The sequence below is a fragment of the Prevotella sp. oral taxon 313 genome (assembly GCF_003043935.1).
In the GTDB taxonomy this organism is placed as follows: domain Bacteria; phylum Bacteroidota; class Bacteroidia; order Bacteroidales; family Bacteroidaceae; genus Prevotella; species Prevotella jejuni.
Window position 1 is genome coordinate 1,557,131 of sequence record NZ_PYXE01000001.1, and the last position, 115,343, is coordinate 1,672,473.

Annotated in this window: 92 protein-coding genes and 9 pseudogenes (1 of these 101 cut by a window edge); 57 read left to right on the forward strand and 44 right to left on the reverse strand. The window is 43.3% G+C overall.

From position 1 onward, the window contains the following. The 8 genes and pseudogenes from AXF23_RS06095 to AXF23_RS06130 form a co-directional block, all read right to left on the reverse strand. Positions 1 to 937, reverse strand: the 5' portion of a protein-coding gene (locus AXF23_RS06095; protein ID WP_107624671.1) for an AlwI family type II restriction endonuclease. It extends 740 nt beyond the left edge of the window; only the first 937 of its 1,677 coding nucleotides appear in the window; the start codon lies at positions 935 to 937; its stop codon lies beyond the left edge, outside the window. Beyond that, positions 924 to 1,892: a DNA adenine methylase gene (locus AXF23_RS06100; protein WP_004359306.1), complete on the reverse strand. Its 969-nt coding sequence runs from the start codon at positions 1,890 to 1,892 to the stop codon at positions 924 to 926. The genes AXF23_RS06095 and AXF23_RS06100 overlap by 14 nt, the downstream gene beginning before the upstream one ends. Positions 1,893 to 1,978: 86 nt before the next feature. After that, positions 1,979 to 2,305: pseudogene (locus tag AXF23_RS06105) on the reverse strand (DUF3875 domain-containing protein); the annotation flags it as partial. Beyond that, positions 2,289 to 2,636 (reverse strand): DUF4133 domain-containing protein, encoded by a 348-nt coding sequence (locus AXF23_RS06110; RefSeq protein WP_107623979.1) that lies wholly within the window; start codon positions 2,634 to 2,636, stop codon positions 2,289 to 2,291. The gene AXF23_RS06110 and the pseudogene AXF23_RS06105, both read right to left, overlap by 17 nt. 4 nt (positions 2,637 to 2,640) lie before the next feature. Then, positions 2,641 to 2,940: a DUF4134 domain-containing protein gene (locus AXF23_RS06115; protein WP_009229094.1), complete on the reverse strand. Its 300-nt coding sequence runs from the start codon at positions 2,938 to 2,940 to the stop codon at positions 2,641 to 2,643. A gap of 155 nt (positions 2,941 to 3,095) precedes the next feature. Next, positions 3,096 to 3,878: a hypothetical protein gene (locus AXF23_RS06120; RefSeq protein ID WP_107624672.1), complete on the reverse strand. Its 783-nt coding sequence runs from the start codon at positions 3,876 to 3,878 to the stop codon at positions 3,096 to 3,098. Continuing rightward, positions 3,875 to 4,405 (reverse strand): DUF3408 domain-containing protein, encoded by a 531-nt coding sequence (locus AXF23_RS06125; protein ID WP_107624673.1) that lies wholly within the window; start codon positions 4,403 to 4,405, stop codon positions 3,875 to 3,877. Before AXF23_RS06125 ends, AXF23_RS06120 begins: the two co-directional genes overlap by 4 nt. Continuing rightward, on the reverse strand, positions 4,402 to 5,199 hold the full coding sequence (locus AXF23_RS06130; RefSeq protein WP_107624674.1) for a ParA family protein: 798 nt from the start codon (positions 5,197 to 5,199) through the stop codon (positions 4,402 to 4,404). Before AXF23_RS06130 ends, AXF23_RS06125 begins: the two co-directional genes overlap by 4 nt. A gap of 559 nt (positions 5,200 to 5,758) precedes the next feature. On the opposite strand from AXF23_RS06130, the gene AXF23_RS06140 reads away from it, so the two are divergent. Genes AXF23_RS06140 through mobC form a run of 3 tightly spaced genes read left to right on the forward strand, consistent with a single transcriptional unit; the run spans position 5,759 to position 9,478 of the window. Then, on the forward strand, positions 5,759 to 6,139 hold the full coding sequence (locus AXF23_RS06140; protein WP_107624675.1) for a plasmid mobilization protein: 381 nt from the start codon (positions 5,759 to 5,761) through the stop codon (positions 6,137 to 6,139). A gap of 6 nt (positions 6,140 to 6,145) precedes the next feature. Continuing rightward, positions 6,146 to 7,420 carry a conjugal transfer protein MobB gene (gene mobB / locus AXF23_RS06145; protein ID WP_107624676.1) on the forward strand — a complete coding sequence of 425 codons (1,275 nt, stop codon included), beginning with the start codon at positions 6,146 to 6,148 and terminating at the stop codon, positions 7,418 to 7,420. A 54-nt stretch (positions 7,421 to 7,474) separates the two neighbouring features. Further along, positions 7,475 to 9,478, forward strand: a complete 2,004-nt coding sequence (mobC, locus tag AXF23_RS06150; protein ID WP_107624677.1) for a conjugal transfer protein MobC — start codon at positions 7,475 to 7,477, stop codon at positions 9,476 to 9,478. Between the two features lie 254 nt (positions 9,479 to 9,732). Here mobC and AXF23_RS06155 read toward each other — a convergent pair whose 3' ends face one another. The 4 genes from AXF23_RS06155 to AXF23_RS06170 all read right to left on the reverse strand — a co-directional run bounded on the left by AXF23_RS06155 (position 9,733) and on the right by AXF23_RS06170 (position 14,825). Beyond that, positions 9,733 to 10,059 (reverse strand): RteC domain-containing protein, encoded by a 327-nt coding sequence (locus AXF23_RS06155; RefSeq protein WP_107624678.1) that lies wholly within the window; start codon positions 10,057 to 10,059, stop codon positions 9,733 to 9,735. Positions 10,060 to 10,142: 83 nt separating this feature from the next. Beyond that, positions 10,143 to 11,123: a helix-turn-helix domain-containing protein gene (locus AXF23_RS06160; protein WP_107624679.1), complete on the reverse strand. Its 981-nt coding sequence runs from the start codon at positions 11,121 to 11,123 to the stop codon at positions 10,143 to 10,145. A gap of 125 nt (positions 11,124 to 11,248) precedes the next feature. Beyond that, complete coding sequence (locus AXF23_RS06165) at positions 11,249 to 12,430, reverse strand: hypothetical protein (RefSeq protein WP_107624680.1); 1,182 nt, start codon at positions 12,428 to 12,430, stop codon at positions 11,249 to 11,251. A 19-nt stretch (positions 12,431 to 12,449) separates the two neighbouring features. Next, positions 12,450 to 14,825: a TonB-dependent receptor gene (locus AXF23_RS06170; RefSeq protein ID WP_107624681.1), complete on the reverse strand. Its 2,376-nt coding sequence runs from the start codon at positions 14,823 to 14,825 to the stop codon at positions 12,450 to 12,452. A gap of 199 nt (positions 14,826 to 15,024) precedes the next feature. On the opposite strand from AXF23_RS06170, the gene AXF23_RS06175 reads away from it, so the two are divergent. From AXF23_RS06175 to AXF23_RS06190, 5 genes and pseudogenes are all read left to right on the forward strand, one after another. Next, complete coding sequence (locus AXF23_RS06175) at positions 15,025 to 16,770, forward strand: ABC transporter ATP-binding protein (protein WP_107624682.1); 1,746 nt, start codon at positions 15,025 to 15,027, stop codon at positions 16,768 to 16,770. Between the two features lie 3 nt (positions 16,771 to 16,773). Next, entirely contained in the window at positions 16,774 to 18,471 is a 1,698-nt protein-coding gene (locus tag AXF23_RS06180; protein WP_107624683.1) for an ABC transporter ATP-binding protein, read from the forward strand. 8 nt (positions 18,472 to 18,479) lie between these two features. After that, a complete protein-coding gene (locus AXF23_RS16085; RefSeq protein WP_199222211.1) occupies positions 18,480 to 18,683 on the forward strand; it encodes a hypothetical protein in 204 nt (67 codons plus the stop codon). After that, positions 18,644 to 18,948: pseudogene (locus tag AXF23_RS16560) on the forward strand (hypothetical protein); the annotation flags it as partial. The gene AXF23_RS16085 and the pseudogene AXF23_RS16560, both read left to right, overlap by 40 nt. Positions 18,949 to 19,050: 102 nt before the next feature. After that, a pseudogene (locus AXF23_RS06190) lies at positions 19,051 to 19,969 on the forward strand (IS982 family transposase). Positions 19,970 to 20,012: 43 nt separating this feature from the next. Here AXF23_RS06190 and AXF23_RS16565 read toward each other — a convergent pair. Then, positions 20,013 to 20,135: a DUF4372 domain-containing protein gene (locus AXF23_RS16565; RefSeq protein ID WP_107624684.1), complete on the reverse strand. Its 123-nt coding sequence runs from the start codon at positions 20,133 to 20,135 to the stop codon at positions 20,013 to 20,015. Positions 20,136 to 20,410: 275 nt separating this feature from the next. Here AXF23_RS16565 and AXF23_RS06200 point away from each other — a divergent pair, with 275 nt between their 5' ends. The 6 genes and pseudogenes from AXF23_RS06200 to AXF23_RS16570 all read left to right on the forward strand — a co-directional run bounded on the left by AXF23_RS06200 (position 20,411) and on the right by AXF23_RS16570 (position 37,016). Further along, the gene (locus AXF23_RS06200) at positions 20,411 to 21,820 is read left to right on the forward strand and encodes a DUF3945 domain-containing protein (RefSeq protein ID WP_107624685.1); all 1,410 of its coding nucleotides are present in this window, start codon (positions 20,411 to 20,413) and stop codon (positions 21,818 to 21,820) included. A 20-nt stretch (positions 21,821 to 21,840) separates the two neighbouring features. Continuing rightward, positions 21,841 to 22,788 (forward strand): annotated as a pseudogene (locus AXF23_RS06205) (DNA topoisomerase); the annotation flags it as partial. Between the two features lie 625 nt (positions 22,789 to 23,413). Beyond that, positions 23,414 to 26,386 (forward strand): DUF8202 domain-containing protein, encoded by a 2,973-nt coding sequence (locus AXF23_RS06210; protein WP_107624686.1) that lies wholly within the window; start codon positions 23,414 to 23,416, stop codon positions 26,384 to 26,386. A gap of 12 nt (positions 26,387 to 26,398) precedes the next feature. Beyond that, positions 26,399 to 36,274, forward strand: coding sequence for a toxin TcdB middle/N-terminal domain-containing protein (locus AXF23_RS06215; protein ID WP_233251248.1), 9,876 nt, complete (start codon positions 26,399 to 26,401; stop codon positions 36,272 to 36,274). Continuing rightward, positions 36,271 to 36,705, forward strand: a complete 435-nt coding sequence (locus tag AXF23_RS06220) for a hypothetical protein (RefSeq protein WP_107624687.1) — start codon at positions 36,271 to 36,273, stop codon at positions 36,703 to 36,705. The genes AXF23_RS06215 and AXF23_RS06220 overlap by 4 nt, the downstream gene beginning before the upstream one ends. Positions 36,706 to 36,830: 125 nt before the next feature. Next, entirely contained in the window at positions 36,831 to 37,016 is a 186-nt protein-coding gene (locus tag AXF23_RS16570) for an IS1/IS1595 family N-terminal zinc-binding domain-containing protein (protein WP_107624688.1), read from the forward strand. Positions 37,017 to 37,091: 75 nt separating this feature from the next. Here AXF23_RS16570 and AXF23_RS06230 read toward each other — a convergent pair whose 3' ends face one another. The 3 genes from AXF23_RS06230 to AXF23_RS06240 form a co-directional block, all read right to left on the reverse strand. Beyond that, on the reverse strand, positions 37,092 to 37,511 hold the full coding sequence (locus tag AXF23_RS06230) for a plasmid mobilization protein (protein WP_107624689.1): 420 nt from the start codon (positions 37,509 to 37,511) through the stop codon (positions 37,092 to 37,094). Positions 37,512 to 37,856: 345 nt separating this feature from the next. Then, entirely contained in the window at positions 37,857 to 38,168 is a 312-nt protein-coding gene (locus AXF23_RS06235; protein WP_107624690.1) for a helix-turn-helix domain-containing protein, read from the reverse strand. Positions 38,169 to 38,188: 20 nt separating this feature from the next. Beyond that, positions 38,189 to 38,449: a helix-turn-helix domain-containing protein gene (locus AXF23_RS06240; RefSeq protein ID WP_233251326.1), complete on the reverse strand. Its 261-nt coding sequence runs from the start codon at positions 38,447 to 38,449 to the stop codon at positions 38,189 to 38,191. Between AXF23_RS06240 and AXF23_RS16250 the strand changes: the two genes are divergently transcribed. Further along, complete coding sequence (locus AXF23_RS16250; RefSeq protein ID WP_233251327.1) at positions 38,336 to 38,683, forward strand: hypothetical protein; 348 nt, start codon at positions 38,336 to 38,338, stop codon at positions 38,681 to 38,683. The genes AXF23_RS06240 and AXF23_RS16250 overlap by 114 nt on opposite strands. 307 nt (positions 38,684 to 38,990) lie before the next feature. Here the strand turns inward: AXF23_RS16250 and AXF23_RS15940 are convergent, their stop codons facing one another. From AXF23_RS15940 to AXF23_RS06255, 4 genes are read right to left on the reverse strand one after another with little or no spacing between them, the layout of a single operon-like run. Beyond that, entirely contained in the window at positions 38,991 to 39,281 is a 291-nt protein-coding gene (locus AXF23_RS15940; protein WP_158267684.1) for a hypothetical protein, read from the reverse strand. A 39-nt stretch (positions 39,282 to 39,320) separates the two neighbouring features. Further along, entirely contained in the window at positions 39,321 to 39,809 is a 489-nt protein-coding gene (locus tag AXF23_RS06245; RefSeq protein WP_107624692.1) for a DUF1896 domain-containing protein, read from the reverse strand. A 20-nt stretch (positions 39,810 to 39,829) separates the two neighbouring features. Beyond that, a complete protein-coding gene (locus AXF23_RS06250) occupies positions 39,830 to 41,092 on the reverse strand; it encodes a site-specific integrase (RefSeq protein ID WP_107624693.1) in 1,263 nt (420 codons plus the stop codon). 3 nt (positions 41,093 to 41,095) lie between these two features. Continuing rightward, the gene (locus tag AXF23_RS06255) at positions 41,096 to 42,316 is read right to left on the reverse strand and encodes a site-specific integrase (RefSeq protein ID WP_107625814.1); all 1,221 of its coding nucleotides are present in this window, start codon (positions 42,314 to 42,316) and stop codon (positions 41,096 to 41,098) included. Positions 42,317 to 42,615: 299 nt separating this feature from the next. Between AXF23_RS06255 and AXF23_RS06260 the strand changes: the two are divergent. From AXF23_RS06260 to AXF23_RS06295, 8 genes and pseudogenes are all read left to right on the forward strand, one after another. Next, positions 42,616 to 43,758, forward strand: a pseudogene (locus AXF23_RS06260) (DNA topoisomerase); the annotation flags it as partial. Between the two features lie 92 nt (positions 43,759 to 43,850). Next, positions 43,851 to 48,464 carry a DUF2958 domain-containing protein gene (locus AXF23_RS06265; RefSeq protein WP_107624694.1) on the forward strand — a complete coding sequence of 1,538 codons (4,614 nt, stop codon included), beginning with the start codon at positions 43,851 to 43,853 and terminating at the stop codon, positions 48,462 to 48,464. Positions 48,465 to 48,728: 264 nt separating this feature from the next. Then, positions 48,729 to 49,982, forward strand: a complete 1,254-nt coding sequence (locus tag AXF23_RS06270) for a site-specific integrase (RefSeq protein ID WP_107625815.1) — start codon at positions 48,729 to 48,731, stop codon at positions 49,980 to 49,982. Between the two features lie 40 nt (positions 49,983 to 50,022). Further along, on the forward strand, positions 50,023 to 51,285 hold the full coding sequence (locus tag AXF23_RS06275; protein WP_107624695.1) for a site-specific integrase: 1,263 nt from the start codon (positions 50,023 to 50,025) through the stop codon (positions 51,283 to 51,285). Positions 51,286 to 51,348: 63 nt separating this feature from the next. Then, the gene (locus AXF23_RS06280) at positions 51,349 to 51,810 is read left to right on the forward strand and encodes a DUF1896 domain-containing protein (protein ID WP_107624696.1); all 462 of its coding nucleotides are present in this window, start codon (positions 51,349 to 51,351) and stop codon (positions 51,808 to 51,810) included. 704 nt (positions 51,811 to 52,514) lie between these two features. Next, positions 52,515 to 52,784, forward strand: coding sequence for a helix-turn-helix domain-containing protein (locus AXF23_RS06285; protein WP_107624697.1), 270 nt, complete (start codon positions 52,515 to 52,517; stop codon positions 52,782 to 52,784). 3 nt (positions 52,785 to 52,787) lie between these two features. Then, positions 52,788 to 53,099, forward strand: coding sequence for a helix-turn-helix domain-containing protein (locus AXF23_RS06290; RefSeq protein ID WP_009013256.1), 312 nt, complete (start codon positions 52,788 to 52,790; stop codon positions 53,097 to 53,099). A gap of 346 nt (positions 53,100 to 53,445) precedes the next feature. Continuing rightward, entirely contained in the window at positions 53,446 to 53,865 is a 420-nt protein-coding gene (locus AXF23_RS06295) for a plasmid mobilization protein (RefSeq protein WP_107624698.1), read from the forward strand. Between the two features lie 73 nt (positions 53,866 to 53,938). On the opposite strand, the gene AXF23_RS16575 is transcribed toward AXF23_RS06295, so the two are convergent. From AXF23_RS16575 to AXF23_RS06310, 3 genes are all read right to left on the reverse strand, one after another. Next, positions 53,939 to 54,124: an IS1/IS1595 family N-terminal zinc-binding domain-containing protein gene (locus AXF23_RS16575; RefSeq protein ID WP_107624699.1), complete on the reverse strand. Its 186-nt coding sequence runs from the start codon at positions 54,122 to 54,124 to the stop codon at positions 53,939 to 53,941. Between the two features lie 136 nt (positions 54,125 to 54,260). Continuing rightward, on the reverse strand, positions 54,261 to 55,019 hold the full coding sequence (locus tag AXF23_RS06305) for a hypothetical protein (protein ID WP_107624700.1): 759 nt from the start codon (positions 55,017 to 55,019) through the stop codon (positions 54,261 to 54,263). 3 nt (positions 55,020 to 55,022) lie between these two features. After that, positions 55,023 to 55,496, reverse strand: coding sequence for a hypothetical protein (locus AXF23_RS06310; protein WP_107624701.1), 474 nt, complete (start codon positions 55,494 to 55,496; stop codon positions 55,023 to 55,025). 174 nt (positions 55,497 to 55,670) lie between these two features. Between AXF23_RS06310 and AXF23_RS06315 the strand changes: the two genes are divergently transcribed. Then, on the forward strand, positions 55,671 to 57,551 hold the full coding sequence (locus tag AXF23_RS06315) for an IS1634 family transposase (protein WP_107624702.1): 1,881 nt from the start codon (positions 55,671 to 55,673) through the stop codon (positions 57,549 to 57,551). Between the two features lie 238 nt (positions 57,552 to 57,789). Here the strand turns inward: AXF23_RS06315 and AXF23_RS06320 are convergent, their stop codons facing one another. The 5 genes and pseudogenes from AXF23_RS06320 to AXF23_RS06340 all read right to left on the reverse strand — a co-directional run bounded on the left by AXF23_RS06320 (position 57,790) and on the right by AXF23_RS06340 (position 74,933). Further along, positions 57,790 to 60,849, reverse strand: coding sequence for a metallophosphoesterase (locus tag AXF23_RS06320; protein ID WP_107624703.1), 3,060 nt, complete (start codon positions 60,847 to 60,849; stop codon positions 57,790 to 57,792). Positions 60,850 to 60,903: 54 nt separating this feature from the next. After that, a pseudogene (locus AXF23_RS06325) lies at positions 60,904 to 61,482 on the reverse strand (RHS repeat-associated core domain-containing protein); the annotation flags it as partial. A 99-nt stretch (positions 61,483 to 61,581) separates the two neighbouring features. Further along, positions 61,582 to 62,127, reverse strand: coding sequence for a hypothetical protein (locus tag AXF23_RS06330; protein WP_107624704.1), 546 nt, complete (start codon positions 62,125 to 62,127; stop codon positions 61,582 to 61,584). Continuing rightward, positions 62,127 to 71,948 carry a toxin TcdB middle/N-terminal domain-containing protein gene (locus AXF23_RS06335; RefSeq protein ID WP_233251250.1) on the reverse strand — a complete coding sequence of 3,274 codons (9,822 nt, stop codon included), beginning with the start codon at positions 71,946 to 71,948 and terminating at the stop codon, positions 62,127 to 62,129. The genes AXF23_RS06330 and AXF23_RS06335 overlap by 1 nt, the downstream gene beginning before the upstream one ends. Before the next feature lie 12 nt (positions 71,949 to 71,960). Beyond that, positions 71,961 to 74,933 (reverse strand): DUF8202 domain-containing protein, encoded by a 2,973-nt coding sequence (locus AXF23_RS06340; protein ID WP_107624705.1) that lies wholly within the window; start codon positions 74,931 to 74,933, stop codon positions 71,961 to 71,963. Between the two features lie 621 nt (positions 74,934 to 75,554). Here AXF23_RS06340 and AXF23_RS06350 point away from each other — a divergent pair. Then, a pseudogene (locus AXF23_RS06350) lies at positions 75,555 to 77,270 on the forward strand (helicase-related protein); the annotation flags it as partial. A gap of 63 nt (positions 77,271 to 77,333) precedes the next feature. Here the strand turns inward: AXF23_RS06350 and AXF23_RS06355 are convergent. The 5 genes and pseudogenes from AXF23_RS06355 to AXF23_RS06375 all read right to left on the reverse strand — a co-directional run. Further along, entirely contained in the window at positions 77,334 to 77,960 is a 627-nt protein-coding gene (locus AXF23_RS06355) for a PP2C family protein-serine/threonine phosphatase (protein ID WP_107624707.1), read from the reverse strand. Further along, positions 77,957 to 78,796: a nucleotidyl transferase AbiEii/AbiGii toxin family protein gene (locus tag AXF23_RS06360; RefSeq protein ID WP_107625816.1), complete on the reverse strand. Its 840-nt coding sequence runs from the start codon at positions 78,794 to 78,796 to the stop codon at positions 77,957 to 77,959. The genes AXF23_RS06355 and AXF23_RS06360 overlap by 4 nt, the downstream gene beginning before the upstream one ends. Next, the gene (locus tag AXF23_RS06365) at positions 78,774 to 79,778 is read right to left on the reverse strand and encodes a type IV toxin-antitoxin system AbiEi family antitoxin (RefSeq protein WP_107624708.1); all 1,005 of its coding nucleotides are present in this window, start codon (positions 79,776 to 79,778) and stop codon (positions 78,774 to 78,776) included. Before AXF23_RS06365 ends, AXF23_RS06360 begins: the two co-directional genes overlap by 23 nt. Before the next feature lie 155 nt (positions 79,779 to 79,933). Continuing rightward, the gene (locus AXF23_RS06370; RefSeq protein WP_004342808.1) at positions 79,934 to 80,242 is read right to left on the reverse strand and encodes a helix-turn-helix domain-containing protein; all 309 of its coding nucleotides are present in this window, start codon (positions 80,240 to 80,242) and stop codon (positions 79,934 to 79,936) included. Further along, positions 80,230 to 81,453, reverse strand: a pseudogene (locus AXF23_RS06375) (AAA family ATPase); the annotation flags it as partial. The pseudogene AXF23_RS06375 and the gene AXF23_RS06370, both read right to left, overlap by 13 nt. A 425-nt stretch (positions 81,454 to 81,878) precedes the next feature. Here AXF23_RS06375 and AXF23_RS06380 point away from each other — a divergent pair. Continuing rightward, positions 81,879 to 82,091, forward strand: coding sequence for a hypothetical protein (locus AXF23_RS06380; RefSeq protein ID WP_107624709.1), 213 nt, complete (start codon positions 81,879 to 81,881; stop codon positions 82,089 to 82,091). Between the two features lie 449 nt (positions 82,092 to 82,540). Here AXF23_RS06380 and AXF23_RS06385 read toward each other — a convergent pair whose 3' ends face one another. From AXF23_RS06385 to AXF23_RS06395, 3 genes are read right to left on the reverse strand one after another with little or no spacing between them, the layout of a single operon-like run. Continuing rightward, positions 82,541 to 82,954, reverse strand: coding sequence for a hypothetical protein (locus tag AXF23_RS06385; RefSeq protein ID WP_107624710.1), 414 nt, complete (start codon positions 82,952 to 82,954; stop codon positions 82,541 to 82,543). Between the two features lie 44 nt (positions 82,955 to 82,998). Continuing rightward, positions 82,999 to 83,256 carry a hypothetical protein gene (locus tag AXF23_RS06390; protein ID WP_107624711.1) on the reverse strand — a complete coding sequence of 86 codons (258 nt, stop codon included), beginning with the start codon at positions 83,254 to 83,256 and terminating at the stop codon, positions 82,999 to 83,001. Between the two features lie 14 nt (positions 83,257 to 83,270). After that, complete coding sequence (locus AXF23_RS06395) at positions 83,271 to 83,966, reverse strand: LexA family transcriptional regulator (RefSeq protein ID WP_107624712.1); 696 nt, start codon at positions 83,964 to 83,966, stop codon at positions 83,271 to 83,273. A 142-nt stretch (positions 83,967 to 84,108) separates the two neighbouring features. Between AXF23_RS06395 and AXF23_RS06400 the strand changes: the two genes are divergently transcribed. The 12 genes from AXF23_RS06400 to AXF23_RS15810 all read left to right on the forward strand — a co-directional run bounded on the left by AXF23_RS06400 (position 84,109) and on the right by AXF23_RS15810 (position 91,135). Next, on the forward strand, positions 84,109 to 84,318 hold the full coding sequence (locus AXF23_RS06400; protein WP_107624713.1) for an S-adenosylmethionine synthetase: 210 nt from the start codon (positions 84,109 to 84,111) through the stop codon (positions 84,316 to 84,318). Between the two features lie 113 nt (positions 84,319 to 84,431). After that, on the forward strand, positions 84,432 to 84,809 hold the full coding sequence (locus AXF23_RS06405) for a hypothetical protein (protein ID WP_107624714.1): 378 nt from the start codon (positions 84,432 to 84,434) through the stop codon (positions 84,807 to 84,809). Between the two features lie 11 nt (positions 84,810 to 84,820). Beyond that, positions 84,821 to 86,875, forward strand: coding sequence for a DDE-type integrase/transposase/recombinase (locus AXF23_RS06410; protein WP_107624715.1), 2,055 nt, complete (start codon positions 84,821 to 84,823; stop codon positions 86,873 to 86,875). Positions 86,876 to 87,006: 131 nt separating this feature from the next. Next, complete coding sequence (locus AXF23_RS06415; RefSeq protein ID WP_107624716.1) at positions 87,007 to 87,972, forward strand: AAA family ATPase; 966 nt, start codon at positions 87,007 to 87,009, stop codon at positions 87,970 to 87,972. Beyond that, a complete protein-coding gene (locus AXF23_RS06420; RefSeq protein ID WP_107624717.1) occupies positions 87,965 to 88,585 on the forward strand; it encodes an ATP-binding protein in 621 nt (206 codons plus the stop codon). Before AXF23_RS06415 ends, AXF23_RS06420 begins: the two co-directional genes overlap by 8 nt. A gap of 5 nt (positions 88,586 to 88,590) precedes the next feature. Then, positions 88,591 to 88,761, forward strand: a complete 171-nt coding sequence (locus AXF23_RS16090) for a hypothetical protein (RefSeq protein WP_196491343.1) — start codon at positions 88,591 to 88,593, stop codon at positions 88,759 to 88,761. A 4-nt stretch (positions 88,762 to 88,765) separates the two neighbouring features. After that, positions 88,766 to 88,996, forward strand: coding sequence for a hypothetical protein (locus tag AXF23_RS06425; RefSeq protein WP_107624718.1), 231 nt, complete (start codon positions 88,766 to 88,768; stop codon positions 88,994 to 88,996). A 6-nt stretch (positions 88,997 to 89,002) separates the two neighbouring features. Then, positions 89,003 to 89,296: a hypothetical protein gene (locus AXF23_RS06430; protein ID WP_107624719.1), complete on the forward strand. Its 294-nt coding sequence runs from the start codon at positions 89,003 to 89,005 to the stop codon at positions 89,294 to 89,296. A 5-nt stretch (positions 89,297 to 89,301) separates the two neighbouring features. Next, complete coding sequence (locus tag AXF23_RS06435) at positions 89,302 to 89,601, forward strand: hypothetical protein (protein WP_107624720.1); 300 nt, start codon at positions 89,302 to 89,304, stop codon at positions 89,599 to 89,601. Next, positions 89,559 to 89,963, forward strand: a complete 405-nt coding sequence (locus tag AXF23_RS06440; RefSeq protein WP_107624721.1) for a hypothetical protein — start codon at positions 89,559 to 89,561, stop codon at positions 89,961 to 89,963. The genes AXF23_RS06435 and AXF23_RS06440 overlap by 43 nt, the downstream gene beginning before the upstream one ends. Positions 89,964 to 90,043: 80 nt before the next feature. Continuing rightward, positions 90,044 to 90,685, forward strand: coding sequence for a DUF3164 family protein (locus AXF23_RS06445; RefSeq protein ID WP_107625817.1), 642 nt, complete (start codon positions 90,044 to 90,046; stop codon positions 90,683 to 90,685). Between the two features lie 150 nt (positions 90,686 to 90,835). Next, on the forward strand, positions 90,836 to 91,135 hold the full coding sequence (locus AXF23_RS15810) for a hypothetical protein (protein ID WP_036889196.1): 300 nt from the start codon (positions 90,836 to 90,838) through the stop codon (positions 91,133 to 91,135). Here AXF23_RS15810 and AXF23_RS06450 read toward each other — a convergent pair. The 7 genes from AXF23_RS06450 to AXF23_RS06480 all read right to left on the reverse strand — a co-directional run bounded on the left by AXF23_RS06450 (position 91,074) and on the right by AXF23_RS06480 (position 95,717). Next, the gene (locus AXF23_RS06450; RefSeq protein ID WP_199222168.1) at positions 91,074 to 91,571 is read right to left on the reverse strand and encodes a hypothetical protein; all 498 of its coding nucleotides are present in this window, start codon (positions 91,569 to 91,571) and stop codon (positions 91,074 to 91,076) included. The two genes, AXF23_RS15810 and AXF23_RS06450, sit on opposite strands and share 62 nt — an antisense overlap. Positions 91,572 to 91,573: 2 nt before the next feature. After that, a complete protein-coding gene (locus tag AXF23_RS06455) occupies positions 91,574 to 92,182 on the reverse strand; it encodes a phage virion morphogenesis family protein (protein WP_107624722.1) in 609 nt (202 codons plus the stop codon). A gap of 114 nt (positions 92,183 to 92,296) precedes the next feature. Continuing rightward, positions 92,297 to 93,589: a phage head morphogenesis protein gene (locus AXF23_RS06460; protein WP_107624723.1), complete on the reverse strand. Its 1,293-nt coding sequence runs from the start codon at positions 93,587 to 93,589 to the stop codon at positions 92,297 to 92,299. A gap of 86 nt (positions 93,590 to 93,675) precedes the next feature. Next, the gene (locus AXF23_RS06465) at positions 93,676 to 94,176 is read right to left on the reverse strand and encodes a phage portal protein family protein (RefSeq protein ID WP_107624724.1); all 501 of its coding nucleotides are present in this window, start codon (positions 94,174 to 94,176) and stop codon (positions 93,676 to 93,678) included. Between the two features lie 270 nt (positions 94,177 to 94,446). After that, on the reverse strand, positions 94,447 to 95,031 hold the full coding sequence (locus tag AXF23_RS06470) for a hypothetical protein (RefSeq protein ID WP_107624725.1): 585 nt from the start codon (positions 95,029 to 95,031) through the stop codon (positions 94,447 to 94,449). A gap of 3 nt (positions 95,032 to 95,034) precedes the next feature. Beyond that, entirely contained in the window at positions 95,035 to 95,454 is a 420-nt protein-coding gene (locus tag AXF23_RS06475; protein ID WP_107624726.1) for a protein-export chaperone SecB, read from the reverse strand. A gap of 5 nt (positions 95,455 to 95,459) precedes the next feature. Continuing rightward, the gene (locus tag AXF23_RS06480) at positions 95,460 to 95,717 is read right to left on the reverse strand and encodes a hypothetical protein (RefSeq protein ID WP_107624727.1); all 258 of its coding nucleotides are present in this window, start codon (positions 95,715 to 95,717) and stop codon (positions 95,460 to 95,462) included. Between the two features lie 560 nt (positions 95,718 to 96,277). On the opposite strand from AXF23_RS06480, the gene AXF23_RS06485 reads away from it, so the two are divergent. The 17 genes and pseudogenes from AXF23_RS06485 to AXF23_RS16580 all read left to right on the forward strand — a co-directional run. Then, positions 96,278 to 96,508, forward strand: a complete 231-nt coding sequence (locus tag AXF23_RS06485; RefSeq protein WP_370445512.1) for a DUF4248 domain-containing protein — start codon at positions 96,278 to 96,280, stop codon at positions 96,506 to 96,508. 143 nt (positions 96,509 to 96,651) lie between these two features. Then, entirely contained in the window at positions 96,652 to 97,962 is a 1,311-nt protein-coding gene (locus AXF23_RS06490) for an AAA family ATPase (RefSeq protein ID WP_107624729.1), read from the forward strand. 6 nt (positions 97,963 to 97,968) lie between these two features. Beyond that, the gene (locus AXF23_RS06495) at positions 97,969 to 98,766 is read left to right on the forward strand and encodes an RloB family protein (RefSeq protein ID WP_107624730.1); all 798 of its coding nucleotides are present in this window, start codon (positions 97,969 to 97,971) and stop codon (positions 98,764 to 98,766) included. A gap of 240 nt (positions 98,767 to 99,006) precedes the next feature. Next, positions 99,007 to 99,492: an HU family DNA-binding protein gene (locus AXF23_RS06500; RefSeq protein WP_158267685.1), complete on the forward strand. Its 486-nt coding sequence runs from the start codon at positions 99,007 to 99,009 to the stop codon at positions 99,490 to 99,492. Positions 99,493 to 99,598: 106 nt separating this feature from the next. Further along, on the forward strand, positions 99,599 to 99,955 hold the full coding sequence (locus AXF23_RS06505; RefSeq protein WP_107624731.1) for a hypothetical protein: 357 nt from the start codon (positions 99,599 to 99,601) through the stop codon (positions 99,953 to 99,955). Position 99,956: 1 nt separating this feature from the next. Further along, positions 99,957 to 100,262, forward strand: a complete 306-nt coding sequence (locus AXF23_RS06510; protein WP_025001526.1) for a hypothetical protein — start codon at positions 99,957 to 99,959, stop codon at positions 100,260 to 100,262. An 11-nt stretch (positions 100,263 to 100,273) separates the two neighbouring features. After that, on the forward strand, positions 100,274 to 100,531 hold the full coding sequence (locus AXF23_RS06515; protein WP_025838453.1) for a hypothetical protein: 258 nt from the start codon (positions 100,274 to 100,276) through the stop codon (positions 100,529 to 100,531). After that, positions 100,528 to 100,971, forward strand: coding sequence for an N-acetylmuramoyl-L-alanine amidase (locus AXF23_RS06520; RefSeq protein ID WP_107623863.1), 444 nt, complete (start codon positions 100,528 to 100,530; stop codon positions 100,969 to 100,971). The genes AXF23_RS06515 and AXF23_RS06520 overlap by 4 nt, the downstream gene beginning before the upstream one ends. 10 nt (positions 100,972 to 100,981) lie before the next feature. Then, entirely contained in the window at positions 100,982 to 101,488 is a 507-nt protein-coding gene (locus AXF23_RS06525) for a hypothetical protein (protein WP_107624732.1), read from the forward strand. Then, the gene (locus tag AXF23_RS06530; protein WP_107623865.1) at positions 101,473 to 101,748 is read left to right on the forward strand and encodes a LysM domain-containing protein; all 276 of its coding nucleotides are present in this window, start codon (positions 101,473 to 101,475) and stop codon (positions 101,746 to 101,748) included. The genes AXF23_RS06525 and AXF23_RS06530 overlap by 16 nt, the downstream gene beginning before the upstream one ends. A gap of 11 nt (positions 101,749 to 101,759) precedes the next feature. Next, on the forward strand, positions 101,760 to 102,605 hold the full coding sequence (locus AXF23_RS06535; protein WP_107623866.1) for a hypothetical protein: 846 nt from the start codon (positions 101,760 to 101,762) through the stop codon (positions 102,603 to 102,605). After that, a complete protein-coding gene (locus AXF23_RS06540; RefSeq protein WP_107623867.1) occupies positions 102,595 to 103,110 on the forward strand; it encodes a hypothetical protein in 516 nt (171 codons plus the stop codon). Before AXF23_RS06535 ends, AXF23_RS06540 begins: the two co-directional genes overlap by 11 nt. Continuing rightward, positions 103,103 to 103,915, forward strand: coding sequence for a hypothetical protein (locus AXF23_RS06545; RefSeq protein ID WP_107623868.1), 813 nt, complete (start codon positions 103,103 to 103,105; stop codon positions 103,913 to 103,915). Before AXF23_RS06540 ends, AXF23_RS06545 begins: the two co-directional genes overlap by 8 nt. A gap of 9 nt (positions 103,916 to 103,924) precedes the next feature. Next, positions 103,925 to 106,837: a hypothetical protein gene (locus AXF23_RS06550; protein WP_107623869.1), complete on the forward strand. Its 2,913-nt coding sequence runs from the start codon at positions 103,925 to 103,927 to the stop codon at positions 106,835 to 106,837. Positions 106,838 to 107,143: 306 nt separating this feature from the next. Beyond that, on the forward strand, positions 107,144 to 107,386 hold the full coding sequence (locus AXF23_RS06555) for a hypothetical protein (protein WP_107623870.1): 243 nt from the start codon (positions 107,144 to 107,146) through the stop codon (positions 107,384 to 107,386). A 53-nt stretch (positions 107,387 to 107,439) separates the two neighbouring features. Continuing rightward, positions 107,440 to 108,273 (forward strand): DNA adenine methylase, encoded by an 834-nt coding sequence (locus AXF23_RS06560; RefSeq protein WP_107623871.1) that lies wholly within the window; start codon positions 107,440 to 107,442, stop codon positions 108,271 to 108,273. Positions 108,274 to 108,298: 25 nt separating this feature from the next. Then, positions 108,299 to 108,385, forward strand: a pseudogene (locus AXF23_RS16580) (thymidylate synthase); the annotation flags it as partial. Positions 108,386 to 109,572: 1,187 nt separating this feature from the next. Here the strand turns inward: AXF23_RS16580 and ppdK are convergent. Then, the gene (ppdK, locus tag AXF23_RS06570; protein WP_107624733.1) at positions 109,573 to 112,299 is read right to left on the reverse strand and encodes a pyruvate, phosphate dikinase; all 2,727 of its coding nucleotides are present in this window, start codon (positions 112,297 to 112,299) and stop codon (positions 109,573 to 109,575) included. Between the two features lie 203 nt (positions 112,300 to 112,502). Here ppdK and rlmD point away from each other — a divergent pair, with 203 nt between their 5' ends. Beyond that, positions 112,503 to 113,927 carry a 23S rRNA (uracil(1939)-C(5))-methyltransferase RlmD gene (gene rlmD, locus AXF23_RS06575; RefSeq protein ID WP_107624734.1) on the forward strand — a complete coding sequence of 475 codons (1,425 nt, stop codon included), beginning with the start codon at positions 112,503 to 112,505 and terminating at the stop codon, positions 113,925 to 113,927. Positions 113,928 to 114,177: 250 nt separating this feature from the next. After that, entirely contained in the window at positions 114,178 to 115,308 is a 1,131-nt protein-coding gene (locus tag AXF23_RS06580; RefSeq protein ID WP_107624735.1) for a porin, read from the forward strand. Positions 115,309 to 115,343 lie beyond the last annotated feature (35 nt).

A 115,343-nucleotide genomic window follows, 5' to 3' on the forward strand; every position in this document is an offset into this window, starting at 1 on the left:
TCAGTTTCTTTATCAGATTATCTCTGTTGTCAGTAAGTAAGACGGGAGTACTTGCATTACCAAGATAGCTACAATACTCTGCTTCATTTTCAAATGATAACGGATTACGTTCTATACTTTCCAAAAGGTAATCGACATCATTTGTGCGCTCAGGTATTATAGAAAGAGACTTACCTACTTGTGACACATTGACAAGACCTGTTGCCCTTAAATATCTAAAACATGAGTCGGCATAATCTCTCATATTGCTTGACTGTGTACATAGGAATTTCTCAAGCGAAGTATCTGCACTTTCTCGTGTCTTTATCATTCCTTGCTTGATACGGTCTTTATAGATTTGTTTTAGTTCAGTGTTCAGGTATTCTGCCTTAAACACTCTGTAGCTGCCTTTATGCTTTGCTTTTTTGATGCGAAAGGTCTCAATCTTATGTACGATATTCTCAAAGTCATGCCAGTCAGTAAGCTGCATTCCAAAAATTTGTAGCTCATCGAATTTTAAAGTTCCCATTGTTCTTACTAAACGTAGCATTTCCAAGTATGGCTTTATACAGAACTTCGCTGCTTTATTTGAAGGTTTGTGATAAGGAGAAGGTACTTGAAACTTTAACATTTGGCGTAAGAAAACTTCATCCTTTCGTTTGGAAGTAATGAGTTTCTCACCAGCAGGTGTCAGTTCTATCGTTGGGGAAAGTCTAACGAAGCCTAAAGATTTAGGAGCACGGTTTATTCTATCTCTTGCACTGAAAGAAGGGTCTTTCTCACCTTTGCCATTGAAGAAGTTCTCTTCCCTCAAAACTTCCATAAAAGCACATTGGCTTTCCTTATTCCACTTTTCACCTGTAAAGTGTTCTATCAAAAGGCTGATTTCAGGTATCATCTTGTTAGGTGTTCTTGGCGATGTTGTCAAGAACAGCGTTCTACTATCAATTCTTGCCATGATATTTCTTTTTAGATTCAAACAACATTATTTGCGTAGTTTCAGGAACAGTGTATTCTTTGTTTACGTTGTCCGTAATTATCTGTACATTATCCCAATCTTTTTTATAATTTGCTACTACAATATGTTTGGCTTCCGACTTAAATCTATTCCTTATATTTACTGCATAGGTCTTTTTATACTCATCGATTATAAACTCTTTATACAGTTCTTCTGTTAGGGGAGTCTTTCCAATAACCATTAATGACTTACATGAGAGATTTTTAAAATCTTCTGCTAACTTCCTATGATTGTCTTCATTGAAGCCCTCTTTATATTCTACATTTCCATAATCTGAAAATACACAGTCATACGGAGGATCTAAGAAAATAAAATCATCGACATTACACATATCAAAGATTTTGCTATAATCTACATTGTGTATCTCAGCTCGTTTTAACAGCTGGCTATGAGAAAAAGATACTTGTTGGGTACTTAAATGCTTATAACGACCATAAGGCACATTAAATTCTCCGTCAGAGTTGTATCTTATCATACCCGAGTACGCTGTTTTGTTAATGAAATAATAGAGTAATGCATCACTATACTCTTTACGGATCTTGTTGTTAAACATATCCCGTAGTAAATAATATAAAGCTTCATTATTATCTACCACTCTTTCGTTAGGCGTACTTGCCTTCAATATATCATAATCACGCCTATTAATTTCATATAAAGCCTCTATTTCATCCAATTCTTTTCGAAGTTTTGGGAAATAGTTTCTCACACCTTTATAAAAATTAATTAGTTGCTTATTTATGTCATTGATGATAGCTTCTCTAGGCTCCAAATAAAAAAAGAGAGCACCACCACCAAAGAAAGGCTCGACATATCTACCAGAAAATCTAGGAACATGCCACATTATGTGAGGGATTTCTTTTGTTTTTCCCCCTCTATATTTTATCATTGGTTTCATAAGGAGCTGATTTTATATGCAAAGGTAACCTATTTTTATTAGAATTGAAACTTTATGACTTGATATTTAGCTTAATCTTATGAAATATGGTGGAGATACGGACGTTCATTGAAGTGCCGTTCGGAAGAACGGGCAAGGAAACTCAGTCCGCCATCGGAGAGTTTTCCTTGATAGTCCTCCTTGATGAACCAGTCCTGCTTGTGTATGATGCTGTAATTAGGTAGCACCTTGATTGCCTTATGCCAGGCAGAGTGCATTGCCTCGTATTCTGTAGAGGTGACGGTAAAGAGTTCTGGCTGTTCCACACGGAAAGCAACCGTAATGTCTGCATCCTTGCTCACCATACAGTCCTGCTCTACGGAGAGCAGTGGAAACTTCGACTCCAAAGTTGTTATCTTACTTTTGTTTCTCATTGCTTCGCTTTTTTGATTGAAGGTTACGGATAAGGTGAAAGGCGGTACGGCGGTTTACAAGGTAGCGTGGGTGCATACGCACTGCTCCCTTTTTCATCAGTCCGTATTGCCCGTACTTTCTATTCATGGTGAACGTTTGCCATACCACAAGGCTGGCACCCACTACACCTATGACAAGACAGGTAACTTGGCTGACTCCACAGAGATAGAGAATGACCACAAGAATAAAGACTGCCAGCAAGCCTCCTGCAAAGAGGAAGAGGTACTGCGCCTTCAAGCCCTTGAACTCTACCGTCCGGCCTACACCCTTGTTGATTTCAAATGCTGCCATCGCCTTACAGGAAGAAACTTCTCAAGATAGTGGCAGCCACAATGAGAAAGATACACGCACCGAACCAAGAGGCTGCGGTCTTGCTCGTATCGGGGTCACCACTTGAGAACTTGTTGTACACTTTAATGCCTCCAATCAACCCCACTACCGCCCCTACGGCATAAATGAGTTTCGTGCCGGGATCGAAGTAGGAGGTTACCATTTTTGTAGCTTCATTGATACCGGCAATACCATTGCCTTGTGCGTATGCTCCTATGGTGGTAGCTGTCAGGAGTAGCATTGTGATTTTCTTTTTGTTGTTCATTGTTCTTTTTATTTTAAGTTGTTAAATGAATTGTTTTCTTTTGGATAGAGATGGTAAGGGGTGGCTCGGTTTTATTGTATGATAGATATAGTTTGATTGTTTTACTTTTGAGCCACCCCTCGAACACCGTACAATATGAACAAAAACACTAAGTTTTACAAATAGTATGAAAGTGGACGCTCGTCATCTTCCGATGTATCGCTATTGCTGCTCTCTACGTTTAAGTTCGTTTCAAAGTTTGAAGAAGAGTTTATATTACTTTCCTCTAATTCCGCTTCTTCCGCCTTACGGATGGCAGCAAGGAGTTTTTGATGGCCTTTCTCCTGCTTGAGCGTTGCCTCTTTGATATAGTCCATAAGCTGTGTGCCCTGTATGCTTTGTAGCGTATCCTGCACTTCCGCTTCGTTTTCCTCATCAAGCGTGTCGTCATTCCTGTGCCAGCTGGTAATACGGACTACTTCCCGTGCAAGAATAGCGGACGGCGAAACTTCGGGTATCACTGCATCGGCGATTTGCAGTTCCTCACGGATAATAGCGTCTTCGTCAGATTCGTCCATTGTATAGTCAACTTGCATTTCATTGTCCTCTTCTGTACCTTCCGCTTCTTTTGTATCTTCGGACATAGATGAGTTTTTCTCTGCAAAAGTATCAGGTTTTTCATCAGGATTCTCAGAAGAGGAAGCAGCGGGAACTTCGGAGATAGATGGGGAAACGAAAGGTTTACTCCTGCCCACCAAAACGTGACGTGCATTGTCAATCTGCTCTTGGGAAACGGATGTGTTGAGACTTGTGTTATGCCCGTTTCCTTTCTGTTTTGGTGTATTCTTCCCTGATTGGGCTGCCAAATTTTGAAATAACCTCCAAAAGTATGCGATGCCGAGAGCTATCCACGCTATACCCAGCAAAAGCAATGCGCCTAACAATAAATTAATTATCATAAGTCTATGGTTTTATCGCGCCTGCGTTGTGAGGCGGTATGGTTCAACAAATCCTGATATGTTTTCAAATGATCGAGAAGGATATTCTCAATATACCCCGTGATGGAAGCCTCCGATCTGATGTCGTTCAGTACATCACGCAGTATCTGGAGTATCTCAGTATGGATACTGAAGCCCGACTTATTGCGCCCATTGCGGACACCCGTCAGAAATCGCTGTTCGTATTCAGGAAAGTCCATTGCCGGGGAAGAATCCTTTGTTCTACCATTTCTCTTTCTTTTCGATAGCTGCGCTGTTTTTGCATTGGTGCCATTAAACACAGTTTCTTCCGGTATTTCCTCCTGTTCGTCAATCTTAGAAAGAGAGACACTTGCATCTTCTTCCACAGAGTCTGAATCATCATCCAAATCAATGGGGTCGTCAAAGTCTGGTGTGTTCTCCTCTGTGCGCTTCTTGACACCAATGTCTGCCATCTCCTCCAATTTCGCTTGAAGTAGCTTTTCACGTTGCTCTTTCAGTGATTTCATACGCCGTTCTCAGTTTTCAGGTTGAGTTTCTTCATGACCTCCTTTACCCACTCATCCACTCCAGTCTGAGGACGGAGAGCCGGTGCAGGGGGCAGGTAGGAGCAGCGGAATACACCTTTGACACCCCCTTGTGCCAATTCCCTGCTGAATCGGACGGAGTTGTAGATACGGGTATCGAAAATCGGCAGTCCCTGTTCCTCAGCATTCTGACTGAACAGGTCGATGACCATGGTACTGGCACTGCGGTTGATTTTGTTCCAAAGCAGGAAGAAGTCCTGAATGCGTGAGCCTTCAAACCCGACACCCAAGTCCCTGATTGTCTTGGCGTATGCAAAACACGAAGCCAGCGACTGTGGGTCGGCTTCTATAGGTGAGATGATGTAGTCCATCGTAATGGACAAATCCATCATGGCACTGGTAAGGGCATGACCAGGAAAGTCAAAGATAATCAGTTGCGGTGCCGTCTTCATTTTACGAAAGTATTTCATGACATCGGAAACGGCTCTTTCCGGCTTGCTTCTGATGATATGATACGATTTCTTGCCGTAGCGCGACAGGCGTTCATGAAGTTCCTTGCCCAGTTCGGGTGAGGACTCGATGAGGTCTCTGTCGCGTTCGCGGAGTTTGTAGAAAGATTCCTGCGTACCGTCACAGTCCACGACGGCAAGAGAGATGTTCTTTTCGTAATATAGTATGGAAGCCAGCACTTCGGCAAGGCTGCTTTTGCCAACTCCGCCTTTCTGTGAGGCGAAGCCCAGATAGATGGGATTGTTTTTTTTCTTTTCCATATTCATAGTCGGTTGTTACTTATGTTATAAGTTAATGTATATCTTGACAGACAAGTCATGTCATATTTGTTGTTGAAACCATATTTTTGACTCGACCTAAAAGTCTGGTTTTGACCCAGCTTAATTTTGACTCAGCCCAAAGACATAAAATCATCCGTCGTTCAAACCATTATTGATTGAATCTTTTTGAGATTGAAACCATCTTTTTTGACTCTTCACCCATACGGATTTTAAGCTGTCTTTCAACTGAATTTGCTTGCAAAATAACAAGGTTTTATCCTAAGTTTCAACTACCTGTGAAGTACAGGGAAATGTAAGGAAAAAGAGTGAACATCATTGATAATGAGATATTTGAAAACTCGCCGTAACTTTGCAGGCGAGAATAATACATGGAGGTAACGTCCCGAAGCAGACACCCCAAAAGGGTGGATACTTCACTCGTATCAACTCTTGATATTGGCAAGGTGTGTCTTTGTCCGACAAACTGCGTTTTTGCCGACAAAGAACCTTGCCTCGGTGCGAGGGAATGATTACTCCAAAGTCGTAATAACAAACCAAATTGAAGATGAAAACGAACGTAGAACGATGGGATAGATGGGATACCCGCCTTCCCAAGCCCAAAGACCAGCAAAAAGTCATTGAACTTTTCCATAAATCCGGTGCAAAATCGAAGTCTGATTTTGTGCGTGGCTGTATTCTTGGGGAGAAGTTCAAGGTGATAACAGTAGATAAATCCGCTGTGGATTATTATCGTAAACTCTCGGAATTGATTGCCGAAAATTATCGGATAGGCGTACTCTACAACCAAACAGTACGCGCAATAAACTCTTATCACAGCGTGAAAACTGCACAGATTTTACTTGAAAAATTGGAAAAAATCTCTGGTCAAATCATCACGCTACAACAGAAAGCCATCCAACTGACGGAACAATTTGATAGTCGATAAAGGAATATGATTGCAAAGATTTCTTCTACCGAGAACCTTGGAGGAGCATTGGGGTATAACTTCAAAAAGATGCAGCACAACGAAGCGGTAGTCCTCTGCGTGAACGAATTTCGGAAAGGTTTCGATGGAACTTTTCAAATGGATAAGGTACTTGCCGATATGCAAAGGGCGATACTAGAGCAATGCAGGACAAAGAAAACGGTTTTTCACTGCTCCCTCAATCCGCACCCGGACGAGAAACTAACGGATGAGGAATTCACACAGATTGCGAAGGAGTATATGGAGGCACTTGGCTATGGCAAGCAACCCTATATCGTCTTTAAGCATAATGACATTGCCCGTGAGCATATTCACATCGTTTCGCTTCGAGTGGATAGCAAAGGCAGAAAAATCAATGACAAGTATGAGGGCAGGCGAAGCAAAAAGATTACTGATGCTCTGGAAAAGAAATATAACCTTATCCCAAGTTCAAAGGTCAGTGAGAGAACAACAACAGAAACACCAAAGGTCAATGTTGTGCAAGGGAATATCAAGGAACAGGTGGCAAACACCGTCCGCTCTGCAATGAAGCATTACACATTCTGCTCCTTAGGTGAACTAAATGCCGTTCTGCGTAAATACAACCTTGCTGTAGAGGAGGTAAAGACCGAGTATAGGGGCAAACGATATGACGGGCTGGTCTATGTGCCTACCGATGACAAGGGCAATAAGGTGAGCACGCCCATTCACGCCTCGGACATAGGTAGAGGTGTGGGCTATGCTGCCGTTCAGAACAAGATGCAAAAATCGAAGCAGATGGTTAAGCCATTGATACCAACCGTCAGAAGAAAGGTATTAGAAGTAATGCGTACTTCTCCTGGTACGGAGGGAATACTCCGACAAAGATTGGAGGAGCAAGGCTTGCGTGTAGTTATCCGAAAGAATGAGAACGGACGCATCTATGGTATTACATTCATTGATGATGAAAGGGGCATTACGCTCAATGGCTCCCGATTAGGTAAAGGATATGCTGCCAATAAGTTTAACGAGTACTTCTCTAACCCGGAGAATAATCCATTCTTGGATGAATCGCTTTATGGTAAGATTGATACCGCTTTACAGCAACAGATGCAGACAATACAGTCTGATGAGCAGGAAAGCGACAATCTTGTCGATGAACTTATCGACAATATGGTAGGAGAATCCTTCTCTTCATCGGGCAATGATGATTGGAAAGAAGCGGCATGGCAACGCAAACTTCGTAAGCAAAGTAAGGTAAATCTTAAACGCAGGAAGCGTTAAGTACACCGTTCAAATAACATTCAAACGATTTTCTAACAACAATAAAACAATATTATGGCACAAGAAGATGATTTAAGGGCATTAGGTAAAGTCATGGACTTTATGCGTGGAATTTCGGTGATTTTCCTCCTGATTAACTGTTATTGGTTCTGCTACGAGGCGTTTCAGTCGTGGCACTTCACACTCGGTATCATCAACAAGATACTCATGAATTTTCACCGCACGACGGGATTATTTTCATCTATCCTATGGACGAAACTCTTTTGTGTAGTATTCCTCGCCTTATCCTGCTTGGGAACAAAAGGAGTGAAAGAAGAGAAAATCACATGGCCAAAGATTTGGACGGTGCTTTTCGCAGGTTTCGTCTTTTTCTTTCTCAATTGGTGGCTGCTGATATTACCCATCGGTAAGATCGGTGCAGCTTCGCTCTATATCTTCACGCTGTCCGTAGGCTATATCTGCCTGCTGATGGGTGGCGTATGGATGAGCCGGCTGCTCAAAAATAACTTGATGGACGATGTATTCAACACAGAAAACGAGAGTTTCATGCAGGAAACACGATTGATGGAGAATGAGTATTCCGTCAATCTCCCCACACGTTTTTACTATAAGAAAAAATGGAATAAGGGCTGGATTAATGTAGTCAATCCCTTCCGCGCCTCGATGGTACTCGGCACACCGGGTTCGGGTAAGTCCTACGCCATTGTGAACAACTACATCAAGCAGCAGATAGAGAAGGGTTTTGCGATGTTTATTTACGACTATAAGTTTCCCGACCTTTCGGAAATTGCCTACAACCATTTGCTCAACCACCTTGATGCCTACCAAGTAAAGCCGCAGTTCTTTGTGATTAACTTCGACGACCCACGCAAATCACACCGTTGCAATCCCATTAACCCCGCCTTTATGACAGATATATCCGATGCTTATGAGAGTGCCTACACCATTATGCTCAACCTTAACCGTTCGTGGATACAGAAACAGGGAGATTTCTTTGTCGAGTCTCCGATTATCCTATTGGCAGCTATTATATGGTTTCTGAAAATCTATGAGAACGGAAAGTATTGCACCTTCCCTCATGCCGTCGAATTTCTCAACCGTCCCTACGCACAGATATTCCCGATACTCACTTCCTACGATGAACTTGCCAACTACCTTTCCCCTTTTATGGACGCATGGGAGGGTGGAGCACAGGACCAGTTGCAGGGACAGATAGCCAGTGCCAAAATACCGCTGTCTCGTATGATAAGCCCTGCTCTCTATTGGGTGATGACGGGCGATGATTTCTCACTTGACATCAATAACCCTAATGAGCCAAAAGTCCTTGTCGTTGGTAATAATCCCGACCGCCAGAATATCTATTCGGCTGCACTCGGACTTTACAATAGCCGTATCGTGAAGCTCATCAATAAGAAGAAGCAGCTCAAAAGTTCTGTGATTATCGACGAGTTGCCGACTATCTACTTCCGTGGGCTGGATAATCTCATTGCTACAGCCCGAAGCAATAAGGTGGCGGTATGTTTGGGCTTTCAAGACTTCTCACAACTTACCCGTGATTATGGCGACAAAGAAAGTAAGGTAATACAGAACACTGTAGGTAACGTGTTCTCCGGGCAAGTGGTAGGAGAAACAGCTAAAACACTTTCCGAGCGATTTGGTAAGGTGCTTCAACAACGCCAATCTATGACCATCAACCGCAACGACAAGTCTACGTCTATCTCCACACAGATGGACAGTCTTATCCCTGCATCGAAAATCAGCAACCTTACGCAAGGAATGTTTGTAGGGGCTGTGTCCGATAACTTCGATGAACGCATCGACCAAAAGATTTTCCATGCAGAGATAGTAGTTGATAGTGCAAAGGTTTCTGCGGAGATGAAAGCCTATCAGCCCATACCTGTGATAGTAGACTTTACAAATAAAGATGGCTCCGATAATCTCAAAGAGACCATCGAAGCTAACTATCGCAAAGTCAAGGAAGAAATTCTCTCGTTAGTTGATTTAGAGATTATGCGTATTAAGAATGATTCGAAGCTTGCTCATTTAATCAAAATGTAATCCTTTCATCTATACATCATTAATTATGGATTTGATTATTCCCAATAAGAATCAAAGGTATAATCTCTGCAAATCTCACAACGATTTCGTTCAAAATTGAGTATATTAATATTATAGCCTATTTTCTCATAATGCATTAAATACGGAAACAAGTGCTTCCACCCCCAGAGGATATAGCCAAAAAGTTGGAAGTGCTTATCAAAGAATGAATGAAGGGAGATATTCCAGAGTTGGAATATCTCCCTTTTGATTTACTACTTCTTGAACTTGCCGCCTTTCAGGTCGCTCCCCACCATCCGCTTATTGATTTTTTCACGGAGTTCGTCAAAAAAATAAGTGCGAATGTCATCTTTGCGATGCTTTATATTCATATATACGTTGTAGCAGTTCTTTATCTCCACTCCGAAGATTTCAGAGAGTGTGTGTGCCAATTCCTCCATACCAATTTCTCCATTACTGATACAATTGCAGGTGTCGAGAGCATACAAGAGTTCGACTAAATAATAAACAGAAATACCAGAATACAATGATAAAATTGTTACTCCGGCAAAAAAATGAAACTTAAATGTCGTTATTTTCATTGCCTGATGTTTTTGCAGGCTAAGTTCGAAAGATTGTTTAGGGCAAAATAACCCTCAAAATGCAAGTAATATTTGTGTAAAACTTATAATGAATCAAGATATTGCTTAGGTTTTATCCTGTGATATTTGCAGAAAGCCTCTGTGAAATGACTGAGGTTAGCATATCCAACTTTATAGCCTACTTCTGACACCGAGTAGAGGCGAGTGGAAAGCAGTCGTTTTGCCCATTCCATCTTTTCGGATAGGGCATATTCGGCAATGGCTTTTCCAATAACCTGCTTGAAGCACTTTTGTAATTTGGAACTGCTCATATTGGCTTCGCGCGCCAATTCGGGAATACTCGGTACATTACTGAGACTTTGAAGAATCTGGCGACGAACACGGAATATTGATTCAACATCATTCAAGTTTAGGTTGGCAAGAGATTTTACTTCCGAACGTTTTTCGAGCTTTTCAAGGAACATTGTCAGTAATTCCATAGTTTTTCCATGCAAATGAAGCGTTGAAAAAGGATTGTCGATTTCAGTTATAGACTTAATGTTATCCAAGACCTGTTGCATTGCAGGTGTAATGGTCTCAAACAAATAAAAAGCCTTGTCCGATTGGAGAAGCCGACCGATATAGGTTTCATGTGCTGCATCAATCTTTTCAATCCAATCCTTATTGAAAGTCAGTGTAATATTTTCGTATCGTTTCTTTGGAGGAAAACTCCACTCAGTCGGGATGCTACTTGAAGGCATGAAAATGCCATCGAGCGTGTCCACTCCGACCGTTTTTGTACTTGTTCCAATTATCTGCTCGTGTTTATGCTCATTGATATAGAACATGACAGGAATCCATTTCGAGTTTTCCACCGAGCGACGTATCATAGTTATCGTCTCGTATGCTACGAAACTGATATAAGTTAATGTTAGCCATGGCAGAGGATAATATTGTTTGAAGAATCCACTACCAATAGAAGAAGGAATGGTAAATCCATCGTTTATTACTGATGTGCCAAATTGTTCGGCAACCATCTCCATCCAATCTTCAGGCTTATTGATTGCACAAAATTCTATGGTCATTTTATCATGTCTTTTTGCAAAGTTACAAACAAATACGGATAAAAACTTGAATTATCGCAAGTTTTTATCCGTATTACTCTCAAAAAAGAACCAATAGCTCCATGAGAAATGTTTTTAATGAGAGTTTACTCAAATGCGACTAAACTTGAAGGAACTCCTATGGCAGTAACAATTGGTTTTTGCGAGCATTCGCCTGTCTTGGTATTGTAGGTGTAATACCCCGTACCATTGTTACATATCATTCCAAAGACGATGAAGTCCTTGTAGCGAGTTATAGCAAAAGAGCCATTGCTGTCGGTCATTGGCAAATCAAGTTTTTCGATGGTTTTGTTCCAAATGTCGATTTTCACAGGTTGGAAGTCTTTCTTGAGTATTCCAAATTCTGTATCCGTTACTTTCACGCAACTATACACAATACCATTACCTGCATAGAAAGACTTAATCATATACTGCCCTGTTTTGCCTATTCCTTTTATGGTTGTCTTCGATAGGTTGAACAGATAATCGCTATCCCATTTGTCGCTTCCTTTGCGGATACGCAGGAAACCTTCCTTATCGGCAACATTGAAGTTGTTGCCCGCACTGTAAAAGTAGATGTCACCTCGCTCATCTATGAATGCGTCAGAATGGCGGAACAATCCTACAACACTTGTGCGGTTATCTTTGATAACTTCAGTCTTTTTCGTCTTGAGGTCAATGATAGCTACCTCTGCTCCAGTACCCGGTACGGAGGTATGAGGCGAATTGAGCTGATTGAGGGCAACATACATCTTTCCATCACGGATGACATTACAGCCGGGATCAGGATTGTTGTCTTGGACCGCATAAGATGAGAGGTCAATTTCATCTTCCTTTTGCAATGTTGAAGTATTGATTAACGCAATTTTTCCACGTCCATGCAAAGCAACGTATGCCCGCTGTTCATCAACGAAGTTAATTTCTCCGGGTTGAGCCATCTGTTCAAATGTCATAGTACCTGCTTTTATCAGTTCTCCATGGGCACCTCTTGTAAACTTATGTATCTTATCCCCGAATTTCCCTTCGGGTACAAGCACTGTATTACCCTTAGCAAAGAGGTAGCAACCGAACCCGAATTCAAATGCTTTCTTATTGTCGGTCGCTTGAGGAGTCAAATCACTGAATGTCCCTACATAAGCACTTTTGTCCACATAATGCACAAAGGTGAAATGTTGCTGCACCTCTTGAGGAGTAGGCGTAGGTTCATCATTTTTGTTACAAGATGTCAGCCCTATGATGCCGACCAGCATAGCAGAAAAAGCTATACGATTGAAAATTGTTGTATTCATCTTTTTTATATTTGTTAAATTAGAAAATTCCTTTTGAGAAGACATATCTGAATTTGAGGTGAAGTGTCCGTCCTGCCAATGGTTGGCGGAATTGGTCCCAAACTTCTTTGTTCATTATATTATGGCATTCCAAGGCTACGGAATATTTGCTTTTGTAGGTCAACAATAGCCCTATGTCATTGACGAAACTGCGGGGAATACGTCGTTTCTGTAATTCGGTAAGTTCCCAGAAGTAGAAGAACTCCTCAGTAAATTTGCCGTCCCAGAAAGCCTTGACATACCAATTCTTGAATAATCGGTTGCTGTGATACTCCGCCCCGAAGTTGGCGAACAAATAGGGAATGTTCGGTAGTCGCAATCCTTTTGTCGGATTGGGGGCTTGGGTACCGGGTAAATAGTTTAAGACATCACGCACATCCTGATAAGTTAGATTTCCGTAGGCATAGACCGTTGGCGATATGTCCAATTTTATTTCGGTTTCTATACCTTTAATATGTACCTTTTCTGCGTTTACATATCCGGCTGCCATGTGTTGTTTCATCAGTTTTATCATATCGCTTACCTGCATATAAAAGCTGTTCACTTCAAACTGCAATCGCGATAATCCGAGGACATCATTTTTGTCTATTAAGAACCCCAGATTGAAGTTGTGGCTTTTCTCTGGTCTCAATCCGGCTGCAGGAAAGGTAATGATACCATCACCGAATAGTTCTTGTGAATTGGGAAGGCGTATTGCCCGCTGGTAAGATGCTTTCAAGTGAAAACCTCTGAAGGGCTCGTATTTTATTGCCTCTATCCAGCCTATTTGTGAGGTCGTATTGTTCTTTTTCTTCGGAGCCTCAATCATCTCGTATGAAGTCAAATCTTCTATCTCGGAATGGAGGTGGAAATACTTTGCGGAAAGCATATTCGTCAGTTTCTTATCAAAGAGTTTTGACTCCCAAGTCAACCCCGAAATGAAACTGGTCTTTTTACTGGGAAATCCTCCGATAACAAAACCTGCATGCTGACTTGCAATGTTGTCGCTCGGTTGTCTTCTGGCGTAGTTAATAAGTGTGTTCAGATTCAAACTGTGATTGGCGGACAACTTGTAATCAAAATTGATACGTTCATTGATTTCCAATCCTTTGTCATTCGAGTTGTGAGGAACATCCCCTGTTTCTCCCTGTCCATTCGGACTCGGATATATGTTTCCTTCGAAATCGTGATTAACTCGTGCCGTATCCACAAAATTGTTTGTTGTATGTGAAAGGGAGAAATGGGACTCAAAGTTAAGGCGGTCGTTCAGCATTCCGCTTTTTATCAATTTGTTTTCCAACATAAACATTCCTGATTTGTTTTCGGCATGTTGTATGTTTTTTAAGATACCTTGGATTTCATTGAAACGATTGTAATACCCGAACTCGGTACTAATCTCATCGAGCCAAAGTTTCGTGAAAGCAATTTTTCCCTTCAACATATACGAACGAAAACGGTCGTGGTCACGTCTTACTAACAGATTTTCTCTCTCGGGAACTCTGAAAGAGTAGTCATTCTTTGCAGATGTATAATAACCTCCCGCACCGAGTAGAATACCACTCTTTGGAAAATTCTTGCGAGAGAAGACACTTCCTTTGTGTGTTTGGTAAGATCCGAATTCATACGAGGCATCTAAATAATCCGTACTAAACTCTTTAGTAACGATATTGACGGCTCCCCCCAATCCATCACATCCGAAACGGGCGGGTATGATACTCTTATAGACTTCTATTCTTTCTATAATGTCTATCGGAATTTCATCAAGAGAAAAAGCCCCGTCAGAAGTACTCATTGGTATTCCGTCCCATAAGATTTGAATGCGGTTTCCTTCCAATCCATGAACAATAATTCTCGAACTGCTTCCCAAACCGCCAGTCTGCCCAACTTTCAAACCTATGGTTTTATTCAAAACGGTTTCTAACGAAATAGATCTGCCTTGAAGTTCTTTTGCATTTATTACAGAAACTGCTTCAGGCGACTCTCTGAGTATTTGTGCTCTTGTTTTTCCTACTACGACTACATCTGCCAGCTCTGTTGATTCCGGGAGTAGTCTTATGGTATAACGCATCCCATTTGCAGTAATCGTATCGGTAATGGTCTGATAACCGACATAACTTACCATAAGCATAAGTTTTTGATTACTTGATGCATTTAATTTTGCAATACCTTTCCTGTTTGTAGTCGTACCATTCGTGTACGTTGGAGCATTCAAACCTTTCCATTGTACGGCGGCAAATTCTATACTGTTCCCATTTTCTGAATCAATAACTTTTATTTCTGTTGGTTGCAGTTGTGCAAACATAGGAAAAGACCACAACGAAAGAAAGCCGACAATAAGCATTCTTTTGTATAAATGGACTATTGAGCTGATTGACATATCATATTTGTTTGTGAGATTCTGTGCAAAGGTACTTACCTTCCGAGCAAATAAATAACCCTATTATACACGCTTATACCCCTGTTGTGTTTATATGCGAGCAAATTGTTGTTTTGGGGCAGTGTAATGCTTATCGGGGTTATTTTATCCCTGTTTGTTGCCGTACTTTTGCAACAGAAAAAATCAAAACGACACATATATGGATAAACAAAAAGTCAGACCACTTGATGAGGAACGGGAGAGCCGTAGCCTGCTCTCCAATGTTGTGGTTATATTGCACCTTATTTTAGGCACACTCCCTATACTGCTTGTAGTGTGGGCGGTTGACAAGTTGATGAATAGTACACTCTCTCCCATAATAGTTTGGGGTATTGGAGGAATAATGATACTGTTGGCAATGCTTAGAGGCGTATTCTATGGAACCTCGATTTGGCGTGCACACCAGTCGGCTTACAATGCCCTTACACGATTGAGGTTGCGTATCATAAGTCATCTGCAACGCTTGCCGCTCGGTTTCTTTCAAGAACGGAAAGTTGGCGACTTGGTGAATATTATTAACCACGATGTGGAACAAATTGAAATTTATTTAGCACATGGATTACCCGAAATCCTTTCGGCTACGCTTTTTCCAGCCTTACTCTGGGTAATCATTATGGTGTTAGACTGGCGTTTGGGGCTGTCGCTCATTTCTCTTTTGCCTGTGGCATTTCTTCTGCAAATGGCTGTCAAAACACTTTGGGGAAAGAGCTTTCAACACTTTATGGAAAGTACGCAAAAAATGTCGGAAGACCTTTTGGAATATGTGGCTACCATATCGGTAATCAAAGCCTTCAGTAACGAGGAAAACAGAACGGAACGGGTACTTGGTGGTATGCGCGACTACATCCGTTGGGTAAAGCGGAGCATGTTTAGCGTTACCGTTCCCATGACATTGATAACGATGTTCTTGGAAGGTGGTATCGTGGTAATGACTCTTATTGGACTATGGATGATGAGTTCGGGCGAATTAACTGTAGCTCGTTTTATCCTTGCCTTGATATTGGGCGGTTTATTCTCGTCCTCCTTTGCTAAGTTGGCTACATTCCAACATTTCCGAATCGTCTATGGTCAGTCGTTGGCAAAAGTGCAGTCCATCACAGAGGTACAGACAAAGGACACGGCGGACAAGAAGACGGATACGACACAAACGGATGTTTGTTTCGAGCACGTTACATTTTCCTATCCAAACAAGGAAGACAATGCGCTAAAAGATGTATGTCTTCAATTTCCGAAAGGTAGTCATACAGCTATCGTAGGCGAGTCAGGGTCGGGAAAAACCACGCTGGCAAGTTTGATGATGGGGTTCTGGCACCCCCAAACAGGTACTATCCGATTGGGAGGAGAGAATATTACGGAACTCTCCGAACGTAATATCGCTGATTATTTTTCGATGGTACAGCAGGAGGTTTTTCTCTTTAACACAACCATTCGGGATAATATCCGTATAGGAAGACCTACCGCCACACAAAAGGAAGTGGAAACGGCAGCACAGCGTGCTCATATTCATGATTTTATCATGGGATTGCCGAATGGTTATGATACGCTGGCAGGCGAAGCTGGCGTAAAATTCTCCGGCGGAGAAAAACAGCGTATTTCCATTGCCCGAATGTTGCTTAAAGACTCTCCAATAGTTATTCTCGATGAAGCCACCGCTGCTTTGGACGGAGAGAATGAGAAACTAATCCAAGAAGCTCTTGACGAATTGCAGCGCAACAAGACCGTCATTACCATTGCCCATCGTCTCAATACGATTCAGGATATGGAGCGTATTGTTGTGATGGACAAAGGGCAGCTTGTCTCAAAAGGAACACACCAAGAACTGATGAAAGACTGTTCTCTGTACCGCAATATGACGGAGACGCAAGAACAAGTAAGTAAATGGCAACTGAAAGAAGAGGAGGTATAAACAATGGTACGCAATATATTGAATGAATTGACCGCTCGCGGAGTGCGGCATCTGATTATCTCTGCACTGTTTTTCGTGGTTTATGCTCTTTGTGGCACGGCAATCATGCTAACCGTCTTGTTCCTTATCGACCGTCATATACAAGGAGAAAGCATCTCTTTCATTTCGGCAGCATGGTTACTTGGCGGTCTGCTGGTATTGAAAACCCTATCCAATGCCATTGCCGATATGAGCAAGCATTTTGCCGGATTTGATCTTGTGGAACGTATCCGCGAGAAAATCATATTGAAACTGAAAATGTTCTCACTCGGTTTCTATACCAATGAGCGTCTGGGAGAGATAAGTACAGTCATTCACAAAGACGTGGATAACATGGAAATGGTAGTAGGACATCTATGGACACGGATGTCTGCTGATTTCATTGTAGCTCTGATACTTGGCATCGGACTGTTCTGTGTGGACTGGCGCATGGGATTGACAATGGTAGCCATTCTTCCTATTGCCCTGTTTTCTCTGTATCGGGGCATTCGCTCGGGAATGAAAGCACAGGAAGAGTCTCAGGACAATCTGGCGGATATGGTCAGCCTCTTTGTAGAATACGTCAAGGGTATTCCGGTTTTGAAAGTGTTTGGAGGAAAAGGATTGTTCCGTGACAGACTTGACCACTCTGTCAGTGAATTTGGAGAAAGCAGTAAGAATACTTCTCGTTTGGCAGCTGTGAGTGTGGGCAGATACACTTTCCTGATAGAATTGGCTTTCGCTCTGATGGCTACAATCGGTCTTTGGTGGACACAACAGGGGGAACTTTCTCTTTTCGCTTATTTAATGTTTATCATCGTCTCAAAAGAATTCTACAAACCTTTTGTCAATATGGAGAGTCATTGGCTGAATTACATCAAGGTAAAAGATAGTTACGGACGCATTTCCCATTTATTGAATGCTCCTGTTATCACCAATCCTGAACAGCCGAAAACAGCAACCCATTTCAATCTTTCCTTTGACAAAGTGGCTTTCCATTATGAGAAGGAAGGTTTTGAGATGAAAAATCTCACGTTCCATGTTCCCGAAGGAACGGTAACGGCACTTGTCGGATCGTCAGGTTCTGGTAAAACAACCATTACCAGCCTGTTACTCCGTTTCTGGGACCCGCAGACCGGCAGTATCCGTATCGGTGGTATAGACATTCGAGAAATGGACTATGATTATCTGCTCGGTAAAATCAGTGTAGTGATGCAAAATGTTATTCTCTTTTCAGATACCATTGCCAATAATATCAAAGTGGGCAATCAACATGCTACGCAGGAAGAAATCGAAGAAGCAGCACGTAGGGCGATGATACACGACTTTATCATCAGCCTGCCGGAAGGTTATGAAACAAAAATCGGAGAAAACGGTTTGGGGCTATCCGGAGGTCAGAAACAAAGGCTTTCAATCGCTCGTGCGTTCCTCAAAGATGCTCCCATCATTCTTTTGGACGAGATAACGAGCAATGTTGACCCAGTCAATGAATATAAGATACAACAGGCAACGTCTGCTCTTATTCGAAATCGCACAGTCTTGGTCATTGCCCATCATTTGCAAACCATCCGTAATGCTAATCAGATTATTGTGATGGACAAAGGACGACTTGTAGAGAATGGGACACATGCAGAACTTGCCGCAAAAGACGGAATGTACTGCAAATTGCTGTCTATGCAATAACCTAATCAATGAAAAATATGGAGGTATGGAGTTTGTTCCATACCTCTCTTTTTGCCACTTTCATCCATATCAACGCCACAAGTATGCAGTTATTTCCAACTGCTAACATGCACGGTTTCTTTGATTTACCTTTGCCATACACCGCTATTGGTGTCATTAAATACATTGTAAGATGGACGAAAAAATCAAAGTTCAAGAAGTCCTTTTGGTGAAAGATTCCAAGGACGAGAATCTCAAAGCCGTCTCTGGAACGGACGAAAAAGACGGACTGAAGGTAGTACCGCCCACCGCCGAGTATGAACAGAGTTTCCTGAAGTTCGACAAGCAAAGCAATGCTTTGGAGAACTTTCTCTCCAACTTCATATGACAGTTCAAGCCCCCACACAATTCCACTTCTTCAAAGTCCTCTTCGAGGGTGTTGTTGCTAGTGCACGAGTGCTCACCGAGATGCTCAAAGCACCGGATGCTCCCTCCAATAATGCCAGTTCGGGATAAGAAAATTCCCTAAAAAGTTGGTAATCTCGCCATTATTTTGCAACTTTATGGTTGAAAATCAACAACTTACAAACATATATAGCGATAATTACCACTGACAAAGTTACTGAAATATTCTGTGTGTTGGATGACTTCTGCAAGAATTTAGATACCGAATTAACTAAAAATCTCCATATCGCCCCATGGACTAGGGATATAAGCGAATGCGAAACCGTAAAGGACAGATGTCCAAGAGCGAAATCATGACCATCCTGTTGTGCTATCATTTTGGCTCTTTCCGCAACTTCAAGCACTATTACCTCTTCTTCATCAAGGAGCATCTGGCAAGCTACTTCCCTAAGGCCGTGTCCTACACGCGTTTCGTGGAACTCATGCCTCGCGTGTTCTTCGAGCTGATGGCCTTCATGCGCATCCAAGGTTTTGGAAAGTGCACGGGCATTAGTTTCGTGGACAGCACGATGATTCCCGTATGCCACAACATGAGAAGGAATTTCAACAAGGTGTTTGATGGACTTGCTAAGAACGGAAAGGGAACAATGGGGTGGTGTCATGGTTTCAAGCTTCATCTGCTGTGCAAAGAGATGGGCGATGTACTCACGTTCTGCCTAACTCCCGCAAACGTGGACGACAGGGACCCTAGGGTGTGGCAGGTCTTCACCAAGGTGCTCTACGGCAAAGTATTTGCCGACAAGGGGTACATCAAGCAAGAGTTCTTTGAGAACCTCTTCAACCAAGGCATCCACCTTGTTCATGGGCTCAGTCGAACATGAAAAACAAGCTTATGCCCTTGTGGGACAAGATGATGCTCCGCAAGCTATATATAATAGAATGCATCAACGAACTGCTCAAGAACAAGGCTAACCTTGTCTACTCACGCCATCGTTCCGTACATAACTTCCTCATGAATCTTTGTGCGGCATTGGCAGCATACTGTTTCTTCGAGAATAAGCCCGAAGGACTGCTAGTGCGTATTGAAAAGAGTAGGCAATTGGAACTATTCTAAGCAAACCCTTATCTCGAACTGGCGTAAATATGAGGGTAAGCAACTAATTCCAGCAACTAAAGAACTTCACATACTTATCACCTCCGTATTTACGTACGAAATAATTGATGTGGTTTCTGTCAAGAAATGAGACTAACTGAGCGAAAACGTATTTATCTTTATACATATGCAGAATCTGATGATACCCTGCAAAGGTACATATTCAAATCCGTTGACTCAGAAAAACTTTGCAACTAGCTAAATTTTAACTATTTCAAAGGACAATTACTGAGTTTAAGTGGACAGCAGTGATAATGCGTAAATCCTTATAAAATGACACCTCGTTTTTATATTTTCTGTCTTTATCTTAGTATGTCCTGATTTTTCCTTCATGACTAGTTTGGAAGATTTTTCACTATAATTTTGTTGTTCGAAACTCTATACATATAATAGTAACAAATTATGGAATCAAACAGCAATGACAATTACGTGCTGGTCCTGGAAGACCGCACGGAGGTGAAGAATGAACAGGAAGCGGGAAAACTCTCCGTAATTTCTGGTATTGACGACAAGGGAAACCTTAAAACAACAGAGGCTGTCGCTGCTAACCAAGCGGCATTCTTAAAGTTCAACAACAAGGACGGACTTCTGAAGAACTTCATGACCAACTTCCTCAAACAGTTCAACAATCCGACTCATTTCGGGTTATACAAGGTATTGGCAGACAATGTGGAGCAGGGTGTGGACAACCTGCGTACCATACTGCAAAGCCGTGAAAAGTCCGAAAGCAAACAGCAATTGGCTGAGATGGGCGTTCCCTTTGAGGACTATTTGCCTCGGCAGAAAAATGCCACCGCTATCGACCCTGAAAAGGTAGATTGGAAGATGCTCAACGATCTCGGTCTTTCCCGCGAACGCTTAGAACAGAGTGGAGAATTGGAGAAACTGCTTAACTGGCAGAAGACCAACCTCGTAACGCTTGCCGTACCTATTGGAGACACGACCATCTACACCGAAGCCCGCCTTGCTTTCCGCACGGACGATAGCGGCAATATCGGTTTGGCAATTCATCCTTTGAGAAAAGAACCACAACTTGACTTTCCCTATATGGGTTACAAGTTCTCTCCCGAAGAAAAGGAGCAACTCCTTGCTACGGGTAATCTTGGCAAGACCATTGAGGTAACACCTAAGAACGCTGAGCCTTTTTCTGCTTACGTCTCTATCGATCCGCAGACCAATGAGATTATCGCCCTGCGCGCCGACCGTGTAAACATCCCCAAAGAAATCAAGGGCGTAACGCTCTCTGACACTCAGTATAAAGACCTTGTGGAAGGCAAAGCCGTGAAGGTGGAAGGTATGACTGCCAAGAGTGGTAAGACCTTTGATGCAACTTTGCAAGTCAATGCCGAGCGAAAGGGCATTGAGTTTATCTTTGGCGACAACAAGAGTTTAAGAGAACGACAGGAACACAAACAGACACAGCAGCAAGGCGTCCCACATAAGCTTTGTGGCTTGGAGTTATCAGAAAAACAGCGTGAAGCATTAGATAGTGGTCGCACACTATATCTAAAGAATATGGTGGACAAACAGGGACAACCATTCAATGCATACGTTCGCATGGACAAGGAACAGAACCGCCCACGTTTTTACAAGTGGAATCCTGACAAGAAGCAGGAAACTGGCAAAGAAAAGGTCGTAGCTGTGGCGGAAGAACACAAAACACAGGTAGCGGTTAATAACCACGGCAAGACCAACGAAGCCACGAAGAACGTGAAAGAGCCATTGAAGACCGGACAGACACAGCCCACTGCCGCCCAAAAGCAGAAGCAGGACGAGAACAAACAGAAGAAATCCCGTGGACGTAGAATGTAACCTTAAAACCATTCAGCACTATGTCAACTTGTATTATCGCCGAGAAACCCTCGGTTGCCAGAGATATTGCCCGCATCGTAGGGGCAAAGAGTAAACAAGAAGGATATATGGAAGGCAGCGACTATGTCGTTACATGGGCAATGGGACACCTCATCGCCCTTGCCATGCCCGAAACCTACGGTTTTTCTGCCTACAAAGCTGAAGACCTGCCCATTCGTCCCAATCCTTTTCAGTTAGTGGTACGACAAGTACGTAAGGACAAGGAGTATGTATCAGACCCTGCGGCATTGAAGCAACTCAAAGTGATACGCTCCTGCTTTGACAAGGCAGACCGCATCATCGTTGCCACCGATGCAGGGCGTGAAGGTGAGCTCATCTTCCGCTACATCTATCAATATCTTGATTGCAGAAAACCTTTCGACCGTCTTTGGATAAGTTCACTTACCGATAAGGCTATTCGTGAGGGACTTTCCAATCTCAAACCTGGAAGTTGTTACGACAATCTCTATTACTCTGCCAAGGCAAGAAGCGAAGCTGACTGGCTGGTAGGTATCAATGCCAGCCGTGCCCTGTCCATCGTCCGCAAAGGCGGCTATTCCTTGGGACGGGTACAAACCCCAACTCTTGCTATGGTCTGCCGTCGGTATATAGAGAACCGTGATTTTTCTTCCGTACCTTATTGGAAACTCTCCGCTCTCATGGAGAAAGAGGGCGTGTCGCTGAAAGCCATTGGCATTACAGACTATGAGAGTGAAGCATCGGCACAGACAGCCCTCACTACGCTCTGCAGTCAGAGCCGGCTTACAGTGGAATCGGTCGCAAGAAAGGTAACGCACACATCGCCACCACTCTTGTACGACCTCACTGCCTTGCAGAAGGAAGCCAACAGACGCCAAGGCTTTTCTGCAGACAAAACCCTCTCAATAGCCCAAAGCCTCTATGAGAAGAAAATCACGACCTACCCCCGTAAAAGATTTCAGAATTTTATATCTTTCAGATAATCAATAGAATAACACCGAATAAAGAAGAAAAGGGTTACGATTTGGAAACGAGCGAGTTTCTTTCCCCTTCTTTATTCTGCAATGTCTCAAAGACCACTTACCTAACATTGCAAAGGTAGTCTTTATTTTCGATGAAAACAAGAGAAAGCCATACTTTTTTATCAGTCCGTTTCATTTTTCCGCACTTGAATTGCCGTTTTATGTCCAAAGCCCATCCTCGTCGTGAATTTGCTGTCTAATACTCCCTTTTTATTGTCTTCATCATCCTTTTGCGTGTTAAAAATAAAATTTTTCTGTGCAATTCCTTGCAAATTAAAGAAGAATAACCTATATTTGCGCTTAGGAAAAAACAACTTAAACGTTCATGCTTATGAAGACAACGTTGATTTTACCAATTTCAGCCCCCTTGACATAACGAACGCCACTTTCGGCAGTCAAGGGAGATATGCAGGACTCTACGAAAAGGCTTTGCATTAATCAATTTTCGCACACACGATACAATCCATCTCACTTTTATTTTACGGGTTTTCTCTCTTTACCGTTTTTGCGGGTATCTTATCAGACTGAAAAAGAACATAGACAGTATTAACTTATGGGACGACATTTACACGAAACAGCATTTCTAATAGTTACAGCCTTATTCATTCCCGTGCAGTCCCGCGCGCAGTCACCCGGTCAGGTCAGCGGTGCCGAGGCATGGCTGAAGACCGTCCCCCTGACGACGGACCTGCAGGGGTACTATCATTGGCGAGACTTCTCGGGCGACTCCGTTAGAACCAACCTCTACGATGCCAAGGGCGCAGCCTACGGTGGTGAGTTCACGCAGCGGCACACATGGATACGGACTTTCAACTTCAACCCCGCCCTGAACTTCTCCGAGGGGAATCAGCCGAAGGAGAGTCTACTGAAATACTCCAACCTCGCGCAGATGACCGTCATCGGGGTGTTTGCCCCGACGACTACCGCCTATAACAAGGACGAGGTGCTATATGCCGTCAGCGGACGCAAGGGTGCGGGAAGCCTCGTGAGCAGGGACAAGGCGGTCGGGCAGCAGGGCATAGAACCGCTCGACTACGGAAGCACCGTCGGCGAGGACCTTCTTTATTCGGGCGGCGAGAGGCAGACCGCAGAGGAGTTCAAGTCCACGAGTCCCCGCATCGTCTCATACATCAGGGCATACGCCCCCGTGCATTCCGTGTGGGGAGAAGGCAGACGTGCGACCATCACCACGGGAACATACAGGGACGGAGACGTCAATTTCACGACAGCCTTTGACAAGTCCCTGTTCGGGGGCGGTGCGCTCAATGGCTACACGCCCGAGCTCATCGCATACGGCAGGACGCTCACGCCGCTGGAGCGCAGGCAGGTGGAGACCTATCTCGCCATCAGATACGGCATCACGCTCAACGGCTCATACTATACGGGGACTGGCAACCTTTCATGGGACAGGGACGAAAGTGCTGCCTACCATCACAGGGTGACGGGCATCGGGCGCGACGATGCGGGCGACCTCTTCCAGCCTCTCTCCACGACGAGCTACGAGGAAGCACCAAGATACTCTACTGAAAAGACATACGACAGCTTCAGAGACGCAGACCCATACGGCCTGCCGACGAGCCAACGCCTTCTCGTCATGGGGCGTGAGGACAGCTCGCCCATGCCCGACGGCGGCTTTATGATATGGGGCGACGACAATGCCGCCACGACCACCGTCGAGACGGAAGGAAAAACACCGTGGCACGTCATGAACCGCAGGTGGCTCGTCAGGACGAACATCGACTCCACCGAGTACAGGAAGGACATCTGGACGCAGAACGGCATCACCGTCACCTCCGACGGTTTTATGGATGCAGTGTCGCAGAATGAGCCCAAGGAGGGCGCATACATCGTCAGTTCCCCGCTCGACACGGGAAACGGCACGATGGAATACACCAACCCGAGGCTCCATCCCGCCTACAACGTGGGCTTCACCGAGGCATCGGGCACGAAGTGCGCATACGGCTTCAACGTCAGCGCACGGGGTGAGATCCGAATCGTAGAGGACGGAACAATACGGAATCGTGTCTTAACAGGCAATACGGGCGGAAAGAGTTTCATCGTACGCAGGAAAGGAAACAGCGTAACCTTACTCATCGACGGCAGGGGCAGCAAGGACCTGCAGATAACCATACCCGTTGAAAACACGGCAAAGGCAGCCTGCATGATTTTCGAGACGGCAGGCGGCGAGACAGCATTAAATATCCCCAAGCTGCGCAGGAACGGCTTTGGAGACAGCGGCAACATGGTTGAGCTCGGATACGGAGTCCTCGCCAAAGGCAACAAGTTCGCAGGTGCGGACTACCGCAACGTCTTCATGCTCATAGACAGAGGTGCGGGCGACAAGAGCGACATACGGGAAAACACCATCATCAGATGCTCGCGCAAGGACGCGAGCCGTGAAAAACTCATCTTCGACAACATCTTCATGGACACCGACGGCAGCGGATCCGACACGTTCACCTTCGCCAGCTTCGACGGCATACTGGCACGGCTGACACCGCACGATGCGAGCTGCACGGGCGGAAAGCCGCGAAAGGATGGCAGTCTTGACATCAGCATGGTGGTCGGCCTGCCGAGTTTTTCATACAGCCTGCTGGCGGACTCCGTGGAGAATATGGAGAAAGGTGCCGTAGCTTCACGGGGAATCTTCGCCACAAGCACGCACACGGTGAAGAACCTGCTCCCGGGAAACTACAGTCTGCTCATTAAGCAGAACGCAGGCATCGACATCACGGCGGAGAGCATGGGAGGCGTCGAGTATGCCCATGCGGTCGGTCGCCGAAAGCAGGGAGAGATCACCTGGACTGTTCCCTCGCTCACCTCCGACTACAGGGCGGGACTCTGCACCACGCTCGGACTGGGAAAGAACATCCTCCACGGCTTCGACGTGAAGAATGCCACGGCACAAGTCGTGGTCGAGGGCAAGCCCGTGGGTGAAGCCATCATGCTGAAAAAGGGGGACGCGCTGGGCATTTCCTTCGATGAGAACACGGTCAATTACTCCATAAACGGCAAGGTCGTCCACCGTGCGGCCAAGAAAGCCGGTCTCGGCTGGCTCTTCGGCATGGGCTTCAACAAGGGACTCTCGACCATCGACGGGCTGAGCATCGACGGTGGAGACTTCGCCCTGACGAGCGTGTCGAGGGGCGTGGCCTACGAGACGAAGAAGGCGGTCGAGGACAGCATGGCGGTAATGATCGGCAGCGAGTGCAGCCCGAGCGTGCCCAAGGCACAGGCAAGGTCGGCAGAAAACGCCTCCTCCATCGAGAGGCAAGCCCATTCTGCCCTCACCGTGACAAGGAAGGACGGGACCGGTATGGCGTTCAGTGCCGAGCTGAGACTTGCCAAGGAAACCGATGCCGAACTGCTCGTCTATGATACATCGGGAAGATTGCTGAGCCGGACGGACATGACGGGAGGCACCATAAAGCGTGCCGACTTCACCGTACCGCAGACGGGCGTGTACGTCGTTAAAGCACTCACCTTAGAAGAGGAATTCACAAGGAAGATAATGGCAAACTACTAAACCCCAACGGCTATGAAGACAAAGCATTACCTCATATCGGCGGCATTACTGACAGCCATCACCGCAGCCATCGCTGCGACGCATATATACAAGGGACAGGACAGTGCACGTGAAAACAACGGCACGAGTATATCACAGGAGACAGCACAGACCGAGACGTCCACGAAGAACGTCCATAATGCAGAAAAAGCTACGCAGGGAATATCACGGATGGCAAGGAAGGAGGATAAGTCAAAGACGACAGCAGCAACTTCTTCCGTTATGGAGACCATCTACACGGCAGACCATGCCTCGGGCATCATAGGACAGCCCGACGGACGGGTTTCGGACAACCCCGAGGACAACATCTTCGAGATAACAGTCGAGAAAGTCTCTCCAAATATGCGCGCATGGCTGGTCTATGACCTCAAGGGCGTAAGTTCTGGTCAGGGCATCAGCAGGAGCATCAACGATCGCACGGCTGTCGGCGGCTACCTTACGGTTCTTTCCAAGGACTGGAAGACCGTCAGGGAGGAAATAAGCCCCGAGTGGCTGAAGGACGGCAGGAACACCGTCCTCTTCACCATTCCGACGGATGCTTCCTACGCCTATTCGGTCAGGAACGTACATATCGAGACCGTAGCGGATGCTAAGACAAAGACTAATACCAATAAGCAGGAAGAAATAATCCTTTCCTCCGCCCCCATAGCCTATGACGGTCAGACCTACCTCCACGGCTTCGTGCGAGGGAAGTCAAGCCGTGTCTCAGTGAACGGCACAATCCTCACCGTCCATGACGGAGAATTCGAGGGCATCGTGCCATCGACGGGCAGACACCTCACGCTCACGGCAACCATTGCGGGCAGGAACATCAACAGGACAATAACACCCATACAGGGAGGTAGGGCGGACTACGCCCGTGCCCTCGTGTCCGTCGGTGGAAAGGCGGAGAAGCAGTTCCTCGCACACAGGGCGGACAGCATCGCCATCGGCGGCAACGTCCTTTCCGTGAAGGCTGCGGACATCGCAAGGGATGGCAGATACTCCGTCACGGCACTCCGCGAGACGGACATTCCTGCCCTTGACTACGGCATGACCAACGTCACCGCCAAGGGAGACGGCTACCGCTTTCTGCCCCACGGCAACCACTTCGAGGGCAAGGGTGCGACGGTGAAGATAAAATACGACCGCACGCGAATCCCGAGCGGTTTTACAGAAGACGACATCAATACCTATTACTTCGACAAGAATACCAAGCACTGGGTGGCACTGGAAAGAGTCAGGGTGGATAAGAAGGAGACCTGTGTCGTGTCACGCACCACGCACTTCACCGATATGATCAACGGTGTAATCAAGGCACCCGAATCTCCACAGACCGACGGATTCACACCAACAATGATGAACGACATCAAGGCAGCGGATCCGACATCAAAAATCAATCTCATTACACCTCCTACAGCCAACAACCGAGGTTCTGCTAATCTCCAGTATGGCTTTGAAATGCCTCCCGCACGCAATGGTATGGCTCCTTCTTTGAGCATACAGTACAGTAGTGAGGGTGGTAGTGGATGGCTTGGAGAGGGTTGGAATCTCTCTGTTCCTTCTATTACGTTGGATACTCGCTGGGGTGTTCCAAGATACGATACAAGTAAAGAAACCGAGACCTATTTGATGTCGGGTTCTATGCTTTCCACGATGGGTGACGACGGCAAGATGGGTGTGGCTCACCGTGGTGAGAAGATGAACCGAAAAGCGGACAGACAGTTCTACACTCGGCAGGGAGGAGATTTCAGCCGTATTATCCGAAAGGGTAATTCTCCTGCCGACTATACTTGGGAAGTAACCGACAAACAAGGAATCAAATATATTTATGGTGGAGAAGGTGCCGTTCTCAAAGGTACCATCACCGATGCAAGCGGTCAAAGCCGTGAGGTGATTACCGAATGGAAGCTCAAACGTGTGGAAGAAACACACGGTGATTATATCGAATACGTCTATGAGACTGCCGACGAACCTGTTCGTGGTGGACTTGTAGCAAAAGCCATTTATCTTAAGGAAGTACGTGCTGGTAATAGCGGACAAGCACCCCACACAGTGGTTGTCTTAGAAGGCAGTAAACAGAAACGACTCAAAAACAACAATGCAAGATATGGCTTCCTAACCTCATCGAATCGTTTGTTAGAGAAGCTAACGGTGAATTTCCAAGGAAGTACGCTCCGCCGTTATGCCTTTACTTATAGCGAGGGTGCGTTCAACAAAGATGTGCTTACGGGTGTGAAGCAACTCGACGACAAAGGTGCAGAAGTGTCTTATCAGAATTTTGACTATTACGATGATGTGCAGGCTGCTAAGGGGTATGTGCCTTTTAAGGAAAAACAGGAAACATGGAATACGCACGATGACGGCCTTGACGCAGGATTTATAAGTCCTCTCAAAGAAGTTGGTGGCATATTCAGCGACAAACCTACTGCCTTAGGAGGAACAACAAGCCTTTCTTATGGTGGCTCTTTCTATGCTGGAGCAGGAGTTGATGATCAAAGTTCTTCAACAAGTGGCACTATTGGTGGTTCTTTTAATTACTCTCATGATAATTCTAAGGGATTATTGACTTTTGCAGACCTTAACGGAGATGGATTACCCGACAAGATATATCAGGATGGAGGTTCTGTGTACTATCGTCCGCAAATATGCACAGACGAAAAGAAAATAACCTATGGAGAACCTATCAAAGTTGTTGGTATCTCTAAATTTTCTGCTTCATCCAGTAATACTTTCTCTGGAGGACCTGCCATCAAGGCTGGGTGGCAGTATATCATGGCTACTGTTGCTACAAGTACTTCTCGCACGACTACCAAAACCTCTGTATATTTCAGCGATGTTAATGGTGATGGGCTTGTAGATATAGTTTCCAGTGGTAAGGTTTATTTTAATCATATAGAAATTGACGAACAAGGTCATGCTATTCCTCATTTTACGCTTAGCAGCGCCGATACACCAAGCCCCATCATCTATGATGCCAAGAAAATAGATAAAACTATTGGGGAGGTTGATCCTGCCGAGCAAGCAGAACTGATTAAATCCTCTCCGATGGAAGATATGGTACGTGTATGGCAGGCACCTAAAGATGGAATCATCAGCATCTCGGGTACAGTTAGTTTGATTACTCCAACAGGCGAATACGATACCGATGAGTATGCTCATGCTGATGGTGTGCGCGTAGCCATTCAGAAAGGTCGTACGGAACTCTGGAACAAGAAAATTACCAAAGGAGATGCAACGGCTTATAATGCTACGGCACAGAATATCACTGTCAAGAAAGGCGACCGCATTTATTTCCGTGTCCAGTCTGGTACGGAGGAAACAAGCAACGGTGCCTTTGACAACGTGAAATGGGCGCCTGTCATTACCTATACAGGTGCGGCAGAAACACTCCCCGGCGGATTATCTACCACTGTTTATCAACCACAGGAGGGTGCCGTTTATGATGCCAATACACTGACCAATGTGGCAGAGAGCACTTCTTTGAACCTGTCAGGTAAGTTCACCAAACCCGTCACAACAGATGACGTTACGCTCAGAATTGTCGCATCTAATGAGTTAAAAGACAGCTTGGGTAATAATAATCCGAATTATAAAAAAAGAGAAATCTATACCCGTACCTTAGCATGGAATGAAGCGTTTGACGGAGAAATTAAACAGACGATTCCTAATCCGGATGGCTTGACAAATCTAAACTTTGAAATCTGTTCTTCTTCTAATGTGGACTGGTCGAAAATAAAGTGGACCCCACAAATAGAGACCATAGGCAAGGAAGGTAGCAGGCAGCGTACAGCAGGGGCAACCCATTATGTTCTCTTTGCTGACATGGTTAGTGAAGGTAAACCTGTAGTACTTGCTTCCAATGTTTCAACCCTGACAGTTACTCCGAGTATCACGATGCTACCACCAACGGTAAACGGAATGGTAACGATGACTGTCAAGACTGTAGACAAACTGCTGGGTAAAAAGACTTACACTTTCAGTGGTGGCAGTCTTTCAGGGGATCCTCTGATAATCACCGGTATCAGTGCAGGCAAGATATGGATAGATTACTTCTATTCAGGTAACATCTCAGGTCAGACAGTAACTTCTGCAGCTACTGTCAGTGGCATAGGAACAGCACAGGCAGGCTTCTATGCCCAAACAGAGAACAAAGGCTTCGGCACAATGTATCGTGGTTGGGGTGGTTTTGTTTATAATGCTTCCGAAGGTAGGTATAGCAAACCTATTGATGAATCACTGCTGAAGCTCCCCGATAGCAAGGATGCCAAGATGGATCCTTTGACAATGGCATTTGTACCAATAGGAACAGACCAAAGTTCATTTGATAGATGGATAGGACAACGAGCAGAATTGTACCTTACAGCTAAAGAGGCTGGGGCTTCAAGACTAACTGAACAAAATGTAATATTAACTAACCCATTCGAACATATTGATGATATAGCAGGAGTTTCCGGTACGTGTCTACAAGGAACCGGTGCTGTAGCTATAACACAGGAAATGGTTGCAACAAGTGATGTCAATCAGACAGGCATTGCTTTTACATACAATGATGCAAGTGGTAAGAGTGTAACTCGCTCCACCATGATGGATTTCAATGGGGATGGTTTCCCGGATATTTTTCAAAAGGGAGTCATACAATATACAAATTCGCAAGGAGGTATCAGTGGAGAAAAGTATAGTGGAATTGGAACCATCGGCAGCGAGAACAAGTCTGAAGGATGGGCATTGGGAAGCGACCCTATTATTTCGATAAGTTCTACGATTGCTCATATTGCAAAAGGAAAGGATCATTCCAGCAACCAAGGCTCCAGCAACAAGGCAAAAGCTCGTATGTCTGGATCTGTCAGTATTCCTCCGTCCAACAAGGATTGGAGTACAGAAACATTCATGGATGTGAATGGAGACGGTCTACCTGATAAAATTATTAAGGGAAATAAAGTTCGACTTAATTTAGGGTACAACTTCACAGAACCGATTGATTGGGGAATTGATCGAATACAAGGAGGTAAGGGAATTACTTATAACGCCAATATAGGTGGTAGCTTCAATAAGGGGTCATCAAGCTTCGCCGGGGGATACAATGTTGTAACCTCTAAGAATGGAGAAGAGTATAATCTCTCTGATGTAAATTCTGACGGATTACCAGATAAGGTATGGCGCAATGGCAAGACTATTATGGTGGCACTTAATATCGGTAATGGCTTTATGGATGCCATTCAGTGGAAAGGGCTTTCTTCTCTTAGCGAATCAGCCTCAACCTCAGAGGGAGCTGAAGTTGCATTTACTGTCAATTTTACCCCAAAGTTAATTCCTGTCAAAATTTCCATAAATCCAGTTGTTTCTGTCAGTCATAGTATAAATCGTAACAACTACTCTCTGCAAGACGTGGACGGCGACGGCTACCTTGATATTGTAGAATCCGATAAGGAAAGTGAACTGAAAGTAACCCGCTCTGCCATCGGCAGAACGAACATGCTCAAGAGCGTGACCAACTCCCTTGGCGGAACCTTTACACTGGACTACGAACACAGTACGCCTACCTACGGACTTCCCGGTGGTAAATGGGTAATGTCGTCCGTAACCATTGACGATGGTATCCGTGATGATGGACCGATGATGAAGACGATGTTTGCCTATTCAGATGGACAGAAGGATCGCCACGAGCGTGAGTTCCTCGGCTTTGGAAAGGTCGTAACCAAGAATATCGACACCGAACAGGGTGAATCCGCAGTCTATCGTCAGGCTGTGCAGCTCTACGATGTGTCCACCTACTACGCACAGGGCAATGAGCTTGGAGCGTCTGTAGAGGATGCCAAAGGCAACAAATACACCGAGACACGCAATGAATATGACGGCTATTATATCACAGCCAATGGCGACAGCTATACTTTCAACAAACAGAAGAAACTCTGTAGCGACCGCGCCTCTGCTTTCGTACCGCTACGCTATACCGCCAATAAACAGTATGAGGGACAGGCAACCGGCATCACCACCTCAGAGGCTTGGAATGAGTATTACCTCACGGGACATCATGGTGAACTGAAGTCCTACAAGTTCAGTGACAAGGGCAAGTTAGGTGCTGACGGTTCGGGTAAGTTCGACTACCAAACCGCAATACAATATGCTCACAATGATAACAAACATATCTTCGGGCTACCTACCAACGTAACCGTAACGGGCGGTGATGGTAAGACTTATCATCAAGTCTCTGCGACTTACGATTTGAACTATGCCGACCATATTACGCAGATTAAGCAACAACTCGGAAGCAGCGAAGCTGTCTCTGACTATACTTATGATGCTTACGGCAACATTATCAAGACCACGCTTCCTGCTAACAGCAAAGGACAGCGCATGTGGTACACCTACCGCTATGAGCCGGTGATGAATATGTATGTCGAGCGCATAGACGATGCATTTGGCTACCGTAGCGAGGCAGCCAACTTCGACTACCGCTATGGTATGGCGCTCCGCCGTATGGATCTCAACCACTTCTATTATGAAACGGAAATAGACAACCTCGGACGTGTAAAAGCAGTGCGTGGTCCTAATGAGTTGGCAACAGGTGTGCCTTACATCATTGCCTTTGACTATCAGCCTAAGGCTACTTTCGGCACCAACGGTATTACAGTGCCTGCTTACGCAGTGACCAAGCATTACGACATACAACACCCAAGCGATGATATGGAGACCGTAACCTTCGTGGACGGCTTCGGGCGTCCCGTTCAGGTGAAGAAAGACGGTGTGGTAACGACAGCTGCCAAGGGTAGTGCTCCGAAAGACGAGACCGTGATGATTGTCAGCGGACGCAATGTCTATGACGCTTTCGGTCGTGTGGCAAAGGCTTACTATCCAACAACGGAGGCACTGGGCAGCAAGACAGCTTTCAACAAGGCTTTTGATAACGTGTCGCCAACCGTAACGGTTTATGACGTGCTTGACCGGGCTATGAAAGTAACGCTTCCGGACAATGCTGAGACCAAGACAGAGTACTCTACGGACGCAGGTAGCAATGCACTCGTAACGACTGTAACTGATGCGTTGGGTAATCGTCAAGCAACCTACACCGACGGTAGTGGCAAGACGGTGAAGACCGAGCAACTCAGCGGACCAGATGGTATCATTACCACTTCTTTCGAGTATGATGGTATCGACCGATTGGTCAAGGTAACAGACACGGAGGGCAACGTAACGACATCCGTCTATGATATGGGCGATCGCCGCACAGAGGTAAATCACCCTGCCAGCGGTATCACCACCTTTACCTATGATGCTTTGGGCAATGTGCTCACCAAGCAGACCGCCAACCTTAAGAAGGAGGGTAAGACCATCAATTACGAGTACGATTACGGACGTCTGACGGCAATCAACTACCCTGACCATCCGGAAAACAACGTGAAGTACCATTATGGTGGTATTAACTCTTCTCACAACCGTATCGGCAGATTGATGCTTCGTGAGGACGGCAGTGGTGCTATCGAGTATTACTATGGTAAAATGGGTGAGGTATTGAAGACTGTACGCACGCTGATTGTGCCCAACCAGGCAGTGGCAACCTACGTAACACAGTGGAAGTACGACAGCCACAACCGCCTCTTGGAAATGATTTACCCCGATGAGGAGAAAGTAACCTACGGCTACAACCTCGGTGGGCAAGTAGACCACGTGCGTGGTTACAAGTCCTATGGATATGACTATGTGAACAAGATAGGCTATGATAAGTTTGAGCAACGCACTTATCTGAAGTATTGCAACGGAGCGGAAACGTTCTATAGTTACGACCCTGCACGCAGACGTTTGCAGAACCTCGTGGTCAATGTCAAGGCAGGTACTATTATGGACAATGCCTATAGTTATGACGCAGTGAGCAACGTGCTCGGTATTAAGAACAATGCTCCACTCCCACAGAGTGGCAAGGCAGGCGGGCAGATGAGCCATAGTTATACTTATGACCCATTGTATCGTTTGGCAAGCGCAACAGGTACTTATAAGGGAACGGACAATAAAGCCGCTTCTTATACGTTATCTATGGGCTACGACAACATGCACCGCATCACGAGCAAGAGGCAGCACCTCACGCAGACGGGCGTGCAGTTCGAGGGCACGCTCAACGCAGGCTATGACCTCACCTATACCTATCAGAAGGGAGACGGCAAGAAGTTCCAGCTCGATAATGTTCGTGATATTAACTACCGGACGGAAGAAACTCCTACGGAGAGTATGAATATCAACAACGGACACAAGTACACTTACGATGCCAACGGAAACCTTGTCTACATCAACACCTCACGTGTAAAGCGTGACGGTAAGGAGGATGAAAAGGCAACCGAGCAGAAGTACCGTTGGGACGAGGAAAATCGCTTGTTGGCAGTGGATGAGAACGGATTTGTGAGCAACTATTGGTATGATGCTGATGGCGAGCGCACGGTGAAGACGAGTGGCGAGAACGAAGCCATATACGTAAACTCCGAGTTCTCGGGTGGCAACACCGGTACGGCTCGCTTCTCACTCTATGTCAGTCCATACCTCGTTGCTGGGCAAGGTGGCAAATATACGAAGCACATCTATGTGGGTAGCCAGCGTATCGTATCTAAACTTGGCGACCTTGCAAGTTATGGTGCAGACCCAAGACGAATACCATACGCAGGCAATGAGGCAGATGGCTTGACGGTGGACTACAAGGCCAAGTACAACCGGCAACTGCAATCCATCAAGGACAACTACAAAACGTTTGACCAACCTTATAATGGTAAAGACAATGACGACTACGTGAACGGTCAAGGCTTCTGCTGCAACGACGACACGCCGGAGGCAGCACAGGCAAGGGCCATGAATGCCAGCACACGTTCTGCTGTAGATAATAATTTCCATGACAAGGACAATTACGAGAAGATGCAGTTCTACTACCACCCCGACCACTTGGGAAGCAGTAGTTACATCACCAATCTCGATGGCGAGGTATCGCAGCACATCGAGTATGTACCGTTCGGCGAGGTCTTCATAGAGGAACGTAACAATACATGGAACACACCTTACCTCTTCAATGCCAAGGAGTTTGATGAGGAAACGGGTATGTACTACTATGGTGCGAGGTATTACGAGCCGAGACTGGGCTTGTGGATGAGTTGTGATCCGATGCAGGAAAAGGCTCCAATCTACAGCACGTATTCCTATTGTCATAATAACCCTATTTTACTAGTAGATCCAGATGGAGCTTATCCAATTATAACAATCACAAAACAAAAAACAGGTAGGACGACTTGGCAAAAAATTATAGGTTATACGGGACAAGAAAGAGACGTTATTACAAGGGTAAACCTTTATAAAGTAACAGTCCGTGATACGGAGGATAAGAACTTTCGTATGGAATTCTCTGTCACAAGGGATGCCTTTACTGTGAGGAAAGGTGATAGAAATGGTAATAGATTGGTTTTATCTAATGTTGCTTATGAACCTAAAAATGAAGAAGACAATCGTTATACAGCACAAGTTATAGAGTTTCCTAAAGGAAATGGCACCAAGGCATTGAAGTTAAAACAACATGACTCTGAGGTAATGTATGCAGCCCCTAATAATGTTTCTGTTGAAATGGAGTATAGAAATAAAAGTGATGTTGCTGCTGGGATTATGATGCATGTTGGTGGTATATGTAATCTAAATGGGAAGAATCATTATGCTGCCTCAGAAGGATGTTTCGGAATTGCAAATAGCGACAAGTTTTCTTCTAACGCTTACACAAATAAAATATTAGATAGTATTATAAATCAATCCCAAAAAAGCAAAACAAATAAGGGTAGAATAGAAGTCATAATAGAGAAGAGAGATGTGAATAAAATACCGCAGATTGAAAATGTAGAAATAAAATGAAAAAGATAGATTATTTAATTGCATTTTTCATATTGTTATACTCTTGCTCAACTAAAGAGCAAGAGTATGAATCTTTCAATGTTTTATACTGTAAGGAATCATCCCAAGGATTACATTATAATGTTAGTGATAAGATTATAACATATAAAGAGAAGAAGTATTTCGTAAAAATGATAGGATATTATATAAAGAGGAGATTAAACAATGTAGATATATATAGAAGTGATGGTATTCTATCTTATACAAATAATGAACTAAAGTCCGACAAGCATCTTATAAAATATATAGACATCCCATTAAACAGAAAGATTATAATTCTACAAAAAACACTTTCTGATAATGGTACCGTTTTCACTTATGAACAAAAAGGAGATTCCATGTTTGTTAATCGGGGAAATGGAATTATTATATATGTTAAGGAGATTCGGTAATGCTTCAAATCAGGAGTTATTGTAATAATCATCTGATTATCAATGTGATTTTTAAAAGATAAGGCGTAAAGGCAGGGAAAGATTCTCTGCCTTTTGCTATTTTTGTAATCCAAAACAAAGGAAAAATGAGCTTACGAGAATGCTTCGGAACTTTATGCTCCAGATTGGGAGTTGAGTTTCAATGTCTGCATTGCCACTCAAACAATATTATCAGAAGTGGTAAAAGTAGTACAGGTAAACAACGCTACCGATATAAGAATTGCCAGAACCGTTTTATTACCGTCTACAACATACAAAGCCTATCTTCCTAACATTGATAACTGACCAAAGAGGGATTGGGCAATCACAGCACGATACTAACGTTGGGCATTATGATTTATCAGCATTCATTCTTGTTTACTCTCAAGGGATTTTGTTAGTTGCACTGCTTGCTGTTGCAGTCTGATAAGAAGTTGGGAATAAGTTTCAAGTTTACTGAGCAATCGTTGAGCAGTGGCAACAGAATGATAAGTATTGAGGGCTTTCACGGCTTCGTTGTATAGCACGCCTATCTTATGAGTCATGGCAACGATTTCGGAGAGTTTCTCCAAGTAAGGCTCTTTTGCAGGGTCTTGGGTGATGACCTTAAAGGCTTCACCTAAAAGTCTTGCTCGGACAAAATCACTTTTCGTTTTTGCTCCCGACTTGCGGTAGAGTCTGATAAGCTTCTGCTGGTCTTCAGAATTAGGTATCCTGATGTGCCATCTGTCCCATCTTGGGCAGGTGGCACATCTGCCGTCTGGCTTCTTTTGTTTCTGCTTTTTCATTGCTTTCTAATCACGACTTTGAAGTGATTTAATCCCCTTTCGGGGCAAGGGGCTTTGTGGTACAAATGGCAATTTGTGGTACAAAGACACACCTTGCCAGTATAAAGAAAGAGATAGTTTGTTATGTTCCATAAAGTAACCTTTCTGGGGTGCTTTTGATAGACGAGAGTTCAAAGTTCAAGAATTAAGTCAAGAGATAAGTTTAGACTAATTTCTTGACTTACTGACTTTATGAGCTGACATATTTTTGACTAAAGTTAATTTTGACTTAGGTCGAAACTAATTTCTTGACCAAAGTCATAACTGACCATTTGACTTAAGTCGCGACTGAGTTCTTAACTTAACTCATAACTTACCTGTTTGCGGTATTGGATTATAATGCCTTTCAAGCATAGCTTGTATGTCGCTCTGCCTGTAGAGTATCTTTCCTCCGATTTTGAAATAGGCAATCGTGCCATTGTCCCGATAGTCCTGAAGTGTGCGAGGACTCAACCGTAAAAGTTTGCACACCTCCTCGCCTGTCAGGTAAACCTCTCCGCCCAGCATCGGACGGGCGGTAGCGCAATACCGCTCCAATTTCTTCAATATTCTTTCCATCAGTTGTGAAAACGACTGCATCTGAGGGTCTTGCTGCGTAATGATTTCTTTCTCTTCCATAGTTCATTCTGTGTTTGATTTCATTCATTGTTTGCATTCAGTAACTCTGCGATGTCGCTCTCCTTATAATAGCATTTATGTCCAATGATGGAGAAGGGTATTTTACCCGTGTCGCGATAGGATTGCAGGGTGCGTTTGCTGATGCCGAGCCTGCGGCATACGGCTTCATTGTCGAGCCATTCGTCCGTTTCGGGCGGATTGCCGATAAGCTGTTCAATACTGTGGATAAAGTCTGCAAATTCGGAGCAGAGCCGCTCCCACGCTTTGCGGTCGATAATAATGAGTTTCATTGCATTCTTTTTGTTTTGATTACGTTATTGTTACTCGGCAAACAAACTGTTATGCAGTCCATTGCCGTACTTATCGAGTGCAAAAGTAAACCCTCGGAAGCACCGCTGCAAGAAATGAGGAAAAGCAGGGAAATAGAAGGAAGAGAAAAGAAGTTAGTCTGTCAATTTGAAAAGCTCTTAAGCTTTCACCCAAAAGCTCCTAAGCTTTCATTAAAAAGCTCTTAAGCTTTTTTGTGAATTACTTATAAGCTTTTTGTAGATTGCTTATAAGCTTTTCATAGAAAGCTCATAAGCTTTAAGTCCAAAAGCTGGTAGCTTTCCTTATCAGATTTGGAGCTGTCGCTGAAAAACTCTTATGTTCTGTATAAGAATGGTATGATTGCGGTAATGAGAAGAGGTGCCGGCTCGTTCCTTTTATTATTTTGTTGTTTTATCGATAATTCGATAGTTCGACAAACCGAGATGTCGAAGTGTCGATAGATAGTTTTATCGATAGATTATTTTGACGATATATAGTTTTGACAACAGATAGTCATGACAACAAATTGTACAAACAACAGATTGTCCGTATTATCGTCAGTCCTATCTGTTGTTGGTTGTTACGCCTTGCGTCCAAAGAGCCTGAGTATGCCGTATTCTTGTCGTGCCTATACTCTCTACGGCAGCCCTGCCCTGCAAGGTTGGGAGAGATGAATACGACCGCACGGATATTAAAAATGGCAATACCGCCTTGAAACAGAAAAATCCTGCGGTGGAGATTCTTCTCTCCATCCGCAGGACTCGACCTTGTCAGGGCAGATAGGCTGCCGTTGTACCTTTGCACGATAAGAAACGGCTTCAGGGGCTTTGCGTCTGCTTTTGCCTACAACGCCTTTGGGCTTGCTTCCTCCGCCAGTTTGACCGTTGGCAGGTTGTTGCTCTCGATGAGCAGCACTATCGTGCTTGTCAGTTCGGTGTAAAGACGGTCGTATTGTCCGCTTGCGGCAAATGCGTCCGTCAGTTCGTACCCAGCGAATGTGGCTTGAACAGCCTTGTTCGCCAACAATAAAAGTGAAAGCCTCTCGGGGAGCGGTGCAGGAAGTTCCCTCTCAAACTCGTCCTCCAAGACAGAAACAAGGGTATCGTACTTTGAGAAATGCAGTCCACTGAAAAGCACTTCACTTGCTATTCTTTCTGCTTCTAAATGATTAAAGCCTTGCGCCACGGCATCGCAGTAGGCGGTCAGTGCCATGTCGGCTCTTGCCGTGATAAACTCCATATCACTCATTCTTTCGGGATGATGTTCACTCATATAGCTTTCCAACTTCAATCGAAAATAGGAAAGTTCCTTTTTGCTATTATCTGTTTTCATACATAAATTTTTGCTGATTTCTAGAATATTGTTGCGTTTTGCTTTTCGATAGCTTCCGTATAGTCAGAAAAAGTCTTACTTTTATGTTCCTGCAAACGGTTCATGTCCTCTCTGATTTTCAGGTCGGTAATTTTTCCATAAATCTGTGTCGTTCCAATGTCGCTGTGTCCGAGCATCTTGCAGAGCGTTTCCATTGCTATACCATTGGAAAGGCAGATGGTCGTGGCGAAAGTATGGCGAGCCATGTGAAAGGTCAAGCCTTTCTCAATTTGGCATATCTGACCAATGTTTATACAGGCGAAAGATGCCTTGCTGACGTTCAATATTGGAAATATCAAATCATCGTGTTGTTTCCCTTTTATATGAATGTCAAGTATCTCCTTTGCGATGGGCAGAAGTGGAATGATGGCTTCTACGTCCGTTTTCTGTCGCTTGATACGTATCTCACAAGTTCCGTCATCATAATGGTGGATATGTTTAGGTGTCAGTCGCAACATATCCACACGAGCCAGTCCCGTAAAGGCACAGAAAATGAAGAGTTGCCTTGCTCGCTCGAACTGCTTGTTTAAGATGGGCGTTTGCAAAATGCGCTTGAGTTCTTCCGTTGTGAGATACCTTCTCGTGCCACGTGGTTTTTCCGCCTTAAAATCCACAAACGGGTCTCGGCGGATGTATTTTTTCTGTTGTCCGATGCTGATGAGCTTTCTCAAGAAAATAACCGTCATTTGAATGGTGGCAGGTGATAATCTGCGCTTGCTTTTAAGATAGAAATCCAATTCTTCGACAAAGCCATAGTCCAACCGTGAATAACCAATATCGGACATTCCGTATTTTTCCAGCAGGAAGGATACTATGAGCTGCTTGTCATAGATGTAGTTGCGGAAAGTGGATTGGGCGATGGAAATTCCCACACAAGGGCGTTTTTCCTCTATGAAACGGTCTGCCTCTTCCATGAGCATTCCATTGCTTTGTGAATCCTCCGTCAGACAATTTTTGAGCAGTTCTGCACTTACATACCCCTTTTGCCAAACCAGCTCATTGTATTTGGTTTGTATCTGTCCTTCCTTTTCTGTCAGTATGCGGTTGATGTTCTTCATCTCATCAGTGTCGCCTTTGCATCTGCCATGCTTTGCGTCCCAATTGTTTGGATTGACATCCAATCCCATACTGTATTGTACTTGTTGCCCGTTTATGGTGATTCGCCCCATTATCGGGCATCTGCCGTTCTTCTTCTGTTTGGAACGGTTAATGTAGAACAATGTCTTGAATGTACTGTGTGCCATAAGCTATAATTTTAAGGTGAAAGTGTGTTCTATCCGCTGTTGAATCTTCTGCATATCCTGCCTTATTCTTTCTGAATTGACCGCAGCATACACTTGTGTCGTTCTCAAATTGGTATGTCCCAACATACCGCTTACGGTTTCTATCGGAACACCTGCCGACAGGGTAATGACCGAAGCAAAAGTATGGCGAGCCATGTGAAAGGTCAGAGGGGTTTCCATACCGATACTTCTCTGTATGTGGTGCATCGCATTGTAAACCACGTCTCTTGGGGGAACGTCAAACACATATCCCGCACGTCTGCCCCTATATCTTTCCATAATGGTCTTGGCTGGGGAGAGAACTACTACACGAAAAGGAGTCTTCGTCTTGACACGCTTGCTTTTAATACATAGCTTTCCTTCTTCAATGATGATGTTTTCCTCTTTGAGATTGCGTATATCTGAAATGGCAAGACCGCTGAAGCAGGAGAACACGAACAAATCACGGACGACACGATATTTCTCCCATTTGATGGGCAGGTCGATAATCTTTTGCAGGTCGTCCTGCGTGATGTTTCTCGGCGTTCCTTTCGTCTTTTCGTAACTGTAACCAATGAACGGATACAGGTCTATCATGCCATTTTTGACAGCCTTGTTCACAACCGCCTTCAATGCAGCCAAGGCACTACATATACTGCCACGTTTCAGTTTTCGGTCTATTGTCAGAAAGTATTCAAAGCCTTCTATAAAGGAAATATCCAGCTCCATGAGCGGAATATCACTTAACTTGTATTTCCTACGCACATACTCCCGAAGAAGAGTTTGCTGATAGATACGCAGCTCCAGTGTTTTCATTGCCCGGTCTATGCCCACTCTTTCATGAATCTGTGTGAGGTACTCAGCATAGCACTCTAAAAGCATTGAGCTTTGACAAAGCTGTCCCTGATAGGCATTGCGCACATCCGTAGCCGTGAATGACTCTCCACTTTCGCAAAGTTCCCGATAGCGTGCATGAATGAGTGCAGTGCATTCATTCAAATACCGGTTGATAGAATTTGCGATGGCACTCTTGCCGAGAAGACGTTGCTTTCTGCTATCCCAAAGAGATAATGGGACTTTCTTTTTGGCGGAAAAGGCGGAATGCTTCCTGCCCAGTTCTATCCGTCCGATAAGCGGCACCATGCCTTTTTTGTCCGCTCGTTTAGCCTGTGTGAAAAACGAGACTTTCAGTTTGTTTTCTTTCATTTTTCTGTCGTTTTTTTCTAATTTCCTTTGCTTGCAAAGGTACATACGAACAAGAGTTCTTGAGCTATGCAGAAAAATGAAAGATGAGGAATAAAAACCTATGCCACAGTTGTTTATATTCAATTCGTAACCCCTTTTTGCTTTGTGCCCTATGGGTTACGAGTTGGTAACGGAACTATTGCCGTTTTCCGCTCAATCTTGCCATATCACAAAATGCAGAAAAGTGCATAAGATGTTATTGTTCAAGTGTTTCCGTTCGTATTTGCCCTTTCTTCTTTCATTGTCATTATTCTATGAACTATCCCCGCACTGGCAGCCGATACATCAGTGAAGATGTCTTCGAGGAAATATCCACCCTGCTACGCAAGACAGGCATGCCACTATCAAATCCACTTAACCGCCATTCTGTGGACAATACCAAGGTTACCGACCACCACGCCATTATTCCCACAGGTGAAACACCCTTAGGATTGTCGGCAGATGAAACAACTATCTATCAAATGGTAGTTAATCGCTTCATAGAAGCCTTTTCTCCTGATTCCGAGGAAGAGCGTATGCAGGTACGGTTCACAGATGGCACCAACACCTTTAGTTGGAAAGCATGCCGACAAATCTCTTTAGGCTGGAAAGTTGTACAGAAAGGTAAAGAAGCGGAAGCAGATAAGGAAGAAGATGGTGATGAACAGATTTTACCTTCATTGCCGAACTTGGCAGAAGGTGAAATCCTATCACTTGTTAATGCGGACATCACCAAACATAAGACCAAACCTAAACCTCTCTACACAGAAGCGACACTGCTTTCTGCTATGGAGAACGCCGGCAAGGAAGTGAAGGAAGACGATAAGCGCAAGGCAATGGCAGAGTGTGGTATTGGAACACCTGCCACTCGTGCCAACATCATCGAAACGCTGATCCTTCGTGATTATATCCGAAGAGACAAGAAATCCATCATACCTACCGAGAAAGGCTTAGCTGTCTATGAAACTGTCAAGGACAAGAAGATTGCCAATGCTGAGATGACAGGCAGTTGGGAACTTGCCCTTGCCGCTATTGAAGCAGGAAAGATGCCATCTGATAAGTTCTCACAAGGCATCAACTCATACGTAGGAACAATCTGCGAGGAACTCCTCTCGCTTTCTTCAGAGCAGAAGTCCTATCCGGTCTACCGCTGCCCCAAATGCGGACAGCAGAGTGTCGGCATCTATGCTAAGGTAGCCAAGTGCAGACATGAAACCTGTGGCTTCCACGTGTTTCGTGAAGTCTGCGGCATACATTTCTCTGAAGATAACATCCGTCACTTGATAAGTTCTGGTCGTACGCCTATCCTTAAAGGGCTGACCAGCAAGGCTGGCAAGAAGTTCAATGCCCGACTTGTTTTGGGTGAAGACTACGCCACTTCCTTTGAATTTGAGAACAATAAAGGAAAACAAAGAGGGAGATAATCCCGACAGAAACAACGAGGAACAAATATAGGTTGGGAGATACAAGTACTACCTCCCGACCTTTTTACCTCCACTTATTAAAAGAAAACACTATGGCATACAATAAGAAAGAAGTCCTGCAAGCCAACACGGAGGCTATCCGTGTGGTCTTGCGTCTGGAAAAAGAACGCCGCGAAGCCACCGAAGCTGAAAAAAGTATCTTACGAAACTATCAGGGCTTCGGTGGCTTGAAATGTGTACTCAACCGCACAGATAACCCCGATGATATACGCTATTGGAGCAAGTCTGAACAGAATCTCTTTGAGCCTACCCAGCAGCTCAAGCAGATGATTTATCGTGAAGCCGTAGATGCCAATACCGCCAAGCGGTATTGGGAGGGCATCAAGGCAAGCGTACTGACCTCCTTCTATACTGATACTCGTATCGTCTCTGCTATCTCAGACGCACTTGCCTCCACAAACCTGCAGATAAGACGATGCTTAGACCCTTCTATGGGTATGGGTGCCTTTGCCGAGATCTTTGCAAGGCAAGCGGGAGTTGTAGATGCAATGGAAAAAGACCTGCTCACTGCCCGCATTAGCCAAGCTCTGCACCCCTATGGAAAAGGCAACATATTCGTTCAAAACGAGCCTTTTGAAGCTATTGGAGAGCTGGAAGACAAGGATAAGTACGACCTTGTTACAAGTAACATTCCTTTTGGAGATTTTATGGTCTATGACCGAGAGTATAGCAAAGGCAAGGACACTCTTAAACGTGAGTCCACACGTGCCATTCACAATTACTTCTTCGTGAAAGGTCTGGACTGCATCAAGGAAGGTGGCTTACTGGCATTCATCACCTCACAGGGTGTTTTGGACAGTCCCCGCAACGAAGCCATACGCCGTTACCTCATGCAGAACAGCCGCCTTATCTCCGCTCTCCGACTAACATCAGGTCTATTTTCAGACAATGCAGGTACGGACGTAGGCAGTGACCTCATCGTCCTACAGAAGCAGACAGGTAAAGAAATCGGCGAAGGAATTGAACAGCAGTTCGTAGAAACCGTTTCCGTTCTCAAGGAAGAAGGTTCTTCTGTCGTCTTCAAGCATAACTCTCTTTTTGTAGGAGATTGGAAAGACATATCTCATCGCACCATTGCCACAGAGCGTATAATGGGTACAGACCCTTATGGAAGACCAGCATGGGAGTATCGGTTCACAGGAGGGATTGAGGAAATGGCAGAAAGTCTCCGAACACGGCTCTCCCTTGAAATGGGACAACGTATCGACCGTAAGCTATATGAAACAGGTATACCAATGACAGAGGCAGAGCGGGAGGCGGAAGCAGAGAAACAGCTTCGCAAGTTGGGTATTACCATAAGTCGGAAAGAAGAAACAGAGAAGACAAAGACTGAAGACAAGGGAATAAACGATGCCTATAACCTCATGCCCGACAGTATCAGGAAGCAACTGCCTAAACTTTACAGCACGGAAAAGGAACTCATTGGCGATAAGGTTGCCTATGCACGCTATTTCTTCCCTATGGGAGCATACACAGCCTACCTTCTGGAATATGACCCTAAGAGCCGCATTGGTTTCGGTGCTGTCACGATGGGTTATGGCTGGGAGCTTGGCAATATGTCCCTCGACGAGATGGAAGGCGTGAAGGTAAGAGGACTGGGGATTGAACGCGACCTGTATTTCTCTCCTAAGAAATTGCACGAGATAGCCGAGTTGGAAGAAATCGTCAGGGAACAATATACCAAAGAAGAAGTGGTGGCAGAGGAAATCAAGGAAGAAGCGGTAACAAATACAGAAGACACGGTTAAGAAGACTGTAAACGGTATTTCTGAAATCGAAACGTCCAACGAGGAATTAGAAACTGAAACAGAAATTAATGTCGGGCAAGTCATAGAAGCGGACGATTTTACCATTACCAAGGCACAGGCAACAGAAAATACCGTTTCCAATGGAGAGACTACTCCATTGCAACCACCATCATCGGAGTCTGTACCACAGCAATCTGTGTCAGAGCAACCATCCATAAACGTTGAACCTGCACCCGAAGGTGTACCCGCCTTGACACTTCACCGACAATACGAACAGGAAAGGTCGGAAATCCGTACGGATATTGAAGCCCCAAGAGAGATGAACGGACAGACGGTGTTCTTTGACGACGATCATCATCCAGTGGTGGACAACAACATGGAAGACATCGGACAACCGGAGCAACTGTCACTGTTTGCCCCGGAGGAATACAGTCTTTGGACAAGAGAAGTTACCCGTGTGAACAATGAAATCAAGGATAATTCAGGAACTTCACAGGCGCGCCGTCCTGTAGAACAAACTGTTTCCCAAAAGCCAGCGGAGTCCAAGATACAAAAGCCAGCAGCCGTACCCAAACGCCGTACTCATAGTAGCAGGAAAGCAGCTTCTTCCTCCCCACGTGAGCCGTCACTTTTCGACTTCATGAACGAAGCCGAGGAACGCAAGCCAAAACCGATAGCGGAGGTGAAAAAGGAGTTCGATTCCTCGCCCCGTCCCTTTCTCTCATCACCCGACTCGCATTTGAGGGATGGCTCCATTGTCGTGCAGAAAGGGCAGGTGGGGTTTCTTTCTGATCTGAAGCGACATCCCACCTTTAATCCGATGGACTTGCCGTATGCGCAGCTTTCCCGTCTAAAAAGCTATATCGAGATACGGGAGTGCTATCATCGTCTCTATGACTACGAGGCAGAGAACCATGCAGAAGACAGGGAAGACCGCAGCAGGCTCAACCACCTGTATGATGACTATGTTGCACGCTGGGGATACTTTAACCAAAAGGCGAACACCGACATCATTAAGATGGATGCTACAGGCTTGGAAATGCTCTTCTTGGAACGCTCCGAAAACGGCAGGTACATTAAGGCGGACATCTTTGACCATCCTACGGCATTTTCCATCACGGAACTGACCGTTGCCACAGACCCGATGGAGGCACTGGGTGCATCGCTCAACAAGTACGGCACAGTGGAACTTGACTACATGAGTTCGCTTTTACCTGATATGGAGGAAAGCGACATCATTTCTTCCTTGGAAGGTCGTATCTATTTCAATCCCGAAGAGAATGCTTACGAGGTAGCGGACAAGTTCATTTCGGGCAATGTAATAGAAAAGGCGGAGCGTATCGAGTCGTGGCTCTTGGACCATCCCGACCATGAGGAAGCCAAACAGAGCCTTGCCGCTTTGCGTGCAGCCACACCTACACCCATTCCCTTTGCCGATTTGGACTTCAACCTCGGTGAACGCTGGATACCTGCCAAAGTCTATGGCAGGTTCGCTTCGGAGTTTTTCGGGACGGATATTGGCGTATCCTACCATTCCAACATGGACGAGTACAGCATTGTATGTGACCATAAGAATGCCAATATCTGGCACAAGTATGCCGTACAGGGAGAGTTCCGCCGTTATGATGGTATCAATCTCCTCAAGCATGCCCTACACAATACCATTCCCGACATCAACAAGAGTAAGGAGGTGACGGACAAGGTTACGGGAGAGACGAAAACTATCAAAGTAAGGGACGGACATGCTATCCAGATGGCAAATGCCAAGATTGAGGAAATCAGACAGGGCTTTGTTGATTGGCTCGGACGTACACCTGATACCTTCAAACAACAACTCTCCGACAGGTACAACCGCCTTTTCAACTGTTTTGTGCGACCCAACTTTGACGGTACACACCAGACGTTTCCCGATCTTGACCTCAAACGATTGGGCATTGCCGACCTCTACAAGAGTCAGAAGGATGCCGTGTGGATGCTCAAAACCAATGGCGGCGGCATATGTGACCACGAGGTGGGAGCGGGTAAGACACTCATCATGTGTACGGCAGCCTACGAGATGAAACGCTTGGGACTGGCAAACAAACCGATGATTATTGGTCTGAAGGCAAACGTCTTCGATATTGCCGACACATTCCACAAGGCGTATCCCAATGCCAAGGTGCTCTATCCAGGCAAGAATGATTTCAACAAGCAGAACCGCCAGCGTATTTTCAACGACATCAAGAACAACGACTGGGACTGTATTATACTTACGCACGAACAGTTTGGCATGATACCGCAGGCTTTGGAGATACAGGAAGCGATTATGCAAAAGGAACTGGACTCAGTGGAAGAGAATCTCGAAGTGTTGCGACAACAAGGAAGAGACATCTCCCGTGGTATGCTCAAAGGCTTAGAGAAGCGCAAGCAGACACTTGAAGCCAAGTTGCAGAACATACAGGATAGCATCGCTGAGCGTAAGGACGATGCTGTAGACTTCAAGATGATGGGTATCGACCACCTCTTTGTAGATGAATCGCACCAATTCAAGAACCTGATGTTCAACACACGCCACGACCGTGTGTCGGGCTTGGGCAATCCTGATGGTTCGCAGCGTGCCTTAAACATGCTCTTTGCCATTCGTACCATACAGGAGAGGTCCGGCAAGGATTTGGGAGCCACTTTCCTTTCGGGAACGACCATCTCCAATAGCCTGACGGAGTTGTATCTTCTGTTCAAGTATCTTCGTCCGCAGGCTTTGGAGAGGCAAGGTATCAACAGCTTTGACGCATGGGCAGCCGTCTTTGCCAAGAAATCTACCGACTATGAGTTCTCCATCACAAACGACATCATTCAGAAAGAGCGGTTTAGGACATTCATTAAGGTTCCGGAGCTGGCTGCTTTCTATGCGGAAGTATAGGATTTGGAAGCAAGAAAAGGCGAAGAATGCGTATCTGATTGAAATAGAGGATATATTGCCTTTTTACTCATTGAGTTGCATCAAAGGAAATAGGCTAAGAAAGGAGTGAAAAAGCAAGAGTTCAGTTACCAAATCGTTCGAGAAACGATGAAAGGAAAAGAACGGCTAAAAGTGGTAACTAAAATGGTGTTTTCTCTTTCATTATCAATGTTTTGCATCACTCAAAGTTCCTCTAAGAAGTGTAATTTTGCAAGCAAAAAGACAATGGAAAAAGAAAAAATGAAGCTGCTTTTCTACCTCAAGAGAGGTACGCAGGACAAAAACGGAAAAAGTCCCGTAATGGGACGCATCAGTATCGGTCGCTCAATGGTTCAGTTCAGTTGCAAATGCGCCTGTACCCCAAAACTTTGGGATAGTCGTAAACAGCGACTTGTGGGCAAGAGTGCCGAAGCCGTATCAGTAAACAACGAACTTGACCGACTGCAAGTAAGCGTCCATCAAGTTTACGAATCGCTTTTGGGCAAGTTGAACAACACTGTTACGGCAGAGCAGATAAGGGAACTTGTATTCGGGTTAAACAGCAGATCGCAGGGACTGCTTCATCATACAGACGAGTATATCGACCGCTTCCGTGAGCGGGTGGGTATAGACCGCAGTGAAAGAAGACTGAAATGTCTGCTGCTTTTCCGTAAGCATCTGGCAAAATTTCTCAGACATCGCTACCATGTGAACGATATTCCCGTGCAAAAAGCCGATACTGCCCTTATCAAAGACTTGGAGGAGTTTTTTGCCAAAGAAAAGGGTTTTAAACTCAACACTTCAGCTGGTTATCTTACAATGCTGGCATCCCTACTCAAGGACCTATACAAACGGCACATCATAGACATCTATCCTTTCATCGCTCACTCTATCCGCTGGGACGTGGGTACACCCCGATACATCACAAGGGAGGAAGTAAACAGAATAGCAGCATTAAGCGATAACGAACTGCAAGGCTATGAGCAGGTGTCGAGGGATATGTTTCTCTTTTCGTGCTATACCGGTCTTTCCTATACGGATGTGTACCACCTCACGGCAGAGCATATCATCCATGAGTCTGGTATGAATTGGATACGAAAGCCGAGAATAAAGACAGGCAATATATGCCACATTCCGCTACTGCCCGAAGCATCCGCCATCATCGAGCGGTACAGGGGTATCCATACAAGGGCGTTCCGTCACGAACCGCCCAAAGGGTATCTGCTGCCCATACCAGGCTGCGATACGGTGAACATACACCTCAAAAAGATAGCACGGCTTTGCGGTATTCAGAAAACGCTGACTTTTCACATGGCAAGGCATACCTTCGCATCGCAGATGACGCTTTCTGAAGGCGTGTCTATCGAAAGCGTATCGAAAATGCTCGGACACAGCCAAATAAAGACCACACAGGTGTATGCAGAGACTTCTCCAGAGCGTGTCTTTCGGGATGTGGAGAAGATTCTCCCTCTCATCGCACAATATCGTCTGACTAACTAGAAATTATAAGGAATACAAACGATAAAACATACATGGAAAAATGAAAAGTACATTTTCAATTCTATTCTATATAGACAGAAGCAAGACAAATGAGAATAACGAGTGCATTATACGCTGCCGTATCACCTGCAACGGTGCGTCTGCTTCATTCTCAACAGGATTGCACACCTCTCCCGTTGATTGGCAATCAAAGATAGGACGCATAAAAGTGGCAGCTAACAGAGCGAATGATGTCAATCATCAACTGGACTCAATAGATAAACGACTTCACGCACTCTATGAACTCACGTTAAGAGAAGAGAACTACATCACGGCAGAATATTTTAAGGAGCAGTTCCTGCATCAAGGAAAATCTACCCCAACACTCATAGAGCTTTACCAAGCTGTCTGCGAAAGTAAGGAGGAATTGCAGGGCAAGACTATAGGAAAGGCTACCGTCAGGGCTTTTAGGGACAGCAAGAAGAGCTTTTTACAATTTCTGAAAACAAGGGGGAAGGAGGATTGTCTTCCCAAAGAAGCCGACAAGGACCTAATAGAAAGCTACCGTCTGTTCATGCTTAGGGACTTAGGAAACAAGGAGAGCACCGTCTCCAACCGTCTGCGCCACCTGCATCAAGTTATTAGAAAGGCACAGCAGGAGCGGTATATCCATGCAGACCCTTTTGAACTGATAGACATTGAAACGCCCACCTACGAGCGCAATGCCCTCACTTCTGACGATTTACACAAACTTCTCTCATATCGTCCTCACCGCTCGGTGGACAACCATTGCAGGCTCATCTTCCTCTTGGGCTGTTTCACGGGGCTGGCATTCTCAGACTTGAAGAAACTCCGAATGGACGATGTTTATACATTCGGGGATGGGCGTAGGTACATATCGCTCTGTCGCACAAAAACTCAGAACAGAAGCATTGTTCCCTTATTGCCCATTGCCGAAGAGATACTCACCATTGTCAACGACGGACAAAAGGAGGGTTTGCTCTTTCGTGAGTTCCCCACGAATAGCCATTTCAACCGCAAGATAAGGGACATCATCATCAAGGCTGGACTCCCATCTCATACCGAAGCCACCTCGCACACGGCACGACATACCTTTGCCACGACCATCTGTTTGGAGAACGGCTTGCCGATAGAAACCGTCAGTAAGATGCTCGGACACCGCTTCATTTCCACCACTGAACTCTATGCAAAGATCAGCAAGAGCAAGATTGCACGGGAAATGCAGCCACTCATGGGTAGCAACACCACAAGGGAACTGCGAAAGGCCCTGCGTGTCTGTTCGCCAAGAAAGCCAAGAATATGATAAAATGATTTTCTTAGACCGTTAAACAACCATCATTAAGTATCAACACTAAATAAGGACAAAATGAAAAAGAACAACAAACAGGAACTTTCCTACTTTCGGTTGAAATTAAGAAGTTATATGAGTGAGCATCACCCCGAAAGATTGCACGACACGGAGTTTATCACCACACGAGCAGACATGGCTCTAACTGCTTACTGCGATGCAGTGGCACAAGGTTTTTCGCACCTCGAAGCAGAGAGCATAGCAAGTGAGGTATTGTATCAAGGTTTGCACTTTTCCAAGTACGACACGCTTGTTTCTGTCTTAGAGAACGAGTTTGAGAGGGAACTGCCTGCACCACTCCCTGAGAAGCTTGCACCCATATTGTTGTCGAACAAGGCTATTCAAGCCACATTCGACAAGTTCGGTTTGACGGACACATTTGCTTCTGACGAGCAATACGACCGTCTTTACACCGAACTCACCGGCACGATAGTGCTGCTTACCAAGAGCAATCATTTGCCAATAGTCGGTCAGACGTAGGGGTAAGTCCAAAGGCGTTGTAAGCAAAGGCACACGCAAAGTCCCTGATGCCGTTTCTTATCGTGCAAAGGTACAACGGCAGCTAATCTGCCCTGACAAGGTCAAGTCCTGCGGATGGAGAGAAGAATCTCCACCGCAGGATTTTTCTGTTTCAAGGCGGTATTGCCATTTTCTGTATTCGTGCGGTCGTATTCATCTCTCCCAACCTTGCAGGGCTGGGCTGCCGTAGAGAGTATAGGCACGACAAGAATACGGCATACTCAGGCTCTTTGGACGCAAGGCGTAACAACCAACAACAGATAGGACTGACGATAATACGGACAATCTGTTGTTTGTACAATTTATTGTCATGACTATCTGTTGTCATGACTATCTGTTGTCAAAACTATATATCGTCAAAATAATCTATCGATAAAACTATCTATCGATAAAACTACATATCGATTTGTCGAACTATCGAACTGTCGAAAGAATAATTGCTATGTGATAAAAGGAAAGAGCCGGCACCTCATCTCATTACCGCAATAACACAGATGGATCTCCTTTGGTCTTTTCTCTTGTTTTCTCTCTATTTCCCTGCTTTTCCTCATTTCTTGCAGCGGTGCTTCCGAGGGTTTACTTTTGCACTCGATAAGTACGGCAATGGACTGCATAACAGTTTGTTTGCCGAGTAACAATAAAGTAATCAAAACAAAATCAAGGCAATGAAACTCATTATCATCGACCGCAAAGCGTGGGAGCGGCACTGCTCCGAATTTGCAGACTTTATCCACAGTATTGAACAACTCATCGGCAATCCGCCCGAAACAGACGAATGGCTTGACAACGAAGCCGTGTGCAAGCGTTTGGGCATCAGCAAACGTACCCTGCAATCATACAGAGATACGGGGAAAATCCCTTTCTCAATGATTGGACATAAGTGCTATTACAAGGAAAGCGACATCACGGAATTACTGAACGCAAAAAGTGAATGAACTATGACAGAGAACGAAATCATTACACAGCAAGACCCTCAGATGCAGTTGTTTGCACAACTGATGGAGGGCACATTGAAGAAATTGGAGCGGTATTGCGCTACCGCCCGTCCGATGCTGAATGGTGAAGTTTACCTTTCGGGTGAGGAGGTTTGCAGCCAATTACGGCTCAGCACACGCACGCTCCAAGAGTACAGAAATGCAGGAACGCTTCCTTTCTACAAAATCGGAGGGAAGATACTATACAAGCAGAGCGACATACAGACAATGCTTGAAAGGCATTATAATCCAATACCGCAAACAGGTAGGTTATGAGTTAAGTTAAGAAATCAGTCGCGACTTAAGTCAAATGGTCAGTTGTGACTTTGGTCAAGAAATTAGTTTCGACCTAAGTTAAAATTAACTTTAGTCAAAAATATGTCAGCTCATAAAGTCAGTAAGTCAAGAAATTAGTCTAAACTTATCTCTTGATTTACTTCTTGAACTTTGAACTCTCGTCTATTAAAAGCACCCCAGAAAGGTTACTTTATGGAACATAACAAACTATCTCTTTCTTTATACTGGCAAGGTGTGTCTTTGTACCACAAATTGTCATTTGTACCACAAAGACCCTTGCCCCAATTGGGGGATTAAATCACTCCAAAGTCGTGATTAAAAAGCAATGAAAAAGCAGAAACAAAAGAAGCCAGACGGCAGATGTGCCACCTGCCCACGATGGGACAGATGGCACATCAGAATACCGAACCCCGAAGACCAGCAGAAGCTTATCAGACTCTACCGCAAGTCGGGAGCAAAGACAAAAAGCGATTTTGTCCGAGCAAGGCTTTTGGGTGAAGCCTTTAAGGTCATCACGGAAGACTCTTCAAAGAAGCCTTACTTGGAGAAACTCTCAGAAATCGTCGTCATGACTCATAAGATAGGTGTGCTGTACAACGAAGCCGTGAAAGCCCTCAATACTTATCATTCTGTTGCCACTGCTCAACGATTGCTCAGTAAACTTGAAACTTATTCCCAACTTCTTATCAGACTGCAACAGCAAGCAGTGCAACTGACAAAATCCCTTGAGAGTAAACAAGAATGAATGCTGATAAATCATACTGCCCAACGTTAGTATCGTGCTGTGATTGCCCAATCCCTCTTTGGTCAGTTATCAATTAGGAAGATAGGCCTTGTATGTTGTAGACGGTAATAAAACGTTTCCGGCAACTCTTACATCGGTAGCATTGTTTACCTGTACTACTTTTACCACTTCTGATAATATTGTTTGAGTGGCAATGCGGACATTGAAACTCAACTCCCAATCTGGAGCATAAAGCTCCGAAGCGTTCTCGTATATTCATTTTTCTTTGTTTTTTGTTTTGGGTTACAAAAATAGCAGAAGGCAGAGAATTTATCCCTGCCTTTACACCTAATTATTTAGAAACAAATTGATTATCAAGCAGTTATTCTAACAACTCCCAATCTGGAGTATTACCATTATCCATTGTAAGACAATTCTTGTATAATATAATTGTAATCTTTAATTGAATCATCATCATCATAGGGGCATTCCATAAATGAAGATTGGAAAAATCCATGTAATACTTTATCTATATCTATTTTTATAAACTCGATATTATTATAATTTCTTATATATAAAAAATCATTCCTTACGATCATATCTTTAAATAACCTATCAAAGTAAATTTCATCAGGTTTTGTTCTCACAATCATCCCCGAACAAATTTCTTTTTGTATCTTGCTGTCTAGAAAAATTATATAAGCAGAGAAATTTCGCATGCTGAAAACGCATTTTAAAATGATTTTAATTCCTAATTCTTTTAAATCTTTTCTTTTTGCAATCCAAACATTCTCACAATTTTCTTTTTCAAATTTGCACAAAATGTTATTTAAAATATCTAAAGGAATATCCGTATAGGTATTTGCTAGTACAAAGCCTTGCTGAAATAATTCTATATAGTATTTACATTTATTTGATCCATCAGTATTTTCGTAGTACTTCATATTAAAAGGGACACTTATTTGTAAAACATTATTAAATACTATTTCAGAAGAATTTGTACCACCAACATTTATACATATAGTATCAAAAGGCTCTTTTGTTAAAAAATGACACTTCCGAATCTTTCTGGACAAATAATTACAAATAAATCGCACATTAAAATCATAATGTAAACGATATTGAGAATCGCCTACATTATGATTAAGAGACATTGTTATATACTTTAGTATCATTTTCTATGGTCTTTTGTGATATTTTGCATCAAGCTGACCTTCATTACGAAGTCGGATAGCATTAGCTTTCTCTGCCTGCAAAGCTTTTTCTCTTGCATTTTTTCCAGCGGGTATTTTTCTTACTATTCGCGAGTTAAAGACATCTTTCTTATTCATCCTATTCCACTTATTAACTTGCTGAGTTACTCGATAGGATTTTCCTTTTTTTGTTATCTTTCCACCACTTATACCCGTTTTTACGACTTCTCCTGTTTCTTTGTCAAAGATTTCATAAAGGTGTTGAGCTTTCTGACTTTTTCTTGAATTCCCATTTACGACCTTAATAGTTGTCTTCGATTCTTTTACAGCATCAATTGCAGTTTCTATTATTTTTACATCTTTCCCTAGTTTTCCAACTTTAGCGACATCTCCAACTAGAGGTAATAATCCTGCACTACTTATTAAAGCATCGCCCCAGTCTCCTTTTTGAGCCTGCAATATAGCATTAACCCAAGTTTAACCGGCAAAATTATTTTTCATAAATTTTCGGGATATTTTGTGTAGTATCAATTTGATAAATAATTGATAATCAAACATAGGGTATTGTAACGAGGAGTAAAATCTGATTTGTAGGACACAGCCATATCAAAATTATTTTGTTACTTTGCACTCATGCACGCAAATGTACAGACACGATTCAACCCTGTAACAGGCGACATGGCTCCTTATTATCGCATCAAGGAGTCATATCGTGACGTGCAGGGTCATGTACATTCGCTAATTTTGTTAAACATCGGGTTCGAACCTTCACTTACTGCTGTACAGGTTCGAAAAATTGCATACGCTCTTACCAAACGCTTCAAAACAAGAAATACACCCTCGCTTTTCAAAGAGCGTCTTGAAGAACTTACTCCTATTGAACAGGCAAAGGCTGACGAATGGTGGATCCGTATGGAGAAAGAAGGTGGAATCGATCGGTTTAATAAGGAAGAGCAGAAGTCGCTGAGAAAATATGAGAACTATATTGACCTTGAGACGGCAAACTATACTGACGCAAGGGATGTCGGTGCTGAGTGGCTCTGCAAGCAGACAATCGACAAGCTGCAATTAGAGGGTTTTCTGCGCAAAAACGGCTGGACGGAGAATACGATACACACGGCTTTGTCAGCATTGATTGTCCGTACGGTATATGCAGTTTCTGAACGTTCATCTTATTATTATTTGCGCGATAACTCGGCTGCTGGCGAACTTTACAGTGGAGTTCCTGGCTGGACACCAGGAATCAATTCTCTGTATAAAATCACTGACAAGTTATATGAACTAAAGGAACAGTTAGAGCGTCATCTGTGCAGCGTTACTGACGATCTCTTTAATATAGACAACAAGTTGATGCTCTTCGACTTAACCAACTTCTATTTCGAGGGTAGCAAGCGTAATAGCGATAAAGCCAAGTTCGGTCGTTCAAAAGAAAAACGCTCTGACTGTAAGCTACTTGTACTTGCATTATGTATCAATAAAGAAGGTTTTATACGTTATTCTTCAATCTTGGAGGGTAATACAGCAGATCCCAAGTCTCTACCCAATATGATTGATACGCTGGCAAAGAGAAATCCATCACGAATCAAGGATACGCTCGTTGTCATGGATGCAGGTGTTGCCACGGAAGAGAACTTGGAGCTAATAAAGAAAAAGGGTTACAATTATCTCTGCGTATCCCGTACGAAAATGAAAGACTATACGCTCAGTGATGATAATAAGAGCGTTACGGTAATGGATGCCCGTCGGCAGAAGATAACGCTGAAAGAGGTTAAGACAGAGGATGATAAGGATTATTATCTCGAAATAACATCTCCTTCGAAAGCTATGACAGAGTCGTCCATGAACAGAGTCTGGAGAGAGCGTTTTGAGATGGAACTGCAGAGGATAAACGATGGAATTTCCAAGAAAGGTGGAACAAAAACCTATGAAAAGGTTGTTGAACGTACAGGACGTGCCATACAGAAGTACCCTTCTATAGCGAAGTTCTACCAGATAAGCTACATAAAAAATGAGAAGAAACCCAAGCAGATGCTACGTGTAGACTGGGAGATAAAAGACCTCTCAGCAATGGAATCTGGTCATGGAGTCTATTTCCTCCGCAGCAATGTCAGGACACTTTCTGAGCGTGTGACATGGGAATACTACAATCTCATTCGCGAGATAGAATGCACGAACAGACAACTAAAGAATGATCTCAACCTCCGTCCAATCTATCATCAGAAAGATGAGCGAAGCGACGCACACCTTTTCTTCGGTTTATTAGCCTACTGGGTGGTAAACACCATCCGTTGTCAATTAAAACGGGAAGGAGAATCCTGTTACTGGACCGAGATAGTACGACGTATGAGCACCCAAAAGCTTGTCACCACACAAGGGAAGAATCCATTAGGTGAAACCATCGAGATGCGCCAATGCAGTAGTCCTTCGAAACAAGCAAAACAGATATACGATAAGTTGAACTTAAAACACTCACCATTCAAAAAGAATAAAATTTGTAGGACACAGAGCCCATAAGAAAAACGATGAAAGCACGGTGACAGTTAGATTAGGCGAAAGTGGGTGTTAAACTTGGGTTAATTCCATCAGCTGCTCCAGTAGAATCTACTACTCCAACAATATCTAAAGCTGCGCTTAAAACATCTTCTCCGTTTAATCTATAATTTCCTCCCCAATTAATTCCTAAAACCGACGCATTGGCTTATATGAATCTTATCGATTTCACTTAAATTGAACACTGGTTCTTTTGGATTGTTTAGTGTTTTTTCATAACTTCTGCATTGTTAATAAGTTTTAGATGACATAGCTGTCCAATCTTTTGAAGTTGAGAATATTCCACATAATTATTATACACATAATTTAATACCCGAGCTTTTACAATCTCCATTGCTACTGGATTTTTTTCGTATTCTAATAGCAATTCTTCTAAATCATTAATACGCATCTTGTTATAGTAAGTATTAATAGTGAAAGAAATAATTTTGGCAACTGGTGTTCCTATCTGTTTTGCAATTTCATCATATATTTCAGGAACATTTGAAGTTCCTACAGCACTTGACAAATTAGTAAATGATTTAAGACATTGCTGGTAAAGTAGCATATGAAGCAATTTCTGTACTCTTGTCCGTATTTCAGATTCTTTAATATTAGTTTTATCCTTATATTTATCCAGTATGTATTGAACAATCTCTTCTTTTGACTCCTCTATCAAAGTACAAAAAAAAGAAATGGAACGAAAGCAAACATTGTATGATTCTTCAATTAGTTTTAGAATTTGCTCTTTTTTTAGAGTCTCCATTTGATTCTTTACAATTTGACCTAGTATCCTTATAATTTTAAACGTATTATTAAGGTCACGTAGACAAGTGTTTTTTTCAAAGTCTTCTTCAGATGGTCGCATTTGTGGATTCTTTCTTTCAAATTTTCTTTTCATGTCATCTGATTTTTTTAGAGCAATATCCCTATTCTCACGAGGATCAACATTCTGAAGCATAACTTCTGATTTTATACCATCTACAATATCATTTATTCCTTTAAATAAAGGGTCATCACGGTCTAAGGTTATAGGTTTGTAGTCTTCAAATGGAAGCATACTAGCAAATAGTAAATCCTCCATTTGTTTTTCCGTACCATTATGGTAGACTAAGAATATCAAAATATTAGCTTCACGTTCTCTATGCAAATTCATACATAATTCTTGTACGATTCCATCAGCTTGATTATCATTGACCAATTGTGAAATCTTTTGTGCAACAAGAAAGTAAAAAATATATTTATATGAGAATGTGTAGCAACCACTGTCTGCACACCGAATAATATCAGCATTACACAGATTTTCTAATAAGGCCTCTGCAGAATATGGTGCGTTGTAGTCTTCTTTGTAGTCATTATAAAATGCCCTAAAATTATTCTCATCAAAGTATTTTTTTTCTGTATGTTGTTTATACCGATAATATGCAAATTCAGATAGGAATTTCAAGACACCATTGATTTTTTCTTTTACAGTGCCAGATTTTAGTAATGAGGCAATAATGAGAGAATTGTAACAAAAAGCATATGAAGTTTTTGAAATGTCAAAATTGTCAAACACTTGATTTAAACCCTGTAAAAGAGATAGAATGAAAACAGGATAAGACGGTATTAATTGCTGTCCTAATAAGACAGAGATATTATCATATGCTTGCTTAACTTCACTAAGCAACATTTCTTCATTTAAAGTTATTACATCTTGTCCTAATCTAATCCACTTTTCAATTAATGCATTTCGTTTATGGTAGCCTAAAGATAAAATCCTAAAATGCTTTAAGTTGTCTGTATTATTTAAGTGCAACAAAACACTATGCAAATTCAATTGTAAATTGGTTGTCACAATAACCTTTTCAAAATTGCATAATAACCACTCCAGTAACTTTGATTTATAATCATTGTTGATTGTCGATTCATCTAAGTCATCTATCAGTATAATTCTTTTGCTTCTATCAAGTTGCATATATTGATCATAACTAAATTCCCTGTATTGATATTGATCTTTATAAGAGGATTTTAATTGACCAGATATATTATGATGCTTAATAGCTTTACCTGATACCATGATTGGGTACACACCTTTCTTGTACCAAGATATACATAACATCTGTAGAAGAGAAGTTTTTCCTGCTTGATTCTCGCCTTCTAAAACTGATATTCGTTCTATTATTGAATTTCCTAAAAGATCCTCACTATCTATATACTGAAGACATTCCGAACTAATATCCGAAAGAGGTTCTAAGTCTGGAAAAACAAAAATATCTGATAGTTGTAGTGTGTGTTTGTGTATATGCTTTAAGGGAATATTAATTGTTTCCAACTTTTCCGCCCACGCATTCGTAAACATCACTCCAGATTGCTGTTTCCGTATAGTAAACATACTGCTTTCCTGAGATGAACGAAAACATTTGTCAGAATACTCGAATTGGTGACGAGTCAAATTTTTATCATCGGTATCAAGTATAATTAATCCATATTTTGAAATCTTTTCGTGTTGTAAAGCCGAGTTTTCCAAATATATAAGCTCTTGATAATCTAATAATGATGAGATTTTTTTATTTTTTTCTGAATGCTCATGGCCACACATAACAATGTTTGAAGTTGCAAATATATGTTCTTCAAAAGTCTTCTTATTATTTAATGGGGAGTTTGGACTTAACCATGCAGTATTATGATGAAATAGTGAAACCACAATGTCCTGTGGATGAATATTCTGCCTTTCTATGAATTTGTTCTGTGGTATAATTAATTCACCAGGTCGCTCGTTTAGTTGAGATAATGATGCACTGTTATAGCAGTTAAAAATAATGCTAAAGTCCTGTTTCAATTTAACTTCTTGTGTCCACGATATCGATGGATTTAAATTTTCATTTCGTAATTTACTGTAGAAAGACCAAAAATTAGATTGAACAGAGAGGCATATAGAGATAATATCTTCTGAACCTATCTCATCTTGCTTAGATACTGTGCTTATAATCATTTTTCTAACATCAGTTTGTTTAGAAAAATCACAATCGTGATTGCCAGGGACAACGATGTACTCTACTGAATTTAAAAAGCTTGCTTCTCTCTTCCAAGAGCTTTCGCATTGCTTTAGCCAATTATAAGCAACTGCATACTCCTCTTCGTTACCACTGAATGCTATATCACCAGTAATAACTACTATTAATTTAGTACATTCATTAATAAGTGCCTTACAAGAACGATAAAAATCTTCTTGATGCTTAATAATAAAGTCATTTTCCGACTTTATATGAATATCCGATAATTGTAATAATGCAACTTTCATTTTTTTTTATTTTGTTACTTATAACATTCATCCATGTTAAATAAGCAATCAGCCGAGGTTATAGTTGACCTCGTATTCATACTTGTGACCATTGTTGATGGTTGTGCTGTCCGTAAGAATATCCTCCGTGCGATAGTTTATATCTCGGACATTGTTCAGCTGGAACTTTCTGCCCGCCTCCTTGCCGTAAGTATAAGCGAGTTCGTAGCCTGCGTTGAGCGTGCCCTCGAACTGCACACCTGTCTGCGAGAGATGTTGCTTCTTACTCGTGATACGGTGCATGTTGTCGTAGCCCATCGCAAGGGTATAAGAAGCCGTCTTATTGTCCGTTCCCTTATAAGTTCCCGTTGCGCTTGCCAAACGATACAATGGGTCATAAGAGTAACTATGGCTCATCTGTCCGCCTGCCTTGCCACTCTGTGGGAGCGGAGCATTGTTCTTAATACCGAGCACGTTGCTCACAGCGTCGTAGCTGTAGGCATTATCCATAATTGTACCTGCCTTAGCATTTACTACGAGGTTCTGCAAACGTCTGCGTGCAGGGTCGTAACTGTAGAACGTTTCCGCTCCGTTGCAATACTTCAGATAGGTGCGCTGCTCGATGATGCCTGTTCCTTCACACATATCAATTATTTAACGTCGTTCTTTCTTGTTTATTGCTTGCGGTTTTAATACCCTTATATGGGTGTTAAGAGATATTTAAATACTAAAGCATATGGGACACTCATTTCACTAACACTCTACTATGAACATTTCCAATATAGAATTATCTACCACTAAGGAGAATGACCAAACCTTAGGCATTAGGGAATTTATAAGTTCTTCAAAATTATTCTTAAGTACTTCCTTTATTGTTTGCCGTTCTATGCTATTATAAAAGTGCCAAGATAGGTATTTTCCCCAAAGACGAATCGCTTCACAGTAACCATCTGCTTGTATTTGTCTTACATATGTTCCTCCCTTAAATAAAACAATAATATTAAAAGTTTGCAATTCTGAAGGAAGATGACAATGCTGAACAATATATGCTTCTATTATTTTTCCATTGACTTTTTCATATAAGCAACTAATATGATGTAACTTCTTTAAGGGTATTTCCTCTATATCTCCACTATATATATGTTGCTTCGCTTTAGACTTGCTAATATTACCAATATGTGGAAAATTCAACGCGTCAACCCATTGGTTCATTGCAACTTTCATAGAAACTGCATCTATTTGTAAAACGTCTGTTTTTTCCCCATATTGATAATTGGTTATAAAAGTATATTTGTCCATCACCTATTACCTTTATGGTTTCTACTATGGTTTTCACCACTGAAATTTCTACGTTCATTGGCCCGATTCATTTGTCTCTTTAATTTTTCTATTTGTTTTTTTACTTCAGGTGTTTTGTTAGGTGAAGACTTTAATTTGTCGTATTGCCGCTTATATTCTTCATATCTATCTCCATTTGCTTCTTTCTTTTTCTGGTTAGCATGAGGAGAATTCTTATTACCAGAAGAAACGTTCCCTTTCTTTCCTCTGTCATACCCTTGATTTCTATTATTGGCAGCATTCATTGTAACTAAAGTTCCTCCAAGAACAAGAACTTCACTACCTGTAACAACAACTGCACCCGCAGCAGCACCCACAGCACCAGGTGCTGTACCAATACCTGTTGCAGCTACAGTACCACTTGTAGCAATAACTGTTGTACCTGCTCCTGTTCCAGTTGCCCCTGCACCTATAGCCGTTACACCCACTACAAAAGAAAGATTATCAGAATTTCTTAATGCTCTATTATAGTCTTGTCGATTTCGAGGACTATATTTGTCTCGTAAGTTAGATGTCCCAGGTAGAATATTTGTAACAGTACCTATAGTATAACCCCAAAATGTATCCCAACCATCTTTTCCATCAGGATCAATAAATCTTATCGGATTATTATTACAATAAGCATAAGAAGAACTATTGTAATATTTTTCCTGCAACGGGTCAGTGCTCATCCAAACGCTCAACCTCGGTTCATAGTACCTCGCACCATAATAGTACATACCTGTTTCCTCATCAAATTCTTTTGCATTGAAGAGATAAGGCGTGTTCCATGTGTTGTTGCGTTCTTCAATGAATACTTCTCCAAATGGCACATATTCGATATGCTGTGCTACCTCACCGTCAAGGTTGGTGATGTAACTACTGCTACCCAAGTGGTCGGGATGGTAGTAGAACTGCATCTTTTCGTAGTCGTCATTTGGCTTGAAGTTGCCGTTTGCAGCCCTTGTACGTGCCATCGCACGAGCCTGTGCCGCCTCCGGCGTAGCGTCGTTGCAGCAGAAGCCCTGACCATTCACATAGTCGTCATTGTCCTTACCGTTATAAGGTTGGTCAAACGCCTTATAGTTATCCTTAATGGATTGCAGCTGCTTTGCATACTTGTCTTTGTAGTTGATGGTCAAGCCATCAGCTTCATTGCCTGCATACGGTATTCGTCTTGGGTCTGCGCCATAAGAAGCCAAGTCGCCAAGCTTGCTGACAATACGCTGTGAGCCAATGTAGATATGCTTGGTGTACTTGCCACCTTGCCCTGCTACGAGGTATGGACTGATATAAAGGCTGAAGCGTGCCGTACCGGTGTTGCCACCCGAGAACTCAGAGTTCACATAGATAGCTTCGTTTTCGCCTGAGGCCTTCACCGTGCGCTCACCATCGGCATCATACCAATAGTTGCTCACAAAACCGTTCTCATCGGCTGCCAACAAGCGATTCTCCTCGTCCCAACGGTACTTCTGCTCGGTTGTCTTTTCATCCTCCTTGCCGTCTTTCTTTACACGTGAGGTGTTGATATAGACAAGATTTCCGTTAGCATCGTAGGTGTACTTGTGTCCGTTGTTGATATTCGTACTCTCCATAGGAGTTTCTTCCGTTCGGTAGTTGATATCACGAACATTGTTGAGTTGGAACTTCTTACCCTCTGCGCTACCATAGGTATAAACGAGTTCGTAGCCTGCGTTGAGCGTGCCATCGAACTGCACACCTGTCTGCGAGAGATGTTGCTTCTTGCTCGTGATGCGGTGCATGTTGTCGTAGCCCATAGATAACGTATAAGAAGCGGCTTTATTGTCCGTTCCCTTATAAGTTCCCGTTGCGCTTGCCAAACGATACAATGGGTCATAAGAGTAACTGTGGCTCATCTGTCCGCCTGCCTTTCCACTCTGTGGGAGTGGAGCATTGTTCTTAATACCGAGTACGTTGCTCACTGCGTCGTAGCTGTAGGCATTGTCCATGATAGTACCTGCCTTAGCATTCACCACGAGGTTCTGCAAACGTCTGCGTGCAGGGTCGTAGCTGTAGAAGGTTTCCGCTCCGTTGCAATACTTCAGATAGGTGCGCTGCTCAAACTTGTCATAACCTATCTTGTTCACATAATCGTAGCCATAGGACTTGTAACCACGGACGTGGTCTACCTGTCCACCGAGGTTGTAGCCGTAGGTTACTTTCTCCTCATCGGGGTAAATCATCTCCAATAGACGGTCATGGCTGTCATACTTCCACTGTGTGACGTAGGTTGCCACAGCCTGGTTGGGAACAATCAGCGTGCGTACCGTCTTCAAGACCTCACCCATCTTACCGTAGTAATATTCGATAGCACCACTACCGTCCTCACGGAGCATCAATCTGCCGATACGGTTGTGAGAAGAGTTGATACCACCGTAATGGTACTTCACGTTATTTTCCGGATGGTCGGGATAGTTGATAGCCGTCAGACGACCGTAGTCGTACTCGTAATTGATGGTCTTGCCCTCCTTCTTGAGGTTGGCTGTCTGCTTGGTGAGTACGTTGCCCAAGTTGTCGTAGGTAAAGGTTGTGATTCCGCTGGCAGGGTGACTGACCTCGGTGCGGCGGTCGCCCATGTCATAGACGGACGTGGTGACGTTGCCTTCGGTGTCGGTCACCTTGACGAGTCGGTCGATGCCATCATACTCGAAAGAAGTGGTAATGATACCATCTGGTCCGCTGAGTTGCTCGGTCTTCACCGTCTTGCCACTACCGTCGGTATAGGTTGCTTGACGATTACCCAACGCATCAGTTACAGTCGTTACGAGTGCATTGCTACCTGCGTCCGTAGAGTACTCTGTCTTGGTCTCAGCATTGTCCGGAAGCGTTACTTTCATAGCCCGGTCAAGCACGTCATAAACTGTTACGGTTGGCGACACGTTGTCAAAAGCCTTGTTGAAAGTTGTCTTGCTGCCCACTGCTTCGGTTACAGGGTAATAAGCCTTAGCCACACGACCGAAAGCGTCATAGACATTGCGTCCGCTGACAATCATCACGGTCTCGTCTTTCGGAGCACTACCCTTGGCAGCTGTCGTTACCACACCGTCTTTCTTCACCTGAACGGGACGCCCGAAGCCGTCCACGAAGGTTACGGTCTCCATATCATCGCTTGGGTGCTGTATGTCGTAATGCTTCGTCACTGCGTAAGCAGGCACTGTAATACCGTTGGTGCCGAAAGTAGCCTTAGGCTGATAGTCAAAGGCAATGATGTAAGGCACGCCTGTTGCCAACTCATTAGGACCACGCACAGCTTTCACACGTCCGAGGTTGTCTATATCCGTTTCATAATAGAAGTGGTTGAGATCCATACGGCGGAGTGCCATGCCATAGCGGTAGTCGAAGTTGGCAGCCTCGCTACGGTAGCCAAATGCATCGTCTATGCGCTCCACATACATATTCATCACCGGCTCATAGCGGTAGGTATACCACATGCGCTGTCCCTTGCTGTTAGCAGGAAGCGTGGTCTTGATAATGTTGCCGTAAGCATCATAAGTATAGTCAGAGACGGCTTCACCGCTTCCGAGTTGTTGTTTAATCTGCGTAATATGGTCGGCATAGTTCAAATCGTAAGTCGCAGAAACTTGATGATAAATCTTACCATCACCGCCCGTTACGGTTACGTTGGTAGGTAGCCCGAAGATATGTTTGTTATCATTGTGAGCATATTGTATTGCGGTCTGGTAGTCGAACTTACCCGAACCGTCAGCACCCAACTTGCCCTTATCACTGAACTTGTAGGACTTCAATTCACCATGATGCCCCGTGAGGTAATACTCATTCCAAGCCTCTGAGGTGGTGATGCCAGTTGGCTGTCCCTCATACTGCTTATTGGCGGTATAGCGTAGCGGTACAAAGGCAGAGGCGCGGTCGCTACAGAGCTTGGTCTGCTTGGTGAAAGTGTACTTGTCGCCATTGGCAGTGAGGTAGTAGCCGTCGTACTCATTACGTGTCTCGGTGTACTTGTTGCCTTTGGCATCCTCCACAGAGGCACTAAGTTCGTTACCTTGTGCGTAGTAGGTGGACACATCATAGAGCTGCACAGCCTGACGATAGACTGCGGATTCACCCTGTTCGGTGTCGATATTCTTGGTTACGACCTTTCCAAAACCGAGGAACTCACGCTCGTGGCGATCCTTCTGTCCATCTGAATAGGCAAACATCGTCTTCATCATCGGTCCATCATCACGGATACCATCGTCAATGGTTACGGACGACATTACCCATTTACCACCGGGCAGTCCGTAGGTAGGCGTACTGTGTTCGTAGTCCAGTGTAAAGGTTCCGCCAAGGGAGTTGGTCACGCTCTTGAGCATGTTCGTTCTGCCGATGGCAGAGCGGGTTACTTTCAGTTCACTTTCCTTATCGGATTCCACAATATCGAGGTAGCCGTCGCCGTCTACGTCTTGCAAAGCATAGTTGTTACGATTTATACTATGACTGACAGAAACAACTGGATTTATGGAAATTTTAACAGGAATTAACTTTGGGGTAAAATTGACAGTAAATGCAACTTCAGCTCCCTCTGAAGTTGAGGCTGATTCGCTAAGAGAAGAAAGCCCTTTCCACTGAATGGCATCCATAAAGCCATTACCGATATTAAGTGCCACCATAATAGCCTTGCCATTGCGCCATACCTTATCTGGTAATCCGTCAGAATTTACATCAGAGAGATTATACTCTTCTCCATTCTTAGAGGTTACAACATTGTATCCCCCGGCGAAGCTTGATGACCCCTTATTGAAGCTACCACCTATATTGGCGTTATAAGTAATTCCCTTACCTCCTTGTATTCGATCAATTCCCCAATCAATCGGTTCTGTGAAGTTGTACCCTAAATTAAGTCGAACTTTATTTCCCTTAATAATTTTATCAGGTAGACCGTCTCCATTCACATCCATGAATGTTTCTGTGCTCCAATCCTTGTTAGAGGGAGGAATACTGACAGATCCAGACATACTAGCTTTTGCCTTGTTGCTGGAGCCTTGGTTGCAGGAATGATCCTTTCCTTTTGCAATATGAGCAATCGTAGAACTTATCGAAATAATGGGATCACTTCCCAATGCCCATCCTTCAGACTTATTTTCACTGCCAATGATTCCGATTCCACTATACTTTTCGCCACTGATACCTCCTTGCGAATTTGTATATTGTATGATTCCCTTTTGAAAAATATCCGGGAAACCATCCCCATTGAAATCCATCATAGTGGAGCGAGTTACACTCTTACCACTTGCATCATTGTATGTAAAAGCAATGCCTGCCTGATTGACATCACTTGTTGCAACCATTTCCTGTGTTATAGCTACAGCACCGGTTCCTTGTAGACACGTACCGGAAACTCCTGTTATATCATCAATATGTTCGAAAGGGTTAGTTAATATTACATTTTGTTCAGTTAGTCTTGAAGCCCCAGCCTCTTTAGCTGTAAGGTACAATTCTGCTCGTTGTCCTATCCATCTATCAAATGAACTTTGGTCTGTTCCTATTGGTACAAATGCCATTGTCAAAGGATCCATCTTGGCATCCTTGCTATCGGGGAGCTTCAGCAGTGATTCATCAATAGGTTTGCTATACCTACCTTCGGAAGCATTATAAACAAAACCACCCCAACCACGATACATTGTGCCGAAGCCTTTGTTCTCTGTTTGGGCATAGAAGCCTGCCTGTGCTGTTCCTATGCCACTGACAGTAGCTGCAGAAGTTACTGTCTGACCAGAGATGTTACCTGAATAGAAGTAATCTATCCATATCTTGCCTGCACTGATACCGGTGATTATCAGAGGATCCCCTGAAAGACTGCCACCACTGAAAGTGTAAGTCTTTTTACCCAGCAGTTTGTCTACAGTCTTGACAGTCATCGTTACCATTCCGTTTACCGTTGGTGGTAGCATCGTGATACTCGGAGTAACTGTCAGGGTTGAAACATTGGAAGCAAGTACTACAGGTTTACCTTCACTAACCATGTCAGCAAAGAGAACATAATGGGTTGCCCCTGCTGTACGCTGCCTGCTACCTTCCTTGCCTATGGTCTCTATTTGTGGGGTCCACTTTATTTTCGACCAGTCCACATTAGAAGAAGAACTGATTTCAAAGTTTAGATTTGTCAAGCCATCCGGATTAGGAATCGTCTGTTTAATTTCTCCGTCAAACGCTTCATTCCATGCTAAGGTACGGGTATAGATTTCTCTTTTTTTATAATTCGGATTATTATTACCCAAGCTGTCTTTTAACTCATTAGATGCGACAATTCTGAGCGTAACGTCATCTGTTGTGACGGGTTTGGCGAACTTGCCTGACAGGTTCAAAGAAGTGCTCTCTGCCACATTGGTCAGTGTATTGGCATCATAAACGGCACCCTCCTGAGGTTGATAAACAGTGGTAGATAATCCGCCGGGGAGTGTTTCTGCCGCACCTGTATAGGTAATGACAGGTGCCCATTTCACGTTGTCAAAGGCACCGTTGCTTCTTTCCTCCGTACCAGACTGGACACGGAAATAAATGCGGTCGCCTTTCTTGACAGTGATATTCTGTGCCGTAGCATTATAAGCTGTTGCATCTCCCTTGGCAATTTTCTTACTCCAGAGTTCTGTACTGCCTTTCTGAATGGCAAGGCGCACACCGTCAGCATGAGCATACTCATCGGCATCATACTCGCCTGTTGGAGTAATCAGACTAACTGTACTCGAGATGCTAACAATTCCATCCTTAGGTGCCTGCCATACACGCACCATGTCTTCCATCGGAGAGGATTTAATCAGTTCTGCTTGCTCGGCAGGATCAACCTCCCCAATAGTTTTATCTATTTTCTTGGCATCATAGATGATAGGGCTTGGTGTATCGGCACTGCTAAGCGTAAAATGAGGAATAGCATGACCTTGTTCGTCAATTTCTATATGATTAAAATAAACCTTACCACTAGAAACTATATCTACAAGCCCATCACCATTAACATCGCTGAAATATACAGAGGTTTTGGTAGTCGTGCGAGAAGTACTTGTAGCAACAGTAGCCATGATATACTGCCACCCAGCCTTGATGGCAGGTCCTCCAGAGAAAGTATTACTGGATGAAGCAGAAAATTTAGAGATACCAATAACTTTGATAGGTTCTCCATAGGTTATTTTCTTTTCGTCTGTGCATATTTGCGGACGATAGTACACAGAACCTCCATCCTGATATATCTTGTCGGGTAATCCATCTCCGTTAAGGTCTGCAAAAGTCAATAATCCCTTAGAATTATCATGAGAGTAATTAAAAGAACCACCAATAGTGCCACTTGTTGAAGAACTTTGATCATCAACTCCTGCTCCAGCATAGAAAGAGCCACCATAAGAAAGGCTTGTTGTTCCTCCTAAGGCAGTAGGTTTGTCGCTGAATATGCCACCAACTTCTTTGAGAGGACTTATAAATCCTGCGTCAAGGCCGTCATCGTGCGTATTCCATGTTTCCTGTTTTTCCTTAAAAGGCACATACCCCTTGGCAGCCTGTACATCATCATAATAGTCAAAATTCTGATAAGACACTTCTGCACCTTTGTCGTCGAGTTGCTTCACACCCGTAAGCACATCTTTGTTGAACGCACCCTCGCCATAGGTAAAGGCATAACTGCGGAGCGTACTTCCTTGGAAGTTCACCGTCAGCTTCTCTAACAAACGATTCGATGAGGTTAGGAAGCCATATCTTGCATTGTTGTTTTTGAGTCGTTTCTGTTTACTGCCTTCTAAGACAACCACTGTGTGGGGTGATTGTCCGCTATTACCAGCACGTACTTCCTTAAGATAAATGGCTTTTGCCACAAGTCCACCACGAACAGGTTCGTCGGCTGTCTCATAGACGTATTCGATATAATCACCGTGTGTTTCTTCCACACGTTTGAGCTTCCATTCGGTAATCACCTCACGGCTTTGACCGCTTGCATCGGTGATGGTACCTTTGAGAATGGCACCTTCTCCACCATAAATATATTTGATTCCTTGTTTGTCGGTTACTTCCCAAGTATAGTCGGCAGGAGAATTACCCTTGCGGATGATACGGCTGAAGTCTCCTCCCTGCCGAGTGTAGAACTGTCTGTCCGCTTTTCGGTTCATCTTCTCACCACGGTGGGCAACACCCATCTTGCCGTCATCCCCCATGGTAGAAAGCATGGATCCTGACATAAGGTAGGTCTCGGTTTCCTTTGCCGTGTCGTAACGGGGTACACCCCAACGGGTATCCAACGTAATAGAAGGAACAGAGAGATTCCAACCCTCTCCAAGCCATCCGCTGCCACCCTCACTGCTGTACTGAATGCCTAAGGACGGTGCCATACCATTGCGGGCAGGTGGCATCTCGAAGCCATACTGTAGATTAGCTGAGCCGCGGTTGTTAGCCGTAGGAGGAGTAATAAGATTGATTTTTGCCGTCGGGTCTGCCGCCTTGATGTCATTCATCATCGTCGGGGTAAATCCATCGGTCTGTGGAGATTCGGGTGCCTTGATTACACCGTTGATCATATCGGTGAAGTGCGTGGTGCGTGACACGACGCAGGTCTCCTTCTTATCCACCCTGACTCTTTCCAGTGCCACCCAGTGCTTGGTATTCTTGTCGAAGTAATAGGTATTGATGTCGTCTTCTGTAAAACCGCTCGGGATTCGCGTGCGGTCGTATTTTATCTTCACCGTTGCACCCTTGCCCTCGAAGTGGTTGCCGTGGGGCAGAAAGCGGTAACCGTCTCCCTTGGCGGTGACGTTGGTCATGCCGTAGTCAAGGGCAGGAATGTCCGTCTCGCGGAGTGCCGTGACGGAGTATCTGCCGTTCCTTGCGATGTCCGCAGCCTTCACGGAAAGGACGTTGCCGCCGATGGCGATGCTGTCCGCCCTGTGCGCGAGGAACCGCTTCTCTGCCTTTCCACCGACGGACACGAAGGCACGGGCATAGTCCGCCCTACCTCCTTGTATGGGTGTTATTTTCCTACTGATGTTCCTGCCATCAATGACTGCCGTGAGCTTGAGCTGTCTGCCCGTCGATGGCACGATGCCCTCGAATTCTCCGTCATGGACGGTGATGGTTGTGCCGTTCACTGAGATACGGCTTGCCTTCCCTCGTACGAAGCCGTAGAGGTAGGTCTGACCGTCATAGGCTATGGGGGCGGAGGAAAGGATTATTTCTTCCTGCTTATTGGTATTAGTCTTTGTCTTAGCATCCGCTACGGTTTCGATATGTACGTTCCTGACCGAATAGGCGTAGGAAGCATCCGTCGGAATGGTGAAGAGGACGGTGTTCCTGCCGTCCTTCAGCCACTCGGGGCTTATTTCCTCCCTGACGGTCTTCCAGTCCTTGGAAAGAACCGTAAGGTAGCCGCCGACAGCCGTGCGATCGTTGATGCTCCTGCTGATGCCCTGACCAGAACTTACGCCCTTGAGGTCATAGACCAGCCATGCGCGCATATTTGGAGAAACTTTCTCGACTGTTATCTCGAAGATGTTGTCCTCGGGGTTGTCCGAAACCCGTCCGTCGGGCTGTCCTATGATGCCCGATGGATGGTCTGCTGCATAGGTGGCTGCGCGGGATGCTGTCACTGTTTTAGTATTACCCCTTCTAATAGCCTGTGAGTTTCCCTGCGCAGCCTTCGCCGTGTTATGTGTGTTCGACGTGAACGTCTCGGTCTGTGCTGTCTCTTGTGATATACTCGTGCCGTTGTTTTCACGTGCACTGTCCTGTCCCTTGTATATATGCGTCGCAGCGATGGCTGCGGTGATGGCTGTCAGTAATGCCGCCGATATGAGGTAATGCTTTGTCTTCATAGCCGTTGGGGTTTAGTAGTTTGCCATTATCTTCCTTGTGAATTCTTCTTCTAAGGTGAGTGCTTTGACGACGTACACGCCCGTCTGCGGTACGGTGAAGTCGGCACGCTTTATGGTGCCTCCCGCCATGTCCGTCCGGCTCAGCAGCCTTCCCGATGTATCATAGACGAGCAGTTCGGCATCGGTCTCCTTGGCAAGTCTCAGCTCGGCACTGAACGCCATACCAGTCCCGTCCTTCCTTGTCACGGTGAGGGCAGAATGGGCTTGTCTCTCGATGGAGGAGGTGTTTTCTGCCGACCTTGCCTGTGCCTTGGGCACGTTCGGGCTGCACTCGCTGCCGATAATTACCGCCATGCTGTCCTCGACAGCCTTCCTCGTCTCGTAGGCCACGCCCCTCGAAACGCTCGTCAGGGCGAAGTCTCCACCGTCGATGCTCAGCCCGTCGATGGTCGAGAGTCCCTTGTTGAAGCCCATGCCGAAGAGCCAGCCGAGACCGGCTTTCTTGGCCGCACGGTGGACGACGATGCCGTTTACCGTATAGCTTACCGTGTCGGGGGTGAAGATGATCCCGAGTGCGTCACCTCCATTCAGGGTGACGGCAGCACCCATGGGCTTACCCTCGACCACGACTTGTGCCGTGGCATTCTTCACGTCGAAGCCGTGGAGGATGTTCTTTCCCAGTCCGAGCGTGGTGCAGAGTCCCGCCCTGTAGTCGGAGGTGAGCGAGGGAATAGTCCATGTGACCTCTCCCTGCTTTCGGCGACCGACCGCATGGGCATACTCGACGCCTCCCGTGCTCTCCGCCGTGATGTCGATGCCCGCGTTCTGCTTAATGAGCAGACTGTAGTTTCCCGGGAGCAGGTTCTTCACCGTGTATGTCTTCGTGGTGAAGTTTCCCCGTGAAGCTACGGCACCTTTCTCTATATTCTCCACGGAATCCGCCAGCAAGCTGTATGAAAAACTCGGCAGGCCGACCACCATGCTGATGTCAAGGCTGCCGTCCTTTCGCGGCTTTCCGCCCGTGCAGCTCGCATCGTGCGGTGTCAGCCGTGCCAGTATGCCGTCGAAGCTGGCGAAGGTGAACGTGTCGAATCCACTGCCGTCGGTGTCCATGAAGATGTTGTCGAAGATGAGTTTTTCACGGCTCGCGTCCTTGCGCGAGCATCTGATGATGATGTTTTCATGTATGTCGGTCTTGTCGCCTGCGTTTCTGTCTATGAGCATGAAGACGTTGCGGTAGTCCGCACCTGCGAACTTGTTGCCTTTGGCGAGGACTCCGTATCCGAGCTCAACCATGTTGCCGCTGTCTCCAAAGCCGTTCCTGCGCAGCTTGGGGATATTTAATGCTGTCTCGCCGCTTGCGATCTCGAAAATCATGCAGGCTGCCTTTGCCGTGCTTTCAACGGGTATGGTTATCTGCAGCTCCTTGCTGCCCCGGCCGTCTATGAGCAGAGTTACGCTGTTTCCTTTTCTGCGTACCATGAAACTCTTTCCGCCCGTGTTTCTTTCTACTATTCTGCTCTGCACAGTTCCGTTCTCTACGATTCGGATCTCACCCCGTGCGCTGACGTTGAAGCCGTAGGCGCACTTCGTGCCCGATGCCTCGGTGAAGCCCACGTTGTAGGCGGGATGGAGCCTCGGGTTGGTGTATTCCATCGTGCCGTTTCCCGTGTCGAGCGGGGAGCTGACGATGTATGCGCCCTCCTTGGGATCATTCTGCGACACTGCATCCATAAAACCGTCGGAGGTGTCGGTGATGCCGTTCTGCGTCCAGATGTCCTTGCTGTACTCGGTGGAGTCGATGTTCGTCCTGACGAGCCACCTGCGGTTCATGACGTGCCACGGTGTTTTTCCTTCCGTCTCGACGGTGGTCGTGGCGGCATTGTCGTCGCCCCATATCATGTAGCCGCCGTCGGGCATGGGAGAGCCATCCTCGCGTCCCATGACGAGAAGGCGTTGGCTCGTCGGCAGGCCGTATGGGTCTGCGTCTCTGAAGCTGTCGTATGTCTTTTCAGTAGAATATCTTGGTGCTTCCTCGTAGCTCGTCGTGGAGAGAGGCTGGAAGAGGTCGCCCGCGTCGTCACGCCCGATGCCCGTCACCCTGTGGTGGTAGGCGGCGCTTTCGTCCCTGTCCCATGAAAGGTTGCCAGTCCCCGTATAGTATGAGCCGTTGAGCGTGATGCCGTATCTGATGGCGAGATAGGTCTCCACCTGCCTGCGCTCCAGCGGCGTGAGCGTCCTGCCGTATGCGATGAGCTCGGGCGTGTAGCCATTGAGCGCACCGCCCCCGAACAGGGACTTGTCAAAGGCTGTCGAGAAATTGACGTCTCCGTCCCTGTATGTTCCCGTGGTGATGGTCGCACGTCTGCCTTCTCCCCACACGGAATGCACGGGGGCGTATGCCCTGATGTATGAGACGATGCGGGGACTCGTGGACTTGAATTCCTCTGCGGTCTGCCTCTCGCTCCCCGAATAAAGAAGGTCCTCGCCGGCCGTGCTTCCGTAGTTGAGCGGTTCTATGCCCTGCTGCCCGACCGCCTTGTCCCTGCTCACGAGGCTTCCCGCACCCTTGCGTCCGCTGACGGCATATAGCACCTCGTCCTTGTTATAGGCGGTGGTCGTCGGGGCAAACACCCCGATGACGGTCATCTGCGCGAGGTTGGAGTATTTCAGCAGACTCTCCTTCGGCTGATTCCCCTCGGAGAAGTTCAGGGCGGGGTTGAAGTTGAAAGTCCGTATCCATGTGTGCCGCTGCGTGAACTCACCACCGTAGGCTGCGCCCTTGGCATCGTAGAAGTTGGTTCTCACGGAGTCGCCCGAGAAGTCGCGCCAATGATAGTACCCCTGCAGATCCGTCGTCAGGGGGACGGTCTTCAGCCATGCCTCCGCACCGCTGACCTGACCGGGTGACTGCGCACGGGACTGCACGGGAATGAATAAGGCTGTAACTATTAGAAATGCTGTTTCGTGTAAATGTCGTCCCATAAGTTAATACTGTCTATGTTCTTTTTCAGTCTGATAAGATACCCGCAATAAAAACGGTAAAGAGAGAAAATCCGTAAAATAAAAGTGGGATGGATTGTATCGTGTGTGCGAAAATTGATTAATGCAAAGCCTTTTCGTAGAGTCCTGCATATCTCCCTTGACTGCCGAAAGTGGCGTTCGTTATGTCAAGGGGGCTAAATTGGTAAAATCAACGTTGTCTTCATAAGCATGAACGTTTAAGTTGTTTTTTCCTAAGCGCAAATATAGGTTATTCTTCTTTAATTTGCAAGGAATTGCACAGAAAAATTTTATTTTAAACACACAAAAGGATAATGAAGACAATAAAAAGGAAGTATTAGACAGCAAATTCACGATGAGATGGGCTTTGGGCATAAAACGGCAATTCAAGTGCGGAAAAATGAAACGGACTGAAAAAAGTGTGGATTTCTCTTGTTTTCATCGAAAATAAAGACTACCTTTGCAACGTTAGATAAGTGGTCTTTGAGGCATTGCAGAATAAAGAGAGGAAAAGAAACACGCTCGTTTCCAAATCGTTCACCTTTTATTATTCTATATTATGTTTTCCTTTTGTAATCAGCCGATTACATTCGCTCCTATTACTTTTATGCGGAGATTTGCGATTTTCGCACCGCCAAGGACATCGGTATCGACCGTCCTGAAAAGAATGAGATACTACATAATATACCACCGACACCCGAGCAGGAAGTTTTTATCGGCAAGCTGATGGAGTTTGCCAAGAGTGGCGATGCCACGCTTTTGGGACGAGCACCTCTGAGTGAGAGCGAGGAAAAGGCAAAGATGCTTATTGCAACCGATTATGCCAGAAAGATGAGCCTTGATTTACGCATGATTGACGAAAATGGGTACTCAGACCATATAGACAACAAGGCAAGTCATTGTGCGAAACTCTTGAATGACTATTACCAAAAGTACGATGCACAGAAAGGGACGCAGTTTGTTTTCTCTGATTTAGGTACTTATAAGCCCGGTGGAGACTTCAATGTCTATTCGGAAATCAAGCGTAAATTAGTGGAGGACTACCATATACCGTCCTACGAGATACGCTTTATCCAAGAGTGTAAGAACGAGAAGGCCAAGAAAGCGATGGTAGATGCCATGAACCGTGGTGACATTCGCATTATCTTCGGTTCTACATCCATGTTGGGCACAGGTGTAAATGCGCAACAACGTGCGGTAGCCATCCATCATTTGGACACGCCTTGGCGACCTTCGGACCTGGAGCAACGCAACGGACGAGCCGTGCGCAAGGGAAATCTTATCGCCAAGGAATTTGCGAACAACAAGGTCGATGTGATTATCTACGCTGTAGAACGTTCTTTAGATAGTTATAAGTTCAATTTGCTGCATAACAAGCAACTCTTCATCAATCAGCTGAAAAGTAACCAGCTTGGCAGTCGCACCATCGATGAGGGTTCGATGGATGAGGACAGCGGCATGAACTTCTCTGAGTATGTAGCAGTACTTTCAGGTAATACCGACCTTTTAGAGAAAGCAAGATTGGATAAGAAGATTACCACCTTGGAATCAGAGCGCAAGAACTTCCTTCGGGAGCGTGATGCTGCAAACGGCAAGTTGGCAGAGATTGAGAGTTCCGTGTCCTTCCATACGGATAAAATCAAGGAGGCACAGTCTGACTTAGCTCTCTTTGAGAAACGTGTGGAGCGTGATGATGAAGGTACACCTATAAATAAACTGACAATCAAAGGTGTGGAAGATAGTACCGATATCAAGGCTATTGCTGCACGTCTGCAGGAGATAGACGAAAAAGCACGCACCAAAGGAGAGTATAATAAAATCGGTGAAGTTTATGGTTTTTCCATAATGGTCAAGACGGAGAGCACTTCCAAAGACTTGTTCGACTGTTCGGTGAACCGCTTCTTTGTGAAAGGGCAGGAGTCTATCTACTACACTTACAATAACGGTAAGTTGGCGACAGACCCGAAACTTGCATGTCAGAACTTTGTTAATGCCTTGGAGCGTATTCCAAAGGTAATAGAATCGCATGAGAAGGAAATGGAGAAGGTAACAGCCAATAAGGATGTTTACATTACTATTGCAAACAGCTCGTGGAAAAAAGAGGACGAGCTTCGCTCACTTAAAAGTGAAGCTGCTGAATTGGACAGAAAGATTGCATTGACAATTTCTACCAATAAAGAGGCAAAAGGAGATGTAGAACAAGACAATTCCATATCCATAAGTGGACTACCTAACCAAATAGATAATAAACAATCTAAGATACATGAAGACAGTGAGGATGGTCGTTCACAAGGTTTTCGTCCAAAATGGAGGCACTAATTCTCCAATATATAGAAGAGTAGATTTTCGGTAGTATATATATAGCTGCTGGAATCTAACATTTTATTTTATATTAATATCAACTACAGAACAGTCATCTCCCGTGCATTGTAAAGGTGGTGAAGTTCTCTGTTGCAAGTACTCACTTACATCATATTGTTTGTAAAAGCCATCGCTACAAAGTATGAAGCGATCTCCTGTTTGTACTGACATTTGATATACTTCTATTGGACTTCTGTACCCTCTTCCATTAATACAGATTGTAAGGTAACTCTCACCTCCAATGTTGATTACATCATCGGACGTCAGCAGTGTGATTGTCCCATTAATGTGTTCATGATATAGACGAACATCCCCCAATGAAGTATAATAGAGAAAGCTATCCGTCAGATACACAAGCGTGAGGGCAGTACCCATCTTACACTTTCTTTGGTAGCATGCCTTGCGTAAGGTTTTATCGGCATATTCTAAGCTCTCTTGAATAATCTTTGAGGGATCAGACGCATTGTAACTTTCAAAGTAATCAAGGATTGCTTCACAAACGATTTTCGATGCCTGTTCAGGAAAATCTAATCCTCCCATACCATCAGCAAGTAAAACCAAAGTTCCGCCTGCTATTTTCTTCTGAAGAATAAAGTCTCCATTCATTTCGTTAGCAGCTATGCTTTGAAAAGCAATACATATTTTCATCGGGTAAACTTATTAAAAACTTCTATCATTTTTTGGAAAGCATATAAAACTTGCTCATACTGAAGAACTGAGTTACTGTCCAATATTTGTTGAAGAAGCCTACTGTCCTCTTCTTTTGTGATTTCCTTTTGTAGACATTTTTCATAATAGGACAAATACTTTATGGGGAGAAAACCAACAATGTCATTGGCAAGCCAATATGCACCGACAATAAACTCATCAAAATCGTCCCAATCAAATACTTCTTGGTACACACTCCTGTTTAAGTTGGCTACGAAGTAGTTCTCAATGATAAACCCCATATCATCAGCATCTTTATTTGTTTGCAGGTTACGATCTAACCAAGCATTAAACTTTAGGATAAAAAGTCCGTGAAGTGATGCTAGCTTGATGTCAAATTCATTATCAATACTTATGGTTATAGCATCTTTTAGAACCTCCTCATAACCTTTCACAGACATGGCAATATCTTCTTCTGGTGGCCAATAAATATATCCATCTTCTTTTGCAACATCTCCGTAAGGAACAACATCCATTTCATAAACCCCATAATAGAAGCGTTGATACATTTTCTCATCCTTAGTGAAACCATGCGCCAAAAGCATCTGCTTTATTTCGTCAAAGGCTTCCCAATTAGGGATAGCAATAGCTAAATCTAAATCTCTCGTTTTTCGACCAGAGCTAATGCCTACTAATTGCTGTATCAGTATATCACGTGCAGTTGCACCAATTACAAAGAAGTCTTGTCCTACCTCTTTAAAACATTCACTGGCGGTTCTTAATAATTCAACCAAAAATGGATTGTCTATCTTATTACTTGAAATTTGAAAGCTCATCATTCAATATTTTATTTGCAGCTTCTATCGAACGACTATTGCCATCACCTAATAAGTCTGCATAAATAAGAATTATTGGCATTGTACTGCCTTTCCAAAACTTCTGATACATTGTAATTTCTCCTTCTGTAGCACGCATGGCACCTGTTTTCATCAGATTACCCCAAGCTACATCGGTATATATTTCAAACTTTTGTGGAGTTAAATATCCGTTTACTTGATAAGCAGCACACTCTCCACCCCAGCATATTCCTTCGGGCAACACTATTTTATCCCATTGTGCTTTAGACTGTTCATCTCGAAAGGCAAAATGCTTCACCAAAAGTTTTGGCTTAAGAACATGATGATAGTTTTCCACCCATAGATCAAGCAACCTGCGTTTATCTTTCAGTATACGCTTTCTTTTAGTAGTCAATACAAACTTTCGAGCTTCTAATTCATCAAGTACATTTTTTATAGTACCTAACGAAACGTCGCACTGTTCTTTGATTTCCCTAAAAGTTTTACCCACATTGTCTACATCTTGCAATAAATAAAAAATAACTTTTAAGCCTGCTTCTTGAAAGATTGGATAAGCCTTGTTAAGCGCTATAGGTGCTTTTTCACCTGTGTGAGAAAGTTGAAAAATCAACTTCTTACCTTTTGTATATAGGATTTGATAGTTACCAACAGTATCTACAAAATTAATGCCTGCCGTTCGTAAAATGTTATAAACACCTGGTTGAACATATCGTGCTATAAGCAAAATAGGTATCTTTTGTAGTTCAGCACACCCCTTTATCAAATCCTGAATGCGGCCAATGTTGATAATATTCACCTCGTTTTCTACAAGACAAGGAAAGTCTATTCCTATAATGTTAACTCGTCCCTTAAGTATAGGATTACTTTGTGGAGTTAAATCATAGGTGATATTGAGTCCACTTTCTCCCCATTGTTGCTTCATTGCACTTACTGCCTGTTCTATAATATGTACTTCTCCCATACTTGTTCATTCTTTATTACTTGTTCAACAATATTGAACACTGCAAAGATAATGAACAAACACGAAGACGCCAAATATTTTGTTCAATAAATTAATTTTGTTCAATAATAGTGAACAATAGAAGGATATTGAAAGAATCTAATTTTTGAGAGAATTTACCTACACTCTCGCTTACGCAGTATACTATCAATCTCTTCACGAAGAAACAGCAGCCTACCATTAGCTTTGAGAAATGGGATCTTACCTGCCCAAACCCAGTTATAGATAGTCTTTTGCTCAACTTTCAAGATTCTAGAAACATCTATGATATCCAGATATTCCGGTTTCAAAGGTGGACGGACAGTTGTATCGACGGATTGCTCTTGCAGGACAAGTAGCTGGTCGAGCTTATTCTCGACAGTTCTTAGTTTATCAAACAATTGTTTGCACCAATCTGTTTCTGAAGTATCGTTTAAGTATGGCATAGTTCTCCTTTTTGATAGTTTCCACTTGTATCTTGCGTCAATATGCGCTGCTCTTTCATATATGCAATGTACTTTTTTGCAGTTCGGTCTTTGATCTCCATTTCACGCATCAGCACCTCACAAAGTTCCTGGTATGAAAGCCTTAGTTTGGTCCGAAATGCAGATTTGATGACAAGCAAGAGTTCATCGGTCTTACGCTTTTCCTTATCTTCCTTCGATTTCTCGCCACGATAGACGTGCATGTCTTCAGTTTTATCCCAGCCAAAGAGCATCATTGGAACATCTAATGGGCTTCCGTCACGGACTTTCAATGCCTTGACGACAGAATATTCAGGATTGTCGTCCTTTTCTATAGAGAGAATGCCCGCCGCCTTGCGTTGAAGTTCCGAACCAATATGTCCACGCAATTTTATGCCATTAGGCACAAAGTGAAGCACACAAACAATACAGGTATTGTATATGCCTGCCAATCGGTACAGTTCATCTACAATAGCTATACTTTCCGTTTCATCGTTGGCTGAGCGTATCAAGTCAGCAATACCGTCAATTACCACAATATGGATACCACCATGCTTGTGATAGAACAAGTCCATACTCTCACGAATGATTTTTAGCCTGTCTTTGCGGGATAGTGATGCCAAGTAGAGTGAATGGTAGAACTCTGGCACTGCCTTTACTCCTGCCCGACGAAGTGTCTTTCCCAGGTTCTTGTGCAGCTGTGCTTCAGACTGCTCCGTATCATAGTGGAGTACCGCTAATCCTTTGGGGTTAGCAGTTATCTCTAATCCCAATGTCTGTTCAGCTTGTAATCGTTCCGAACCAAGTGTGCCTGAAAGGATTCCAGAAATATAGTTGCTCTTACCTGTTCCTTCTCCACCTGTGATACAAAACAGATTATCCTGTGTTCCGAGTGGAACACCATTGACTGCCACAACTGATTTTGAAGCATCAGGTGGATTATCGTAGTCGATTTCACAAGATTTTAATATCATCATTGTCTGTGAATACATATTGGTAAACATATCAGAAAGGAGAACTTTCAAGTCATTCGAGTTATTTCCCAAGGCAAAGAAGTCAGATATATCTTTCTCCGACTTAATCCCTTGCAATGGTAAGGTCAAGCTCAAAACCTTATATTGAATGAGTGCATTTGTTTGTTGTTTGGCTTCTCTTATTCCCGTCTCATCAGAGTCATATAATATGATAATATTAAGGGGGGTAAAACGAAATGTGTAAATACGATGTTTGGGTGGACGTGATTAGATTGTTTGTTTATCAGAGAGTTACGGAATATTAGAGGATGAATGAGGTGCAAAACGAAATGTTACAATCGTGTTACATTTGCGTTACATTCGATGAGCGTTTGAATGGTGTTTGAGAGAAAAATGTTACATAGGAGGGTAAATGGGGCGATTTGGGACGTTTTAAGCCTGAATATGTGTACTTAATAGTGTAAGGAGTATTGACGGCGACAAAGGCGAAGCAAATAGCTTTGACAGGGTTGTTTTATGTATAAATTGATGAGGTAGGTTATTTACAGCTTACCTTTTATTTTACGCATTTAGTAAAATATTATATGATTAAAATATCGTATATAGTAACTATTTTGTATATTTGCAAACAAAAAGAGATAACTATGACAAAGGTAATACACGTACAATTGATGAAAGGGAGGAAGAATTATTACTTTGGCTCAATTCCTGCGATTTACAGCGTTTTGACGGCTGAGGAGATTGGTATTAAGCAAAGCTCGCTGGAGCGTGTAGGACTGAGCAAGGGAGGGGTTGTACTGAACAAAAAGGCTTGTATCAGGGCTGGTGAGCTTATACGCTCAAAGGTGATAAAATAAGGGTATGTATAAACAGCTAAAACGCTGATTGAACGATAGTTGAACGGATTTCAATACGTTTCTGAACGGTTGAAAGCCGTTTTCTTTATTTTATTGGGTTGTAAAGGTGTGTTTTTAAGGTAAAAAATGGCTTTGGAGTGACATTAGGGGTGACGATTGGAGTGACAGTGTAAAACGAAATGTGTAAAGAGGGGTGACATTAGGGGTGACACTTTTTTTATGTTTTTGACCACATTCACCCCCCTAATAAAGACGAAAAAAAGCGGATAGACCCTATTTTTAATCATTTACCCCCCCCATTTATTCCGTATAAGGAGGGGTATAATATCATATCTCGTTAATAGACATATTGTCGAATTTCCTTTATTTTCAAGGCTTTTAGGCTAATTTTGATGTATTACACCCAACAAAAGTGTGTGCGTGCTCACTTTTGCGCCTTATCGTGCACCTTATTCAACATCAGAAATGCTTATAACTGTGCCCAGGCTGTCAAGTGTAAAGATTTGGTTGTAGATCTGTGTTGCACCATATTGATTCTTTGCACGGTATTTATGACGTACTATGAACCATTTAGTGTGTGGGTTCTGTGATACTGGACTCCATTCAACACCATCATAGCTTTCAGGATCGTTCAGATTCTTTTTTAAGAACTGTTTTACCTGGCGTACTGAAGCATCTAATACATCATTGTGAACAACAGCCACAGGTTCTTTCTTCTCTTGTGGTTCTGGCGAATCGCTAAATGCACCTGCAATTAATACTGATATTACGATTAAGCCAATAACCGCTAATATAGAAAGATTAAGCTTTGCCTTTTTCCTCTCTTGTGGAGTCCTCTCACTCCATTTCTTTTTCTCTTTCATATAATATAAACTTAAGTTATTAGACGTATTATAATTGAAAATAGTTATGCATCAATCTCCCAATCTTTGTAGCCCTTTGCACGCAGTTCTTCCAAGCGTTTTGTATAGGCTGTGATATCATGAACCAGTGGAACCATTCTATACCTATCGTATAACTGCTGTTTCTCGTCATCTGTCAATATAACAGGCTTGTCAGGATGTAACTTGTTCCAATAGTTTTCTACAAAGAACACTGCATTACAGCGTACTCTGGCATATTCTTTCAAGAACTCTTCAAGTTCAGTCTTCTCCGGGTCTATCATAGTATATATGTTTATCAAATGATACAGTTAATGCGTACAGATGCCTTGACGAGGGCAAGAGCAGTAATACGGCGAAAGTCGATATCCCTTGCTGCATAAGCAGGATTCTCTGAGCCGAGCGTTACGAATGGTTCGCCCTTATCAGACTTGCGGATGTATTTTACCACAATATAGTCTTCTCCATCAATATCATAAGAAAGCAGGTACATTTCTCCATAGAGTAGATTATTCATATCGGTTGACTGCTGCTTATACAGTATAATATCGCCAGACTTGAGCAAGGGATACATAGAATCACCAACAATACGAATAGCACCATCACACTTGGGTAAATTAGGAATCTTAATAGTATCAATGATATTCTGCTTGTTGTTGTCAAAGAGGGCCTTCAGTCCTGCAGTAGCTTCAAAGTCATAGAGATATACTACTTGCGTATCTTCTTTTTTCTCTATGCTGCGAGGTTGGTGTATAGGCTTCACCTTTACTTGTGACTCTTCTGTTGTGGGTTTGAGCATGGGACCTTGGCCTGTGAGGAGCCACTCTGGAGAAATGTTTACGCATTTTGCATAAACAATATCAATGTCAAAGGTATTCCGGCTAATCCATGTATTAACAGCCTGTGGAGATACGCCTATTATACGAGCAAATTCTGACTTATTTCCGTCAGAATAGTGTTCTATAAGCTTTAAAAGTCTATCCTTTTTCTCCATAATTAAACATTTTGCGTAAAATAATTGCCTAAATATTTGTTTTGTTTATGCAAAGTGTTTATCTTTGCAGCGTGTTAAGTTTATTAACAGCGTCCAAAGATACAAAAAAGGGGCGTGATTTGCAAATTTTAGATAAGAGAATATGGAAGGGAATCTTTTCGACAAAGTTAGTAATGAGAAGTTAGATATGCTGCATGGAGCACTCAGCGAGGTAATCAGTGACATGCGTTATGCAGGGGAGAGCGTTGATGCTACTTTTACTGACGAGGCGTTTTGGGCATGCCTTTCGATTAGGAATATGGTTTTTGCGGCTCTTAGAAGACATGAGATAAATAAAGGTTGTAGATTGTAGATAGCAAAAAGGCGGCTACGTCCGAATGGTAGCGGACACGGAATTAAAAGCATCGGAGCGATTGGGGTTCGATTCCCCACCGCCTACAAAATTAACATTATAAGAAAGGAATTATGGAAAAACAAATCTATGTAAGTAAGAAAGGTAAAACTCACTTGTGTGAAGTCTTTAACTGCACCACAGTAATGGTATGGAAGGCTCTGAACTTCAAAAGTGATAGCGAGCTTGCAAGGAAGATTCGCTTCACTGCACTGACACAGCTGAACGGAACTCCTAATTGGAAGCAGGCAGAGGTTGAAACTACTCACGAGGAAGCAGAACAGACAATGACACAGACCTTCGGTGAGCGAGTGAAGTTGGTTTTCGACCGCAAGGATGGTAGTGTAAGTGTGTTTGTTGACGGAGTTGAGACACGTCGAGAGCAGGATATGAACATACCTGCTTTCATGGAGTTACAGAATGAAGTTGAATTGATGGCTATGAGCTTATAACTATATTTGGGATGGAATACTTCAACAAGATATTGTGCGTAACCTACGCGGAACTGACTGGAGGTGGTGATGCAGTTATTAAAGCTGCTACATTACGTCAGAACATGAGCCGTGGAAATATTGTCAGCGTACACCGTGGAGGTGGCGAGGGCGGTCAGGCACTCTACGCATGGAGTTCCATTCCTCAGAAATACAAGGCTCGGTATATGGAACGATACGGTGATCCAGAGCAGCGAATGAAGGAAGCGATGATGCGTGACCGCATACGGCTTGACAGCGAGGCACGTGAGTTCTTTGAAAACTTCACCTACGAGAAGAACGGCAAGCAGGAACATCTTACAGAGAAGCTCATTGAAGAGTACACCATTAATGCGAGTGTTCTGAAAGAGCTGTTGAAGATGATGGCACAGCGTAGAGCAATTCGTCAGAGTTTGAACGGCAGCACTGCAGGAGCTTGGGAGGTAATCTATCAGAGTTCTGAAACTATGCGCAAAGAGTATCAGCATACCCTTCCACAAAATGAAGCACGACTGAAAGCAAAGATTAAGGCTTTCAAGGCAGATGGCTACAAGAGCCTTATCAGCGGTAAGGTCGGAAATAAGAACACACAGAAGATAACAGACGAGTTCGGACAGCTACTCATCGCACTGAAACGTTGCAGGGTTCCTGTCTACACCGATGCGCAGCTCTTTGAAGAGGCAAACCGCCAGGCGGAAGCAAACGGCTGGAAGCCACTGAAAAGCCTTAGCGGTATGAAACGTTGGCTGAACAGTGCTGCGATTATGCCACTATGGTATGATGCTGTACATGGTGAGCAGGCAGCACGACAGAAGTTCGGACGTAAGCACCGTACGGCATTGCCAACGAAGCGTGATGCGCTGTGGTATGGTGACGGTACAAAGCTTAACCTCTACTATCAGGACGAGAACGGCAAGGTGCGCACCACACAGGTCTATGTCGTCATTGATGCGATGAGTGAGGTGATGCTTGGTTGGCATATCAGCGATACAGAGGACTACGAAGCACAATACCACGCATATCGCATGGCAATTCAGACAAGCAAGCACAAGCCCTACGAGATTGTTCACGATAACCAAGGCGGACATAAGAAACTGGATGCTGACGGACTGTTTAAGAAGCTTTGCCACGTGCATAGGACCACGCAACCTTATAACGGTGAGTCAAAGACCATTGAGGCGGTGTTCGGTCGGTTCCAACAACAGGTGCTGCACAAGGATTGGCGATTCACAGGTCAGAACATTACGGCAAAGAAGATGTCGAGCCGTCCGAACCTTGAATTTATTGAGGAGAATAAAGACTCACTCTATACGCTTGAGGAACTGAAAGATGCTTACGCAAAAGCTACTAAGGAGTGGAACGAAATGGCGCACCCTACATACGGCAAGAGTAGACAGGAAGCCTACGACAGCAGCGTGAATGAGGAAACGCAGCAGGTTACGGCACACGATATGGTGGATATGTTCTGGGTAACGGCTAAGCGTATGAGTACCTTCACCGACCAGGGTATCAGTGTAACCATTAAGAAGGAGAAGCGACAATACGAAGTGATGAGCCAGCCAGGTGTACCAGACCATGAGTGGCGCAGGCAGCACACTTACGAGCGGTTTGTTGTTAAGTATGATCCTTACGACTTCGGAAGCGTTCGGCTCTATAAGAAAGAAGCTGATGGCAGTCTGCGATTTGAACGAGTAGCAGAACCTTACGTTGTTATCCATCGTGCGATACAAGAGCAGACAGAAGGCGAAGCTGCGTTCATCAGACAGGAACAGGCAGCCAATACCACTGACCGCATTGAGCGAACAGTTGCAGGACGTGAGATTGAAAAGGCTCATGGTATAATGCCAGAGCAGCACGGTCTGCGTAGTCCAAAGCCTAAGGGAATGACAGCAGCTGAACGCCGACAGATTGAACGTCGTACTGGCATCTATAGCAAGTCTCCAGAAGAGTATAAGATAGGACGGAAGACGAAGCAAGTGAGCCTTGAGGACTGGGCGGAGGTCGAGACGGCAGTGGTTGATATGGCAGCAACGGCAGGAAAGCTATAAAGAAACCGATGATAAGTCATTCTCTTACGCATCAAAAGTGGGTCACTTATGCACTGAAAGTGATAAGGTAATTATAAGCAGCGAGGCAATGCCTCACTGAACCAAGAACAATTAATAAAAAGAACAACAATATGAAACTAACAAAGAACGAAAAAGGACAGATACAGGAGAGCTTGAGACAATACGTCAGCAAGTATCCAAGTCAGAATAAGGCAGCACAGAGCCTTACAGGAACAAGTAGCGCAACTGTGAGCAGCATCTTGCAGGGTAAATGGGAAAATATATCTGATGATATGTGGCGCAACCTTGCATCGCAGTTAGGAACCACGGCAGGAACAGACTGGCAGGTGGTGGAAACAAAAGCCTATCAGGAAATGGTGTTCGCTATGAACGATGCTCAAACAGTCAAGAACGTTACGTGGGTAGTTGGTGAAGCAGGCTGCGGAAAGACAACCACAGCTAAGCTGTATGTAAGTGAGCATGGCGAGGTGTTTTATATTCTCTGTTCAGAAGATATGAAGAAGAGCGATTTTATTCGTGAGATTGCACGCCGTATCGGTCAGAAGACAGAAGGTTACAGCGTTAGAGAGCTGCTCGATCGCATCATTGATGATCTTATTCAGATGAAAGCACCGCTGCTTCTTTTTGACGAGGCGGACAAGTTGCCAGAGCGTGTTTTTCATTACTTCATCGACTTGTACAATAGATTAGAGGATAAGTGTGGTATCGTCTTCTTCTCTACAAGCTATATCAAGCGTCGTATGACAATGGGGCTGCGTTACAACAAGTGTGGATACAACGAGATACATTCACGTATCGGTCGCAAATTCTTTGAGCTTGAACGTACAGGTGCTCACGATGTCTATGCGGTTTGTATGGCAAATGGCGTAACGGATAAAGCACATATATCAGAAGTTGTGAGAGATTCTGAAGAATACGAGTTTGACCTACGACGTGTGAAAAAGAGTATTCATAGAGTTAAATTGATGGCTAAAGCCTCTCCCAGCCCCTCCGAAGGGAGGGGAGTTCAAACAGTGGTAAAACAGTGTTTGAGTACCAAACAAAATTCAAACCATAAAACTGAAGGTGATGAATAGAGCAATGTCAGTAACCGATATGCTACGTATGAAGAAAGAAACCTATCCATTTGAAGGGGAATGGGCAGATGCCTTCGGAGCACCAGAGCGAGGAGGCGTATGGTTTATCTGGGGACGAAGCGGAAGCGGTAAGACCAGCTTTACAATGAAGCTCTGTAAAGAGTTAGCTAAGTATGGAAAGGTTGCTTATAACTCCTTAGAGGAGGGTTTCTCTCTGACGATGAAGAATACGCTTATGAAAGCAGGTATGCAAGACGTTGCACGGCGGTTTATCCTCATCAGTGAGAGTATGGAAGATCTTGATGCACGTCTCAAGAAGCGTAAAAGTCCAGATATCGTAGTTATTGATAGTTTTCAATACACACAGATGAGCTTTAAGGAGTATCAGAAGTTTAAGGCACAGCATCGTGATAAACTTCTTATCTTCATCAGTCAGGCAGAAGGAAACAAGCCGTCAGGTCGTACAGCTGCGAGTGTTATGTTTGATGCAGCATTGAAGATATGGGTGGAAGGTTACAGAGCTATCAGTAAAGGACGCTACTTTGGCAATCTTGGCTATTACACGATATGGAAAGAGCGAGCAGATATATACTGGGGCGAAACAAAAGAGTAAAGGCTATGGCAAACAAGCGAGACAACCTATTGTACAAGCTACGGAAGAAAGGAGTGAGAGTACTTACACGAGAACGCACAATCTTCTTCGCTTTTGATAGAGAGCCGTTCGATGTAGTACAGGTGAAACGGCTGTGCAGGGAGTATCATTTTAATGTTCAATTAGAGTTACAATAAAATTATGAGTAAGGAGAAACGATTTATTGAGATTAGTCCTGGTTTGATGAGTCCAGGTGGTAAGATGACAGACCAAGTCGAGAGTCAAGGGCACATTTGCCCCTACTGTCAAGGAAACGGATATCGCTGGCTGGAGGATGATTGGCAAGAGCGGTATAAGAAAGAGTGCCCAATCTGTAGAGGCAGTGGTAAGCTTGATGCAGTGATTAGAGTTGAGTGGAAGGCTTCAGAATAAACAACTATGGAAAGGTTACTATCACATTCGATAACACCAACCGATAAGCCTGAATGGCTGTTAAAACTGCAAAGAGCTATCAATCAAGGCTACTCTTTGCGAGGAATAGAAAACAGCGAGAATGGATGGAGGGAGTTGAAAGACTTTGTTGATTGGTTTATCTATAAACTCTATGATCGTAGAGACATAACGGTAAGAAGTAGAATCACGTCCTACCTTATGATAGAGGGTGGTCAGACAGAGTTACACATTAAACGAAATAAAAAGACTATTCAAATATATTATATTCAAAAGCAATAGAAGATATGACTACATTTTTAGACAAAATCAAACGCAGATTGCAAGTATGGCACGAACAGCGTGCTGATCGTATAGAAACTAAACGACAGGCACGGCTTGATGCAGAGGCACGTGAAGCCGTACAAGTAATGGAATTTAATGGTGAGCTATATGTGAGCGTACACGGCATACCATTGTTCGGTCAAAGTGACCTTAGCGATGATCTTACAGAGGCAGTAGCTTCTGGTCGTAAAGCATATAAAGATTGGAAGGAGGAAAAGCTATGGGGGCGAACAGGAACTACGCAAGGTTTTATACCCTGTTAAAGAAGATGCCTGGTGCTGATAAGGAAACGCTGGTCTATCAGTTCACACAAAACAGAACAGTACACCTTCATCAGATGTTAGATAAAGAGTATGATGCTATGTGTAGACAGATGGAAGATATTACAGGGTATGACGAGCGAAGACGTAAGCAGTATGATATCCTACGCAAGGCACGTAGCGGAGTTCTTCATCAGCTGCAGATATACGGCATAGATACGACAGACTGGAACCGTGTAGATGCTTTCTGTAAAGACCCACGTATAGCAGGTAAGCGATTCAAAGAACTGGGCATAGATGAACTCAACGGCTTAAATACAAAATTAAGAATAATCATTCGAAAACGTAAACAAGAAGACGAGTAAACAGGTTGACAAGTTATTAGTACAATTAACTTGTTTAGAGGTAAACTCGTAAACTAATCAACTAAATATAAATAAATATGATGAACATTAAAGACATGAGTAAAGAAGAGCGAGCACGGCTGCTCGCTGAGTTACAGAACGAAGAAAAGCAGAGTCGCATTGAACGCCGTGAGACCTACGAGGGGCTACGTGCTGAGATGATGCACGATGTGTGGCAACGCTTAACACGTATCGTGACTGACGTGCGTGGATTCCACGACTGGTTACAGGGTGAAGTTGAAAGCTTCGTAAGTGTGATGCGTGATTATGGTCAGGTTCGCAAGAACGACCAGCGAAGCTACACGATTACTGACGGCGATTTTCGCCTTGAAATCTCAAGTAATAAGGTGAAAGGCTTCGACGAGCGTGCAGACCTTGCAGCAGAGCGTCTAATCGACTATCTCAAGCGTTATATGAAGCAAAGCGAGAAAGGTTCGGACGATCCAATGTATCAGATGGCAATGACGCTGCTTGAGCGCAATAAGGCTGGCGACTTGGACTACAAGAGCATCTCTAAGCTGTATGAGTTGGAGGATAAGTTCGATAGTGAGTATTCAGAGATTATGACGCTTTTCAAGGAGGCGAATGTGGTTCAGAAGAACGCTATCAACTACTACTTCTATCAGAAGAATCCAAAGACCAATGTTTGGGAACGCGTAGAACCAAGCTTCTGTAGGTTGTAACAGACAAAAATCATTAACTAACTCCTGTTTAAGAATAAAATCGCCCATTAGTGTGTACGAACACACATTTGGGCGGTTTTTATTTGTAATAAGCAGATAAAAAGGTGTAAAGACTTGCAAATAAGATGATTATTTGTTAATTTTGCAGATATGAGTAAAGGAAGAGATAGTAAATTGATAGAAGCACGCAACAGAAGGCTATTTGAGCGTTACTTCTACTGGACAGAGGAACGACGCCTCCGTTTCGATGATACTATCCGCATACTTTCCAATGAAGAGTTTTATCTGTCTGAAAGCCGTGTGCTGCATATCATTCGTGATATGATTAAACGTGGCGAAACAGTAGATGGCAAGCAGATGAAAGCACCGCTCTTTACAGGCTTTCGTGTTACACCTTCACGCCCATCTTCACGCGTAAAGAAGGTTTCTGAACCGTCCTTGTTTCCTTAACCATTTCTGACACTGTACACTCGTACATCATTTCATACACTTTTATTCCGTGCTTCCAAGTAAAGAACTTGGAAGACTTGCGTATCAAAGGAGCATCAGTGCCAAGACAGGTTCCCTGCAGCAGCTGATGCAACTGGTGGCGCATTTCATTACGCTCTCTGACAGCCTGTGTAGTTCCACTCGTTACATGAGTGTCATCATAGCAGTCTATAATGAGACGGATGCGAAGCCTACAAGTTCCTTTCTGTGCAAGCTGTCCTATATCGCTCCATTCAGTCTGCGCTTCTTCTATGAGTACTGCAGGGAACGTCAGCGGATACATATCAGTATCCTCGTCCTCTATATTTTCAAGTTGTCCGTAGTCTTCGTCAATTACTGAAAGCAACGGCATTTTCTCTTTAAGAAAGTCTATCAGTTGGCAGAGTGTCTGTTCCATATTTATGCTCTACTTACAAGTTCTTTAATTTTCTCTAAGCTCTCATCAAGCATCTTGTTAATCTTTGCTGTCAGCTCACGGCTATCACCAATGAACTGACGGCGTGGAATGCGTGCAGTGATATTAAGCTTTGTCTTTTTCGTGAGTGCGAGAGCCTTCCACATCTTAGCTCCAGAAGGTAAGTCTTTTGGAAGTTTCCCTTTGCCTTTCACGCCTGATAGTGCATACACCTTAGCCCACGCCATACGCCGCATATGTTTTGTAATAGTTGGATGCATATTGATGGTACCGCCTTCATTGTGAACAGCTGCGTAAGGCACAGGATTGGATATTGTAACTTGCCCAGGTGATGTTTCACTCTGTATTGAACGCATAAGATGATTGCGTCGAGAGGTAAGAGGAGAGTATTTTGCATCCGTCGTATTACCGTCCTGTCGTTTCGTACGTTTCCATTGGTGAACTCCTCCATCCGTGAAGCCACCATCTCGGAAGTTCTGCTTGAAGTGGTTTGCAGCCACGACACCGACCTTTCGAGGAAGTCTATCCGTCACCTCCTTTTGTATCTCATCTTTTACACGTGAGATACGCCTTTCTATTTCTTTTGCATCCATAATATAATTTTCCTCGTTTTTTATTTTGTGGAATGAAAATAAATATCTACATTTGTGGTGTGGAGGGAGCGTTTAATCCCTATTAGGACACGTCCTCCATTCCAGCCAGAGTGTTTACTCTGGTTTTTTTATTAGCAATATTCCCTTATTATTGAGACAATATATCACTTTAAACTTTCGATATTGTGAAGTTCCTCTCAGTCCATAAAATTTATTATATCCTTCTTCAAAGATGGAATAATTAAAATTATCATTTGGGAATAGCAATACTGCGACTTCTGTATTAGGCTTCGATGCACAATGTTTCAAAGCTTGTCTAATGTTATTTGAAGTACCCGTTTCTGCACCAGCAATTTCAAACAACATATTATCCCAAGTTCCTTCTGTATTCTTCTTAAATAACACTGTATGGTCCTCCTTTTCCAGAACTACTTTATGACCATTCTGAAAGCCAACCTCTTGAACAGTTGTCTCATACCATCCTTTTTTCTTATCAAAGCTATGTTCAACATGTGTCGCTTTAAGTCCAGAACTCTTGGCATCAAACTCCACATCTTTGTATAAAGGGTTATCTTTATATTCAAGATATTCATTTCGTCTCTGTTCTCTCTGTTCAGATGGAATGGCAGCATCTACATAAGGACAATTATAACAATCCTTTTTCCTATTCATGAAGAGTGTCATAATCCGCCCTTTTATGCCAGGCTTATAAAAAGAGCATTGACTGCATTTGTCTGGGAAATACGGATGAATGTCGTTGAATATATGCCCATCTTTACCCGGGTTGTTTTCAAGTCCTTTTTGTGGCAGAGGAGCATCCATATCTGCAGGACGATTTACAGGATCATCAGTAGCTTCAAGTGAGCACTTACAGTTCCATCGGTCGCCAGGGTGGTGCGTGTTCCAAAAAGGATCATCAATAGGCAGGGTAAGCTTTGCCATCCAATAGTTACGATGACTCCCTTCAGGACTTGGTGAAGTCGTCGGCATCCATCGTAGGTTAGGCAGGATATCCTTGTTACGTTCAAACTCACGCCAGTCTGCAGCGTTGTGCGCACGGATAACAGCAGTGTCATACTCCGTACAAAGCCACGCACCAACATAATGTGAGGTGATTCCCTTTACATCATCTATCCATTGACTGAAGGGTTTCAGTTTACCGTCACTGTCCAGCAGGTTCTTCGCGACCTCTCCAGCCAGCGAATGTACTTTGAACGCAGCGAAAACCTCATTAGAATGGCGCAGGGCGCGATAAAACTCCTCATCATGTGTACTTGCAGCATTGCTCTGTGAAAGTCCCTCCACAGTCGCCTCGTTGATAACTTTAACGACAGCCGACCATAATCTAAAATCAATGCCTTCAGCTAATTCAGGCTTGTTATGGATTCTTTGTAGAAAAGCCTGCACAACATTAAACGAGATAGCTGGGCTTTCGTTGTGGAAATGACTATGACCAGAGCAAGAGCAATGTTCACCATAATAGAGCGTATCAATCAGAAGTGCGCCCCTTTGTCTGGGGCGAGTCCGAAAAAACTTCTCAAATGCTGTTTGAACGCTGTTTTATCAGTGTTTTTGTCTTGCTTCTTTTTGTCATCATCATTACCTTGCATACCGAGTTGCTCTCTGAATGCAGCCTTTGCAACCTCCTTCTCCTCTTTCAGCTGTTTGTAGTTATCAGGCTTAGCAACGCAGAACGTTTCATAGAGGTAGTCGTCATCAATCGGAAGCCCCATTGACGAGAGTTTCTGAACGATGTCTATTTGCTGAGCAGGGTTAATCTTGTCTTTCTTTGCATAGACGAACTCGCCACCTTCCACATTGAAGCCAAGTGAGGAGAAAATAGGTCGCATATCATAATTGAGAATATCAAGAATGAAATCACGATCATCAGAGTTCATCTCGTCCTCTTCCTCCTTGTGTACAGAACCGAGCGCCTGCGTTCCTGTTGACTTTGCGTCTGTAGTGAGCGTGTTTCCCAGCACACGTATAGACATCTTTATCAATATTAAAAGAAAAGTCTTCTAAATTTATCGATTTGTTATCTCTTTACTTTCTCTTAAATATTGTTATAATATTCACAATAAAATCCTCCTTACTTTGAAAATTAAAGGGAAAGCCATACCTTTACATTGCTCATCTATAGTTAGAAGGAGTTTCGAGACCCGATTACCTCTGATGCATCTCGGGTCTTGCGTTTTTTATAGAGGTGTGGAAAGTGCTTTCTTTCGTTTCTTATGGTTTTAAGGATAAAAGGGGGAAAAGGACTATATTGTAAAATTCGTTACACAGTTTTGTGTTTCTATAACTTTAATTGGGTCTTGCAGTAAAGTTTTATCGAAGAAACAAATCTGAACTTGTCTAATTTGTGCTAAATAGAGACCAGCTTTAGGGAAGCATATATCCGTGTTTTTAAAAGAAGATTGTATAGGCATAGCTCTTATAGCCTTATAATTAAATTCGGTATGTTCTTTCAAATATTTAAGAACAAAATCAAAGCGAATATTCTTTTTATTGAACTGTTTCTTGACTACTTGTGCAATTTTGATAAATTCGTCAAAAGCCTCTAAATCGCCTAATAGGTCATAAAGTAAGGGAGAATGGGCATCGTATAAAGTTTTACAAACGACATACCCTTTTCCTTTACTTTTATATGCAGTTTCCCCCCACCATTCAGCATCTTCTATACGTGTGTCCCAAAAGTAATAACCTTCCCCAAGCCAAGGAGTCTTTACGCCTGTTTTAATATTCCCTTGAGCGTCACGTAAAGAACAGAAATAGGGACCATTAGCCTCTATTTCCTTATTGTTATTACGATATTCAAGGGTCTGATAGATTGTTGTAGATTTCATGGATTACTCAACAACAGAAGTGTTGTCACGGAGTTCCTCAGTAAGCCCCATCAGATTCACTGTTGGTAATATCATAGGGCGGAAAGAATTTGCTTGGAGTGAAAGAGTACTGACAAAAGCCCTTATGTAAGGGAAAAGTATGGCAAGGCTATTTGGATAAAAGAAATCAGGAATCTCCTCAAACTTAATTCTATCCATGAAACTAAACTGTGCTATACAAGAAACTTCCACTATGATAGTATCAGTCTCTTCACACTTCACAATTGTATCAAAAGAAAGGTCATAAGTCCCTTCTATCTCTTTTAACTTGCCAGATGGTTTGAAATCGATTACAAACTCTGCATCCTTTGGTATATCAAAATTCAAGGTTGCCTTAGTGAATTTGTAATTAACTAACCGAAATGCTACTTCCTTATTATTCATAGATATTATGCAGCCATACCGTATTGCGCATTAGAAGATATATCCTCTGTTGAAACGGTAAAATCATATTTTCTATCATCACAAAAAATGTCAGAATTGCTATAAGCCATTTCTGTATCAATATAGCCTCTTACCAATTTAGCATACTCTAATACGTCAGGACCTATCTCATTAAGGTAGTCCCACTCTGCACACTCTTTTTCAAGAACCTCCGTTGGAGTATTCTCGAAATAGCTCTTAAGTTGCTCAAGAAGTTTTCCCATTGTCCTTATTATGTTATTTGTTTGTTTGTTTATTTCTTTATTTCTGCTGCAAAGATATGACTTTCTTTTTTAATATCCTAAATAATTTACGTAATTTTGTAACTATATCATATACCTATATCATGTACCTTTGCAAAGAAATATGTCTAATACTTATAACTGGGAGCTTATAAGTTCAACTTTTTGTATATAAAAACATCATGCCTTATTACACCTTCATCTTACCAACACAAACAAGTAAGACAAAAATACCATTTGCAAAATAGAACATAAATTGCCAACTTTGTAGTGTGATACAAGTTGATGAGTTGACGAGTAGACAAGTTATCCGTACAATTAACCATTCATTTGTTACTCATTCACTTGTCAACCATAAGTGACCCACTTACGCCTCAAAAGTGACCCACTTATGCACCGTAAGTGATAAGGTAGTAATTGGGTAAACGAGTAAACAAGTCTACAAGTAGACGAGTTAATAGTATTGATAGGCTGTCAACGTTATAAATCAAACAAATATGAACAAAGAACTATTCAACCACAACAATCGTACAACCCCTTCTTTGAAAGAATTAGGAAAGCCTTTCCGACTCCGTGCTTATGGGCGTACAGAACTGGCACAGGCTTATAATCCTCACCTCTCGCCAAGCGCAGCATGGCAGAAACTCTCCCTATGGATACATCTTTACCCAGATTTGACAGAGCGACTTAAAGCAATCGGCTACTCGCCCCACCAGCGTGTCTTCACTCCACGGCAAGTAGCGATGATTGTCGAGGCATTGGGAGAACCATGAGGGGGCGATATGAGAAATATAACAAATAAAGTTGCGTGAAATTTTCACGGCATATATATTTTTTGTATATTTGCACCTAATCAATAAATAGATACATTTAGAAGCTATCTTTATTCATTTATGATCATTTAAATTTGTACGTTATGTTACTCAGAGTAATACTAAAGAATTTCCTGTCTTTTGAAGATGAGGTTCAATTTGATATGTTCCCTAATATGAGAAAGGAGTCTCTTCCCAATCATATTACTATGGCTGCAGGAGTGTTACCAACACTAAGAATGGCTGCTATATATGGTGCCAATGGTGCTGGAAAATCCAATATGCTGAAAGGTGTTGACTTTATCAAGTTATTAGTGACTAATAAAGATTTTTTAAATCAATCTAAAGTTTCAAGATATTTTTATGCGTTAAAGGATGATCCTGCTTCACAACCAATAACTCTGGCTATAGAGTTTGTTACAAAAGCAGGAAAAGCATTTATCTATTCTGTTGGAATTGGTGAAGAGGGGATTAGATCTGAGACTCTAATGGAATCTGGACTTGGTGCAAACGAGAATAAAAATGTCTTTACAAGAGAAGGCGACACTTTGTCCTTTGCAGTAAAGCCATCAGATGAGGTTCAACAAATGATTAAAGCATGGTTAGAAAAAAATCCTTTTGCCAGTTTATTGACTATTAATGATGATATGCCTGTTTTATCAGATGAAAACATTGCTATTGCCAAGAATTGGTTTCATGAAGAATTATTACTAATCGGCTTTCATTCGTTCATCCCTGGCTTAATTGAACTTTTTAGAAGAAATAAAGAAATCACTGAGTTTACATCAGCTCTACTCAAGGCTGTTGATTTAGGAATCAATACGGTCAAAGTTCAAACAGAGGATTTTGATGAATGGATTCGCTCCCACGATGAGGCAGAACCGTTAATAGAGAAATTAAACAAAATGCAATCTGGTGGAATATCTCAAATAACAGAGAACAGAATTAGACGAAATATCACCGTTGAAAATGGGGTTAGAAAGATTAGCCAGATGATGTTTGAACAGTTTGGGAGAAACGGCTATTCAAAAGATATGGATATTGTGGCGCAGTCAGACGGAACAGTTCGCCTACTTAACCTTGCTCCTGCTTTTTATGATGCGATAAGGGATGGTAAAACTGTCCTAATTGATGAAATTGAACATAGTATCCATCCACATCTTATAAGAGAATTAGTAAAAATCTTTTCTAAACAGAAGACAACTGGCCAGCTAATATTCACAACGCATGAGACCTGTTTATTGGATCAAAAATTTATCCGTACAGATGAGGTTTGGATGGTTGAGAAAAAGGATGGTAGCACCCACATGTACTCATTAAACGATTTTAAGATTCATAATACCATCAATATTGCAAATGGGTATATGGAAGGACGTTATGGTGCCATTCCCTTTATTGGAGACCTAAAGATGTAATGACTTATGGACTTTTCAAAGTTTTCATATAAAAAAGATGACTCCGAACAGGAGCCAAAAACGTCTATTTGTTATCGAGAAAATGAAGATCAGACTGATGCAGAGGATAGGCAGACAGACGTAGGGCATAGTGAAGCAAACAATGTCATCACAGCTTTCAATGCCTCCCCAAACTACCAAAAAGGGGATAGTTTTCGTGAGCCATCACTTTTTTTTATTATCTCAGGTGGAGAAAAAAGGGAACGGGATTTCCTGAAAGAACTTATAAATAGCAAGGAATCCACTGCCTTAAAAGCACTATTTCTATCAAAAAAAGGGCAAGGATTACATCCTGATCAAATGCAGAAAGAATGGCAGAAGATTAGAAAGGATGGGAAATTTATAATTGATGACCAGACTTATTATTTAGAAAAAATAGATGAGGTTTTCTTGTTGTCTGATGTCGATAACTTTTACGCAAAGTTGCAGGTAATTCTTTCTTCTAAGTCAAATGATGATACTGGCAGATGGATAATAAGTAACCCCTGCTTTGAGATATGGCTATACTATTGTTATAAAAATGACCCTAATAATGATTTGAATTGTATAACATCATTATCTCCCAATCAACGAAGCAAAATACTAAAACAACGTTGCAACGACGTTGTAAAAGGAGGACTAAATGGCATTAGGGCTTTCGGGTATATGAACAATGGTATAAAAAACAGCAAAGAACATTACGCTGAGGATGCTAATGGCATTCCTGTTCTCTTTGCTACACAAATGCACGAAATGGCGCAGTGCATAATAGATAAACTTAAATAAAAGTCGCTATCATGTAATTTCCAGTGGCTTGTACTCTCAAAGTGCAAGCCACTGTCGTTTTTCCACTCTTTGCATGACAACCGTCCGCAAAGTCCACATCTAATACTTAATAAGCCCTGCTAACCCCTGCTAACCGCTGAAAACCTCTACCCACTCTCGCACCCTTCCTATCTTTGCAACGTGATTACACACAGAGAAAGCAAAATGTTTAACTAACAAGTAAAGAAAGGAACAACAACTATGATTCGTTACAAGATTTACGAGAACAAGAACAAGAAGAGTGCGGGCTATAAGAAGTTTTATGCACGTGCCGTAAGTGAAGAGACTATCGACCTCCGCCAGCTTGCCGACTACATGGCTACGCACAATGTGCCCTTCTCAAAGGGTTGCATCTATGGTGTATTGCGCGATATGGTGGCTTGCATCAAGGAAATCATTATCGACGGAAAGAACGTCAAGATTGACGACCTCGCTATCTTCTCGGCTGGATTGCGCACACTGGGTGCTGCTTCTGTGGAAGACTTCCTGCCTGCGAAAAACATCAAGTGCGTAAAACTACGCAGCAGAGCAACCGGAGTGCTCCGTACGCTAAAACTCACTGGCGATGCTAACTTACGTGAGTTTGCACTCTACACCGTCGCCAAGAAGAAGAAAAAGCAGAAAGGCGGTGGAGGCGAACATGTGGGACCTGAACCCGTAGGACCTGTTCCTTCAGGGGAAGGATAAAAATGTAGAATAATAAACGAGTAGATAGGTTGACGAGTAGACCAGTTGATAGTCAAGCAACTTGTCTACTCGTTTATTTTTTCAACCTTTACGTCTCAAATATGACGTGGAAATAGGAAGCCTTCTCGTACCAGATGTTCGCCTTCGTGCATCTGAAACAGATGATAATGGTGAGATGCTGATAGTTCCTAAAGTCGGTACTGCAGTCATCATTGGAAGTCTGTCAGGAGACTATTCAAGCCTTGTCGTCTTAGCTGTGGATCATGTTGAATCTATAACGATAAATGGAGGTAAGCTTGGGGGATTGGTTAATATTGAGGATTTAACCAAGAGACTTAATGAACTGGTTAAAGCTGTCAATAGCCATACACACCAGGGTACTCATGGACCAACTGGTCCACCTCTGACTAAGGCACAGGAGTTTAAGAAGACTGATTATGAAGACGTAACTATCAAACATTGATATGAAAGGTATTACATTGATAGACTATGAAGCGGTTATACAACCGCATCGAGGACCAGACGGAAAGATTATCTCTGGTCTGGTTATCGGTGACACGCTGCATCAGAATCAGGCTTTGATTCTTCACTTACATAAGGGAGAGTTAAAAGAACGACCGATGACTGGCTGTGGTATCAGTGATATGTTGCTTGACAATGATCCTATTTATTGGAGGACGCTCATCAGAGAGCAGCTGGAGATGGACAGACAAACTGTGACTAATATAAAAATAACAACTAAAAGCATCGAAATAGATGCACAATATTAAACTTAAGCAATATGCAAAGAAACACGAAGGAATGGATACAATACGGCTCAGCCATATTTCTGCTTGCAAGTGGTGTGGCAATGGCTTTTCTGAGCTTCTTCTTCAACGGAGGTGATGTTAAGGACAGCGTGCTGTGGTATGTGTCACAGACATTGGTTTATGCTGGTTCTATCTTCGGTGTGGGTATCTACATCCAGAGTAAATGGGGCGACGTGAGAAATTACATCGACCGAGTTGTCAACTCTAAGAACGGAAAGGAGGAAGAATGAGAACGATTAAATATATTGCAATACACTGCACTGCAAGCCATCAGTCACAGACTATTGAGAGCCTACGACAAGAGTTCATTCGGAAAGGATGGACTAATCCAGGCTATCACTATGTGGTGTCGCCAGACGGCAAGATTACCCAGTTACTCGAAGAGGAGAAGGTGAGTAATGGCGTAAAGGGGTTCAATTCAGTTTCTATCAATGTCGCTTATATTGGCGGTATTGATATTAATGGTAAACCTATTGACAATCGCACAGAGGAACAGAAGCAAAGTCTGCGCTCGCTGTTGAAACTATTGCATAATAAGTACCCTACGGCAGTTATTCAGGGACATCGTGATTTTTCTCCTGACTTGAACCACGATGGTAGAATTACCTCTAACGAATATATTAAGGCCTGTCCTTGTTTTGATGCAAAGGCTGAATACGCAAACATCTAACAACAACGATATGAAAACATTAAAAGTATTATTAGCAGTTATTCTTACTGCCTTACTTTTCTCAGCTTGCTCTCATAAGGTCTATGTACCTGTAGAGAGTGTAAGCACCGATACCCTGCACGTCGTTAGCCACGATACTATAAGGGTTACGGAACGTCTTGCGCCAGTGTCACTTGCATTACCTGAGTATCATCAAGAGCGAGCAACGAAAGACTCTGTTTCTGTCTTGCAGAATGCCTTATATCGCTCAACGGCAAGAATACATAACGGTATCCTCACACACATATTAGAAAGTCTGCCAGGAGCTAAGGTAGAAGGTCTGACACCAGTGCATGACACCATCCGCATAACGATACACGATAAGGATCATAAACAATATAAAGAGAACCCAAAGATAGTTTACAAGGAAAAGAATTTGAAATGGATTGAAAAGCGTGCAATGGAAACAGGCTTTATCGCATTCGGTGTCCTTGTGATGTTAGCTCTTTATTTCGTAATAAGATGGAAGTTGAAGTAAAAGATGGTCAGACCTTGGCTGATATAGCCATACAGGAGTATGGCTCGCTGGAAGCATTGCCTGCTTTGGCTGCTGCTAATGCTATTGGTATGACTGATACGTTAGAGGCTGGAAGCAGATTGCAACTTCCTGACGTAAGTTTCAACCGATTAATACAACAGTATTGCAAGGCTAACGATGTGTCTCCAGCAACAGAGAAAGGTATGACGGATGTCAAGCTAAGGGTGTTCGGTGGTGAATTTGCACCACAGTTCAATTAAAGTAGATAAATATGGCTCGTAGTATAGCAGAGATAAAACAAACAATGACAAATGCCTTTATGGCAGATGCTACAGTAAGAGAACAATACGGACTATCAGAGAATGACACTTTTGATGATAGTTTCTCAGCGGTCAGTATTGAGAACATCCTGTTTTATATAGTTGCTGCCTGCAGTCACGTACTGGAGGTTATATTCGACCAGTTCAAGGCGGATGTAGACGATAAAATCAGTCGTGCTGTAGTAGCAAGTGTACCTTGGTACTATAAGATTGCAAAAGAGTTCCAGTATGGTGATGCTTTAATCTTTAATGAGGCGACGCAACAATATGTCTACGAACAGGAAAACGAGAAGAAGCGACTTGTTAAATATGTTGCTGTACGCGATAGAGGAACGTCCGTAGAGATTCTTGCTTCTGCTGAAGCAGGAGGACAGCCGGCTATTCTTTCAGAAGATGTTTTAACAGCGTTCAAACAGTATTTGAATCGTGTTAAAATAGCAGGTGTTGTGCTCTCTGTTCGCTCGTTGCCTGCAGATAGAATAAGTATCAATGCAACTATACACGTCGACCCACTGGTGATTGATAGAACAGGTGTAAGAATAGCAGATGGTAGTTATGCTGTAGAGGATGCTGTGAACGCCTATGTCAGAAAGATTATCTATGGCGGTACTTTCAACAAGACGAAATTGGTTGATGCTATACAAAATGTAGAAGGTGTGCTGGACGTGGAACTGCATATCTGTAAGTACAGCACGGATGGGACTATATATAAAGAAATCAGCGGTAATAATTACACCGCTGTTGGTGGAAGTTTTGTTACTGTGAACCTAAGAAATACATTGAACTATGTGGTATAAGTTAGATATCATCAAACTTGGCTTTCAGCTGTTGCCTCCAATATTGAGAAGCAAAGTGCTCGTAGCACTACTCAAAGCGATGCTGCGTGGAATAAGGGATTTGTATAACCGATTTTATAGTTACCGTTCTCACGTCTTGAATCGTCTCAACATAACGGCAGGTGTTCAGTATATAGAGAAGATCCTAAATGATGCCTTCTTTCTTTCAGAGCATCAAATTTACATCGTCTCTGCTGATCAGAGAGTACAGACTGTTTTACATTTCAAGAGTGAAGGTCTGACCCCTGTTTATGTGAGTGGTAATCCTCCGCTGTATGTCAGAGCGTATGACGATGTCCCTAAGCAGCCTTCTTTCATTGTCTATGTACCGTCATTCCTATGTACATCAATAAATGCTGCAGAAGACAAGTATGGAGGGCATAATTTGACAACTATATTAAACCTATTGAATCATTATAAACCTGCGGGACGCTCTTTCCGCATAGAAATATACGAATATGAATAAGATGCTCTTTAGTGAGGGTGGGCAGCCCCTCTACATCGATGATCTCAAAACATTGCAGGAGAATCCAATCAATCAGATGTCTGCACTTCTTCAGGCTCTTGGTGCTAACACATCAGCCTTTCTGCTTGAACGCTTCCAAGGAGAGTTGAAGAAACTTAATGAAGGGGATAAGACTACTACTTTTCAAACTAAGAAGAACTGGTTGGTGCTTGATGGAATCATTTATGAGATAAAGGAAACTACACTGGTTGCTAATAGTTGGAATGATCCATTATATGTTGGTGTTAGAAAATCTACTTCTGATGTACGCACATTTGAGGATGGCCAGGAACGTGCCTGTAGAGAAACTGCAGAGGCTTTCTTGACATATGAAAAGACAGAAGGTGTCTTTAATGTCAGTGAATTGAAAACGCTCTTTGACCTTATAGCTCCATCAATAGTTGTTAAGTTGTCTGAAACAGAATATAAGGATATGCCGTGGGTACTGAGGAATGGTTATTCAGGACAAATACAATCTAAAGTGAGATCTGACTATACTATTATAAAGGTTGATGTACAAAGTGAAAAGTCAGAATGGACTGATGGTCCTGGAGTAATCTTCGAATACCCTACGACACGAGTGCCAGTACCACCTATTGTCTCTGGTGCTATTGTTGTAGGAGTAAGCTCATACAATGGTCAGGAGCAGGTTGTTCACATCCAAGTGCTATCGGGGAAAGGAAAACTCATAGGAAGCTTGGGGGCATCCAGTCTTCCATCTCCTGCTAACTGTCCAATTAATACATATTTCATCATTCCAAAATAAAAAGTAATAATGGATACAATATACAGTTTGCTCAAGCGAGCAAAGGAACTTAAAGAGAAAAGTCAAGTAGATAGTATCACACCTGAAGAGGTGGGTAAGCTACACGAGGATACATTAGCATACATAGCCTCATTGGAGCAGTCTGCTGATGGATTTGGTATTAAAAAGGTTTATCAGTCTAAGTCAGCTATGGAAGCTGATACAGACCCAGTCGAAACTAATGGCAAGACTCTCCGCTATGGTCAGTTAGTGAGCATCTATGACGATGCACACGCTGATAGTTCTGAGAATGGAAATATTTATGCTTATCAGAAGCCAGGGTGGCTGCTGATGGGAAAGATCAGTGGTGGAACGACTCTTTCTATTGCGCAGGAAGCCGGTGATAGTACAACCTCTGTTATGTCGCAAGCAGCGGTGACAAAAGCGTTGGCGAACGTCAAGGCAGTCACGGATGACGGAAAGAACTTGCAGGAGGTTTACAGCACTCTTTTTTTGGGAAAAGATGCGAAAGCGACATCATACATTGATGTTATGGAGGTAGGGTATGCACTTTTCCCAGATGGGCGTATTGCACCACGTGCCGCATGGAAGGCTACGAAAAACTTTATCGAATTAGGGGAAACATTAAGAATTAATGTATCTTTTGCTGGCGGTGATGCTAACGTAAACTTCGTCTGTTTCTATGGTAAGAGCAAGGAGTTTTTGTCAGGCATCCCTGCGGGGGATAAAAAATATAATGCTGAAGTATCAATTCCACAAGGGGCAAAGTATATAAGGTTCTGTACCACTATAAACTCTTCTGCTGTTGCAAAAATATACAGAAAAGAAATTACACCTATCAGAGATGTTGTTCAAGCCATCATGAGCGCTATCAGCAAGGTTAAAGAGGATTTTATAATTAAAGAAGCATTGCCTGATTATGATTTCAGGTTAAAGTCATCAGAAGAGGGTCTATTAAAAGAAGATACTGGTAGTTATGCGCCAAACAGAATTTGGGATTATACTCCAGCATACCTTGATTTGAGTAATGTTACAAAAATTGTCGTCACGTCCTCTGGCGTAGGTGCTTCTATTGTTGCATTCTACGATGAGGAAAAATCATTTGTTGGAAACGTAACGCGTTCATTGAATGCAGAAGAAATCAAAATACCTGCAAATGCAAAGTTTGCTCGCTTTTGCTTTGGGTGGAAAAAAGGAAGCGCCATCGTTTCTTCATACAGAACATATACGCTGAATGAGTACGTAGAAAACAATATCAGACCAGCAGATGTTTACTGTGACGAAGTGAACATAAATAATGTTGATGCGCTTTTAGTAGAAGGTTCTTCACTAACTGCGAGCATCGCATCTCCTATAGGGTTTGGATGGTTGTCGAAAATGAACGACTTGGTTGATATTCTTATTGTCAACGACGGCAGACCAGCTCAGAGTCGCACCATTAATATCAATGCACTATTCAAGGGTGAGCTGATGAACATGTCAAACAGTTCGTTATCTGTTATTAACTATAAGTATCTACTACTGATGAATAGTGCTAATGGTAGTTCGACAGGTATGGAAGGATTTAAGGAACTCGAAAAAGCATTATCTTTTTCAAGTGCAAAAAATGTGACCCTTATACTGGGTGAAGAAGAATGGGGGGCGAATAGACATACCGACCTCAATAAGAATTTTGGAAACTTATACAATATTCCTACTGCCGAGCCAATAGCTGCTATGTCTTCAAGATTATCTACTGGGTATGCTGGGTTAAAACTATCAAGTCACGCAGGATGGAGATTAAGTTCGTGTTACGCAGCTATGCAAGAGTTTATCGAAGCATTGCCTGTGCGTAGAAGTATCAAGATGTTCCGTGTTCGCCCTAACATTAATGTCTCAAAAATAGACGATTTAGCTTTTTCCACGAATGAGCAGCGTGCTTTACTATGGAAGTCTTGTCAAGCAGGTCAGCAGGCAAACATTGCATTACTTGGACGTGCTATGACATTTAACTCAGCTGATAACTTAGACCAGCGAGACGGCAGGTATGATACTTCTGTGACCTATTCCGAAAGTGCGAGTGAAAGATCAGAGTCGGGCAAACTGTTGTCTGGAGGGACAATAGATTGCGTCGGATACTCCCTTATCCAGTTCGTTGTTAATGCTGATGCTGTGTATAGTTGTAATATTACTTTTGAAAGCGATAAGAAAATTAACGCTTATACCTTGAAGTACAATGATGAAGCTCATTCCAATATCTATCACAAGTATGTAGAGATAGAGAGTAGTTATGTTGACGGAATAGTTAACATAAAGATAGACAACGCAAAGGGGCTTCTTTGCGACGGCAAGATAACACTGTTATTGTATGCTGATGAAAGTTACAAGGTCAGCAATCCAAGATGTCAATACACAGGAAGGCAGAAATCGGAAGGAGTCTTTAATTATCATCAAAGATTACACGGAGATGAATGTCTTCAAGATACTTCTGTTGAAGATGTAATACTAAGCGGAGGGGCGGCAATCATAACCCCTCCTGTGAACCTTTTCTTGAAGAGTAATTGTAATAGTTCAGGAAAACTTGTCGCACTATCTTCTATGACAAGTGCAATAAAAAAGAATTTTGCAAGCAAATCTAACAGGATAGCTATAAGGATAGCGGCACAGAATTTTTTCAAATTCGCCACCACAAGGTATTCTGGAGCGGAATATGAAGACTATGTTACCTCGGGACATATTGGGCTTGAGCCTAATGGATACGACTATGCGTACATCTATGTAATAGTTGATGGGGCGATTCAGAAGAAATTGGTGTGGTCGGGCTGGACAGAGGTCTATTGTGAATTTGACTTGCAAAAGGGGAATCACACGTTGACAATTCAGAGAGCCACAGAGGGTAATCAGCCTATATTGATTCATGATATATCAGTGCAAGATGCCTAATACACATATGCTTAATGAATTTTATATATAAGAAAGTGAATATGGCAGAGCTGGGTTTAATTTTAACGCCTCTGTTGGTGAGTCAAGTCAGTTCTGTCAGAAAAGAAAATATTATGTTATAATCAACTTTTATTGTGCTGAAATAGGGGGTAAAAAGCCCCCAGCCTGTTAATAAGCAACGCCAATCACTTTTAACAATGTACGCCACAAGAGCGCGATCGGGGGCAAATATCCTCGCTCGCTCTTGTGGCGTTTTATTGTAAAATAAAAGTGATTGGCTTTGCAAATTTACGAAATTTATTAGATATGAAGATAATTGAGATTGTAAAAATTAACAGGGAACTATTAAGAAACCTCCATATTGCTGGAGTTAGATTGGATGACGCAAAATATATAAATTTATATACAGAATATAGACACATGTTGGAAAATCATGAAAAAGTGTCTTACATAGTGGCAGTTCTTGCAGAGAAATACGCTATTAGTGAACGTAAAGTATATGGACTTATCAAGCGATTCCAAACTGACTGCAATTTGTTTGCAGTGTAATCAGTATATACGTTTATGCTTGTGAAAGAAAAACTCACGACCTTTGCATCATTATGAAGAAAAAATATTATTCAGCTCCGCTTCCATTCGTTGGACAAAAGCGGATGTTTGCAAAAGAATTTAAGAAGGTGTTAGAACAGTTCCCAGACGGAACAACATTTGTTGATTTATTCGGAGGCAGTGGCTTGTTGTCGCATATTGCAAAGTCCGAGAAACCACATTCTAAAGTCGTGTATAATGATTTTGATGGATATAGGCTACGTCTGGAACACGTGTCACAGACTAATGAATTACTCTCAGAACTTAGAAAGATAGTTCGTGAGCTGCCTAAGCATAAGCCTATCGTTGGAGAAGCACGTAAACGAATTTTTGAGTGCTTAATTAAACATCAAGATCGTTATGGTTATTTGGACTTCATCACGATATCGTCTTCTCTCTTATTTTCGATGAAGTATTGTCTGAATATTGACGACATGAACAAGGAGACGTTGTATAACAATATTCGCTCTACTGATTATCCGCTTTGTGAAGGCTATTTGGATGGTTTAACAATTGTTTCAGCAGACTATAAACAAGTCTTTAATCAGTATAAGGATACTCCAAATGTTGTATTTTTGGTTGACCCTCCTTACCTCAGTACCGAAGTTGGTACTTATAAGATGTATTGGAAACTTGCAGATTACCTCGATGTACTGTCGGTTCTTGCTGGACATTCATTTGTTTACTTCACAAGCAATAAGTCGTCTATACTTGAACTCTGTGACTGGATAGGTCGAAATAAGCATATCGGTAATCCATTTGAGAAGTGTACTAAGGTGGAATTCAATGCTCGCATGAATTATAACTCAACCTATACAGATATGATGCTGTATAAGAATGCTGGTTAAATACTATTCAAATACTGATAAAACGATGAATAAATACTACAAGATTTTAGACCGGATTATTCATTCTGGAAAACAGCAGTGTAACAAGAAAGGGGAAATTAGGTATCTGTTAATGGTAATGAAGATATAAAGTTTGAACTCAACGTATAATCTAAAAGGTGGCAAAATCTTGCAGAATTATCCAAGTCTTGCAAGAATTTGCCACCTTTTTACTATTGTGTGCGTGTTGAGAATTGTTACTTTTCGTTTTGCATCAAAATATCACTTTTCGTTTTACAACGCACCTACTTTTCGTTTTGCCGGATTAAGTAATACTACACAAAATATCCCGAAAATTTATGAAAAATATTTTGCCGGTTAAACTTGGGATAAGATCCTTACTGTCAAAAACGAGTCCGCCTCAGAAACGCTATTTCTCACATTCATTATAATATCCCTATTTTTCTACAATGAAAGAAATCCTCAAAATGAAAGTTCCTGTCACTCATGTCACAAGAGAATAGCTTATAACCTGCTGATTTGTAGCACGTTTGCACGAAGTGTTAAAAGTGACAGCAAAATGAAATTAAAAATACTATAGTTATATCGTTACATTTTTAAGAGAGCAAACAACTTTTCATTTCTCAAAGAACAACATATAAACAGGATTATTAGACGTACCCAACTCTTACGTTAGCAAGATTAATGTCTCTTCTCACGTAAAAGTAATTCTATCATAAATTAAACCGTAGTGTATAGCACTAAGAGCCTTATACTCATAGTAAAAAGAAGCCGTAAATAGTAGAGAACGAATATAAAAAGCGTTGCTTTACACTTAACTATAAAGGTTCAAGACTGCATATTACATACTTCTTGCTATGTTTTAAAACATAGTTTATAAACAAACTATCTATAACAAATCCTGCATGGACTAAAACCTTTTGACTTTGCCGCACTCACAGAAAGGCCTTTTATACTGCCTGAGCATCTATTAAGACCACGGCAATTTTGACTTGAATGATACTTTCTTGCCTTTGGACCCGTACAAATGTAAACCGTTCCAGACTGAATATTCGTATTTCTCTTTGTAGAAGCAGTCGTTCCTCCTATCGTAGAGAACAAAGCAAGTGCTATAAACGCTGATTTAATAAATTGCATATTGGTATAAAGTAAGATTGTTGTAAAGAACTTAGTAAATTAGAAGTGAGAGAAAAGGTAAAGGCCATCCTCTTTTAGATATTCATTTATAAAACATAAAAAATAGGCGGTATACCTACGTAAAAACATGGTATACCGCCTAAAAAACATATCTCTAAGAAATTACTTCATTTCTTCCACTGCTGCCTGTGCCGCTGCAAGTCTTGCGATAGGCACGCGGAATGGAGAACAGCTAACGTAATTAAGACCTACACGATGGCAGAACTTAACAGAGCTTGGCTCACCACCATGCTCACCACAGATACCACATTTGAGGTTCTTGCGAGTCTTGCGACCCTTCTCAACACCCATTTGGATTAACTGGCCAACACCCTTCTGGTCGAGAACCTGGAATGGGTCAACATCAAGAATCTTCTTCTCCAAGTAGCTTGGCAAGAAGCTTGCGATGTCGTCACGGCTATAACCGAAGGTCATCTGAGTCAAGTCATTTGTACCGAAGCTGAAGTATTCAGCCTTCTGTGCAATAACATCAGCTGTCAAAGCAGCACGAGGGATTTCAATCATCGTACCCACCTTGAATTCAACCTCAACACCTTCTTTTTTGAAGAGTTTGTTTGCAGTTTTACGAATGATACTCTCTTGAATGTCAAGCTCATTAACAATACCAACCAATGGTACCATAATTTCTGGCTTAGGATCAAATCCTTCCTTCTTCAACTGAACAGCCGCACCGAGGATAGCCTTGGTCTGCATTGCAGTAATCTCTGGGAATGTGTTACCCAAACGACAACCACGAAGACCTAACATTGGGTTGCTCTCAGAAAGTGCACTTACACGACTCTGAATAAACTGAACACTTACGCCCATCTCTTCAGCCATTACTTCCTGTCCCTTAAGGTCGTGTGGAACGAACTCATGCAAAGGAGGATCGAGCAAGCGGATGTTTACAGGCTTACCATCCATACACTTCAAGATGCCATAGAAATCTTGCTTCTGATAAGGCAGAAGCTTTTCAAGTGCCTTTTCACGCTCTTCCGTACTGTTAGCGAGAATCATCTCACGCATAGCCTTAATCTTCTCGTTCTCGAAGAACATGTGCTCTGTACGGCAGAGGCCAATACCAACAGCACCGAAATTACTTGCTACTTCTGCATCATGTGGGGTATCTGCGTTGGTACGAACAACCAGCTTACTATACTTCTTACAAAGGTCCATCAACTCTGCGAAGTCACCTGTAACCTCAGCAGGGCGAGTCTTCACCTCACCAAGATAAACTTCACCTGTTGAACCATTCAAAGAGATATAATCTCCCTCACGTATTATAGTTCCATCAATTTCCAAGGTACGTGCCTTATAATCAACCATGATAGCACCAGCACCACTGACACAGCACTTACCCATACCACGTGCAACAACGGCAGCGTGTGATGTCATACCACCACGAGCAGTCAAAATACCCTCAGCAGCAGACATACCAGCGAGATCCTCTGGAGATGTCTCGATACGAACCATGATAACTTGATGGCCATCCTCATGCCATTTTGTAGCATCATCAGCAAAGAACACCACCTGTCCACTTGCAGCACCAGGAGAAGCAGGCAAACCACGTGTCAAAACATGAGACTGTGCTAATGCCTCCTTATCGAATACAGGGTGAAGAAGCTCGTCGAGTTTATTTGGTTCACAACGCACGAGTGCTGTCTTCTCGTCAATCTCTCCCTCGTGAAGAAGGTCCATAGCAATCTTAACCATTGCAGTACCTGTACGCTTACCGTTACGAGTCTGGAGGAACCAGAGCTTACCTTCTTGTACAGTGAACTCCATATCCTGCATATCATGGTAGTGCTTCTCCAACTTATCCTGGAGGGCAAACAGCTGTGCATAAAGTTCAGGCATAGCCTCTTCCATAGAAGGATACTTTGCAGCACGAGTCTCTTCATCGATATTCTGCTGAGCTGCCCAACGGAGTGAACCTTCCTTAGTAATCTGCTGTGGAGTACGGATACCTGCAACAACATCCTCACCCTGTGCGTTGATAAGATACTCACCATTGAAGAGATTCTCACCAGTACCAGCATCACGAGAGAAACAAACACCTGTAGCAGAGCTATCACCCATATTACCAAATACCATAGCCTGTACGGTTACGGCTGTACCCCACTCCTGTGGAATACCTTCCATCTTACGATAAAGGATAGCACGCTCGTTCATCCATGAGTCGAACACAGCGCATATAGCACCCCACAACTGCTCCATAGGATCATTTGGGAATTCCTTACCGGTCTGTTCCTTGATAGCATTCTTGAAGAGTACAACAAGTTGCTTCAAGTCATCAACGGTCATCTCGTTATCAAGCTTAATGCCACGCTCAGCCTTAACCTTCTGAATAATAGCCTCGAATGGGTCGATATCTTCCTTATTTACAGGCTTCATACCCAATACAACGTCGCCGTACATCTGTACAAAACGGCGATAACTGTCATAAGCAAAACGTGCATTACCTGTCTTCTTAACCAATCCATCAACCACAGCATCATTAAGACCAAGGTTAAGAATGGTATCCATCATACCAGGCATAGAAGCACGTGCACCTGAACGTACACTCACTAACAGAGGATTAGATGGGTCTCCAAAGGTTGAGTTCATTAAACTTTCAACATGTTTAACGCTGTTCTCTACTTCTGCCTTTAGCAAACCTACTACAGTCTCTTTACCTTTCTCATAATACTCTGTACATACATCTGTGGTAATTGTAAAGCCTGGAGGAACCGGAACACCAATAAGATTCATCTCTGCCAAGTTAGCACCCTTGCCTCCAAGGAGATTTCTCATGTCAGCTTTACCTTCAGCCTTACCATTACCAAAGGTATAAACTCTCTTTTCGCTCATAAGTTAAAAATGATAATGAATTTTAGTTATTTGTATAGTGCAAATATACCAATAAATAGGTAAAGTAGCAAACTTTTCTGTAAAATTTGCTATGTTGACCTTACATTTTTACTTTGTTGGCGTACACAGAACCGATAAATATCATCATGTAAACCACAAACAAGAAAAAATTAGTAACTTTGCAACGAAATACAAAACAGATTATGAGTAGAAAAAGAAAGCCATTACCCATTCTGGAGAATGTCACAATAGAGGCTGTAGCAGCCGAAGGAAAGTGTGTTACGCACGTAGACGACAAGGTTATCTTTGTTCCTTTTGTAGTACCAGGAGACGTTGTAGACCTTCAGATACGCAAGAAGAAGCGCAACTACTGTGAAGCTACCGTCATCCGCTTCATTAGCAAGAGCAATATTCGTCAAGAACCTATGTGTGAACATTTCGGTATCTGCGGTGGTTGTAAGTGGCAGAACCTCCCTTACGAAGAGCAACTAAAGGCAAAGCAACAACAAGTTTACGACCAACTAAGCCGTATCGGTAAGGTTGAGCTTCCTGAGTTCCGCCCTATCATGGGTTCTGTACATACAAAGGAATATCGTAACAAGCTCGAATTCGGCTGTGCTAACAAGAGATGGTACACAGCTGAGGAGCTTCAAGCTCTGCCAGAAGACGCTGGCTTAGAAGAAGGAGCTATCGGATTCCACATCACAGGAGCTTTTGACAAGGTCTACCCTATCGAGAAATGCTGGTTGATGGACAACCTCTGTAATGAACTACGTAATGACATTCGCGACTATGCACACCAGACAGGGATGAAGTTCTACGACATTCGCGCACAGCATGGCCTACTCCGTGATATTATGGTGCGTAACTCTAATACCGGCGAATGGATGGTACTCATACAGTTCCACTACGACGAGGAGGGAGATGACGAACGTGCAAAAGCATTAATGCAGCATATTGCCGACCGTTTCCCACAGATTACATCACTCTTCTACGTTGATAATCAGAAAGGTAACGACACCTTTAACGACCTCGACCTCATTCTCTTCAAGGGAAATGACCATATCTTTGAGACAATGGAGGACTTGAAGTTTAAGGTGGGACCAAAGAGCTTCTATCAAACCAATACCGAACAAGCATACCATCTTTATTCTGTAGCGCGCGAGTTTGCAAACCTTACAGGTGACGAACTTGTTTACGACCTATATACAGGAACGGGAACCATAGCCAATTTCGTCGCCAAGAAGGCCAAACAAGTTATTGGTATTGAGTATGTTCCAGAAGCAATAGAAGACGCAAAGGTCAATTCTGAGGTTAATAAAATAGACAATACGCTCTTCTATGCAGGTGACATGAAAGACATCCTTACGGAAGACTTCATCCATGAACACGGTCGTCCAGACGTCATCATCACCGACCCTCCACGTGCTGGCATGCACCAAGACGTAGTAAACGTAATCCTCGGAGCAAGTCCAAAACGAATTGTTTATGTGAGTTGCAACCCTGCCACACAGGCACGCGACCTCGCTCTACTCGATGTTGACTACAAGGTAGCAGCTGTTCAACCCGTAGACATGTTCCCTCACACCCCACACGTTGAGAATGTAGTGCTATTAGAAAAGAGATAGTAAAGCTATAATATCTAAAGAAAAATTGTCTGTCTTGTCAGTTCACAGGTTTTTCCTCCTTTGTTACTGACATCACAGACAATTTCACCTTATTATATATAAGGATAACATTATCAATCGCCATCACAAAGAAAAACACACAATAAAAACATCATAATATTTTGTTTATGTTTGATAAAACACTATCTTTGCATCGTTAACAGCCAAGTTATCAACCTAAGATATTATCATTACCTAAATTCATATAGTTATGAGAAAAACAATTATCTTATCTGTTATGATGCTATGCTCGCTTCTCAGCAAAGCACAAGAAGCACCGAAATGGATTAATAACGTTAAGCTGTCAGGCTTTGGTATCGTTCAATACCAATACAATGGTATGCATAACAACAAGTCAAACACATTCAACCTCCGTCTTGGTCGTGTCTCTCTTGATGGCCGTATCTTAAATGATTGGTATTGGAAAGCACAGTTACAGTTTAATGGTAACACCTCTACTTTGGGCGCATCACCCCGTGTAGTCGACTTATTCATCGAGTGGCAGAAATATGATTTCTTCCGTGTTAAGGCGGGACAGTTCAAGAATCCATTTACATTCGACAACCCTATCCACCCTATCGACCAAGGTTTCATGAGCGTAGCACAAAGTGTTCAGAAGTTGGCAAGCTTCTCTGACCGTGCTGGTGCGCATCCTTCAAACGGTCGAGATATTGGTGTACAGATACAAGGTGATTTCTTAAAGAATAATGCTGGTAGGAACCTTGTACACTATCAAGTTGGAGTTTTCGACGGACAGGGTATCAACGTAAGAGATGTCGACCAGCAGAAGAACATCATTGGTGGCGTATGGGTAATGCCTGTTGAAGGTATGCGCTTAGGTTGTTTCGGCTGGACAGGTTCGTATGCTCGCAAGGGTACGTGGACAGACGCAGCCGGAACCACACACTCTGGTGTACGTAGCCTGCAACAACGACGCTATGCCTTCTCTGCAGAATACAAGATTAAAGACTGGACAGTACGCTCAGAATACGTACATTCTACTGGCAATGCTTTCGCTAAAGCACTGAGCAACACAGATGCTTCAGCAGCTACAGACTGCAATCTTAGTGCAGATGGAGACAAAGCTCAGGGTGTTTATGCTTTAGTCATTGCACCTATCATTCCTAAGAAGCTACATGCCAAGGCACGTTACGATATGTATCAGCCATCTGATGGAGCAGATAAGCAGCGCACTCAATACGACTTAGGACTTGATTATGAGTTTACTAAGAGCCTTGCGTTAAGTGGTATTTATTCTTACGTTCACGACCGTTCCTTGAATGGTCCTGCAGGTCATCCGAACTACTCAATGTTCGACTTGGAATTAAGTTTCCGTTTCTAAAATAAATTAAAATTAAGAAAATCACGGATACATTA

Coding starts and splice junctions, on each gene's coding strand:
- AXF23_RS06255 (WP_107625814.1), bottom strand. CDS start 42,316: ATGAAAGAAAACAAACTGAAAGTCTCGTTTTTCACACAGGCTAAACGA.
- AXF23_RS06425 (WP_107624718.1), top strand. CDS start 88,766: ATGAGTAAGGAGAAACGATTTATTGAGATTAGTCCTGGTTTGATGAGT.
- AXF23_RS06440 (WP_107624721.1), top strand. CDS start 89,559: ATGGGGGCGAACAGGAACTACGCAAGGTTTTATACCCTGTTAAAGAAG.
- AXF23_RS06580 (WP_107624735.1), top strand. CDS start 114,178: ATGAGAAAAACAATTATCTTATCTGTTATGATGCTATGCTCGCTTCTC.
- AXF23_RS06305 (WP_107624700.1), bottom strand. CDS start 55,019: ATGATACTAAAGTATATAACAATGTCTCTTAATCATAATGTAGGCGAT.
- AXF23_RS06265 (WP_107624694.1), top strand. CDS start 43,851: ATGGCATACAATAAGAAAGAAGTCCTGCAAGCCAACACGGAGGCTATC.
- AXF23_RS06110 (WP_107623979.1), bottom strand. CDS start 2,636: ATGGCAGCATTTGAAATCAACAAGGGTGTAGGCCGGACGGTAGAGTTC.
- AXF23_RS06410 (WP_107624715.1), top strand. CDS start 84,821: ATGGAATACTTCAACAAGATATTGTGCGTAACCTACGCGGAACTGACT.
- AXF23_RS06555 (WP_107623870.1), top strand. CDS start 107,144: ATGAAGATAATTGAGATTGTAAAAATTAACAGGGAACTATTAAGAAAC.
- AXF23_RS06340 (WP_107624705.1), bottom strand. CDS start 74,933: ATGGGACGACATTTACACGAAACAGCATTTCTAATAGTTACAGCCTTA.
- AXF23_RS06545 (WP_107623868.1), top strand. CDS start 103,103: ATGAATAAGATGCTCTTTAGTGAGGGTGGGCAGCCCCTCTACATCGAT.
- AXF23_RS06175 (WP_107624682.1), top strand. CDS start 15,025: ATGGATAAACAAAAAGTCAGACCACTTGATGAGGAACGGGAGAGCCGT.
- AXF23_RS06210 (WP_107624686.1), top strand. CDS start 23,414: ATGGGACGACATTTACACGAAACAGCATTTCTAATAGTTACAGCCTTA.
- AXF23_RS06280 (WP_107624696.1), top strand. CDS start 51,349: ATGAAAAAGAACAACAAACAGGAACTTTCCTACTTTCGGTTGAAATTA.
- AXF23_RS06285 (WP_107624697.1), top strand. CDS start 52,515: ATGAAACTCATTATCATCGACCGCAAAGCGTGGGAGCGGCACTGCTCC.
- AXF23_RS06550 (WP_107623869.1), top strand. CDS start 103,925: ATGGATACAATATACAGTTTGCTCAAGCGAGCAAAGGAACTTAAAGAG.
- AXF23_RS06535 (WP_107623866.1), top strand. CDS start 101,760: ATGGCTCGTAGTATAGCAGAGATAAAACAAACAATGACAAATGCCTTT.
- AXF23_RS06245 (WP_107624692.1), bottom strand. CDS start 39,809: ATGAAAACAGATAATAGCAAAAAGGAACTTTCCTATTTTCGATTGAAG.
- AXF23_RS06470 (WP_107624725.1), bottom strand. CDS start 95,031: ATGAAATCTACAACAATCTATCAGACCCTTGAATATCGTAATAACAAT.
- AXF23_RS06100 (WP_004359306.1), bottom strand. CDS start 1,892: ATGAAACCAATGATAAAATATAGAGGGGGAAAAACAAAAGAAATCCCT.
- AXF23_RS06515 (WP_025838453.1), top strand. CDS start 100,274: ATGCAAAGAAACACGAAGGAATGGATACAATACGGCTCAGCCATATTT.
- AXF23_RS06165 (WP_107624680.1), bottom strand. CDS start 12,430: ATGAATACAACAATTTTCAATCGTATAGCTTTTTCTGCTATGCTGGTC.
- AXF23_RS06495 (WP_107624730.1), top strand. CDS start 97,969: ATGGACTTTTCAAAGTTTTCATATAAAAAAGATGACTCCGAACAGGAG.
- AXF23_RS06230 (WP_107624689.1), bottom strand. CDS start 37,511: ATGAAAAAGCAGAAACAAAAGAAGCCAGACGGCAGATGTGCCACCTGC.
- AXF23_RS06525 (WP_107624732.1), top strand. CDS start 100,982: ATGAAAACATTAAAAGTATTATTAGCAGTTATTCTTACTGCCTTACTT.
- AXF23_RS06320 (WP_107624703.1), bottom strand. CDS start 60,849: ATGAAAGTTGCATTATTACAATTATCGGATATTCATATAAAGTCGGAA.
- AXF23_RS06115 (WP_009229094.1), bottom strand. CDS start 2,940: ATGAACAACAAAAAGAAAATCACAATGCTACTCCTGACAGCTACCACC.
- AXF23_RS06125 (WP_107624673.1), bottom strand. CDS start 4,405: ATGAAATCACTGAAAGAGCAACGTGAAAAGCTACTTCAAGCGAAATTG.
- AXF23_RS06270 (WP_107625815.1), top strand. CDS start 48,729: ATGGAAAAAGAAAAAATGAAGCTGCTTTTCTACCTCAAGAGAGGTACG.
- AXF23_RS06400 (WP_107624713.1), top strand. CDS start 84,109: ATGGAAGGGAATCTTTTCGACAAAGTTAGTAATGAGAAGTTAGATATG.
- AXF23_RS06540 (WP_107623867.1), top strand. CDS start 102,595: ATGTGGTATAAGTTAGATATCATCAAACTTGGCTTTCAGCTGTTGCCT.
- AXF23_RS15810 (WP_036889196.1), top strand. CDS start 90,836: ATGAGTAAAGGAAGAGATAGTAAATTGATAGAAGCACGCAACAGAAGG.
- AXF23_RS06445 (WP_107625817.1), top strand. CDS start 90,044: ATGAACATTAAAGACATGAGTAAAGAAGAGCGAGCACGGCTGCTCGCT.
- AXF23_RS06500 (WP_158267685.1), top strand. CDS start 99,007: ATGATTCGTTACAAGATTTACGAGAACAAGAACAAGAAGAGTGCGGGC.
- AXF23_RS16570 (WP_107624688.1), top strand. CDS start 36,831: ATGAGCTTACGAGAATGCTTCGGAACTTTATGCTCCAGATTGGGAGTT.
- AXF23_RS06390 (WP_107624711.1), bottom strand. CDS start 83,256: ATGATAGACCCGGAGAAGACTGAACTTGAAGAGTTCTTGAAAGAATAT.
- AXF23_RS16565 (WP_107624684.1), bottom strand. CDS start 20,135: ATGTATAAAGATAAATACGTTTTCGCTCAGTTAGTCTCATTTCTTGAC.
- ppdK (WP_107624733.1), bottom strand. CDS start 112,299: ATGAGCGAAAAGAGAGTTTATACCTTTGGTAATGGTAAGGCTGAAGGT.
- AXF23_RS06140 (WP_107624675.1), top strand. CDS start 5,759: ATGAAAACGAACGTAGAACGATGGGATAGATGGGATACCCGCCTTCCC.
- mobB (WP_107624676.1), top strand. CDS start 6,146: ATGATTGCAAAGATTTCTTCTACCGAGAACCTTGGAGGAGCATTGGGG.
- AXF23_RS06405 (WP_107624714.1), top strand. CDS start 84,432: ATGGAAAAACAAATCTATGTAAGTAAGAAAGGTAAAACTCACTTGTGT.
- AXF23_RS06275 (WP_107624695.1), top strand. CDS start 50,023: ATGAAAAGTACATTTTCAATTCTATTCTATATAGACAGAAGCAAGACA.
- AXF23_RS06370 (WP_004342808.1), bottom strand. CDS start 80,242: ATGCCATACTTAAACGATACTTCAGAAACAGATTGGTGCAAACAATTG.
- AXF23_RS06420 (WP_107624717.1), top strand. CDS start 87,965: ATGAATAGAGCAATGTCAGTAACCGATATGCTACGTATGAAGAAAGAA.
- AXF23_RS06155 (WP_107624678.1), bottom strand. CDS start 10,059: ATGAAAATAACGACATTTAAGTTTCATTTTTTTGCCGGAGTAACAATT.
- AXF23_RS06315 (WP_107624702.1), top strand. CDS start 55,671: ATGCACGCAAATGTACAGACACGATTCAACCCTGTAACAGGCGACATG.
- AXF23_RS16090 (WP_196491343.1), top strand. CDS start 88,591: ATGGCAAACAAGCGAGACAACCTATTGTACAAGCTACGGAAGAAAGGA.
- AXF23_RS16575 (WP_107624699.1), bottom strand. CDS start 54,124: ATGAATATACGAGAACGCTTCGGAGCTTTATGCTCCAGATTGGGAGTT.
- AXF23_RS06510 (WP_025001526.1), top strand. CDS start 99,957: ATGAAAGGTATTACATTGATAGACTATGAAGCGGTTATACAACCGCAT.
- AXF23_RS06120 (WP_107624672.1), bottom strand. CDS start 3,878: ATGATAATTAATTTATTGTTAGGCGCATTGCTTTTGCTGGGTATAGCG.
- AXF23_RS06395 (WP_107624712.1), bottom strand. CDS start 83,966: ATGGAGAAAAAGGATAGACTTTTAAAGCTTATAGAACACTATTCTGAC.
- AXF23_RS06520 (WP_107623863.1), top strand. CDS start 100,528: ATGAGAACGATTAAATATATTGCAATACACTGCACTGCAAGCCATCAG.
- AXF23_RS06530 (WP_107623865.1), top strand. CDS start 101,473: ATGGAAGTTGAAGTAAAAGATGGTCAGACCTTGGCTGATATAGCCATA.
- AXF23_RS06480 (WP_107624727.1), bottom strand. CDS start 95,717: ATGGGAAAACTTCTTGAGCAACTTAAGAGCTATTTCGAGAATACTCCA.
- mobC (WP_107624677.1), top strand. CDS start 7,475: ATGGCACAAGAAGATGATTTAAGGGCATTAGGTAAAGTCATGGACTTT.
- AXF23_RS06490 (WP_107624729.1), top strand. CDS start 96,652: ATGTTACTCAGAGTAATACTAAAGAATTTCCTGTCTTTTGAAGATGAG.
- AXF23_RS06380 (WP_107624709.1), top strand. CDS start 81,879: ATGACAAAGGTAATACACGTACAATTGATGAAAGGGAGGAAGAATTAT.
- AXF23_RS06170 (WP_107624681.1), bottom strand. CDS start 14,825: ATGTCAATCAGCTCAATAGTCCATTTATACAAAAGAATGCTTATTGTC.
- AXF23_RS06560 (WP_107623871.1), top strand. CDS start 107,440: ATGAAGAAAAAATATTATTCAGCTCCGCTTCCATTCGTTGGACAAAAG.
- AXF23_RS06355 (WP_107624707.1), bottom strand. CDS start 77,960: ATGAAAATATGTATTGCTTTTCAAAGCATAGCTGCTAACGAAATGAAT.
- AXF23_RS06200 (WP_107624685.1), top strand. CDS start 20,411: ATGGAATCAAACAGCAATGACAATTACGTGCTGGTCCTGGAAGACCGC.
- AXF23_RS06450 (WP_199222168.1), bottom strand. CDS start 91,571: ATGGAACAGACACTCTGCCAACTGATAGACTTTCTTAAAGAGAAAATG.
- AXF23_RS06415 (WP_107624716.1), top strand. CDS start 87,007: ATGAAACTAACAAAGAACGAAAAAGGACAGATACAGGAGAGCTTGAGA.
- AXF23_RS06435 (WP_107624720.1), top strand. CDS start 89,302: ATGACTACATTTTTAGACAAAATCAAACGCAGATTGCAAGTATGGCAC.
- AXF23_RS06365 (WP_107624708.1), bottom strand. CDS start 79,778: ATGGGAGAAGTACATATTATAGAACAGGCAGTAAGTGCAATGAAGCAA.
- AXF23_RS06250 (WP_107624693.1), bottom strand. CDS start 41,092: ATGGCACACAGTACATTCAAGACATTGTTCTACATTAACCGTTCCAAA.
- AXF23_RS06160 (WP_107624679.1), bottom strand. CDS start 11,123: ATGACCATAGAATTTTGTGCAATCAATAAGCCTGAAGATTGGATGGAG.
- AXF23_RS06235 (WP_107624690.1), bottom strand. CDS start 38,168: ATGGAAGAGAAAGAAATCATTACGCAGCAAGACCCTCAGATGCAGTCG.
- AXF23_RS06180 (WP_107624683.1), top strand. CDS start 16,774: ATGGTACGCAATATATTGAATGAATTGACCGCTCGCGGAGTGCGGCAT.
- AXF23_RS06295 (WP_107624698.1), top strand. CDS start 53,446: ATGAAAAAGCAGAAACAAAAGAAGCCAGACGGCAGATGTGCCACCTGC.
- AXF23_RS06290 (WP_009013256.1), top strand. CDS start 52,788: ATGACAGAGAACGAAATCATTACACAGCAAGACCCTCAGATGCAGTTG.
- AXF23_RS06465 (WP_107624724.1), bottom strand. CDS start 94,176: ATGTCTATACGTGTGCTGGGAAACACGCTCACTACAGACGCAAAGTCA.
- AXF23_RS06215 (WP_233251248.1), top strand. CDS start 26,399: ATGAAGACAAAGCATTACCTCATATCGGCGGCATTACTGACAGCCATC.
- AXF23_RS06220 (WP_107624687.1), top strand. CDS start 36,271: ATGAAAAAGATAGATTATTTAATTGCATTTTTCATATTGTTATACTCT.
- AXF23_RS06430 (WP_107624719.1), top strand. CDS start 89,003: ATGGAAAGGTTACTATCACATTCGATAACACCAACCGATAAGCCTGAA.
- rlmD (WP_107624734.1), top strand. CDS start 112,503: ATGAGTAGAAAAAGAAAGCCATTACCCATTCTGGAGAATGTCACAATA.
- AXF23_RS06455 (WP_107624722.1), bottom strand. CDS start 92,182: ATGGATGCAAAAGAAATAGAAAGGCGTATCTCACGTGTAAAAGATGAG.
- AXF23_RS06330 (WP_107624704.1), bottom strand. CDS start 62,127: ATGGACAAATATACTTTTATAACCAATTATCAATATGGGGAAAAAACA.
- AXF23_RS06335 (WP_233251250.1), bottom strand. CDS start 71,948: ATGAAGACAAAGCATTACCTCATATCGGCGGCATTACTGACAGCCATC.
- AXF23_RS06360 (WP_107625816.1), bottom strand. CDS start 78,796: ATGAGCTTTCAAATTTCAAGTAATAAGATAGACAATCCATTTTTGGTT.
- AXF23_RS06130 (WP_107624674.1), bottom strand. CDS start 5,199: ATGAATATGGAAAAGAAAAAAAACAATCCCATCTATCTGGGCTTCGCC.
- AXF23_RS06475 (WP_107624726.1), bottom strand. CDS start 95,454: ATGAATAATAAGGAAGTAGCATTTCGGTTAGTTAATTACAAATTCACT.
- AXF23_RS16085 (WP_199222211.1), top strand. CDS start 18,480: ATGAAAAATATGGAGGTATGGAGTTTGTTCCATACCTCTCTTTTTGCC.
- AXF23_RS06385 (WP_107624710.1), bottom strand. CDS start 82,954: ATGAAAGAGAAAAAGAAATGGAGTGAGAGGACTCCACAAGAGAGGAAA.